This window comes from Catellatospora sp. NPDC049133 (assembly GCF_040648455.1).
GTDB lineage: Bacteria > Actinomycetota > Actinomycetes > Mycobacteriales > Micromonosporaceae > Catellatospora > Catellatospora aurea.
Genome location: NZ_JBEZDT010000024.1, coordinates 56,724 through 157,897 on the forward strand (window position 1 = coordinate 56,724; position 101,174 = coordinate 157,897).

The window sequence follows — 101,174 nt, forward strand, 5'->3', positions numbered from 1 at the left end:
GGTGCGGCTCGTCGCCCGTGTCGTCCTCGGTGTCCAGCGGCAGCAGCAGCGGGGGAGTGCGGGCCGACTCCAGCCGCTGCCGGGCTGCGCGCAGTCCGGCCCGCCACCGGGCTGCTTCGATCGGCGGTGGGGCCGCGGTGACGGCGGTTTCGGGCAGCGGCATGGCGGGCCTCCGGGGGCGGTGAGGAAGGCCGGCGGCCCGCCCTGCGCCGGGGCAGGGCGAGACCGGCTGAGCCTCCGGGTACCCGGAGCCGGGGGCGGCAAACGGCTGCCCACAGTCCGGTTGTTTCCGTTACTGGCTGTTATCTGTCGCACATCCCGGGTACCGTCGTGGCCAGGTGCCCCGGACCTCGGAGTATCGCCCCCGACTGTTGATCCACTTGGAGCCCGCGTTGTCCGCTGCATCCGCGAACCGTCCCGACCGGCCCAACCCGCCGGCCACGCTGGTCTTCAGCGCACCGGAGGAGCCCCGGACGGACATCCGTGACACGGCCGCTCCGCGCCCGGTCGTCGTCGACCCCTTCGCCCCGCCGGTGGCCGGCAGCGCGAACGCCGGAGCCTGATCCATCCCCGCCCGCCGTGGCGGCGGCGCGAGGTGTCGTCAGCGGTCGGCGGTGTGCACCGGTTTGCGCCAGACCGAGACGTGGCTCTCGCTGTCGGAGGTGAACGGGGCCCCGTGCCAGTCCGCCAGGCGCTGTTCGAACTCCAGCCCGGCCAGCCGTGCCATCAGGTCGCACTCGGCCGGCCAGATGTAGCGGAAGTTGCTCGCGCCGTAGCGGGTGCTGCCGTCGTCGAGCCGCCGGTAGTGGTGCGACGTGCCCTGCTGGGTGACCATGTCGTACGTGTCGAAGCCGACGTGCCGGTCGGTCACCGCGAACGGCACCGCCGACTGGCCCGGGGGCATCCGCCGGATGCCCGGGATCCACAGCTCGATCACGAACCGGCCGCCCGGCGCCAGGTGCCGGGCGGCGTTGCGGAAGCATTCCACCTGCTCGTCCTGGGTACGGACGTTGCCGATGCTGTTCCACACCACGTACACCAGCGAGAACTCGCCGGGCACCGTGGTGGTGGCCATGTCGCCGACGGCGACCGGCAACTCCTGCTCGGAAACCTTGCGCCGCAACTGGTCCACCATCGGCTGCGACAGCTCGATCCCGCTGACCCGCACACCACGGGCGGCGAGCGGCACCGCCACCCGACCGGTGCCGATCGCGAACTCCAGCGCTGGACCGGACCCGGCCAGCCGGGCGAGGAAGTCCACCGCCGGATCGAGCACGTCGGGTGCGAACATCTCGGCGGAGGTGTCGTCATACCGCGCCGCGGTGGCTTCGTCCCAAAGATCACTACTCGTCATGGGCACGAGCCTGCCCACCTCGACACGCTCGTGCCAGCCATTTTCGCCGCACCCGGGCGGGTGCCGGGCCGTCCGGACCTCGATCGGGGCGGCGCGCACGCCGTCGCCGGCGTACGCGCCGCCCCGGGGGCTCAGTGCAGGATGTTGACGTTCAGTTCGCGCTCGGCGGTACGGATGCCCTGGTAGACGGTGTCGCAGTCGTCCTCGACGCCACCGGCGAGGATGCCGTACGCGACGTGGCTGGCGAACATCGGCGCGCCGCTGTCGCCGGGCTTGCTGCAGTTGGAGGTGCGGCCCAGGTTGCGCATGGACAGCCCGCCGAGGTTGGCGGTGAGGCCGAGTTCGGTGACGTGACCGCAGTTGGTCATCCGGGTGGCCATGCCGGTGGTGCAGATGCGCATGCCGAGCAGGCTCATCTTGTCCTCGGCGATGTGGTACGTCGTGTTCTGGTTGGTCTGCGGGCTGTAGGTGATCAGCACCCAGGGCCGCGGGTCCCAGCCGGTCGCCACCGACGTGTCGCTGATCCGGATGATCGCCATGTCCCCGATGTACGTGTCGAAGATCCAGCGGTGCACCGGCCCGATGGCCTTGACGGTGAGCGCGGCGTTCTTGCTGCTCCAGGTGCCGAGGTTGTCCATGGCGCAGTGGCCGGCGGTGACGATGTACTTCTTGCTGTCGACCTTGCTCTGCGCGACGAACCCGGCGGTGCACGACGTGTCCGGGTGGTTGATCTTCACACCGCCGCGCAGTGGCGCGTCGCAGTACGGCGAGTCGCAGCCGAGGAAGGGGCGATAGCCGTCCGACGTCGAGGCCAGGACCACCCCGTCGCCCAACCGGGTCTGCGCCGCCTTCACCAAGGCCTCCTGCGCGGCCGTCAGCCCGCCCTTGCGGGGGACGCCGAGCTGCACCGCGTTCAGATCGGGGCGCAGGCCGGCGCTCAGGAACACGGTCGCGTCGCGGTTGACCCGGATGACCTCCTCGCCCAGCCAGTCGTTGTCGTCGGCCAGGCGTGTCGCCGAGCGCTTCACGGATACCAGGTCGTAGCCGCCGGTCAGGCCCACCGCCTGCGCCGCGGCCTTGACGGCGGCCCGCGCGGGCTCGTCGACCTGGCCGGTGACGCCGACCTTGACCCGGTCGCCGTCGCGCACGTCGATCCATACCGCGCCGTACCGTGCGCCGAGGTCGGTCTGCAGCCGTTCGTCGAGGTCCGGAGCCACCAGCTGCCAGGCCATGCGTTCGCGGGCCTCGGCCTCGGAGATGCCGCGCTCCTTGGCGAATCCGGCCGCCTCCTCGGCGAACCAGTCGACGCCGGCGGGACTCGCGTCGGCCGTGGGCCGCGCGGCGGCGGATCCGGGCGGCAGCAGCGCCACGGCCAGGCCGAGCGCGCATACGCTGAGGGCGGCCTGCTTCCATCGCACCATTCGTGTACTCCTCGGGCAGGGGAAATCGAGCCCTCACCATGTCCGGGCCGGAGACCACGTGCCATCGCACGTCGTGCTTGCGACTGTCGGGCACGCAACAGCGGTGTCAGGCGGTGACGACCAGGCCTTCTCGCTCGTCGTCCCAGGCTGCGGCGCTGATCCGCCAGCCGGCGGAGGTGCGTGCGAACTGCATCGTCTTCATGCCCCGGCCGGTGAAAGGTGTCCCGTCCTGCACCCCGGACTTGGCGTAGGAGCAGAAGTGCTGGGCGATGTCGCCGAAGACCTCGGTGCGTCCGGACAGCTCCCACTCCCGGAAGTCGGTCAGCGTCCCGCCTGCCAGCAGCGCCTGGCGGGGTGCGATGAAGCCGTCGACGTCGTACACGGTCGGCTCGCCGCCGCAGGTCTTCACGATGACCGCGCCGGGCAGGAACAGGCCGCGCAGCGCGTCGAGGCGCGTGGTGCCGTCCGGGCCGGAGATGAAGGCGGCGAAGAACACGCGCACGATCTCCGCGATCGCGGCACGGTCCGCCCGAATTGTTGCAGAGGTGTCGGCGGTCATGGCAGGGACGCTAACTTGTCGTTGCACCACTTGCCGATCCAGAGTCTTGAGGAGTGCCGCTCGTGAACGTGTCCACCGCGGTGTCGCAGGCGGTCGCGGCCGCACCGGATCTGGCGTCGCTCGGCGGCGAACCGCGCCGCGCCATGCTGCACGCGTGCGCGGACGCGCTCGCCGCGGCGGGCGACGAGATCGTCGCGACCGCGCTGGCCGAGACCGGCCTGACCGAGGCCCGGCTGCGCGGTGAGCTGGACCGCACCACCGGCCAGCTGCGGCTGCTCGGCGACCACGCGGCCAAGCCATGGCGGCGGGTGTCGGCCGGGGTCGCCGCCGGCGGTGGTGACGTGGTGACCGTGCCGGTGCCGGTCGGCCCGGTCGCGGTGTTCGCGGCGTCGAACTTCCCGCTCGCGTTCGGCGTGAGCGGCGGCGACACCGCGTCGGCGCTGGCCGCCGGGTGCCCGGTGGTGGTCAAGGCGCATCCGGCGCAGCCGCGCACCGGCGAGCTGCTCGGGCAGATCCTCGCCCGCACCCTGCCCGACGGCGCGTTCTCGCTGGTGGCGGGAGGGCCGGAGGTGTCGCTCGAACTGGTGCGGGCACCCGGGATCCGGGCGGTCGGCTTCACCGGGTCGCTGACCGGCGGCCGGGCGCTGATGGACGCGGCCGCGGCACGACCCGACCCGATTCCGGTGTATGCCGAGATGGGTTCGCTCAACCCGGTGCTGGTGCTGCCTGGCGCGGCCGTCCCGGCGACCGTGTCCGCGCTGGCCGCGGCCGTCACCGGCTCGGCGGGCCAGCTCTGCACCAAACCGGGCCTGGTCGTGACGGGGTCCGCGGCGTTCGCGGAGGAGCTGGCGCAGGCTGTGGCGGCGGTGCCGGTGCACCGGATGCTGACCGAAGGCATGGCGCAGGCGCACGAGAGCTGGCAGGCGTACGCGGCCACGGCGCACCGGGTCGTCGCGGGTACGGGATCGCCCGCGCCGTTCGCGGTGGTCGTGGGCGTGGACGAGCTGGCCGGGGAGTTGCTGGAGGAGCACTTCGGGCCGTCGGTGGTGATCGCCGTCGGCGCGGCCGACGAGGTGCCGTCGCGGCTGGCGGGTTCGCTGACCGCTTCGGTGTTCGGCGGAGACGACGACCGGGAGACGGCCCGTGCGCTGCTGCCGGGCCTGCTGGCGCGGGCCGGGCGCATCGTCTGGAACGGCGTGCCGACCGGTGTCGCGGTCTGCGACGCGATGCAGCACGGCGGCCCGTGGCCCGCGACGTCGGCGTCGTGGTCCACGTCGGTCGGCACCGAGGCGGTCGAACGCTTCCGCCGGCCGGTGGCACTGCAGGGGCTGCCGGCCGACCTGTTGCCGTAGCCGGGTCCACGTGTCGGAACGAAGGAAGGGCACCTTCTTATCGCTGCGCGTATAAGAAGGTGCCCTTCTCAACGGCCGACGGCCGCCGCCGGGGGTTATTGCAGGCCGAGCTGGGCGTAGAGGGCGTCCGGCGCGGGCTTCGCACCCGGCGGCGCGGACACCGTCACCGGCGCGCCGAAGTCGCTGTATCGCAGCGAGGCGCTCGGTGCCCCGCCCGCCGCGGGGATCACGAAACCGACCAGGCGGCCCTGGGCGTCCAGCGACGCGCTGAACGGATGGCGCTTCATGCTGTCGGGGAACTCCTGGCCCTGCGTGAGCCGGAAGCTGATGCCGTTGCCGGTGCCGACCTTGCTCAGGTCGATGGTGCCCTTGATCTCGGTGCCGCTGGTCACGGCACCGTCGACCTCGGCCGAGACGATGGCGTTGATCAGGCGGGCGGAGCCGCCCGGATCGTTCTTGCCCGCGGCGAAGGTCAGCTCGAAGCTCGCCGGGACCTTGGCCGGGTCGAGGCTCAGCCAGCCGTCGCCGACGCCCTGCATCTGCTGCGACTTCATGTACACGGCGTCGCCGATCATCCTGATCTCGGTGGCCTTACCCCCGAACGAGATCAGCGCGTCGCCGCGTTTGCGTGTGTTGTCCATGTGCGAGCGCGTGGTGACCTGCCCGCCGGAGACGTCGACGTCGGTGCGGAAGCTGGTCTCGTCGATGAACTTCGTGCCCGCGCGCAGCAGTTCGACGACGGAGGCGGTCGTCGCGGCGTCGGCGCTGACGACGGGGGCAGGCGAGGGCGCGACATCCTCGTCGCCGGTGTTCCATCTGACGGAGCAGGCCATGGTCATCAGCGCACCGGCCAGGGCCCCGGCGATCAGCAATCGTGATCTCATGGCCGGTGAAGGTATCGCGCGGACGCCAGTCGCGCTGACCCCCCGCCACGCCTGTGGTGGTGGTTACCACGGGCGCGGCGGGCAGGCAGGGTGCGCTCAGCGATCCAAGTCGATCCAGTAGCGGCGTACCCGGACGTGCCCGGCGTCGCGGACGCCTTCGAGCACGCCGCCCTGGCTCTCGATGGTCCGGGCGGAGGCGAGGTTGTCCACCAGGCAGGGGATGAGCACCCGGGGCAGGCCCAGCACGGTACGGGCCTCGCGGAGCATCTCGCCCAGCGCCCAGCTCGCCAGGCCCCGGCGGCGCGCCGACGGGCGTACGCCGTAGCCGATCTGGCCGAGGTCGTCGTCGTACCGGTGCCGCATGGCGATACCCCCGAGCACCTGGCCGTCCTCGACGATCCAGCGGCAGGAGGCGTGCCGCTCGGCGGGGCAGGGGGCTCCGGCGCCGTGGTCGAGGTGGAGACGCCGCCCGACCCAGTCGGCGAAGCCTTCCGGCGAGTCGAGGTCGTCGTCGGCGTGGATGCCGAAGCCGTCCTCGTGCAGGCCGGGTCCCCAGTCGTCGCGGCACTCCTGGAACGCGGTGTAGAGGCTGGTCGTGGGTGCGATCAGTAATGGCATGCGGGTCACCGTAGCCACGGCCGAGCCGGTCGACGAGCCGCTCCTCACGACTGTGGATCATGCCCAGAGGCCGCCTCTGCTCGCGGTTCGCCCGATCCGTTTGGGGGAGTACGGGCGCGCCGCACCGGACCATTCTCGGCGATGCCGGAGCCCTTGAAAGCCGGTTCGGTCGACGTGGGACCACCGCTCGTCGAGGCGGAAATCGAGTCGGCCTTGTGATCTGCGCCACAAAAGGAGTCGCGGCACCCGGACGGGTGCCGCGACTCGCGACTGCGCGCCGTGCACGCGCCGCTCACACCGGGGGACCACCGGAGGCGAGCAGCGGCGGGATCAGCGTTCGCGCAGTTCCGCGGCCCGGTCGGGGGAGCCGAGGATGCACAGCAGCGAGCAGGCCGTCGCCGACGACGTGCCGGACGTGCTCGGTGGTGTGCCCTGCGGCGCGCCTGCCGCGCTGTAGTTGACGCTGGCCGTGTTGGTCAGCGGCAGCAGCAGCAGGAACGTCGAGCAGTGGATCTGCTTGCTCGACCCGGCGGCCAGGGTGAAAGTGCCCCCCGCCGTGACGCAGCCCGGCGCGACCGAGTCGTTCACGGTCACCCCGACCGCGTCGACCGGGCCGGTGTTGGTCACCGTGATCCGCCAGTACGCCGTGCCGAGGACCCCGAGCAGCCCGGCCGGGCTGGTCTTGCCCCAGGGCCCGGCGCCGCCCGGCCCGCACCGCGAGGCCCGGGTGTCCTTGCAGATCTCCTTGTTGACGGTGATGTTCGGCTGGCAGGCCGCACCGGGGTTGATCGGCTGCTGGACGGTGTTGGAGGTCAGCGTGCCCCCGGCGTCGGTGCCGGTGGCGGTGTTGGACACCGAGTACACGCCGCAGTCGCTGCTCAGCCTGGTCTGGAAGCAGATCTGCGGCGGGTCGCCGTCGAAGCCGGCGACCAGGTGCGGCTCGTTGCCGCCGCCGAAGTCGTCGACGTTGAGCAGCCGCAGGCTGGCCTCGATGACCAGCGCCGGATGCGTGCTCGGCGAGATGCCGGACAGGTCGACGCTGCCGTCGGGCGCGAACGGCAGGGTCGCGATCACGGTGTTGTCCGGCTTGCTGATGGTCGCGGCGGAGTTGGCCAGGTCGATGTTGGCGATGTCGATGTCGACCAGGCGCGCGTCCTGGTATCCGGTGATGTGCCCGGATGCCCCGTCGCAGTAGAAGTCGGGCGCGGTCAGGTTCAGCGACGCCCCCGCGCGGAAGCACGGCGACGCGCCGGTGATCGGGTCCATGGAGAACAGCAGGCCCGCGTCACCGAGTCCGAGCAGGCACTCGCCGGCCTGGTCGTAGTCGTAGCCGTAGTCACGGGTGGCGCCGCTGCCGCCGACACCCGGGTGGGTCTTCGGGAAGGCCATGCCCGCGCACGCCGCGCCGGTGTTCCAGTCCCAGCAGCCGGTCGCGCCGAGGATCGGCCCGCCCCAGAACGGGAAGTAGCTGCGCAGGTGCCCGTCCGGCCCGGTGATCACCTTCGGGTTGAACGTCAGCACGCCGTTGGGCATGGCCGGGAACGCGGGCGGGGTCAGGGACGCGCCCGCGATCGTGTAGCAGTGCAGCTGGTAGACGCCGCCCGCGGGCGGCACGCAGACGCCCTCCTCGTCACCGGTGGTGGTGTACGTGGTGAACACCCCGTAGGTGATCAGGCCCGCGGGCCCGGCCGCCTTCGGCGTCGCCCAGCCGGTGCACGCGGCGTTGGTGGCCGGGTCGAAGCAGGCGAGCTTCGCGCCGCTGCTGGGCGACGACGAGATGAAGATCTTCCCGTCAGCCAGCGTGGTGGAGCCGAAGTACTGCGAGCTGGTGTTGGGCGAGGTGTCGCTGTGCGGTGCGACGATCCCGGTGTACGGCTGACCGGCGCACGGCGTCTGCGTGGCCATGGTCAGGCAGAGCACCGATCCGTTGGTCGACGCCGCGTACAGGTTGCCGTTGACGTGGGCGAGCCCGGCGATGTTGTTGCTTGCCGACGGGCTGCCGCCGGTGGGGGTGAGCGGGACGAAGCCGCAGTTGGCGCGGGCGTCCAGGTCTAGGCAGGCGACGCCGAGCGCGGCCGTGGTGTGGGCGGGGTAGTAGACCGTGCCGGGACGGTTCGGGTCGAAGACGAACTGCGGTGCCATCGGACTGCCCAGGTCGCCGGTGTTGCCCGTGCCGAGCGGCCCGGCAGCGCTGTTCAGCGGTCGCGGCCAGGGACCGCCCGCGCAGGGTTGCGCGGTCAGCAGGTTGATGCAGACGACCTTGGGGGCAGTCGGGACGAGGTGGTGGTAGATGTTCCACGACTCGACCGCGCCGTTGTCCGACCGGTACAGCACCGGGGTGAACCCGTCGCCGCCGGTGGCGGTGGTGGTCGGCTGCACCGGGGGCAGCAGCAGCCGGGTCAGGCTGGTGCCGCCGGGCTGCAGGTCGGGGTTGGTGGCGCGCACCGCGACCGTGCCCGAGGCCGGTTCGGTGGTCGAGAACGTGGTCCCGTCGGTGGACCAGGACTTCACCCAGTCCGGCGGCACCTTGAGTGATCCGGGAACGAGGGCCTGGCCCGCGCCGATCGGGTCGGTGACGGTCACCGAGCCGCCCGCGCCGGGGTCGTCGTAGGACATCACCCAGTTGACGACGTCGCCGTGGTCGGCGGGGTTCGACCCGGGATCGGTGATGTTCTGCACCGATTTGACCAATGTGCCCGGTGCGAGCGGCGGCGGGTCGGCCGCCGCCGTCACCGCCGGCGGCGCGAACGTCAGGGCCAGCGCCGTGGCCAGCAGCAGGATGGGCCGGGTAGCGATTCGTGGTCGTCGCACGGTGACGCCTCTCTGGACGGAGACCGTGGCACGGGTGCGGGCGGTGGCCCGTCACGCAGCGCCAGGTGGTGGACGCCGACCGTAACCCGCTTAAATGTGTGGATTGATGAATGAGATCATGAATGGCCACGCTCTTCACCGTTTCGGGTGTCCTGTCCGGCGTGGCGTCAGCCGCCCACCCGTGATCATTTGCGGGTACGCTGCGTCACGAGGAGGCGGCGATGGTGACTCGGGTGGCGATGTGGTCGGGGCCGCGCAACGTGTCGACGGCGCTCATGCGCAGTTTCGGCGCACGAGCGGACACGCTGGTCGTGGACGAGCCGCTGTACGCCCACTACCTCGACGTCACCGGCCTGGACCATCCGGGCCGGGCCGAGATCATGGCGAGCCAGCCCCGGCGCTGGCAGGACGTCGCCGCGGCGCTCACCGGCCCGCTGCCGTCCGGGATCGACGTGCACTACCAGAAGCACATGACCCACCACCTGCTGCCGGACATCGGCCGCGAGTGGCTGGGTGAGCTGGCCAACGCCTACCTGATCCGCGACCCGGCGCACGTGGTGGCGTCGTACGCGAAGGTGCGCGGCGAGCCGACCCTGGCCGACCTCGGCTTCACCCAGCAGGCCGAGATCTTCCGGGCGTACGGCGGCCCGGTGGTCGACGCCGCCGACCTGCTCCGGGACCCGGCCGGGGTGCTCGCGAAACTGTGCGCGGCACTGGGCATCGGCTGGGACCCGGCGATGCTGAGCTGGCCGTCCGGCCCGCGCGACACCGACGGCGTCTGGGCCCCGCACTGGTACGCCAACGTCGAGTCCTCGACCGGCTTCGCCGCCTACGACCCGTCGCCGGCCGTGGTGCCCGACCGGCTGCGCCACCTGGTCGACGCCGCCCGGCCGTACTACGACGAGCTGCACGCCCACCGCCTGACCACCGCGGCCTGACCCGCCCGGCCGGGCGGGCCGCGGTCAGACGACCTGGGTTCCGGCGGCGCGCGCGTGCGCGAGGTAGATGTCGGCGATGCGCTTGGTGACCGGCCCGATCCCGCCGTCGCCGATGGTCCGGCCGTCGATCAGCACCACACCGGCGATCTCGCCCATGGTGCCGGTGCAGAACACCTCGTCAGCGGAGTGCATCTCGGCCAGCGAGATGTCGCGCACCTCGACGTCGATGCCCGCCTCGGCGGCCAGCGCCAGCACCGTCTCCCGGGTGACACCCTCGGGACAGGCGACGGTCCGCGGGGTGGCCAACCGCCCGCGGATCACCGCGAACAGGTGCGTGGCGTTGGTCTCGGCGACGAAGCCGTGCCCGTCGAGCATGAGCGCGTCGTCGGCCCCGGCGAGGGTGGCCTCCATCTTCGCCAGGATCGAGTTGATCAGGTTGTTGTGGTGGATCTTCGGGTCGAGCACGTCCGCGCCGGGGCGGCGCACGCTGGAGGTGGCGAGCTTCAGGCCGCCGGTGTCGTACACCGGGGCCTTGTGTTCGGCGAGCACGATCAGGGTGCAGCCGGACTGGTTGAGCCGCGGGTCCATGCCGCTGGTGACCTTCACGCCGCGGGTCAGGGTGAGCCGGACGTGCACGCCGTCGGTCATCTGGTTGGCGCGCAGCGTCTCGGTCAGCGCGGCGGTGATCTCGGCGTCGGAGGGCACGGCCGCGAAGCCGAGCGCGGCGGCCGAGCGGCGCAGCCGGGCCAGGTGGGCATCGAGGGCGAAGATGCGGCCCTGGTAGAGCCGCAGCCCCTCCCATACCGCGTCGCCGCCCTGCACGACGGAGTCGAACGGGGAGATCCCCGGCTCGTCGCGGTGGCGCAGCACGCCGTTGACCCAGTACTTCAGGTCGGCGTTGCGCTGGTCGTAGCGCTGAAGCATGGCGGAACCCTCCCGGAGTCGACGCCCAAGGAGATCATGTCCGCCGGTCGCGGGTCGAGGCGGACCCACCGCATCGGCGATGCCGTCGATCTGTGACGCACGACAACACCGAATCGTCAAGATGTCGACAAAAGTCGATATTGGATTGCCGCCTGAGGCGAGCTGCTCGTAGCTTGCTGGCTACACACAGCAATGTCCAGGAGAGAGAGCTCGATGACCCAGCTCCAAGCCCCTCAGCTCGTCGTCAACAGCCGGATGCTCTACTTCGGCTGGGTCCCCGCCGACCCCGACGCGGTCGCGGCACTGGTCCCGGCGGGTTTGAAGCCCATGGCCAACCGCCAGGTCTTCATGAACCAGTACGTGGTGGACTCGCCGGAACAGACCTCCGGCTTCGGCGCGTACTCGCTCACCTACATCGGTCCCGACCTGGAGGACGCGTACGCGCCCGACGGCGTCACCCCCGGCCGCTGGTGGACCCACTACTTCAACTCCAGCGCGGTGGTGCGCGACTACGCCTCCGCCCGAGGCGTTCCCGCGAGCGTCGGCACCACCACCATCGAGATCCACGGCAAGAAGCTCACCGCGACGACGACCTCCGACGGCGTGCCCGTCATCCGCACCACCGTGCGGGTCGGCCACAAGCTCGGCGAGACCGCTCGCGGCCAGCTGCGCTACCTGACCGAGGTCGGCGGTGACTTCGTGGCGGGCAACTACCCGTTCATCTCCGAGCCCGTCGCCGACTTCGAGGTCGAGAAACTGGAGTTCCTCGACAAGACCCATTCGGTGTACGCGCTGCGCCCGGCGAACCCGCTGGAGATCACCTGGGGCTTCTACGCCCCGCGGGCCTCCTTCGCCTACCCGGGCGGCGAGACCGTCCTGAGCTGACCCGCGTCGGCCGCCCCGTTCGGCGTAGACGTTGGCCTATCTCATCGATTCCGAGGCGCGGATTTTCGATGGGGTAGGCCAACGTCGATGAAAATCGGCGCGGGTGGCGCGTTACGCGAGCGCCTCTGGGGTGCGTAGTTGCGCGGCCAGGACGGCGAGTCGCCTGCCGTACGCCTCGCCGTCGCGGCGGCCCAGGGGCGTGCGCTCCCAGATGTCGCGGTCGGCGTTCTCCCGGAAGTCCGTCTCCCAGTACAGCGTCCCGTCGGCCGCCCACTGCGAGTCCACGGCGAACCCGCCCGCCGCGGGCCCCAGCCCGTCGCTCACCCCGAACAGCGACTGCGCCAGCGCGGTGCGGTACTCGGTGCGGTGGTACAGCTGCAGGAACGAGTCCTCGTCGCCGACCAGCGGCAGCAGCACCGGCATGGTCTCCTCGCGCAGCAGGCGGCTCTGCGGGTACTGCCAGGTGGTGCCGTGCCAGCGGGGGAACGCGTTGACGGTGTCGAAGTCGAGCACCCGGCAGTCGTGCAGCGCGTCCATCGCGGCGACCGGCCGGTGCCCGTTGCCGGCCCGGATCCGCCAGGTCGGCCGGCGCAGCAGCCGCAGCAGCACGTCGTCGTGGTAGGACGCGACCGCGGCCAGGCTCGCCGTCTTCAGCGCCAGCAGCGCCGGGTAGTGCTGCAGGTTCGCCCAGCGCGGGTCCGGTTCGTCCTCGGGCCGCCGTCGGCAGCGCATGAGCTGCTCGATGACGCGCACCCAGAGCGCGGTGTGCTGGCGGTCGCGGTCGAGGTAGACCCCGTGCGCGAGCAGCCGCATCAGGGTGTCGCAGCGGGCACGCACGTCGTCGTGGGCGCGCTGCAGGGTGGCCGGGTCCTGGGCGGCGGGCGCGGCAGGCATGGCGCGCAGGTAGTCGCGCAGCCGCCGGATCTCGGTGTCGAACAGGTCGGCGACCTCGATGTGCTTGACCGGGTCGGGCAGCAGCCGCTTGAGCCGGGCTACCGCCATCGCCTTGGTCAGCGGCGGGTCGGCGAGGTCGTCGAGCGCTTCCAGCCGGTTGACCAGGTCGGGGAAGAACTGCTCGGCGGCGGCTCCGGTGATGACGTGCGCGCGGTGCTGCGCGACGAGGCGCTTGGCGATCTGGCCCAGCTCGCCGCGGGACGCCCAGAACAGCGGGTAGCGCCGCGACCGGGTGCCTTCGAGGGCGGCGACCAGGCCGTGGTCCCAGTCGCCGGACCAGCCGTTGACGATCAGGCCGTACTCGTCGAGGACGCGTTCCAGTAGCCGCTGCCACGGGGCGCGGTAGGCGCTCAGCTCCTCGACGGTGTTGAGCTGGTCGGTGCGGGCGTAGTCGCCGTGCAGCTTGATGACGGTGCACCGGGCGTGGGGCAGCGGCTCCATGCCCTCGATCGCGGCGGGGCTGGCGATGACCTGCGGGAAGATGCCCTCGGCTTCGAGCGCCTGCTCGATGAGCCGGTCGAAGTTGGTGGTGACGATGACGCGTACCGCGCCGCGGGCGACGAGTGCCGCGATGGCGCGGTGGGCCGCGCCGGGGACCTTGATGCCCTGCTGGCGTTCCTCGGCGGTGGGCTCGAAAAAGGACGCCAGCAGTGCGCGCCGCGCGGCGGGGGTGCTCGCCAGCGATTCCAGCAGCGCGGAGTAGCCCAGCGGCGCGCCGTCGCCGTGCTTGGTCCACCACTGCTCCAGTTCGGCGTCGGTGGGCGCGGCCTCGCCCGCGGCCGCGGCGACCTTCGCGACCAGCGCCGTCACGACACCCCAGCCGGTGGGCACGCCGACCGCCGTGGAGGTGCCGGAGCCGAGCAGCAGGGCGTACACGCCTGGCTGCGCGTGTACGGCGGTGGCGAGGCTGATCCGGGCGTCGAAGACGGGGCGGCGGGTGGCGAGGAGGTCGTCCATGGCGGCAACCATAGACAGCCGTGGTGACGGAGGGGAGGGTGCGTCCGCGGGCCGACAGCGCGCGATCGCATGGGTGCGTACGGTGGCGGTGCGGCTATGACATCCGTTCCCATGTTCATGTTGCAATGAATTCATGATTGGCTGTACCGTCGGCGTGCTGCGCGCGTCGTGGCTGCCGTTTCCCCTGCTGGGGCGCACGATGTCAGCATTCCGGGCACGAGGTGGACGACCATGCATGACGACCATGAGCACGGGCACGACCATGACGGGCACCCGCACGGCGTGAGCCGCGACGCCGATCGGCGCTGGCTGGCGATCGCGCTGGGGGTCATCGCCGCGTTCATGGCGGTCGAGGTCGTCGTCGGCGTGCTCGCGCAGTCGCTGGCCCTGATCTCCGATGCCGCGCACATGCTCACCGACGCCGCCGCGATCGTGCTCGCGCTGGTGGCGATGCGTTTCGCCGCCCGCCCCGCCGGCGGGCGATACACCTTCGGCCTGGCCCGCGCGGAGATCCTGTCCGCCGCGGCCAACGGGTTGAGCCTGCTGCTGCTCGCGGGCTGGCTGGGCTACGAGGCGATCGCCCGGCTGACCGACCCCACCGAGGTCACCGGGTGGATGGTCGTCGTGACCGGACTGCTCGGCCTGGCCGTCAACGTGCTGGCGGCCTGGGCCATCGGCAAGGCCAACCGGACCAGCCTCAACGTCCAGGGCGCCTACCAGCACGTGCTGATGGACATGTTCGCCTCGGTCGCCGCGACGGCCGCGGGCCTGGTGGTGCTGCTGACCGGCTGGGCGCGCGCCGACGCGGTCGCCACGCTGGTCGTGGTCGTACTGATGATCAGGGGCGGCTGGGTGCTGCTGCGCGAGTCCGCCCGGGTGCTGCTCAACGCCGCGCCCGCCGGGGTGCGCCCCGAGGCGATCGGCGTGGACATGCTCGCCGCCGAGGGCGTCGTCGAGGTCCACGACCTGCACGTGTGGACGATCGACTCCGGACAGGCGGCGCTGTCGGCGCACGTGCTCGTCGACGAACCCGCCGACTGCCACCTGGTGCGCCGGGAACTGGAGCGGGTGCTGGCGGCGTCGCACTCGATCACCCACACCACGCTGCAGGTCGACCACCAGGTCCGGGAGAGCGCCGACGAGCACTGCGAATCCGCGCACGGCCAGGTCCACCGCCGCTGAGACGTTAGTTCAGCGAATCGTGTACTATTCTCGCGTGGACACGATCGCCTCGCCGCCGACCTACGGGCAGGTGCTGGCCCGCTTCGGGCACGCGCTGTCCGACCCGACCCGCGCCCGCCTGCTGCTCGCGCTGTGCGAAGGCCCGGCCTACCCGGCGGAACTGGCCGACCTGCTCCAGGTCAGCCGGCAGAACATGTCCAACCACCTCGCCTGCCTGCGCGGCTGCGGCCTGGTCGTCGCCGTGCCCGAAGGCCGCCGCTCGCGGTACGAGCTGTCCGACCCGCGCCTCGCGCACGCCCTCGGCGACCTGCTCGGCGTGGTGCTGGCCGTCGACCCGACCGCCTGCGCCGCCGCCGAGACCGAAGACTGCTGCTGATGAGCGTCGGCCTGCCCGTAGCCCGCCGGTCCCGGCTCGTACGCAGGATCAGATTGCTGGTCGCGGCCACGATCACCTACAACGTGGTCGAGGCGGTCGTCGCGATCACCGCCGGGCGCGCCGCCGGTTCGACCGCGCTCATCGGGTTCGGGCTGGACTCGGTCATCGAGGTGTCCTCGGCTCTTGCGGTGGCCTGGCAGTTCTCCGCCAGCGACCACGAGCGACGGGAACGGGTCGCGCTGCGGGTCATCGCGCTGTCGTTCTTCGCGCTCGCCGCCTACGTCATCGTCGAGGCCGGGCAGGCGCTGCTGGGCGGGCACCGGCCGGACCACTCGACGGTCGGCATCGTGCTGGCCGCGGCCTCACTGGCGATCATGCCCGCGCTGTCGTACGCCCAGCGGCGGACGGGCGCCGAGCTGGGCTCCCGCAGCGCCGTCGCCGACTCGAAGCAGACCCTGCTGTGCACGTACCTGTCCGCGGTGGTGCTGCTCGGGCTGGCCGCCAACAGCCTGTTCGGCTGGTGGTGGGCCGACCCGGTCGCGGCCCTGGCCATTGCCGCGGTCGCGGTCAGGGAGGGCGTCGGCGCGTGGCGGGGCGACACCTGCTGCGCCACCGTGCCCTCGACCGGGGAACGCGATGACGCCTGCGCGGACGGCTGCTGCGGCGGCTGATTCCCGGCTGCCGTCGCGCCGGGCGAAGGCCGCCCCTTACACTGAGGTCGCCTCGCTGTACGCGTCTGAAGACCGTGCGGCGGGGCTCTTGTTTGCGCGGATAGTGCGAACCTCCTGCACACGGCGGTCCCGGTGGGTGATCGTAGGGGAGCAGGGCCGACGCGTCCGGGCGGGAGCGCGCGCTCACCCCGGCCGCGGGCTGACGAGGCACCTTCGGGAGGCGCGACCATGAACACCGCCGCAGAGCAGCACCGGCCTCCCGCGGCCGCGTACGCCCAGGCGGCCGAGACGGCGGGCCGCGCTCCCTCGATCCACAACACCCAGCCCTGGCACTGGCAGGTCCATCCCGACCGCCTCGACCTGTACGCCGACACCACCCGGGCGCTGCCGGGCACCGACCCCGACGAGCGCATGCTGCTGGTCAGCTGCGGTGCGGCGCTGCACCACGCACAGGTCGCGCTGGCGGCCCAGGGCCACACGGTCGATACCCGCACGCTGCCCGACCCCGCCGAGCCGCATCACCTGGCCGTGCTCACGATCAGCGGGGACATGCCGGTGACCGCGGACGCCGTACGCCTGGTGCAGGCTCTTCAGCTGCGGCACACCGACCGCCGCCCGACCGTGGACACACCGGTCGCCCCGGAGCAGGTCGACGAGCTGCGCCGGATCGCGGGCGAGTACGGCGTGCACCTGCACCGGCTCACGCCCCCGCAGGTCAGCGAACTGGCGGTGGCGGTGTCGCGGGCCGAGGACGCCGCGGCGGGGGAGCCGACCCTGCGGGCGGAGACCGCCGCCTGGACCGGCCCCGACCGCCCCGCCGGTGCGGGGGTGCCGCCGGAGTTCATCCCGGACAAGCGGCCCGAGACCGACGTGGGCGAGCGCGACTTCACCGCGCGGGGCGCGCTGCCCGTCGGCGGCGGCCACGACAAGTCCTCGACGTACGTGGTGCTGTTCGGCGGCGACGACGACCGCGCCGCCTGGCTGCGCGCGGGGCAGGCGCTGTCGGCGGTGTGGCTGCACGCCACCGGGCAGGGGCTGGCGGTGCTGCCGTACAGCCAGGTCATCGAGATCGACGGCAGCCGCGCGATGATGCGCCGCATCCTGTCGAACCTGGGGTACGCGTACATCGTGCTGCGGCTCGGGGTCGCCGACCCGGACCACCCGTTGCCCGGCCACACGCCCCGGCTGCCCTTCGACGCCACCGCCACCGTCGACCCGGCGTAGCGTCAGGTCACGAAGACGGTGAAGGCCGTCCGGTGCACCTGACCGGCGACCTTGAACTCCAGGTACAGGCGCTGCTCGCCGCGGTTGGCGAATTCGACGTGGAAGGCCAGCGTCGCGTCCGGGGCCTCGGCGGCCGCGTGCGCGTGGGTCAGCCCGAGGGTGCGCACCTCGAAGGCCGACAGGTGCGCCATCGCGCCCAGGTGGGGTTCGAGCACGGGCGGCCCGGCGACCGAGCTGACCTGGAAGCGCAGCAGCTCGCCCCGTCCGGCGCGCAGGTGGGTGACCCCGTCCAGCCTGGTCAGGGTGAAGCCGTCCGCCGTCGCGGTCGGGGCGGGCGCGGGCAGCGGGGCCAGCTTGGTGTCACCGGTGATGAGGAAGGGCAGGCCGAGCACCGTCGGATGGCCGAGGGCCTCCTTGCCGCGCGGGACGAACTCGGCGTAGAAGCGGTAGGAACCGCCGTCGGTGACGTCGACCTTCGTGGACCAGGTGTCGTCGGCGAACTCGGGGTGCAGGTGGCGGTAGCCGCTGGCGTCGTCGCGCACCAGGTACAGGTGCAGCTGCTTGGTCTGGATCGTCTCGTAGTCGCGCAGCGGCAGCCCGTCCGGGCCGAGGATGCGGAAAGCGACCGGGATCGCCGTGCCGCGCTTGGCCGGCATCGTCACGGGCTGGATGAGGTAGCCGTCGTGGCTGTCGGACAGCCCGTCGCTGTGCATGAACGGGGTGGGCGACGGCGACGGGGCGGGCGCGGCCCCGGACGGTGTCGTGGGCAGCTCGTTCAGCACGTACCCGATGGTGATCGCGCCGGCGGTGACCAGCACGAGGTAGGGCAGCAGCCGACGCCACTTGCCGACAGTCACAGCAGGTCCCTCCCAGGGCAGCGATGGGAAGGGCACCTTCTACAACGCATGGCGATGTGAAGGTGCCCTTCCTTTCCTAACTACGGGTGATGGTGACGTCGTCGACGCCTGCCTCGAGGAGGCTGGCGGTGGAGAGGTCGGCGGCGGATATGAGGATCTGGACGGACTGGCCGGCGTACGGGGTCAGGTCCCAGCTGCCGGCGGTCCACGCGCCGTTGCGGTTGGACGCGACGCCGGGCTGGTTGAACAGCTGGGTCGTGCCGCCGGAGTGCACAACGGAGATCCGGAAGTAGTCGGAGCTGCTGGAGTTGCTGCCGTGGGCGAGGTACCAGGACAGGTTCAGGCGCAGGGTGCCGGTGCCGGGCAGGGTGATCGCGGGGGAGCGCACGCTGGTGACGCCGCTGTCGACGTCGTAGTCCCCGGCTGCGGAACCCGCCAGGCGGCCGGTGACCAGGTCGTTCACGCCGCTCACGGTGGTGCCGAGCTGCTTGGTCCCGCTGGAGGTGGTGGCGGCGGGGTCGCCGCGTTCCCACGCGCCCGCGGTGGCGGTGTCGACGCCGGTCGGGTTGACCGTCCAGCCGGTGGCCGTCTCGAAGGTGTCGCTCCACACGGTGGTGGGCGGCACGCCCGGGTTGTGCTTGACCAGGACCAGGCCCTGCTCGATGCCGCTGATGGCGATGGTGCCGCTGGCGAAGAACGGGTACACGTTCCAGGCGCCGTTGAAGCCGGTGTTGTTCGACGCCGGGTAGATGTCGAAGTAGGCGATCTCGCTCAGCGCGTTCGAGGCGATCCCGGTGATGTCCAGGATGCGCAGGCCGGCGCGGTAGCTGGCCTGGTAGGCCTTGGTGCCGATGATGTACAGGTTGTGGTCGGTGGCCTGGATCGTCGGCGACACGTGCACGCCGGTGTTGACCGGGGCGTTGAGGTCGGACACGTTCCAGATGAAGGTCTTGGTGCCGGGCAGGTCGGAGTCGGTCTCGTCGTCCATCAGCAGCCGCGCGTGGTCCTCGGTCAGCCAGCCCTGATGGGTGTACCCGACGCCGACGTACCCGGTGCGCGACAGCTGCACCGGCGCGGCCTTGTTGGTCACGTCCACGATGGTCAGCGTGTCCACGTTGTAGTTGAAGCAGATCTCCCGGCCCTGGTAGGCGACGTCGGGGCCGTGGTAGACCACGCACTGGTTCTCGTGCACGTAACCGTCGTTGCTGACGCAGCCCGCGTTGACGGGGACCTTCGGGTTCTGCACGTTGACCATGTGCACGCCGCCGCTGCACGTGTTGGTGCCGACGGCGTAGATGAAGCCGGTCTGCTCGTTGACCGCCAGGGTGTGCGAGTTGCCGAAGCCGGTGTAGCGGGCGTCGGCGGCGAACGTCTGCGGGGTGGTGACGGTGCGCAGCCGGGTCAGGTCGAAGACCTGCATGCCGTGCGAGCTGATGGAGTCCGCGCCGATGTAGGCGTGGTTGGCGTACACCTTGATGTCGCGCCAGGAACTGGACGTGCCGTTGTAGGACGGCAGGTTGCCCAGGTAGACGGGCGCGGTCGGCACGGTGACGTCGATGAAGGACGCGCCGGTGGACCGGCCGAAGATGATGTACTCCTTGCCGGTGGTGGTGTCCGTCCAGCCCCACATGCTGTTGCCGTTGCCGCCGCCGATCGAGCCCAGCGGCAGCACGCTGAGCAGGTCGACGTTGCTGCACGGGTAGGTCCCGGCGAAGCCGCCGACGCACGGGGTCGCGGCGAGCGCGGCCGCCTCGGCGCGTACGGGGGCCTCGTAGTCCTGCATGATGCGCCGCACTTCCTCGCGGCCCTCGGCGCTGTTCGGGTCATGTGCCCAGGCCGATCCGGCGGCCAGTGTCAGTGCCAGTACTCCCGCTACGAGCCCAGCTGTTCGCAAGGTCTTTCGCATGGCGCGGTCTCTCCCCTCGACGGTGCAGTCATCGTCACATGCGAATGTTTCGAGGGCAATGAGACTGTGAACGGCCGGTGGCGAAGAGCCACCGGCCGTTCGGAGGAGCGGGGGTTCAGCTGGTGGTGCCGGTTACGGAACCGCTGGTCGCCTTGGTGACGTAGTAGGTGACGGTCGTGCCGCTCCAGAAGTGGAACGTCAGCGTCACCCGGGAGCCCGCGTTGACCTCGGCGAAGAACTCGGGCTTCAGCGTGATCGTGTTCGCCGTGTAGTTCGGCGCGAACGTCACGTCGAACTCCTTGAACGAGGTCCAGTTGTGCGGGCCGGCGAAGGTGCCGTCGGCGTACTTGGCCTCCATGGTGGCGAGCTGGTCGCCGCGGAACTGGGTCGGCACCGCGAACGACGACGTGGTCCCGGTCGCGTTGGACACGATCGGCGGGTCGTTCGTGACGATGTTGATCCGCCACGGCACGCCCTGGGAGAACCTGGCGTGCAGGGTCGCGTTGACGCCGTACGCCCGGCTGCCGGTCAGGCGGGTCAGCGCGGACGCGGTCAGCGTCAGCGTGCTCCCGGACACCGTGTAGTCGGTGCCGCTGACCAGGTCGGTGCTGCCCTGGCGCAAACCCTGGAACGTGGTGCCGTTCAGGTTCAGCGCGAGCGTCTTGGCGGTGATCGTGCTCGCCTTCGGCACGAAGACCTGGTCGGCGTACGCGGTGCCGGAGCGCGTCGTCCAGCTCGACTTGATCTGCGCGAACAGCTCCGGGTCGCTCCACACCAGCGAGGTGCGGCCCAGGTGCTGACCGTTGTCCCAGAGCATGGTGGTGAGCTGCCTGCTGCGGGCGTAGTGGCCGAGGTACTCGAAGAACTTGAGCTTCTCGCCCTGCTGGATGGTGCCGGTGTGCCGGTCGAAGCCGAGCAGGCCGTACTCACCGATGATCACCGGGATGTTGCGGGCGACGAACGCGTTGTAGACGCGGTCGAACTGCCCGACCAGGTCGGCCTGGGTGGTGGCGTCGAACCGGGTGCCGCCCGCGACGTTCACGCTGAACGGCCAGTAGCCGTAGAAGTGCACGGTGGCGATCAGGTTCGGGTCGTTGAGCTGGGTGAAGGTGCTGGTCAGCTCGTCGATGCGGGCCTGGTCGGCCGAGGTGTGCAGGGTCGGCAGGACCAGCAGGCGTGTGGCGTTGGCGCCGCCGGACTGGCGCACGATGCGATGGAACGACGTGTTCAGCTCGTTGAGCAGCTGCGCGTTCTGTGCGTCGCCGGAGCTGCCGGTGAACTGCGGCTCGTTGACACTCTCGAAGGTCAGCTTCGCCGACGAGTCACGGAACGCGGCGGCCAGCTGCGTCCAGAGCGCGTTGTACCGGTTGAGCACGGTGGTGCGGTCGCCCGGCATGTTGGCGATCCACTGCCACGAGTCGTGGTGAATGTTGATCATCACGTAGAAGCCGTCGGCGAGAGCCCAGTCCACCACCTGCTTGACGCGGGCGAGCCACGCGGCGTCGATGGTGTAGTTCGGCGCGGAACCGTGGTGCTGGCCCCAGGTCACGGGGATTCGGATGCTCTTGAAGCCCTCCGCCTTGACCTTGTCCAGCAGCGCTTCGGTGACCTGCGGGTTGCCCCAGGAGGTCTCGTCGGCGCCGGTGGCGTCGAACGAGTTGCCGAGGTTCCAGCCGGGCTGCATCGCGGCCACGGCGGCCATCGCGTTGACCGGCGGCTGCCCGGACGGCGAGGGCGAGGCCGACGGGGAGACCGACGGAGACGGGGAGGTGCTGCGCGACGGGCTCGGGCTCGACGGCGGCGGAGTGCTGCCGCCGACGCTGCCGGTGCAGGCGACGCCGTTGAGCGTGAACACGGTCGGGTTGGTGTTCGTGCCCGACCAGGAGCCGTTGAAGCCGAACGAGACGGTGCCGTTGGTCGCGATCGCGCCGTTGTAGCCGACGTTGGTCGCGGTGAACTGGCCGCCGGAGGAGGTGACGGTCGCGTTCCACGCCTGCGTGACCTGCTGGCCGGAGGGGAACGTCCAGACCAGGGACCAGCCGCTGATCGGGTCGCCGAGGTTGGTGACCTCGACGTTGGCGGTGAAGCCGCCGGGCCACTGGCTCGGGGCGGAGTAGGCGACGCGGCATCCCGACGCGGCGTACGCATTGGCCGTCGCGACCATGCCGAGACCCGTCACCACGGCGGCGCTCGCCACCGCGGCCAGACCTGCCCGCCATCGTCTCCTGCGTGCTGTGCTCGATTGTTCAGACATGATGCTCCTGAGTCGTGGGCGCGACCGGATGCGGTGCACGGCAAGGCCGCCAGGACACCGCTGATGATCAATGGACATTAGTTTCGACGCTAAACTTTGTCAATCGGTGCGGGCCGATGCGGTGCGCATCGGGCGGCACGCACCGCTTGTGCGACGTTCTGGCCGTCGTGTGCGCGACCCTCACTCACACATAGCTGGTTGCGGATGTGTGGCGCGCGTAATGTCCAGGGGCGGGTGGCGTGACGCCTCGGTAACGGTGGGTTCCTACCGTCGGGAGGCATCACGGGGCGTCGCCCGGGTGCCTTCGCCGACACGTGGAGGAACAGGCATGACGTCCACCGATCGTGCTGGGACGTCCCAGATCAGGACAGTGTGCTCGTACTGCGGCGTCGGCTGCGGGATGATCCTGCACATCGGGCAGGACCCCGGCGGCGAACGCCGTGTGCTCAAGGTCTCCGGCGACCGCGAACACCCCGCCAACCATGGCAGGCTGTGTACCAAGGGCGCCACCAGCGCCGAGATGCTGGCCGCGCCGGGCCGGCTCGCGGCGGCGCGGGTGCGCCCGGCGCGCGGGGCCGAGCCGGTGGACACGGGCGTGGACGAGGCGATCAGCCGCACCGCGCGGGGGCTGCGCCGGATAATCGACGAGCACGGCCCGGACGCCGTGGCGCTGTACGTGTCCGGCCAGCTCACGCTGGAGGCGCAGTACCTGGCGAACAAGCTGGCCAAGGGGTTCATCGGCACCAACCAGATCGAGTCGAACTCGCGGCTGTGCATGGCCAGCGCCGGCACCGGCTACAAGCTGTCGCTGGGCGCGGACGGCCCGCCCGGCTCCTATGACGACTTCGACCACGCCGACCTGTTCTTCGTCATCGGCTCGAACATGGCCGACTGCCACCCGATCCTGTTCCTGCGGATGATGGACCGGGTCAAGGCGGGCGCGAAGCTGATTGTGGTCGACCCGCGCCGCACCGCCACGGCCGACAAGGCCGACCTGTTCCTGCAGATCGCTCCAGGCACCGATCTGGCGCTGCTCAACGGCCTGCTGCACCTGCTGGTCGAGGCCGGTGACCTCGACGAGCGCTTCATCGCCGAGCAGACCGAGGGCTGGGCGGCGATGCCCGCGTTCCTGGCCGACTACCCGCCCGCCGAGGTCGCCCGGATCACCGGCATCCCGGAGGAGGACATCCGTGCCGCCGCGACCCTGATCGGCGCGGCCACGGACTGGATGAGCTGCTGGACGATGGGCCTCAACCAGAGCACGCACGGCACCTGGAACACCAACGCGCTGTGCAACCTGCACCTGGCGACCGGTGCGATCGGCCGCCGGGGCAGCGGGCCGTTCTCGCTCACCGGCCAGCCGAACGCGATGGGCGGCCGGGAGATGGGCTACATGGGGCCGGGGCTGCCGGGGCAGCGTTCGGTGCTGGTCGCCGCCGACCGGGAGTTCACCGAGCAGCAGTGGGGACTGCCGGCGGGCACCCTGCGCACCGAGGTCGGCAAGGGCACCGTGGAGATGTTCTCGAGGATGGCCGACGGGCAGATCAAGGCCTGCTGGATCATGTGCACGAACCCGGTCGCCTCGGTCGGCAACCGGCGCACCGTCATCGCGGGCCTCGAAGCGGCCGAGCTGGTCGTCACCCAGGACGCGTACGCCGAGACGGAGACCAACGCGTACGCCGACGTGGTGCTGCCCGCGGCGACCTGGTCCGAGACCGACGGCATCATGATCAATTCGGAGCGCAACCTGACCCTGGTCTCCGCGGCCGTGCCGCCGCCGGGCCAGGCGCTGCCGGACTGGCAGCTCATCGCCCGCGTCGCCGCCGAGATGGGATACGCCGACGCGTTCGACTACAGCAGCGCCGAGGAGGTCTTCGCCGAGCTGCGCGCGTTCGCCAACCCGCAGACCGGATACGACCTGAGCGGCGTCACCTACGAGCGGCTCCGGCAGACCCCGGTGCAGTGGCCCGCCGCCCCGGAAGGCCCGGCCCGCAACCCGGTGCGCTACCTCGACGGACCGTCCGCCGCGGACGGAGCCCGGCCTCGCCTGAGGTTCCCGACGGCGAGCGGCCGGGCGGTGTTCCACCCGCGCCCGCACCTGCCCGCAGCGGAGCTGCCCGACGACGACTACCCGTTCGTGCTGAACACCGGCCGGCTCCAGCACCAGTGGCACACCCTGACCAAGACCGGCAAGGTCGCCAAACTGGGCAGGCTCAATCCCGCGCCGTTCGTCGAGCTGCACCCGGCCGACGCCGCGGACCTCGACGTGCACGACGGGGACCTGGTCGAGGTCGCCTCCCGCCGGGGCCGGGCCGTGCTCCCGGCGGTGGTCACCGAGCGGGTCCTGCCCGGCAGCTGCTTCGCCCCGTTCCACTGGAACGACCTGTACGGCGAATACCTCAGCGTCAACGCCGTGACCAGCGACGCGGTGGACCCGCTCTCGTTCCAGCCGGAGCTGAAGGTCTGCGCCGTCGCGCTGACGAAGGTGGCCGCCCCGGCCGTGTCGGCATCGGGGGAGGGGCTGCCCGACGACGTGGTGACCGCGCCGCCGTCCGACGTCACCGCGAGTTCGCTGCTGGCCGCCGACGATCTCGCTCCGCCCGTGTTCAGCCCGGCGCAGCGGCGTTACCTGGCCGGGTTCCTGTCCGGCGTCGACACCGCGCCGCCGGGGGCGGGTTCGGTGCCGTGCCTGCCGGGCGACGCGCCGTTCGACCCCGATCAGGCATTGTGGGTCAACGGCTTTCTGGCGGGCAGGTTCTCCCGCAGCTCGTCGCCCGAGTCGCAGGCCGGTCCGGAGCGGGCGCTCCCTGCCGCGCGGGATGTGCAGGTGCTGTGGGCGTCGCAGACCGGCAACGCCGAGGGGTTCGCGGCGACCGTCGCGCGACGGCTGGCCGAGGCGGGCTGGCAGGCGCGGCTGCGCGGGATGGACGGCCCGGCCCCGGACCTGACGGCCGGCGACGCTCCGCTGCTGGTGATCACGAGTACGTTCGGCGACGGCGACGCCCCGGACAACGGAGCCGGTTTCTGGGACTTCCTGGACCGGCCCGACGCCCCTCGGCTCGACGGCCGCCGCTACGCGGTGCTCGGGTTCGGTGATTCGTCCTATGCCGAGTTCTGCGGCCACGGCCGCCGCCTCGACGGCAGGCTGAGCGAGCTGGGTGGGGTGCGCCTGGCCGAGCGCGTCGACTGCGAGCCCGACTACGACGCCGCCGCGCTGGCCTGGCTCGACCTGGTCGTCGCGGCGCTGGCGGCTGATCCGGGGCCGCCGGCCGACGGTCCGGCACCGGCCGTGGCAACGGCACCAGACGCCTTCACCGCACCGGGCAGGGGCCTGGCACCGGGCACTGGCCCAGCACCGGGCACTGGCCCAGCACCGGGCACGGGCCCGGCACTGGGCCACCACGCTGCCGGCACCCGGCCGGGCGGGCGTGGCACGAGTCGGCGCGGCCCGGTCCGGACCGCGCAGCCGGACAGCCGTGCCGGGGGGTCGGCGGTGGGGGTGCTGGACGCGCCGCCGCGACCGGACGCCGCGCCGAGCAAGGCCAGGCCGCTGACCGCGCTGCTGGCCGGCAACCGGCTGCTAAGCCTGGCCGGTTCGGACAAGGAGGTGCGCCGCTTCACCTTCGACACGGGCGCGGCGCTGGACTACGAGGCGGGCGACGCCCTCGGGGTGTGGCCGACCAACTGCGCCGACCTGGTCACCGAGTGGCTGGCGGTGACCGGGCTGCACCCGGACGAGGTCGTCGACGTGGGCGGGCCGGTGCCGCTGGCCGAGGCGCTGCTGCGGCGGCTCGACATCACCCGGGTCACGCCGGGCCTGCTGCGCTTCGTCGCCGAGCGCAGCCACGACGCCCACCTGAAGACCCTGCTGCGCCCCGACAACAAGGGCGAGCTGGCGAAGTGGACGTGGGCCCGGCAGGCCGTCGACGTCGTGGCCGGGCACGCCGTGCGGGCCGCGGCGGCGGACTGGGTCGCGGTCCTGCCGCGCCTGCAGCCCCGGCTCTATTCGATCTCCTCGTCGCCGCTGCTGGACCCGGCCCGGGTCAGCCTCACCGTGTCGGTGGTGCGCTTCGGCAACGACCGCGGGCAGCCGCGCAAGGGCGTCTGCTCGTCTTATCTGGCCGATGCCGCCCCGGACACGCCGGTGCCGGTGTTCCTGCAGCGTACGCCGCATTTCCGGCCCCCGGCCGACGGAGCCACTCCCATGATCATGGTTGGTCCGGGCACCGGGGTCGCCCCGTTCGTGGCGTTCCTGCAGCAGCGGCGTGCGACGGGTGCGCGCGGGCGCAACTGGCTGTTCTTCGGCGAGCAGCGCCGGGCCACCGACTTCTACTACGCCGACGAGCTGGCCGAACTCGTCGAAGACCGGGTGCTCACCCGGCTCGACCTGGCATTCTCGCGGGATCAGCGGAGCAAGGTGTACGTCCAGGACCGCATGCGCGAGCACGGCGCTCAGCTGTGGGCGTGGCTGCAGGAGGGCGCGCACTTCTACGTGTGCGGCGACGCCGCCCGGATGGCCAAGGACGTCGACGCGGCGCTGCGGGAGATCGCCGCACTGCACGGCCGCCTCGACCCGGCGGCGGCTGCCGCGTACGTCAAGCAGCTGGCGGCCGACCGGCGTTACCTGCGGGACGTGTACTGACCGGGTGCTCGCGTCGAACCCGAGCCCTGGTCGGCGGGGGTGATCCGGGACAATGACCTCGTGTCCATGCGTGATCTTCTGCGAGGACTGCCGGTCTTCGCCCGTCCGCTGCCCGTCTTCGACCCGGCCGCCGCCGCGCCGGACCCCGCCGACCTGCTAGCCGCCTGGCTGCGGGAGGCCATCACGGCGGGGGTGTCCGAGCCCCACGCGATGACCCTGGCCACCGCGGGGCCCGACGGCCTGCCGGACCTGCGGGTGCTGATCCTCAAGGACCTCGACGCCGAGGGCCTGTACTTCGCCACCGAGTCGATCAGCGCCAAGGGCGCCCAACTCGGCGTCAATCCGCAGGCCGCGCTCGGGTTCTACTGGCGCGAGCAGGGCCGGCAGATCCGGGTCCGGGGGCCGGTGCAGCCCGCGGTTCCGGAGGTCAGCGCGCAGGACTTCCTGGCCAGGCCGATCGGGTCGCGTACGGCGAGCCTGATCGGACGGCAGAGCACCGTGCTGCACGACCCCGCCGACCTCGTCGCGGAGCTGGCCGCCGCGCAGGCCCGGCTGGAGGCCGATCCGGAGCTGGTCGCCGAGCACCACACGGTGTATGTGCTCAAGCCGGTGAGCGTGGAGTTCTGGCAGGCCGACACGGAGCGGCGGCACATCCGCCTGCGGTACCGCCGCACCGCCGACGGCTGGCGCACCGAGCGCCTGTGGCCGTGACCTGGCCGGGGCGGACGCGATGTCGTTTTCCCGCCAGCCTGCCGCCGGGTCCCGGTGACATGATCGGCTGAGGCTAGCGAGGACGGAGGCAGGGCCATGACCGCACGGCACACCCGGATCGGCACGGGGCTCGGCGAGCTGACGGTGGTCGCCGAGGGCGACACCCTGATCGGGCTGTACTTCCCGGGGCACTGGTACCCGCCGAAGCCGGACGCGATCGGCCCGTACGTCGAGGCGGCCGACGACCGGCTGTTCACCAGGACGGCCGAGGAGCTGGCCGAGTACCTCGACGGGCGGCGTACCGCGTTCGACGTGCCTGTCGCCCTGCACGGCGACGACTTCCAGCAGCGGGTGTGGGCGCTGCTGCGCGAGATCCCGCACGGGCGGACCACGACGTACGGCGCGCTCGCCGGCCAGCTGGGCAATCCGGCGCTGGCGCAGCGGGTCGGGCAGGCCGTCGGCCGCAACCCGTTGTCGGTGATCGTGCCCTGTCACCGGGTCGTCGGCAGCGACGGCAGCCTCACCGGATTCGCGGGCGGCCTGCGGCGCAAGCAGTTCCTTCTCGAACTGGAGGAGCCGGCCGAGGTCAAGGCGGGCAGGCTGTTCTGAGCGCCCGCTCAGCCTGCCGCGCCCGCGGTCGGCGGGGTGAGCCGGGCGAGCACCTGGCGGGCCTGGTCGGCGTACTCCGCGGAGACGCTGACCGCGTATTCACCCGCCTGCAGTGAGCGGCTGGACGTGAAGTCGCGCTTGCCGCGGGTCATGGCGTGGGCGATGGCGCCGAAGATGGCGCCCCAGATCGCGGCGATCACCACCGCGGTCAGCACGACGGCCAGCCAGTTCGTCGGCACGAAGATGCCGAACAGCAGGCCGATGAACAGGCCGAACCAGGCGCCGCCGGCCGCGCCGTACAGGGTGGCCCGGCCGGTGGTCATGCGGCCGAGCACCTGCTCCACCATGCGCAGGTTGGTGCCCACGATGGCGGCGTGCTCGACGGGGAACTTGTTGTCGGACAGGAAGTCCACGGCGCGCTGGGCGTCGCCGTACTCCGGGTAGGTGGTGACGGCGACCATCGCCCGGCTGGGGTCGACGGGCTGTACGGGCACCGGCTGTCCGGCGAAGCCGCCTGCCGCCGCGGACGATGTGCTCATGATGCTCCCTCGCTCGGTCATGTCTCGTCAGTCCTGATCATCGCGCGCCGCACCGCCCGAACATGCCGTTTTGCGGCTTTTGTCGTCAGCAGGCGTCGACGAACGCCTGACCTGCGGGAATGCCGAGCGGATCGTGGCGGTTGTCGATGGGGCAAACAGAAAGGGCAGGTGCCAGATGAAGGTCAGAAGCTCACTGCGCAGTCTCAAGAACCGGCAGAACTCGATCGTGGTGCGTCGCCACGGCGCGGTCTTTGTGATCAACAAGTCCGACCCGCGCCAGAAGGCCCGCCAGGGCTGAGTCCCGCCCCTGCGCGTGCCACGCAAGATCAGTGGACTTGCCAGGCACCTGGGCGTATGACGTCTCAAGATACGCACAGGTGCCTGGCAATTCAGACGATCTAGGTAGAACGGGTCACTTCGCGGCGTCGCGCAGGGCGTCGCGCACCCGGTTGGCGATGGCGGCCGGTGAGCCGTTCTGGCGCGACGGGTGCGCGTCCGGGGCCGCCGGTCCGACCCGCTCGGCCGCGCGGGCCGTGGCGGCGATCCCGATCAGCTGCTCGACGGGCATGTTCTCGCGCAGATAGCCGAACTCCTCGTCCTCTTCGAGCTCGGCGTGCTCGATCACCGCGTCGCGCAGCTCGATCAGGCGGTCGTCGAACTGCGGGTGGTCGACGCCCATCTCGTACAGCTGGGACAGGTCCTCGGTGGCCTGCTGCTCCTCCTGCAGCCGCGACTCGATCAGGTCCTCGCCGTCGGGCAGCCGCCGAGCGGCCAGCGGGTGCACGAGCTGCTGCTCGATGTTCTCGTGGACCACCAGCAGGCGTACCAGCTGCTGCCAGGCCTGCTGCTTCTGCTCGCCGTGCGTCCGGCCGACCTGCCCGAACAGCTGCTTGATCTCCTCGTGGTGGCTCAGCAGCAGGTCGATCACGTCGTCGTGGCGGCTCTCCCAGGCCGTCTCGCCCGCCCGGCCGGAGCTCTCGGCGCGCGCCGTCGTGCCGGGCTGGGCCGTCTTCTTGCCGCCGGTCTTGTGGGCCGCGCCGCTCGCCGGGCTCGCGCCGGTGCTCTTCTTGCCGGTGGCGATGCTCGCCGACATCGTGCCCTGGTCGGAACGCATGGTCTTCACCGCCGCCTTGACCAGTTCCTCCTTGCGCATGCCCGAGGTTCCGGTCACGCCGTGGTCCTTGAGCCAGCCGCGGAGCTGGTTGACGGTCATCGTGTCGATATCGCCGGCCATGTCCGAGTGGTCGTGCCCTCGGCCGGCCTGGCTCCCGCTGCTCATGTGCTCCGCCATCGTGTCGTCCCTTCCTCCAGCTCGACCCCCACCCCCGTGGAGCCACCCCCCATCCTGATGGAAACGGCATGGCCGCGGGCCGGGTTGGCGAACCTCGGCAGCCCTCGGAGTGCGCCGGGCGGGGCGAGGTTTGGCGCGGCGGGGATCAGGGCAGCCAAGTGACGCGGAGCAACCCCCGACTCACGCATAGAGGAGCACACCATGACCGTCGCCGGTATCATCTCGGCCATCATCGTCGGACTCGTCATCGGCGCGCTCGGCCGCCTGGTCGTGCCCGGCCGGCAGAGCCTGCCGATCTGGCTGACCATTGTGGTCGGCATCGTCGCCGCCCTCATCGGCACCGCGATCGCGCAGGCCGTCGGCGTCGCCGTCACGGACGGCATCGACTGGATCGAACTCGTCTTCCAGGTCGGCCTGGCCGCCCTCGGCGTGGCGCTGCTCGCCGGTGTGCGGGGCCGCGGCACGGTGTGACCGCCACGGCGTAGTGCGGGCCCCGGACGGCGATCGTCCGGGGCCCGTTTCCTGTGCCCGGGTGAGAGGATCGGGGGCTGTGGAACCTGTTCGTTTCGACGCGCTGGTCGGCCCGGCCGCCCGGGGCGGGGTCGTGATCCCGGTGCCGTTCGATCCGGACACCGTGTGGGGAGCCAAACCGCGCCATCACGTGGCGGGCACTGTCGGCGGCGTACGCGTGCGCGGTGTCGTGGAGGCGGTGGGCGGCGGCTTCGGCTTCACGCTCGGCCCGGCGTGGCAGCGCGACTGCGGGGTCCAGGCCGGCACGACGGTGCCGGTCGAGCTGGTGGCCGAAGGTCCGCAGCGGGCGGACCTCGCCGAGGACGTGGCCGCGGCGCTCGACGCCCATCCGGCGGCCGGGGCGTTCTTCGACTCGCTGGCCCAGTTCTACCGCAAGGCCTACCTGCGCTGGATCGACGCCACCAAACGCCGGCCGGAGCAGCGCCCGCAGCGGATCGCCGAGATGATCGCGCTGCTCGAAGCCGGCCGCAAGGAACGACCGTCGGCATAGGGCCGACAGGCCGGTACGCGCCCGTCATTCGGCTTCATAAAGTAGTCAACCCCTTACGCAAAGTAACCCTGACGCGTTGATGAATTGGGTGACGCACCCAGATCAACCAGGACAGGGGGACACCGTTGTCTCGTAGACGTCTCATCACCGCGCACGTCGCGCTGGCCATGGCCGGCGGACTCGCGGTGCTCGCCGCACCAGCGGCCGCGTCGGGCGCCGGCCCGACCGGTCGTACGGTCGCGAACCAGCAGGCGGGAGTCGACCGGTTCATGCCGGTACGCGGTCTGCCGCACGCGACGAACATCATCGGCAAGGGCGCGGGCTCCATGCGCGCCGTCGCCCGGACGCTGTCGAGCCGGGCGCAGATGGCCGACCTGGCCATCACCAAGGTGGGTACGCCGGAGACGGTCCTCGCCGGTGAGGAGATCACTTACACGATCACCGTCACCAACAGCGGGGCCCCCGCGGACCGGGTAGGCGTCCGCGACGTGCTGCCCGCAGGCGTGGAGTTCCTGGCCAGCTCGATTCCGTGCCAGAACAACGGGGGCACGCTGACCTGCGGGCTGGGCCCGATGGCCACCGGCCAGACGATCCAGCTCGTCATCCAGGTCCGCGTCCCCGCGAGCTTCACCGGCCTCACGCTCACCAACACGGCCACCGTCACCAGCCCGCAGGACGAGACGGACAGCACCGCGACCGTCACGACCCGCGTCGCCACCGCCGCCGACCTGTCGGTCACCAAGGTGTGCAAGCCCGACGAGCCCGCGCCCGCCGACACCGAGGGCTATTGCGACATCTACGTCGACAACCTCGGCCCGTCGGACGCCCAGAACGTGACGCTGACCGACGTGCTCACCTCGGCGGCGCCGTTCGAGGTGTCCCGGGTGCGGGTGAGCCCGGGGACCTGCTCGGCGACCCCGACGGGGCCGATCCGCGACCTCACCCTCAACTGCACGCTGGGCACGGTCCCGGCCGGCACGCGGGGCGTCGTGCGGGTCGTCGTGACGGCGGCGGACGTCGCCCAGATCAACGACGTCGCCACGGTACGCAGCACGACCGCCGACCCGGAGAAGGGCAACAACCAGGCGACCGGCCGCGTCGACTTCGTCGGCTCGGCGGACCTGAGCCTGACCAAGACCGGCGACGCGACCGCCGACGCGGGCACCGACCTCGAATACCTGATCACGGTGACCAACAACGGTCCGTCGACGGCCCGTGACGTGGTCGTGCGGGACACCATGCCCGCCGGGGTCACCTTCGTCTCGGTGTCGCCCTCGGTCGGCTCCTGCACCAACGGGCAGCCCAACGGCGGCCGGCTGGAGTGCGGCCTCGGCAACCTCGCCAGCGGCGCGAGCGCGACCATCACGGTCGTCGGCCACGTCGCCGCTGACCTGGTGCCCGGCACGATCCTGTTCAACGAGGCCATCGTGTCCGGCGCGACCGCCGACCCGGACAACAGCGACGTCCGGGCGAGCGTGCCCACCGAGGTGACCGCCTCGGCCGACCTGTCGGTGACCAAGTCCGGCACGCCGGACCCGGTGACGGCGGGCAACGAGCTGAAGTACACCGTCACCGTCGCCAACGCGGGCCCGTCGGACGCGCAGGCGGTCGTCGTGACTGACACGCTGCCGGCCGGCACGACGTTCGTGAGCAGCAGCGGCGACGCCGTGTGCACCGCGGACGAGCCCGGTGAGGTGGTCTGCGCGCTCGGCACGTTCCCGCAGGGGGAGCGGCAGTTCACGCTGACGGTGGCGGTCGGTTCGGACGTGCCGGACGGCACGCTGACCAACACGGTGGTGGTGTCCTCGCCGACCCCCGACCCGAACACCGGCAACAACACGTTCACCACGACGACCGCGGTGGAGACCTCCGCGGACCTCGCCATCGAGGCCGCGGCCACGCAGACCTGGCAGCAGGAGGCGGCCGCGCTCAGCGACAAGAAGGACAAGGACAAGGGCACCGTCGTGCTGCTCACGCTGACGGTCCGCAACCTCGGCCCGTCGGACGCGCAGAACATCACGGTGCTCGACTCGCTGCCGCTGCGTCCCGACAAGGTCGGGGTGGAGTCGCTGCCGCCGGCCTGCACCTACGACTCGGGCCAGGACCACGTCATCACGTGTACGGCCGACAGCCTGGCGGCGGGCGGCACGCTCGTCTTCCCGATCAAGCTGAAGGTGCGCGCCGAGGGCGAGCTGGTCAACACGGCCACGGTGTCCAGCACCACGCCGGACCCGAACCCCGACAACAACACCAGCACCATCCGGTTCTTCGTGTGGAAGAAGAACTGACGATCGGCTGACGGCCGGTCGGTGACCCGGGGTGGCGCGGGTGTCCCGCCACCCCGGCAGGCGGCCACGGTCAGGAGTGCTCGGCAGTTCGCTGCCGAGCGATCCGGACCGTGGCCGCCGCGCGTCACCGGAGCCCGGCGAGGAACACCGCGATGACGGTGTCACCGACGAGCGTCAGCACGTCGCCCGCGGGCGAGAAGCCTGCGGCGACCTGGCCGGACTCGATCCACAGGAGACGGCCGCGCTCGTCGAACAGCACCGCGCAGTCGTCGTCGACGGCGAGGGCCAGCGGTCCCTGCCCGCCCCACACGCAGCGGGTGCACACCGCGGCGAGCGGCGACCGCGCGGACATGTCCGGCGGCAGGCCCTCCGGCCGGATGAGCCGGCTGTCGACGACCCGGTCCCCGTCGAGGGTGAGCAGCACCGCGGCCACGGCGTCCTCGGCCGCGTCGCTGCCGGCGGCGAGCAGCCCGCTGCCGTCCGCCGCGAACGTCACGGCGTTCACTGTCGACAGCCCCGTGTCGTAGCTGGTGAGTACGCCGGAGGCTGTCTCGCGTACCACGATCGCGCCCGCGTCGCCGGCATGGGCCAGCAGCCGGCCCGCGTGGTCGAGGGCCACCGGGCCGCAGTCGGCGACCTCCTGCGTGAACAGGACGTGCCCCGTCGCGGTGTCGATCACACGCAACCCGCGGGCCACGGATCCGGCCGCGACGCGGCGGCCGTCGCCACTGAAGCCGATCCGGGTCGTCATGCCGACCATGTCGAAGCTGTCGACCGACTCCTGCGCCGGACCGAGGTCGAGCTGCCACAGCTGTTCGCCGCCGGGGGTCCGCCAGGCGTGCAGGCGGCCCTCGACCGACGCGACCGCGACCCCGCCGTCCGGGCTGATCTGCACGTCCAGCGCCTCGTCATGGAAAGCGCCGCCGTCGAGGAGCATCCGGCTGGGAACCTGCGGGCCGGTGCCCCAGACCACGATGTCGCCGCCGTTGTGGTGCCACTCGGCTGCCGCGCCCAGCACCAGCCAGGCCGGGTCGGGTGGGCAGGCCACGGACACAGCCCCCTCGCCGAAGCTCGCGAAGTCGTCGTCTTCGGCCGGGAATCGCGGGGAACCGCCGGTCTGCACATGGTCGAGGTCGCCGAGCTCACGCCAGGCCGCCGTTCGGTGCCAGGGCCGGCGCCGCCCGGCGCGCTGCTCGTCCCACCAGTGGTCGGGCATCGGCCTGCACCGTGCGGGCCAGTCGAGCAACCGCGCGGCCGCGGCGGCCAGGACGTCGGCGGACGCGCGTTCGAGCAGTGGGACGGCCCGCGCCCACGCCTCGGCCGAGGGTTCACCGGACAGCAACGTGTCCAGTGTGGTCGCGTCGTCCATGCCGCCTCCGCCGTCCGGCGCGGTTCCGCCGCCGCGCTGCGGCGTGGACCGTATCACCGCGCCCGGACAGGCCGAGGTCAGCGCCGGGCGGCGTCGAGCGCCCGCAGGTACTCGTCGACGGTGAGCGTCGCGTGCGAGAACAGCGGATACCGCGCGACCATGGCGTCGTACGCGGCCGGGCCCGCGTCGGAGGCCGTGGCGTCGGGAATGGTCGTCACGTGGTAGCCGTGTTCCATCGCGCTGCGGGCGGTCGACTCGACGCACATCGAGCCGATCATCCCGGCGACGGCGAAGAACTCCACGCCGTGGTGGCGCAGCTGCGCGTCGAGGTCGGTGCTGGCGAACACGTCGATGTTCTTGTGCGGCGCGAGCGCGACCTCACCGGGCCCCGGCGAGAGGTCGGGATGGAACTCGGTGTTCCAGCTGCCGGCCTCGAACAGCCGGTTGTCGAACATCGCCCGGTGGATGCCGGTCAGGCGGCCCCAGCTCGCGTACTCCTGCTCGGTGTAGGACATCCCGGAGAAGAACACCGGCATGTCCCGTTCCCGGACCCCGGCCAGCAGCCGGCGCAGGTTGGCGAAGGTGCCGATCCGCTCGAACTCGGCCTGGTACAGCGGGTAGCCCTTGCCGCCGGGGTCGAACACCTCGTTGACGGTGTCGATGAGCAGCAGCCCGCAGCGTCCCGGTGTGTAGTCGTCGCCAGGCATGATCCCTCCAGGTGCGCTCAGACGAGTTCCAGGCCGCCGTCGACGGCGAGGATCTGCCCGGTGAGCCAGACCGCGTCCGGGTCGGCCAGCCGCAGGATCCACGTGGCGACCTCGTGGGGCTCGCCCCGGCGGCCGAGCGGGATGGTGTCGGCCTCCTGCTGCTTGATCCGGGCGAGCATCTCCGGCGAGAGTCCGGCCGCGCCGAGCGCCTCGCTCTCGGTGGGCCCGGGGGCGACGGCGTTGACGCGGATCCCGTCGGCCGCCAGCTCCAGCGCCCAGCTGCGGGTGAGCTGCTCCACGGCGGCCTTGGTGGCGGCGTAGTGGGACGCGCCCGACAGCGGCCGCCGCCCGTACGTGCTGGAGACGTTGACGATCGAACCGCGGTGTTCCCGCAGGTGCGGCAGGGCGGCGCGGGCGAGCAGGCTCGGCGCGGTGACGTTGACCTCGAACAGGTCGGTGATGCGCTCGGCGGTCGCCTGTGCCAGCGGCATCAGCGCGGTGATGCCCGCATTGTTGACCAGCACGTCGATCCGTCCCCACCGGTCGGCGGCGGCCGCGGCGACGGTGTCGGCGGCGTGCGGGGCGCGCACGTCGATGGCCAGCGGCACGACGCCGGGATGCTGCCGGGCGGTCTCTTCCAGCGCCTGCGCGCGGCGTCCGACGCCGAGAACGTGCGCGCCGTGCTCGGCGAACGCGAGCGCCGTGGCGCGTCCGATGCCCGATCCCGCCCCGGTGACGATGACGACCCGGTCGGTGAAGGAGAGGTCGGTGGATGGCATGACGATGTCAGCTCCTTGCGGTGTGCTCATGAGCCGCCGCGCGCACGCCCTGGGACCGGCATGCGCGCGGCGCGGCTTGCTCAGGCGGTGGGGCGGGCGGCCAGCCAGTCCGCGTAGTTGATCTTTCCGATGCGGGCGTCGCCGAGCGGCACCAGGGACGTGTCGGTCACGGCCGCGCCGAAGTAGGTGGCGGAAGGGTCGGTGATCACCTCGCGCGTGTCGCCGTCGGCGGCCAGCATCTGGCGCACCATGTCGTCCTGGCGGATCTTGTCCGGCCCGGCGATGTCGTACGTGCCGTTGGCCGGGGCGGCCATCGCGGCGTCGGCCACGGCGGCGGCGACGTCGTCGGCCGCGATCGACTGCATCATCGCCGAGGGCAGGTGGATCGCCTCGCCGCGGCTGCCGCCGTGCGCGATCGCGCTGGTGAACTCGAAGAACTGGGTCGCCCGCACGATGGTGTACGGCACGCCCGCGGCCTTGACCAGGTCCTCCTGGGCGACCTTCGCGCGCATGTAGCCGCTGTCCGGGATGCGGTCCGCGCCGACGATCGACAGCGCCACGTGCTGCCCGACTCCGGCTGCCTTCTCGGCGGCCATCACGTTGCCGGTGGAGGTCCGGAAGAACTCCATGATCGCGTTGTCCTCGAAGTTCGGGCCGTTGGCCACGTCGACGACCACGTCCGCGCCCTTGAGCGCATCGTCCAGGCCGGCACCGGTGATGGTGTCCACGCCGCTGCTGGGCGAGGCGGCCAGCACGTCGTGACCTTGTGCGCGCAGCCGCTCAGCCGCCTTGCTGCCGATGAGGCCGGTGCCGCCGATGATGACGATCTTCATGGTGATGCTCCGTTCGCAAACTCGGATGATTCTTGTCCGAGACTCTACTCGGATAAAACGTGTCCGGGTCAAGTACACTGGGAGTTGTGAAATTGTCCTCAGGCGTCGAATGGGCCCTGCACTGCTGCGTGGTGCTCACCGCCGCAGACCGCCCGGTGCCCGCCGCACGCCTGGCCGAGCTGCACGACGTATCCGGCACGTATCTAGCGAAGCAGCTCCAGGGACTTTCGCGGGCCGGTCTGGTGCGGTCGGTCCAGGGCAAATCGGGCGGATACGTCCTGACCAGGGCGCCCGAGGACATCACGCTGCTCGACATCGTCGAAGCGGTCGACGGCGCGCAGCCCACCTTCCTGTGCACCGAGATCCGCCAGCGTGGACCGCTCGCCACCCCCGCCGAGGCCTGCACCAAGCCCTGCCCGATCTCCCGCGCCATGGGCGTCGCCGACCGCGCCTGGCGCGCCGCGCTGCGCGAGACGACCGTCGCCGACCTCGCCCGCGACGTCGTCGACGACAACGGCCCGACCGCCTTCGACGGCATCCGTGCCTGGCTGACCACCCCCGACGGCCGAAACTGAGCTGCACGGCTGAAGATCAACCGGATAGGGTGCCCGGATGCCATTGCGCACCGAGACCGACGCCACCCTGCTGCACGCCGACGACGGCACCCCGCTCGCCCACCTGAGCCTGCGCGACGACGACGGCACGTTGCTCGCGGAGCGGGTGCGGCCCCTGCCCGGCGCGGACCTCGCCCAGGTCGCCGCACAGGCCCGCCGTGACCTGGCCGGACGCCGGCTGACCACACCCGACGACGCGCTCGCCCGCGCGCTGGTCGACGGCGGGCTGCGGCTGCGCCGGGCCGCCACCGACATGCGCCACGACCTCGCCGTGCTCCCGCCGGTGCCGGCTCTGCCCGCCGGCTGGTCGCTGCGAGACGGCGGCTGGGACGACGACCTTGCCGAGGGACTCGCGGCCGCGTACGGGCCGGAGCACCCCGACGGCCGGTGGCAGGCCAGCGACACCAGGGAGATCCAGGGCATGTTCGAGCGCGGTGAACCGGTGTCGCCGCTGGCCGAGGCCTGCGCGCGGGTCGTCGGGCCGGACGGGCGCAGTGCCGGTCACGTGCTGTGCGCGGGGCCGGTGCCGTGGACCGAGGACGAATGCGCCTGGATTCTCAACCTGGGTGTCGCGCCCCGGGCCCAGGGTCTGGGGCTCGGTCGGGCGCTGCTGGTGCACGCGATGCACGGCTCGCGCGCGGCGGGGCTGCCGCGGCTCGGGCTGGAGGTCGCCGACAGCAACCCCGCCCGCAGGATGTACGACAGTGTCGGTTTTCAGGTGCGGGCCCGGGTGCTCTCGGTGGACCTGCCGCCGCTCGACTGAAGCGGTCGGAGGCCCCTGAGCGCCTTCGCCGGGTGGCCGACGTTGGCTACGCTCGCGCGAATGCAGCCAACGCCGCAGGGGACGCGGTTTCGTTCGGTACTCGCTGGCTCCGGCAGGACACCCTCCGGGACGGTCGGATTTCACCCGCTGCTGGCGCAGACCGCTCTGCTGTACCTGGTCATGACCGCCTTGGTCAGCGGGATCCAGTCGTTGTTCGACGGTCGATGGCAGTGGTACACGGGACACGGGCAGATACTCGGCCTGGCCGGGTTGCTGCTGCCGTACCTCAACGCCCGTGTGCGGCATCATCGGCAGGCCGCCGGTGGCGCGCTGGTGGGACTTGTCGCAGCGCTCGTGGTGATCCACTTGTGGGGTGTGCCGTTGCTTCCCTGGGCGGGTGTGGCCATGGTTGCGGCCTCGGCCGCCTTCGCCGGGGTAACCCGCCTGCCGACCTGGTTCTTCACCCGGGCCGACGCCGAACGCGACGGCGGCGTTTGAAACTGTGCCTGGCGGGCCAGGGCAGGGCCTTGTCCCGCCAGGCGGTGCGTTTGTCAGTCGTCGAGGTTCCGCTCGGCGAAGACCTTCATCGCGTCGCGGACCAGGATCGCTGTGCCGGTGCCGTGCCGGTCGTACGCGTCGGTGAAGCGCGGGTCGGCGACGTACATCTCGCCCAGCGCGATGAAGTGGCCCTTGGTGGGGCTCGGGGAGATCGCCAGCCAGTCGTAATGGCGCTGGGTGATCGCCTGCACTACATCGCCGTCGGCAGCCAAACCGGCCAGGTGTGCTGCTGCGAAGGCCTTCGCGATGTAGACCTGCTGCTGCTTGAACGCGGCCTTCTCGGCGTCGCTGAGTGAGCGCCACCAGCGGTCGCCCTGCTCGTAGGCCTCGCGGCCCCAGCGCTGCGTCACCTCCTGCTCGTACTGGGTGTGGTCGAAGCCGTCGAATACTTCCTCTGCCATGAGCTGCTCGCCTTCCTCTGTTTTGCGCAGCGTCGTCTTCACCGACTCGATCTGGCGGCCGATCCGCTCGCGTTCCTGTTCGAGCAGGTCCAGGTGGGTGCGGAGGGCGGCCACGGTGTCCCGCTGTGCGCCGTTGAGCACTTCGGCGATCACCGGGAGGCCTAGGCCCAGTTCACGGAGCAGCAGGATGCGCTGCAGGCGTACCAGGCAGTCCTGGTCGAAGTAGCGGTAGCCGTTGCCGCCGACCCGGCTGGGCGTGAGTAGGCCCAGCTCGCCGTAGTGGCGCAGGGTCCGGCTCGTCGTTCCGGCCAGTCGTGCCACGTCCTGGATCGACCACTCCATCGCCCGCGCCTCCCGTGTCTCGTCGGTGAGCCCACGGTAGAAGTTGACGTAACGTCAAGGTCAACGGCTTTGTGACCGTGTACGAGCGTGGCTGTGGAACCTGGGTCATTCGGCGTGTGCGACGGTCCAGAGTTGCTCGAAGTGGTCGGCGTAGCGGTCGAATGCGCCGCCGGTCTGGCGTCGGCGCAGGTGCATGGTGACGGAGTCCTGTCCGAGGCCGTCGCCGATGTGCGTCGAGACGAGCATGTCGTCGTCGAATACCCATACCGACATCGCGATGTGGCGGTCGGACAGCCGGACGGCTGCTCCCACCTCGTGCTTGGTCAACTCGGCGCGGGTCATGGCGATGCGGGTGGAGATCGTCAGCGGCGTGGCTTCGATCTCTTCGCGGTGCCGTGTGACGACACTGTTTGGGTCGCCGAGGAGGAAGCGTACGTCAGCGCCGGTCGCGGTCTTGTCCGCGAGCACCTGGCCTGCGCCTTCGACGTCGAGCCACACGAAGTAGGAGGTGTAGCCGCCGAACCACAGTCGGCGGGTGGCGGAGCCGATGAGGTCGCCGAACAGCGATCGGGGCAGGTCCAAGCGGCGCGGGTACACCGCGATCATTTCTCGATCCGCGCCAAGCTTCACCGAGCGGCGGACCGCTTCGGGCCACAACACGCCTACATCTTCCCTCAAGAGCTCGGCGGTCTTAATCCGGTGCCGGGGATGGGGGAGCCTACCCTTGCTCACCCACCGTTCGACGGTCTTCGGATCGACGGCGAGCGTCGTCGCCAGGTCGACCGTTGTGAGGCCGGCCGAGCCCAGCGCGGTGCGGAGCGCTTCGTTGCGAGCCACGAGGGGACCTTTCGTAGACGTCCCTGAATCGTGGCACGTCGGAGGTGTGAACGTCTCCACTTGCGACACAGCATTTCTTCCATGAGTCGATGGAGTGAGGCGCCAGGTCGGCCGACATGGGCTGACGAGGACACCGCCGAATTCACCCTTGCTGAACGGCTGAGGTACGACGTCGCCGAGTTCAACGCTGCGCACGCGTGGACGGCCTCGACGGGGGTGCTGTGTACCGTTGCCGACTTCCTGCGCCAAGATCTCGGAGGGGACCGATGAGCAGCCCCACCTTCTGGGTCGCCGCGGACGGGAGTGCCGTTCGACTCGGCGACGTCGTGGCCCTGGACCCGATCGCGTTGGTGCTGGACCGTGACGCTGCTGGTCCGATCGTGGGTGTGACCGCGCTCGGCTGGCCGGTGGTCGAGGTGACAGCGGGCAGGCACGCGGGGACTCGAATCGGCGTTCGGCCAGTCCACGTGCTGCTGCTCGTTCGGTCGGCGCGCCATTGACTTCTCGCCGGGGCCGCATAAAGCACGTTGCTCACGATCGTGATGGCTGTGTCGAACAGCATGCGGCGTGGCAGTGTTGGGCTTGGTCGGGTGGGACTGGCGGCGGTGCGCAAACGCGGCTTGTGACGGTCTTGTGACGTGATGCGCGATGGGCGCAGACATCGGCTCGGCAGTTTCGGCATGTGCGAACAGAACTCACCCCGCCGGTCACCGAGACGGTCCCAGGGCCTCGTCCACGCGCGGTGTGGGCCGACGTCGCCAAGGGCACCTGCATCGTCCTCGTCGTGCTGTGGCACGTGGTCATGAAGGACTACCTGCAGGTCGACTGGCACATCGGCATCCCGCTGCCCGGTGCCTGGGGCACCCTGGGCGAGCAGCTCCTCCCGCTGCGGATGCCGCTGTTCTTTACCATCTCCGGCGTCTTCGCGACCACCGCCCTGGCCCGGACCTGGCGACAGACCGCCCGATCCCGCATCGCCAAGTTCCTCTACCTTTACACCGCCTGGCTGCTGATCCACACCGCGATCCTCAGCGCCACCCCCGACTTCGCCACGGCCCGCGCCGACTCCGCTTTCGCCCTGCTGGAACAGCTCACCATCACCCCGTCGAACCTCTGGTACCTGTACGCCCTCGCCGTCTACTTCGTCATCGCCAAAGCCCTGCACCGCCTGCCCCGCGCAGCGGTGCTCACCGCCGCGGCCGCCCTGTCGATGATCACCGCGACGGGCATACTCGCCACCCCCGGCGACCGCGGCGGCCTGTACCAGAACCTGGTCTTCTTCCTCGCAGGCGCTTACCTGCGGCCCCACATCGAACGATGGGCCGACACCGCGACCAGCCGCCGGCTCGCGTGGTCGTTCGTCGCCTACGCGAGCGCGCTGATCGTCATGGCTCTGGCGGGCGCACAACGCTGGCCCGGGGTGTGGCTGGCCGTCGGCGTCATCGCCGTAGCCTTCGGGATCACCGCCGCGGCCAGACTCGTCCGCGTGCCCTCGGTCGGCGGCCCGCTCGCCGCCCTGGGCCGGCGCACTCTGCCGATCTACGTGATCCACATGCCGATCGTGGCCCTGCTGCACCTGCTGCTGCACGACCCGATCTCGGGCCTCGGCTTCACCGGCCAGCTCGTGTCGGCGCTCATCTACCCGGCGGTGCTGTCGGCGGTCGTGATCGCACTGTGCCTGCTGATCCACCGAGGCCTGCTCACACTGGGCGCGTCGTGGCTGTTTGACCTGCCGCAGTGGACGAAGCGACGAACCAGGCTCGCGCCCACAGTGACCGAACCGGCCAGCTCCGCGCGGCCGGGCGTTCCTGTCTGAGGCCGCGCGGTCCACGAGCGGCGTTGATCGCTCGACTTGCCAGGCAGGTGTGGGAAAGCGACGTCAAGATACGCACACCTGCCAGGCAAGTCGAGCGATCTTGGAGGTCACACCGGGCCGAAGCGGTAGCCGAAGCCGCGGACCGTCTGGACGTAGACCGGGCTGGCGGGGGAGTCTTCGATTTTGGCGCGGAGGCGTTGGACGCAGGCGTCGACGAGGCGGGAGTCGCCGAGGAAGTCGTGCTGCCAGACGGCTTCGAGCAGCTGGTGGCGGCTGTGCACGCGGCCGGGCGTGGCCGACAGGGTGAGCAGCAGCCGCATCTCGGTCGGGGCGAGTCGGACCCGCCGCCCCGACTTGCCGACGCAGAGCGAGTCCCGATCGATGGTCAGCGCCCCGTGCCGCTCCGAGCCGACCGGCCGAGCGGGCTCGCGGCGGGTACGCCGAAGGACGGCGCGGATGCGGGCCTCGACGATCCGGGCGTGCACCGGCTGGATCACGTAGTCGTCCGCGCCCGCCTCCAGCGCCGCGACCACGTCGATGTCGTCGTCGCGGGCGGTCAGCACGATGATCGGCAGGTCGCCGTCGGCCCGCAGCCGGCGGCACACGTCGAAGCCGTCCATGCCGGGCAGCTTGAGGTCGAGCACGACCACCTCGGCGGCGAACGTACGCAGCCGGGCCAGGCCCTGCTCACCGCTGTCGGCGGTCTCGACGATGTGGCCGTGGCGGGTCAGCGCCAGGCGCAGGCCTTCGCGGGCGGGGCGGTGGTCGTCTATCAGCAGTACGCGTGCCATCAGGGGACAGCTCATCGCATGCCCCGTTAGCGGGGCATGAGCCGGTTCGCTCACGCCGTGCTCACAGCCTTGATCGGGATGCCGCTGCGGGCGGCGTCCGGAGTATCCCCACTCACCGGACGCCGCCCGCCGGGTCACTTGCCGGACTCGCTGGAGGAGGTACGGTCCGGTGAGTGGCCGTGGCCGCCGAGGACACCCGCCTCGGTCGCCTTGATGATCGCGTCGGCTTCGGCCTGGGTCAGCTTGCCGGCCTTGACCGCCGCGGCGAGCCGCTCCTTGAGCTGCGCGGTCCGGTCGGCGGACTTGCCGTCCCGGTTCTCGCCCTTGCCGTTCTTGCCGTCCGGGCGCAGTTGGGACTGCACCTTCTCCAGCGCGGCGGAGACCTTCGCCTGGTCGACGCCGAGTTCCTTCGCGAGCGCCTCGGCCAGCTTCTGCTGATGCTCGGCCCGCTGGTCGTTCTTGTCCTTGCCCTGCGCGGTGGTCCCGGCGGACGCCGACCCGCTGCCGTCGGCGGCCCACGCCGCAGCGGGCGCCGCGATGCCGAGCGCCAGTACTCCTACGGCGCCGACCGTGACCAGGGTCTTCTTCGACGACTTCATCATGAGAGCTCGCCTCCTTGCGATCGGTGAGTCTCCGACGCTGCCGCGGCTGGCTCGACGAATCGCAGACAGAACCTCCAGCACCCCTGGCAGAACAACCCAACCCTGCCCGTATTGACCCGCGTTGAGCGTTATCTCCCCAGCCATCGTCCAGCATTCCCAGCCGCCGCCCAGGCGAAGATCGCTGTCTCGGGACAGAAACTGCGGTCTGACCGCAGATCATGACCTCAAACAGCGATCTTCACCCGGAGCGATCAGTCAGAGCGGCGATCTTCACCCGAACCGATCAGCGAGACGACCCAGTGGTCCCGGCGAGCACGTCCTCGATGCGGATCGGCAGGCGGCGGTGGCGTAGGCCGGTGGCGTGGTAGACGGCGTTGGCGACCGCCGCGGCGACGCCGACCATGCTGACCTCGCCGAGGCCCTTGACCCCGACGGGGTGGAAGCGCAGGTCGGGTTCGCCGATGAAGTCGACGTCGAGGGTGCCGATGTCGGCGTTGACCGGCACCGGGTATTCCTCCAGGCTGGCGTTGAGCCAGCCGCCGTAGCGGGGGTCGACCTCCCCGGCTTCGCGCAGGCTCGCGCCGATGCCCCAGACGATGCCGCCGCGCACCTGGCTGGCGGCGGTGACGGGGCTGGCCACCCGGCCGCAGTCGGCGACACTGACGACGCGGGGCACCCGGATGCGGCAGGTCGTCGGTTCGACGCGCACCTCGACGAAGTGGGCGATCCAGCTGAACGTGCTGTATCCGGTGAACTCCGGCCCGGAGAGGGCGACCAGGCCCTGCCGGGCGTGCTCGGCGTCCTGCTCGGTCTGCCCGGGGCCGAGCGTCTCGGCGCGGACCTCGACGTGGTCGTGGCCGGTCGCGGCGACGGCGGCCGTCACGTCCACCGGGCCGTTGATCTCGGTGCCAAGCTGTTTGCGCAGTTCGCGCAGTGCGGCGTGGACCGCGCCGAGGGTGGAGGCGGTGCCCCACGATCCGGCGGTGAGGTGCTGGGTGGCGACACGGGTGTCGCCGACGACGATGTCGACGTGGCGTACGTCGATGCCCAGGTTCTCGGCGACGAGGAGGGCGATGGAGGACCGGATGCCCTGGCCCATCTCGTGGCCGTCGACCTCGACGCGGATCCGGCCGTCGGCGGTCGCGACCAGGTGCGCGGCAGAGGGCACGATCGAGGCCGGGTACGCCCCGACGGCGACGCCCCAGCCGACCAGGGAGCCGTCGTCGGCGCGCATGCTGGCCGGCCGCTGCTGCCGGGCGCTCCAGCCGAAGCGCTTCGCGCCGCGGCGCAGGCACTGGGCCAGGTGGCGGGACGAGAACGGCTCGCCGGTGACGGGGTCGACGGTGGTGTCGTTGGCGAGGCGGAATTCGAGCGGGTCGCGGTGCGCGGCGTAGGCGAGTTCGTCGACGGCGGACTCGAACGCGAACACGCCTGGGTGCTCGAACGGGGCGCGCATGAAGCCGGGCGTCTGGGTGTCCATCCGGGCGAAGGTCTGCCGGCCACGGAAGTCGCCGATGCCGTACAGGCGTGCGGTGGTCTCGGTGTACATCAGCGGGAACAGGTCGAACCGGGAGGTCTGGTGTTCGACGTCGTGGAGCGCGGCGAGCATCCGGCCGTGCTCGTCGGCGCCGAGCCGGATCCGGTGCCGGCTCGCGGGCCGGAAGCTGGTGTGGTGGAACAGCTGGGTGCGGGACACGACGAGTTTGACCGGGCGGCCGAGCCGGCGCGCGGCCACGGCCAGGGGTGCGATGTGGATCTGCAGCGAGTTCTTCTGCCCGAAGCCGCCCCCGGTGTACGGCGATACCACTTCGACGTGGTCGGGGTCGATGCCGAGCTGTCGGGCCAGGCCGTGGCGGATGGCGGCGGCGTTCTGGGTGCCCTCGTGCACGACCACGCTGTCGCCGTGCCACCAGACCGTCGCGCCGATCAGTTCCATCGGGTTCTGGTGCTGGGCCGGCTGGTCGTAGACGGCGTCGACCCGCACCGGGGCGGCGGCGTAGGCGCTCTCGGCGTCGCCGACGTCCAGGTCGGCGAGGAACGGCAGTGGGATGGTCGCGGGCTGGGACAGGCGCTCGACGCCGGGAGAGTCGAGAGTGACGGCGAACGGCTCCGGCTCGTAAACGGCCCGTACCAGGTTGGCGGCCTGGGTGGCGGCGATCAGCGTTTCGGCGACGACGAGCGCGATGGCCTGGCCGCGGTAGGCGATCTGGTCGTCGAGCAGCGGTTGCAGGCTCTGCACGCCGTAGCCGCCGCCCATGACGAAGCCGGGGGAGCGCAGGTCCAGGTGGTCGAGGTGGGTGAGCACGAGCAGGACGCCGGGGACCGCGGCGGCGGCCGAGGTGTCCAGCTCGGTGATGCGGCCGCGGCCGACGGTCGCGGTGGCCGGCACGGCGTACGCGAGGTCGTCGGGGAGCAGGTCGGTGGCGTACCGGGCGGCGCCGGTGACCTTCTCCCGGGCGTCGACGCGGCGGGTGTCCACGGGTGGGAGGTCGGCGGGCTGCGGGCTCATCCGGCGGCCCTGCCCGCCGCCAGGTGCACCGCGTCGGCGACGGTGCGGGTACCCAGCTCGATCTTGAAGGCGTTGTGGCGGCCCGGCCGGGCGCCGGCGAACGCGGCCTCGCCTGCCGCGCGGGCGCTCGCCTCGGTGACCGGCTGACCGCGCAGCGCCTGCTCGGCCGCGGGGACCCGCCACGGTCGGGTGGCCACGCCGCCGACGGCGATGCGGCAGTCGCCGACCCGGCCGTCGCCGTCCAGGGTCAGCGCGACGGCCGCCGAGACCAGCGCGAACGCGTACGACTCGCGGTCGCGGATCTTCAGGTAGGCCGAGCCGCGGCCCGCCGGGGTGACCGGCACCCGGATCCGGGTGATCAGCTCGCCCGGTTCGAGGGTGTGTTCGAGCTGCGGGGTCTCGCCCGGCTCGCGGTGCAGCCGCGCCAGCGGCAGGCTGCGTGCGCCGCCCGGCCCGAGCACGTCCACCTCGGCGTCGAACGCGACCAGCGCGGTGGCCCAGTCGCCCGGGTACACCGCGATGCACGACTCGCTGCCGCCGAACAGCGCGTGCGAGCGGTCGAGGCCCTCCTGGGCGGCGCAGCCGCTGCCGGGGCTGCGTTTGTTGCACGCGAACGGCTCCCCGCCCCGGAAGTACGGGCAGCGGGTGCGCTGCAGCAGGTTGCCGCCGAGGGTGGCCATGTTGCGCAGCTGCTGCGACGCGGCGCGCCACAGCGACTCGGTCAGCGCCGGGTAGTCGCGGCGCAGCCGGCCGTCCTCGGCGACGTCGGCCATCCGCGCGCCCGCGCCGAACACCAGCTCCCGCTCGCCGGAGGTGTCGAAGCCGGCCAGGTCGGCGACCCGGTGCACATCCACGACCGCCGGCGGGGTCTCGATCTCCAGTTTCATCAGGTCGTACAGCGTGGTGCCACCCGCGAGCAGCCGGGCCTGCGGGCCGGCCGCCGCGAGCGCGTCGACGGCTTCGGCCGCGGTCGCGGCCGTGGTGTACGCGAACGGGCGCACGCTCAGCGCCCCTGCTGCTCGGCGACGGCGCGCACGGCCGCGACGATGCCCGCGTACGCCCCGCACCGGCACAGGTTGCCGCTCATGTACTCGCGCACCTGGTCGTCGTCGCCCGCGTGGCCCTCGGCCAGGCAGGCCAGCCCGGACATGATCTGGCCGGGGGTGCAGTAGCCGCACTGCAGCGCGTCGTGGTCGATGAACGCCTGCTGCAGCGGGTGCAGCTCGCCGTCAGGCCCGGCCAGGCCCTCGACCGTGGTCACGTCCGCGCCCGCCACCTGCACGGCGGGGGTCAGGCAGGACACCACCCGGCGGCCGTCGAGGTGCACCGTGCACGCGCCGCACTGGCCGTGGTCGCAGCCCTTCTTCGGCCCGGTCACGCCGAGCCGCTCGCGCAGCAGGTCGAGCAGCGACTCCCGGGTGTCGACACGCACGTGCACCGGCTCCCCGTTGACCGCGCACGACAGCTCCACCTCGTACGCCGGTTCTGTGGCAGCCATCTAGCCCCCTCGCGCGGGTCGGCACATCACCCGATTTTATGACAAACCAGGTCGAGCGGAGCGCCAACGCAGGATCGGGCGGCGGTCAGGCGTGCAGGCTGCGGCCGCCGTCCACGACGATGCGCTGCCCGGTGACGAAGCCCGCGCCGTCGGAGGCCAGGAAGCTGACCACGTGCGCGATGTCCTCCGGGGTGCCCATCCGTCCGGCGGGCACCGTGGCCAGGTAGCCGTCCACGGTGGAGCCGGCGTGCCGCTCGACCGGGATCCAGGCGGGCGCGACGCTGTTCACGGTGATGCCGTGCGGGGCCAGCTCGCGCGCCCAGGCGCGGGCCAGGCCGATCTGCGCGTTCTTCGCGGTGGCGTACGCCGACCAGCCCGGCTGCGGCCGGTCGGCCACCTCCGAGTCGAGGTGCACGATCCGGCCGAAGCCGCGCGCGATCATGCCCGGTGACAGCGCCCGCCCGAGCAACACCGGGCTGTGCACGAAGAAGGCCAGCTGCGCCTCGAACGCGGCCCGGTCGGCGTCGGCGATCAGGCCTTCGGGCTGCGGGCCGGTCGCGTTGAGCACCAGCACGTCCACCGGGCCCAGCCGCGCGGCGATCGCGTCGGCCAGCCGGGCGACGTCCTGCTCGTCGGTGACGTCGGCGGGGAAGGCGGCGGCGGTGCCGCCCTCGGCGCGGATCTCGTCGACCAGCTCGGCCAGCGGTTTCTCCTGCCGACCGTTGACGGCCACCGCCATGCCGTCGCGGGCCAGCCGCCGGGCGATGACCCGGCCGAGTCCGCGAGAGCTGCCGGTGATGAGGGCTACGCGTGTCGTCACGGCGCGATCATGCCAGTGCCGTAGGCGGCGGCCCGGTCCGGCTCGCAGGCCGACCACGAGGCGGAATCCGGTCCGGTGACGTGGCACACGTTCCACGCTCGTCGCCTGCCTTGTTCAGGCCGGCGCGGCCGAATGATGTCACGCAGTTCAGTTCGCCGACATCCCCGGAGTGCCTACTGGGTGCGCTTGCAGATCCGACCCACCCGGGAGACCCGCAGATGTACCCCGCTCTCTCACGCCGGACCGGCCGCCTGGCCGCCGTGCTGGCGCTTTCCTTGACCACGGCCCTGGCCGCCGCCGCGTGCGGTGCGAAGGAGGAGGCCCCGGCCACCGCCTCCGGGGTCGCCGCCGACAAGGCCACCTCGCTCGCCGACTTCGGCGGCATGGACGGACTGATCGCCGCCGCCAAGAAGGAGGGCCAGCTCAACGTCATCGCGCTGCCGCCGGACTGGGCCAACTACGGCGAGGTCATCGAGGCCTTCAGCAAGAAGTACGGCATCAAGGTCAACAGCGACAACCCCGACGGCTCCAGCGCCGACGAGATCACCGCCGTGAAGACCCTCAAGGGCCAGGACCGGGCCCCCGACGTGCTCGACCTCGGGGTCGCGTTCGCCATCAGCGGCGCGCAGGAGGGCCTGTTCGCGCCGTACAAGGTCGCCGCGTGGGACAAGATCCCGGCCTCGCAGAAGGACGCCGAGGGCCGCTGGTTCAACGACTACGGCGGCTACGTGTCGATCGGCTGCGACGCCAAGCGCGTCGCGGTCTGCCCGCAGACCTTCGCCGACCTGAAGAAGCCCGAGTACAAGGGCAAGGTCGCCCTCAACGGCAACCCGACCAAGGCGGGGGCGGCGATCGCCGCGGTGTACGCCGCGTCGCTGGCCAACGGCGGCAGCTTCGACAACATCCAGCCCGGCATCGACTTCTTCGCCGCGCTGAACAAGTCCGGCAACTTCATCCCGGTGGAGTCCACCCCGGCCACGGTCGAGAAGGGCGAGACCCCGATCAGCCTGGACTGGGACTACCTCAACGCCGGCTACGCCAAGCAGTTCGCCGCCAAGGGCGTCGACTGGAAGGTCGCCATCCCCGCCGACGGCAAGTACGCCAACTTCTACGCGCAGGCCGTCAACCTCGACGCGCCGCACCCCGCCGCCGCGCGGCTGTGGCAGGAGTTCCTCTACAGCGCCGAGGGCCAGAACCTGTGGCTGAAGGGCTTCGCCCGCCCCGTCCTGCTGCCCGGCATGATCACCGACGGTACGGCGCAGGCCGACCTGGTGTCCGCGCTGCCGAAGGTCGAGGGCGAGCCGAGCTTCCCGACCCCCGAGCAGAACGACAAGGCCAAGGCCGACCTGGTCGCCAACTGGGCCAAGGCCCTGGCCGGCTGACCGATGCCGACCGCCGTCACCACCGTGTCCCCGCCCGTGCCGGACGCCGCCCCCACGGCGTCCGGCCGGGCGGGGGCCCGCCCACGCCGCGGCTCGGCCACCCTGGCCGCGCTGCCGCTGCTGACCTTCGTCACCGTCTTCTTCGGACTGCCGATGATCGCGGTCTTGGTCGGTGCGGTCACCGTCACCGACCGCGCCACCGGCACGACCACGCTGACCGCCGACAACCTGACCCGCTCCGTGCAGGGCGCCTACCTCGACGCGCTCACCAGCAGCATCAAGCTGTCGCTGGTCACCGCCGCGCTCGGCGTGGTGCTCGGCACGCTGCTCGCCCAGGCCGTCGTCGCCAGCCGGCTGCCCGGCCTGCGCAACCTCGTCGTCACCGCCTCCGGCGTGCTGGCCAACTTCGGCGGCGTGCCGCTCGCCTTCGCGTTCATCGCCACCCTGGGCATCTCCGGCGTGATGACCGAACTGCTGCACCTGACCGAGGCCGGGTGGAGCCTCTACACCCCCGCCGGGCTTGCCGTGGTCTACCTGTACTTCCTCATCCCGCTGATGGTGCTGGTCATCGCGCCCGCACTGGACGGGCTGCGCCCCCAGTGGCGCGAGGCCGCCGCCAACTGCGGCGCCACCGGCTGGCAGTTCTGGCGGCTGATCGGCCTGCCCGTGCTGGGCCCGTCGCTGCTCGGCGGCTTCGTGCTGCTGTTCGGCACCGCCTTCGCCGCGTACGCCACCGCCGCGGCCATGGTCGGCAGCGTGCTGCCCCTGGTCACCCTGCAGATCGCCGACGCGCTGTCGGGCAACGTGCTGATCGGGCAGGAGGGCGTCGCCTCCGCGCTGGCCCTGGACATGGTGGTCGTGGCCGGGCTGGTCATGGCGATCTACCTGCCCCTGCAACGACGGAGCGCCCGATGGCTGCGCTGACCCGCCGCGCCCGCGCCTGGCACGGCGCCGTCCTGGCCCTGGCCGGGCTCTACTTCGCCGCGCCGCTGATCGCGTCGTTCGTGTTCACCGTGGACGTGCCGGGGCAGGGCCTGACCGGGCAGGCGTACACCCAGATCCTCGGCGCGCCCGGCTTCCTGGACGGGCTCGGGCTGTCGCTGCTGCTCGCCGTCGCCACGATCGTGCTGGTGCTGGCACTGGTGGTGCCCGCGATGGTCGCGGTGCGGCTGCGACCCGGCCGGCTCGGCACGGTCATCGAGGTGCTGTGCACCCTGCCGCTGGTCGTGCCGCCCATCGCGTTCGTCGCCGGGATCGGCTCCATCCTGCAACTCGGCCCCGAACGGCTCTCCCGCACCCCGCTGTACCAGACGTTCCTCGCCGTGCAGGACGAACGTTTCCCGCTCGCGCTCGTGCTGTCGTACACGGTGCTGGCGCTGCCGTTCGTCTTCCGCTCCCTCGACTCGGGCCTGCGCGCCATCGACGTGCCGACGCTGACCGAGGCCGCCCGCAACTGCGGGGCGAGCTGGTGGCAGGTGCTCGTCCGCGTGCTGCTGCCCAACCTGCGCAGCTCGCTGGCCGGGGCCGCGTTCCTGACGCTGGCGCTGGTGCTGGGCGAATACACCATCGCCCGGATCCTGACCTTCGAGACGTTCCCGGTGTGGATCGTCAAGGTCAGCGGCAGCGAGGCGCGGCTGTCCGTCGCGGTGTCGCTGCTCAGCCTCCTGATCACCTGGTTGCTGCTGCTCGCCCTGTCGAGCGCGGGCACCCGGACCACCAAGAACGAGGATTGACGATGACCATCTCGGCGAAGAGTTCGGGCGCGGGCGTCGAGTTCCGCGCCCTGCGGCGGACGTTCGGCAGCACCGTCGCGCTGGACGGGCTCGACCTGACCATCGCGCCCGGCGAGCTGCTGGCGCTGCTCGGGCCGTCGGGCTGCGGCAAGACGACCGCGCTGCGCATGGTCGCCGGATTCGACCACCCCGACTCGGGGCAGGTGCTCGTCGACGGGGCCGACATCGTCGGGGTGCCCGCCAACAAGCGCGACGCGGGCATGGTGTTCCAGTCGTACAGCCTGTTCCCGAACCTGACCGCCCGTGACAACGTCGCGTTCGGGCCGCGCATCCGCAAGGTCGACGCGGCGACCCGCCGGGCCCGCGCCGACGAGCTGCTCGCGATGGTCGGTCTGCCTACCCAGGGCGACCGGTATCCGCACCAGCTCTCCGGCGGCCAGCAGCAGCGGGTCGCCCTCGCCCGGGCGCTGGCGCTGCAACCTCGGGTGCTGCTGCTCGACGAGCCGCTGTCGGCGTTGGACGCGCAGGTGCGGCTCACCCTGCGGGAGGAGATCTCCCGGCTGCAGAAGAACCTCGGCATCACCACGATCTTCGTGACGCACGACCAGGAGGAGGCGCTGTCCATGGCCGACCGGGTCGCGGTGCTGCGCGACGGACGGCTGGAGCAGTGCGCGACACCGGTCGAGCTGTACCACCACCCGGCGACGGCGTTCGTGGCCGAGTTCGTCGGCACCATGAACCGCGTGCCGGGGCGGCTCACCGGCGAGGGCCGCGTGGAGGTGGCAGGGCAGCGCCTGCCGGTGCTCGGTGACGTCCCCGCCGAGAACACGGTGGACGTGCTGATCCGGCCGGAGGACGTACACGTCAGCGCCGACGCCGATGGGGCGGCCCGGGTCGTGACGGTGTCGTTCCTGGGGCCGACCACGCGGCTGTTCGTGGAGCTGCCGGGCGGGGTCGGGGTCAAGGCCGACCTGGCCACCCGCCAGGCCGCGGGCCTCGGTCCCGGTGCCGCCGTCCGGGTGGAGCTGGCCGGGCACCCGGTACGGGTGGCCGCGTCACGCTGACGTTCCGAGCAGGCACGGCAACGATCTGGAGCGGCCGTTGCCGTGCCGCCCGGTGCCACCGCTTGCCGTCGGACCCGCGCCGTAGTGTGCGTGACCTCGGTCCGGTGGATTACTGGGAGTGGTGATGGGTGCGAAGACCGCGTTGCTGGCGTTCGCCGACGGGGACCTCCGTGCGGCATTGCGGGGCGCGGCGACCACCCGCCGCGCCGAGGCGCAGGAGGCGGTGCGCCGGGTCCACCCCGGGTATCGGGTCGAGTTCGACGCGGAGACCACCCTCGACGACACCAACCCGTCGGACGACGTCACCAATGTCGCCGTGCTGCCCGGTGCGGAGATCTTCTGCGACCGGCGGTTCGTCCTCGACCGCCCCTCGGAACTACCCGAACACCTGCTCGCCTTGGGCGCGGGCCGGCGGATCGTCATGCACGGCATGCACTCCGTCGTCGACTGGCTCTGCTTCGCGGTCTGGGAGGACGGCCGGCTGATCCGGTCGCTGAGCCTGTCGCCGGACAGCGGCATCATGGAGAACATCGGCGAGCCGTACGCGTTCGAGCTGTCGTACTGGGCTGGCGAGCACCCGGTCGAACCCTGGTTGGACGAGGACGACGAGCCCTACCCGCTGCCGTTCCACCCGCTCGAACTCGGCGAGGAGGCACTGCGGGCGCTGTTCGGCTTCGTCCTGGAGGGGTATCCGGAACCGGACGACCTCGAAGCGGAGTCCGTGCCCATGTGCGGCTTCCGGGTCACCGATCCCACCGGGGCCGAGCAGGCCGCCCGGGAGGCGATGTACGCACACATCAAGGCGTCGATGGGGCCGCCGCGACTGTTCCGGATGGGACCGGACGGCCGGATGCACGAGGTCGGCATCGAGGAGCTCTGAGCAGTCCGACGTGCCGGTGGCGGCCGTCGGGCTGCCACCGGCACGTGCGCGGATCAGGGCAGGGTGTACCTGACCTGGTAGGAGCCGCCGTCGCCGACGTAGGTGGCCCATCCGCCGATGCTGCTGCTCGCCGTGGCGACCATGTCGTCGTTGGACAGGTACATGTTGGTCGTGTTGCGCAGCGTGGCCCGCATCTCCGAGATCATCGTGCTGGCCGGCTTCCAGAACGAGATCTGGTACTGGTTGTGCATGTTGTTGCCGATCCAGGCGATCTCACCGGCGGTCAGGTCGTTGTCGTAGTCCTCCTCGACCATCAGCGAGATGAGCCGCCAGCCGCTGCCGACGCCGGTGGCGATCGAGGCGTTCGGGCTGTAGGAGTCGCCGCTGGCGATCTCGTCGTCCCAGCCGCCGGGGCCCCACTTGCCGAAGGCCGTGGCGCCCGGGTTGGTCGTGCTGGCCGCGAAGACCAGGAAGTACGGGCTGTCGTCGCCGATCTCGTCGGTCTCCTCGTTGCAGATGACGGTCGCGACCTTCAACGTGGTGGCGGCCTGCGCCGGGGTGCCGACGGCGAGGCCCGCCGCGAGCGCGACGCCGGTCAGCGCGCCGAACGCGCTGAGCCTGCGCAGGAGGGAGGTGGCTTGCATGGGGGACTCCGTTCCGCCGCGGGCCGGACGGGCCTCGCGGCTGCTGTGCCGGGGAACGGGCCGGTGGTCCCGGCCGCTGGGCACAGCGTCGGCGACCGGGGTTGTGACGGGGTTGTGTCCGGGTTGTCGGGCAGGTCAGCGGCCGGTCACTCGGCGTCGAGGTCGCGCAGGTTCGTCTTGGCCAGTTCGACGATCTCGGAGCCGCGCCCGGACAGGATGGTCCTGGTGGCGTACAGCGTGAAGCCCTTGATCTGGCCCAAGGTGAGCTTGGGCGGCAGGGACAGCTCGTGTCGCGCGGTGCGCACGTCGAGCAGCGCCGGGCCGGGATGGGCGAACGCGGCCCGCACGGCGTCCTCCAGGTCGCCCGCCTTGTCGACGCGGGCCCCGAACAGCCCGGCCGCCTCGGCCATCGCGGCGAAGTCGGGGTTGTCCAGGTCGGTGGCGAAGGTGACGAAGCCCGCGGCCTTCATCTCCAGCTCGACGAACGACAGCGCGCCGTTGTTGAACACGACGACCTTCACCGGCAGCCGCATCTGCCGCAGCGTGATCAGCTCGCCGAGCAGCATCGCCAACCCGCCGTCGCCGGACAGCGAGACGACCTGGCGGGCGGGGTGCTCGGCCTGCGCGCCGATGGCCTGCGGCAGGGCGTTGGCCATGGACCCGTGGTTGAACGAGCCGATGAGCCGGCGGCGGCCGTTCATGTGCAGGTAGCGGGCGGCCCAGATGCAGGGTGTGCCGACGTCGGCGGTGAAGATCGCGTCGTCGGCGGCGAGCCGGTCGATGACGGCGGTGACGTACTGCGGGTGCAGCGGCGAGTCGTCGGCGTTCGCCTCGGCGAGCCGGTCGAGCCTGGCGCGGGCCCGCCGGTAGTGGGCGGTCATCCGGTCCAGGTGCGCCGAGTCTGCCTTGGCGGTGAGCCTCGGCAGCAGGGCGTCGACGGTGTCGCGGACCGTGCCCACGAGCGGCACGTCGACGGGCACCCGGCGGCCGATCTGCTCCCCGCGCACGTCCACCTGCACCACTGGGACGCCCTCGGGATAGAACTGGCGGTAGGGGAAGTCGGTGCCGAGCATGAGCAGCGCGTCGCAGTGCTCCATCGCCCGGTAGCCGGAGCTGAAGCCGATCAGCCCCGTCATGCCCACGTCGTACGGGTTGTCGTACTCGACGAACTCCTTGCCGCGGAACGCGTGCACCACCGGCGCCTGCAACGCCCCGGCCACGGCGAGCAGTCGGTCGTGTGCTCCGGCGCAGCCCGCCCCGGCGAGGATGGTGACCCGTTCGGCGGCGTTCAGCACGTCCGCCGCGGCGTCGAGCGCGGTGTCGTCGGGCCGCACCAGCGGCGACATGGGGCGGATCGGCAGCGGCCGGGCGTCGCCCGGTGCGTCGGCGAGGAACACCTCCCCGGGCACCACGACGACCGAGACGCCGCCCAGGGCCAGCGCGGTGCGCAGCGCGGTCGCGAGCACCTGCGGCAACTGGCTGGGGACGCTGACCAGCTCGCGGTAGACGGAGCACTCGCGGAACAGCTCCTGCGGGTGGGTCTCCTGGAAGTAGCCGGAGCCGATCTCGTCGCGTGGGATCTGCGCGGCGACCGCCAGCACGGGGACGCGGCTGCGGTTCGCGTCGAACAGGCCGTTGATCAGGTGCAGGTTGCCCGGACCGCAACTTCCGGCGCACACCGCGAGCTCGCCGGTCACGGCCGCCTCGCCCGCGGCGGCGAACGCGGCGGCCTCCTCGTGGCGCACGTGCTGCCAGGTGATCCCGCCGTCGCGGCGCAGCGCATCGGTGAGCCCGTTGAGCGAGTCGCCGGGCACCCCGTACACGCGGCGCACCCCGGACGCCTTCAACGTCTCGACCATCAGGTCGGCCACCGTGCGTGCCATCGTCGCCCCCGTCGTCGGCATGGACGTGGTGTCGGTCCCGGCTGTGCAGGCCGACGGGGGCTCGCACCATTATCGCCCGTGGTGGCGGGATCACGCTGGGGAAAGAGCCAGGTCAGCCGAGGAGTCAGCGGGCTGCGGCAGGCTCGGCGGGCGGCTGCCACTCGCGCCTGAGCAGCCCGTAGACCCATGAGTCGGAGACGTCGCCGTTCACGACGCAGTCTTCGCGCAACGTCCCCTCGCGTACGAACCCGAGCTTCTCCAGGACTCGGGCAGACGCCACGTTGCGGGTGTCGGCCTCCGCCTGGACGCGGTTGAGGTCCAGCGTGCCGTATGCCCACCCGAGCAGAGCACGCGCGGCCTCCGTCGCGTAGCCGTGGCCCCACGCTGCCTCGCCGAAGCAGTAGCCGAGCGATGCACTGCGGTAGTCCGGATTCCACCGGTGCAGGGTGCACCAGCCGAGGAAGGCCCCGTCCGAGGCGCGCTCCACGACCAGCCGGGCCCCGGTGCCCTCCTCCGCCAGCTGCCGGCAGACCGCTAGGAACCGCTCGGCGCGCGCGGGTTCGGTCCACGGCGGCGAGTCCCAGTAGCGCAGCACCTCGGCGTTGCTGTGCAGCGCGAACAGGTCGTCCGCGTCCGTGTCGTCGAACGGACGCAGTCGCAGGCGGGCGGTGTGCAGCGTGGGAGTGGGCAGCGACATGAGGGTCATGGTCCCTTCCGTGTTCAGTGGTCCGTCAACCAGACAACTGATCTCGGCCGCTCGCAACGGGTTTACCGGCGCTGACAACCACGTGGGTGGGAATGTCTGTCTACTGTGGTCGGAAGTCCCGGTGGAGCCGCCGCCGGGACCGTCACGAAACGGGGTCAACGTGTCCACCCTGCGGACCAAAGCCTTCCGGGCGCTCGGCATCGCCGGTGTCGCGCTCGCCACGACGCTCCTCGTGCACGAGGTCGCGCTCGCGGACACCGCGCAGACGCCCGTCGGCTGGCTGACCAGCAGCCTTGAGGGTTGCAACGACCACGGTGGGGAGGTGCTGGTCGTGCTGACCGGTGGACAGCCCGACACCGTGTACACGGCGAGCACCGCCCGCGGCTTCCACCACGCCGACACCTTCACCACCGACGCGAGCGGCAACGGGCAGGGCTATTTCCACAACGCGTGGGCCGACGCCGACCCGCACTGGTCCGGCCAGGCCGTCATCACCGTCACCGGCAACGGCCAGACCGGCACCGTGACCGTGCAGATCGACTGCCTGGACCCGAAGGGCGAATAGGCTCCGCCGCGCGGGTCCTGCCGGCCGCGCAGACGGAAGGAACGTCCGCCGACGGGGCGAAGCCCTGCCGGCGGACGTTCTCCTTGACCTCGCCCCAGGGGCACGCCGCAGACTGGCCGGGTGGCACGGGAACATCTGCTGGCGGGGGAGTTCGGGGCGGCGGCAAGGCTGTCGCCGAAGGCGCTGCGCCTGTACGCCGAGCAGGGCCTGCTCCCGCCCGCGTGGGTCGACCCGGCGACAGGCTACCGCTACTACCGCCCTGACCAGCTGCCCCGGGCCCGCCTGATCGCCCGGCTGCGACGGCTCGGCCTGCCGTTGGCCCGGATCGCCGCGCTGGCCGACCTGAGCCCGCAGGACCGGGCCCTCGAACTGCGAGGATGGCTGCACGCCCAGCGTTGCCTGCTCGACGACCGGGCCGCCGTGGTGGAGGCCGTGCAGGGCTCGTCCGACGGCTCGGGGCTGGCCGACGCCGTGGCACAGCGGGACGTGCCGGTGACGAAGGTCCTCGGCCGGCGGCGGCGGATCGACTCCACCGCGCTGCCCGGCTTCGCCGCCGCGGCCGAGCAGGACATCCGCGCTCAACTGCGGGCCTGCGGACAGGCCGCGGACGGCCCCCGGTTCGTGTTCTTCGAGGACCTGATCACCCCGGACAGCGACGGGTACGCGGAGGTGGCGGTCGCCTGCGACGGGAGCGTCGAACCCGTCGACGACCTGCACGTCCGCCTCGTGCCGGCGCACACGGCGGTGTACCTGCCGGTGCCGCCCGGCTACGAGGATCTGCCGCTGATCCTGCGCGTCTACGACGCGGTCGAGGCGTGGACCGACGCCCACCCCGGTGTCGTCTGCACCGGGCACCCCTACGAGATCTATCCGGGCACCGGCACGCGTTTCGACGTCGCGTACCCGGTCGCCGTCTGAAGGAGAGGTTTACCGTGCGTCATCTTCCCTATGTGGGCAGCGGTCCCTACTGCTACTCGAACTCGTTCGCGATGCTGCTCGGCGCGCAGGCGCCGTCGACCGCGGTCATCGAGGTCGCCACCGGTGGGCCGTTCGGCATGCAGCTCATCGGCGGCACGCTGGTGTTCTTCGACGCCTACGGGTGGGATCCGGAGCAGGGGTTCGACCGGGCGCTGGCGGCGATCGGCTGGACCTCGACGGTCAGCAAGGGCGGCGACGCCGAGACGGCGCTGGCCCGCCTCGCGGCGGCGGTGCGGCAGGGGCCGGTGTGGGTCGGGCCGGTCGAGATGGGGCACCTGCGCCACCAGCCCGAGATGACCGGACCGATCGGGGCCGATCATTTCGTGGTCGCGCTCGACGTGGACGACGAGCGGGTGCTCGTGCACGACCCGCACGGTTATCCGTACGCCGAGGTGCCGGTCGGCGACTTCATGATGGCATGGCGGGCCGAGACGGTCAGTTACGGCGATCCGTACACGATGCGCACCGGCTTCGCGAAGGTCGCCGACGTCAAGGACGCCGACGCGATCCGCTCGATCATCCCTGCCGCGATCGACTGGCTGTCGATGCGCGCCGAGGTGGAGATGCCGCCCGGCAGCCTGGGCAACGGCGCGGCCGCCGAGCGGGTCGCCGAGCTGGTCGAGGCCGGGGCGGGGGACGGGCTGCGCGAGCACCTGATGTACTTCGCGATCCGGGTCGGCGCGCGCAGGTTGAGCGACACCGCCGACTGCCTGCTGCTGGCCGGCTACGACGACGCGGCCCGGATCGCCGCCGAGCAGGCCCGGCTGGTCGGCTCGCTGCAGTACCCGATGGTCACCAAGGACTTCCCGGCTGCGGCGGACGCGCTTCGGCGGCTCGCTCCCACCTACGACCGACTGCACGCGGCGCTCGTCTAGCGCCCCGGCGAACGGGGGCGTCGGGGAACTGCACCATCAAGATGTGGGCACATCATTTTTGATGTGGCCCACATCAAAAATGATGTGGGCCACATCGAGCGTTGTACTCGTCAGGCCGTGGTGGTGTCGGCAAGTGCCTGGTCGAGGATCTCCAGGCCGAGGGCCAGTTCCTCCTGGGACGCGGTCAGCGGCGGCGCGATGCGGAACGTGCCGCCCATGCCCCGCAACTGCACCACGTTCAGATGCAGGCCGAGTTCCAGGCAGCGGCGGGTGACCCGGGAGCCGAGCGCGTCCGCGCCCTGCTTGGTGGCCCGATCGACGACGAGTTCGAGGCCTTGCATCAGCCCGCGGCCGCGTACGTCGCCCACGGCCTGGTGCCGCTGCCGCAGGTCCAGCAGCCCGGTGCGCAGGAACGCGCCCAGCTCCCGCGCGCGCAGGTCCAGCTGCTCGGACTGCGCGACGTCGAGCACGGTGTTGCCGACGGCCGCGACGAGCGGGTCCGACACGTGCGTGGTGTAGAACAGGTAGCCGCGCTCGTGGGCGCGCTGCTCGATCTCCTCGCTGGTGATCACCGCGGCCAGCGGCAGCCCCGCGCCCAGCGTCTTGGACAGGGTGAGGATGTCGGGCACGATGCCGTCGCGCTGGAAGGCGTACCAGTCGCCGGTGCGGCACAGGCCGGTCTGCGCCTCGTCGACGATCAGCAGCATGCCGCGTTCCCGGCACTTGGCGGCCAGCGCGGCGAAGTAGCCCGGCGGCGGCTCGATGACGCCGCCGGAGCTGAGGATCGGCTCGACGATGCAGGCCGCGAGGCTGCCCGACGACTGGGCGTCGATCATGGCGAAGCCGTGGTCGAGCTGCCGCCGCCAGTCGAGCTCGCCGTCGGCGGTGGTGAAGTCGGGACGGTACGGGTTGGGCGTGGGCAGCGCGAAGTTGCCGGGCGCGGTCGGCCCGTAGCCCTGGTGGCCGGCGCTGTACGTCGCGGCGGCCGCGGCGCCGGTCATGCCGTGCCAGGAGCGCGCGAACGCCACGATCTCGTGCCTGCCGGTGACGAGTTTGGCCATGCGGATGGCGGCCTCGTTCGACTCGGCGCCGGTCGTCAGCAGCAGCACCTTGTCCAGCGGTGCGGGCAGGGTCTCGGCGAGCCGCCGGGCGAGGTCGACGACCGGACGCGACAGCATGCCGCTGAACAGGTGGTCGAGGCTCGCGATCTGCTGCTGCACGGTCGCCACGATCGCCGGATGGCTGTGGCCGAGGATGGCGCTCATCTGCCCCGAGGTGAAGTCGAGGATGCGGCGGCCGTCGGCGGTGTACACGAAGCTGCCCGCCGCTCGCTCGATGATCTCCGGCGTGAACGGGCCGCCGTAGCGCACCAGATGGCGTTCCGCGTCGGACCAGAACTGTGCGGCGGTGGACTGCTCGCTCGTCAGCGTCATGTCCTCACGATATGGACGGCTGCTGTACGCGAAAAGCTCCGATTCCCGGCTAGCCTGTGCGCAATCTCTGCACAAGGAGCATCGTTGCGATTGAACACCGCCCGCCTGGAGATGCTCGCCCTGCTCGACAGCCTCGGCACGGTGCGGGCCGTCGCCGCCGCGCTGCACCTGAGCCCGTCGGCGGTGTCGGCGCAGCTGGCGGTGCTGGAGGCGGAGACCCGTGCCGACCTGCTGCAGCGGGTCGGCCGCCGGGTGCGGCTCACGTCGGCCGGGCGCACCCTCGCCCGGCATGCCCGAGCCATCCTCGACCAGGTCAAAGCAGCCGAGGCCGAGCTGCGCGACCTGTCCGGACAGCCGGCCGGACCGGTGCGCCTCGCCGCGTTCTCCAGCGCGGTCCGCACGCTGGCCATCCCGCTCGCCGCCCGGCTGCGGCAGGCGCACCCGCGGATCGAGCTGGAGATCAGCGAGCTCGATCCGCAGGCCAGCCGGCCCGCCCTGCGTCGCGGCGACTGCGACATCATCGTCACCGCCGACTTCATCGACGGCTCGACGCCCCTGGACCCGGACGTGCACACGGTCGCGCTGCTCGCCGACGCCGTCGTGCTGGTGACCGCACTGGACCAGGCGGGGCCGGACGCGCCGGTGGACCTGGCCGACTTCGCCGAGGCGGCCTGGTCGGTCGATCTGCCCGGGACGTACCTGTCCCATCTGGTCACCAGCAGCTGTCGCCATGCGGGCTTCGAACCTCGGGTGGCCGGTCGTTTCGGCAGCTACGAGCTGCTGCTGGCACACGTCGAAGCGGGCCTGTCCGTGTCGTTGCTGCCCGAGCTGGCCGTGGACGCCAGATACCGGGTGGCGACCCGCGTGCTGCGCGAACCGCTGACCCGCCAGGTGTACGCGGCCGTGCGCAGCCGGTCGGCGCTGACCGCGGCGACCCGCATCGTGCTGGACGAACTGCGCGGGCTGGCGGCGGCGCGCCCGCACGCCTGAGGCTGCGCCGTGATCGTTCGACTTGCCGGGCAATCGTGCGTATCTTGAAGGCCCGTTCCCCCAGGTGCCAGGCAAGTCGAGTGACCTTGGTGCGGTCGGCGACCGCGCTCAAGCCTGCGGCGGGGGAGCCGTGCCCGGCGGGGGAGCCGTGCCCGGCTGGTGGGTCGGAATGCCGCGGGTGAGAAAGAGCGCGGCGAGCGCGATGATCGCGAGCAGGCCCAGCGCGGCGCGCAGGCCGTCGAGCCGGGACTGCTCGTTCTGCGCGAGGGCGGCGGCCGCGGTGGACGGGTCCACGCCGGCGTCCGACAGCGCCGCGGCCAGCTGGTCGTTGGACAGGAACGGGATGCCGGCCGCCAGCTGCACCTGGGCCTGCGCGGACACGTCGGCGGGGATGGCCGGGTTGGCCTGCACGCCGGTGAGGAACGACGTCGTCAGTCCGGAGATGAGCACGGCGCCGGCCAGCGCGGTGCCGATGGACGCGCCGAGGTTGGTCACGGTGTTCTGCAGCCCGCCGACTTCGGCGCTGCGCTCGTCGGGGACCGCCGACACGGTGACGCTGCCGAGCTGGGACGCCAGCGCGCCGATGCCGAGCCCGGCCAGCAGCAGCGGCCACGTGACGATCTCGGGCCCGGCTCCGACCTCCAGCGCGGCGGCGAGGGCGACGATGCCGGCGAACAGGGCAGCGAAGCCGACCTGCACGACGCGCCGGGGCGAGGCGCGGGGCAGGAACCTGGGCACGCCCACGGCGGCGAGCAGCAGGGTCACGGACAGGGGGAGGATGCGCAGGCCGGTGTCGATCGCGGACAGGCCGAGCGCGACGGACAGGTAGAGCGGCACGGTGAAGAACAGGCCCGCCTGCAGCAGGTACTGGAACAGGAACGAGTTGAGGCCGCCGCGCAGCAGCCGGTTGTCGAGCAGGCCGGGGTCCAGCAGCACCGGGCGGCCCCGGCGCTGGCGGGCCCGTTCGCGGGACAGGAACCAGCGCAGCACGACGCCGCCCGCGATGACCAGCCAGAACACGGGCGACAGACCGAGCCAGGCCGGTCCGCCGGGTTTGGGGTTGACGAAGCCCCAGGTGCCGCCGCGCAGCACGCCGAAGACGACCAGCACCAGGCCCAGGCCCGACAGGGCGGTGCCGCCCATGTCGAGGCGTGTCGTGCGGTCCGGTGGCAGGCCGCGCATCCGCCGGGTCAGCAGCAGGATGCCCAGGACCACGACGACCTCGCCGGCGAAGACCCACCGCCAAGAGGCGTACGTGGTCAGCAGTCCGCCGATCAGCGGCCCTACCGCGACCGCGATCGCGCCGAACGCGGCGACCAGGCCGTATGCCCGAGGTCGCTGGGAGCGGTCGAAGTTCGTCGCGATCAGTGCCACGATGGCGGGCAGGATGAGCGCGGCCCCGACGCCTTCGAGCAGCGACCAGCCGATGAGCAGCACGGTGAGGTCGGGTGCCAGGGCAGTGGTCAGGGAGCCGGCGCCGTAGATCACGCAGCCGATCGCGAACGAGCGCTTGAAGCTGATGATCTGGCCGATCTTGCCGCCGGTGATCATCAGGGCCGCCATGACGAGGGTGTACATCGTGATGGCGGTCTGGATGCCGGTGACGGTGGTGCCCACGTCCTCGGCGACCGTCGCGATCGACACGTTCATGACCGAGCTGTCCAGCGTCATCAGGAACTGGCCGCATGCCAGGGTGAACAGCACGGTCCCGGTCGCGGTCTGGCGGTCGGGTGATGTCAGGGCCATGACCCGTTCCTTTGCGCTCGGTCCCGCATCGGCCTGCCGGCGAAGATCCACAATGATGAACATTCATCCTATATGTCCCTTGTCGGCGGTGAGGTGTTCGCCGTGCCGCGCGGGCGGTCCGTGGCCTCGCCTGGGCGGTCCGAGTGCTCGCCTTCCGAGGCCTTCTCCGTAATCCAACCGTGATCTGGAGTCCATTGACCTTGCCCCCTCGGCCGACGAATTATGTGAGCGTTCACAAGCCCGTAATCTGCGAAAGTCGCGGGTTACCGAAAAAGTTTGTGAGCGCTCACAGCCTGCCGCCTGACTTGGCGGCCGGTGGGCCGTTCCCGTCGGGAGAAGGAGCGATATGAAGATCGCAAGACTGGCCGCCGCCGCGCTGGGACTGGTCGTGGCCACGAGCCTCGCCGCCTGCGGTTCGAGCACCAAGACCGCCGACCAGGAGCAAGGCGGCGGCACGGCGGGCGCGCTGGTGGGCGTGACGATGCCGACCAAGTCCTCCGAGCGGTGGATCCACGACGGGGAGAACCTCAAGACCCAGCTGGAGGCGCTCGGCTACAAGGTCGACCTGCAGTACGCCGAGAACGACATCCCGACCCAGGTCAACCAGATCGAGAACCAGATCACCCGGGGCGCGAAGCTGCTGATCGTCGCCTCGATCGACGGCACGGCGATCACCACGCAGCTGCAGCAGGCGGCTGACAAGAAGATCCCGGTCATCGCCTACGACCGCCTGATCCGCAACTCGCCCAACGTCGACTACTACGCCACGTTCGACAACTACAAGGTCGGCGTGCAGCAGGCGACGTCCCTGCTGGTGGGCCTGGGCCTGAAGAAGGCCGACGGTTCCGACGGCACGGCCAAGGGCCCGTTCAACATCGAGTTGTTCGCCGGTTCGCCCGACGACAACAACGCGACGTTCTTCTTCAACGGCGCGATGGACACCCTCAAGCCCTTCATCGACAAGGGCACGCTGGTCGTCAAGAGCAAGGAGGTCGACTTCAAGACGGTCGCGATCCTGCGCTGGGACCCGGCGACCGCGCAGAAGCGCATGGAGGACCTGCTCACCAAGACCTACGCCAAGGGCGACAAGGTGCAGGGCGTGCTGTCGCCGTACGACGGCCTGTCCATCGGCATCCTGTCCGCGCTCAAGAGCAGCGGCTACGGCACCGCCAACCAGCCCTACCCGGTCGTGACCGGCCAGGACGCCGAGGTCGCCTCGGTCAAGTCGATCATCGCGGGCGAGCAGTACGCGACGATCTACAAGGACACCCGGGAACTGGCGAAGGTCACCGTGAAGATGGCCGACGCGGTGCTCAAGGGCGGCAAGCCGGAGGTCAACAACACCAAGGACTACGACAACGGCATCAAGGTCGTCCCGTCGTACCTGCTGGAGCCGATCGTCGTCTACAAGGACAACTACAAGGCGACCCTCGTCGACACCGGCTACTACACCGCCGACCAGCTCAAGTAGCACCGCCGCGCCCGTCCGGCCGGTCACCCCGGCCGGGCGGCGTCCCGCCGAACCGGAGGAGGACGACCTTGACCGACGTGATCCTGCAGATGCGTCACATCACCAAGACGTTCCCGGGGGTCACCGCCCTCGACGACGTCAACCTCACGGTCCGCCGCGGGGAGATCCACGCGATCTGCGGCGAGAACGGCGCGGGCAAGTCCACCCTGATGAAGGTCCTGTCGGGGGTCCACCCGCACGGCGACTACAGCGGTGAGATCACCCTCGACGGCGAGGCCTGCCGGTTCGCCAACATCCGCGACAGCGAACGCCTCGGCATCGTGATCATCCACCAGGAACTGGCCCTGTGCCCGAACCTGTCGATCGCGGAGAACATCTTCCTCGGCAACGAGCGCGCCCCCGGCGGCGTCGTGAACTGGAACCGTACCCATGCCGAGGCCGCCGAACTGCTGCACCGCGTGGGCCTGCACGAGAACCCGGCCACGCTCGCGATGGACCTGGGCGTCGGCAAGCAGCAGCTGACCGAGATCGCCAAGGCGCTGTCCAAGCGGGTGCGCCTGCTCATCCTCGACGAGCCGACCGCCGCGCTCAACGACGAGGACTCCGCGCACCTGCTCGACCTGCTGCGCGGCCTGCGGGACCAGGGCATCACCTGCGTGATCATCTCGCACAAGCTGAACGAGATCCGGGAGATCGCCGACACCACCACGATCCTGCGTGACGGCCGGACCATCGAGACCCTCGACATGTCCGCCGGCGTCACCGAGGACCGCATCATCGCCGGCATGGTCGGCCGCGACCTGGAGCACCGCTTCCCCGAGCACGAGCCGAACATCGGCGACGAGGTGCTGCGCATCGAGGACTGGACCGTGCACAGCCCCACCCAGCACGGGCGGGTCGTCGTGCAGGGCGCGAACCTCAGCCTGCGCCGCGGCGAGATCGTCGGCCTGGCGGGGCTGATGGGCGCGGGCCGCACCGAGCTGGCGATGAGCGTCTTCGGGCGCAGTTACGGCATCGGCATCTCCGGCCGGATATTCAAGGACGGCCGCGAGATCCGCCTGAAGACCGTCGGCGACGCGATCCGCCACGGCATCGCGTACGCCACGGAGGACCGCAAACGCTACGGACTCAACCTGATCGAGGACATCAAGCGCAACGTGTCCGCGGCCGCCCTGAACAAGCTGGCCACCCACGGCTGGATCCACGACAACGAGGAGTACCGGGTCGCCGACGGCTTCCGGGCCGGCATGAACATCAAGGCCCCGAACGTCGCGGCCGTCACCGGCAAGCTCAGCGGCGGCAACCAGCAGAAGGTCGTGCTGTCGAAGTGGCTGTTCACCGACGCCGACGTGCTCATCCTCGACGAGCCCACCCGCGGCATCGACGTCGGTGCCAAGTACGAGATCTACTCGATCATCAACCACATGGCCGACCAGGGCAAAGCCGTGCTGGTCATCTCCTCCGAACTGCCCGAGCTGATCGGCGTCTGCGACCGCGTCTACGCGATGTCCGCAGGCCGCATCACCGGCCAGGTCACCCGCGAGCAGGCGACCCCCGAGCGGCTCATGCAGTTCATGACCAAGGTGAAGGAGCAGTAACCCCATGACCAGTGTCGGCCCCACGACCGGCCCGGCCACCGCAGTGCCCGTCACCGCGAGCGAGCTCGCGGTGACCAAGGCACCGGACCGATTCGGCGGTCGGCTCTTCTCGGCCAACCTGCGCCAGAACGGCATCTACATCGCGTTCGCGCTGATCATCGCCCTGTTCGCGTTCCTCACCGACGGAGACCTGCTCGCCCCGCAGAACATCTCCAACCTGGTGGTGCAGAACTCCTACATCCTGATCCTCGCCATCGGCATGATCCTGATCATCATCGCCGGGCACATCGACCTGTCCGCCGGCTCGGTCGTCGCCGTCACCGGCGCGATCTCCGCCGTACTCATGGTCAACAACGATGTGCCGTGGCCGCTGGCCATCCTGATCACCCTGATCTGCGGCGGCCTCATCGGCGCCTGGCAGGGCTACTGGGTGGCGTACTTCGGCATCCCCGCGTTCATCGTGACGCTGGCAGGCATGCTGCTGTTCCGGGCGCTCACCCTGACCGTGCTCGGCAACCAGGGCATCGGCCCGTTCCCCGACGAGGTCCGCACCATCGCCAACGGGTTCATGCCGACCACCCTGGGCAACATCGGCCTCGGCCCGCTGGGCGGCGCGGACCTGCTCACGCTGCTGCTCGGCGTCGCCTTCATCGCCGGGATCGTGGTCACCCAGTGGCGCAGCCGCGCCGGCCGCGTCCGCTACGGCCAGGTCGTCGAGCCGACCGCGTTGTTCGTCACCAAACTCGCCATCGCCGCCGTCGTCGTGATGACCGTCATCGTGCAGCTGGCCCGGTTCAAGAACCTGCCCTGGGTGCTCGTGCTGCTGGCCGCGCTGGTCCTGGCGTATTCGCTGCTCACCGACCGGGTCGTGTTCGGCCGCCACATCTACGCCATCGGCGGCAACCTCAACGCCGCCACCCTGTCCGGCATCAAGGTCAAGTCGGTCACGTTCTGGCTGTTCGTCAACATGGGCGTGCTCGCCTCGATCGCGGGCATCGTCTTCGCCGGACGGCTCAACCAGGCCGGTCCGACGGCCGGCAACGGGTTCGAACTCGACGCCATCGCGGCGGCGTTCATCGGCGGCGCGGCCGTGCAGGGCGGCGTCGGCCGGGTCGTCGGCGCGATCACCGGCGGTCTCATCATGGGCGTCATCAACAACGGCATGTCCCTGATCGGCGCGCCGAGCGAGCGGGTCATGCTGTTCAAGGGCCTGGTGCTGCTGGCCGCCGTCGCGTTCGACGTCTTCGCCAAGCGCCGCGCCGGAACCGCGCGCTGACATCGGGAGTCCGGGCTGCCGCCGTGCGGCGGCAGCCCGACTCGTCAGCTGCTGAGGCGCTGGATGAAGGCGACGCTCCCGTCGAAGATGCGCGGCGCGTCGTGGTCCAGCGTCGCCACGTGGTAGCTGTCCTGCAGGACGACCTCCTGCACATCCGCCGAGGTGATGCCCTTCAGCACGATCTCGCTGTTGACCGGCTCCACGACGTGGTCGTTGGCGGAGTGGTAGAGCAGCACCGGCTGGGCGACCTTGGGCAGGTCCGCGCGGACGACCGCCTGGAAGCGGCGCAGTGATGCCGCGGCCCGCACCGGTGTGCGCGGGTAGGCGCCCTCGTCGACGCCGGGCTTGGCGATGTCGTTGCCGATCGCGGGCACCGACGGCACGAGCATGCCCAGCACGGGCAGCAGCTTCGCGTCCCAGCGCAGCATGGTCACGGCCGGGTTCACCAGCACGATGCCGGCCAGGTCGGGGTGCTGCTGGGCCAGGCGCAGGGCGAGCGTGCCGCCCATCGACAGGCCGACGGCGTACACGGACGTGCAGTGCTTGCGCAGGTCGGTGACCGCGTGCTCGACCTCGGTGTACCAGTCCTGCCAGGTGGTGCGGTTGGCGTCGCGCCAGCTCGTGCCGTGGCCCGGCAGCAGCGGCAGGCGCACCGACCAGCCCTGCTCGGCCAGGTGGCGGGCCCAGGGGCGCATGCTGTGCGGCGACCCGGTGAAGCCGTGGCAGACCACGACCCCGATGCCGCTGCCGCCGTCATGGTGCAGGGGAGCGTGGTCGATGGTGTTGTCCATGGTCGGCTCCCAGCGGCGGGTGTGTGACGGGTCCCGCCATACTGCCACGTCGCGGCGCGCACAGGCAGGGTGCGAGCGGATGAGTGCGCGCCTCGCGATCGGGGTCAGTCCTCGTGGTCCTCCTCGTCCGGGACCATCTGCCAATCGCCCGGCAGCCTGTCCCGCACAGCCTGCACCGCTGCCGGGGTGCGGCCGTGGATCCACAGCCACGTGCCGCTGTCCTCTCGCAGCAGCACGTCGGGACCGGCGAACCAGCGCACGGGCGGGCCGTCCGGCGCGGCCCAGAGCGGGAGGTCCGGCAGCGGTAGGCGTACGAACGTCGCCCGCAGCGCCGCGCTTGCGGCGTCGTCCATGTCGTACCGGTTGTCGACGTTTGCCTCGTCGGCGGAGAACATCGCCTCCGACAGCACCATCTCGACCAGGGCGATCGACAGCCGATCGGCGTACGGCAGCCAGCGGCCGCCGGTGCTCATCAGGACCGGCGGATCGTCGTGGTCGACGGCCTCGGCCGGTACGCCCCACGACGCGCAGTACTGGTTCTCGATGCGGAACACCAGGACGCCGTCGGCATCGCGCCGCAGCTGGCCGGGTGCCAGCAGGCGGTCCTGCACGGCGGTCAGGTCCATGCGCCGCCCGAACAGCAGATGTGCCTCACGCAGGGCGGCCGGCAGCGCGATGCCGAGCCGCTCCTCGGCCGCCCGCAACCGGTCGGTGCCGACGCCGTCGCCCTCGACGACGGGGCGGCCGCAGGCCGCAGCCAGCGCGCGGACGAACTCCCACCCGCGGGGGCGGTCGCGGTCTTCGCCGCACAGGGCGCGAAGCGCGTCGAGACCGTCCAACATGTCGCCGACCCTAACCGGCAGCCGGCGCGGACGGCAGGCCCAGCGCTTCACCTGGTGACGCAGTGACCCACCATTGTGCAAATTGATTTGTGATGCAAAGCTATTGCTGACGCAGTAGCCACACTCGCTCACCTCGTGGAGGCATCCATGTCACCGGACTCTGTTCTGCCCGGTTCACCAGCTGAAATGCTCGCCGAACTGGACACATTGCGCCGTCGCACCCGCGCCGCACGCCACGCCCATTGGTTGCCGTTGCTGCTGTTCGGAATGCTCGGAGCGGTGGCGCTACCGTTCTACGTGATGGCCGAGACGCCCGCCGAAATGATGGCGCCCAAACAGGTGCCCGCCCTCGCCCGTCTCGGAGGCGACATCCTGGACCAGGCTGCCGCGCTCGGCTGGTACTGGCTCGCCGCGCTGATCGCGGGCTACCTGGTCAGCCTCGCCTGGTACCGGTGGCGGGGGCGGCGGGTCGGCCTGCAGTCCCCGGTTCGCGGCTACGTGCTCGCCGGGCTGGCCGGCACGGTCGCGGCGCTGCTCCTCATGCTCATGCTGGACCTGCTCTACAACAACGTCTCCGGTCCGGTGCACGATCTGACTGTCTGGATCACCCCCGAGCTGATGGCGGTCAGCGGCCGAGGGATGTTCCCGCACCTGGTCATCGGTGTGGGATTGGCGGTGCTGGCGGGGCTGGAGCGCAGCCGGGCGCTGACGGTGACGGTCCTGCTCTACGCGGCCGTGCTGGTGCTGGTCAGCGTCGCATTCCACGTCGACGCGTACGCCGTCGTGGACCTGCTGGGCCGGTTCACCTTCTTCGTCGCGGCGCTGCTGCCGGTCGTGGTGCTGCTGGCCGGGGGGTGTGCGGCCGCGCTGCTCCGGCGGCGGCCCGCATGAGCGACGCCGAGGACGCCGAGCGGTCCGCGTTCCCGACCAACGCCCTGGACGACGTCGTGCACCAGCGTCACCGTCTCGGCATCCTCACCATTGCCGCTGAGGCGGAGCGGGTCGAGGTCGGCTACCTGCGCGACGCCCTGGAACTCACCGCGGGCAACCTCTCCCGGCATCTCGCCGTGCTGGAGGAGGCCGGGCTGGTGCACACCGAGAAGGGCTACCACGGACGGCGGCCACGCACCTGGGTCGTCATCACCCCACCGGGAGTCGCCGCCCTCGACGCGGAACTCGCGGCGCTGCAGGAACTGGTGCGCCGCAGACTGGGTTGACCCCGTGGCCGTCAGCCACAGGACGCTCCGCGTTGCTCGGATGCTCGCAGGCCACCCACCGACAACCACCTTCATGATTCGCGAAGAACTAGTCGCGAGGGTGGCCTGCGCCGTTGCCTCGGTCGAGGTACCTCAACGCGGCTTCCCAGGGGAAGCGCGTCTGTTGCGAGCGCCCCGTACCGGGCTTGTGGGGCAGCCATGAACTCGTCTGGCCCAGGACAACGGCGATACCCTCCTGCCTGAGGCTCTCGACGGAGGAAACGAAGGGCCTTCGCGTGGCGAGAGCGGCGTTGACGAACGGAACGATCACGGTGGGCACTCGTCGGCCGACGATTTCAGCGACCGATGTGAGGACGTATGTGTCGGCGATGCCCAGAGCGAGTTTGTTGATCGTGTTGTAAGTGGCTGGGGCGATGAGCAGGGCGTTGACCGGCCTCACCTCTCGCTCATGGCTCGATGCGACTCCATAGTCGGTGCGTACCGCACTGCCGGACAGTCGTTCCAGTTCCGCGGTGTCGATGAAGCTCAGCGCCGCCTGCGTGGCTGTGACCGTGACGGTCCACGATTGCTCCTGCGCGAGCCTGATCAAGGCGGCTGCGTCGGCAGCCGGACCCGCGCCGCAGAGGACCAGGTTGAGATGCTTGCCTGTCACAGGCGGATACCCGCCGGCGGGCTGCCGAGACGGTTCCGATCGCGACGGCGTTCGTGTTGTGGCCGCTCGCCATCAGAGCATGGGTTAGAACTCGTGCGCTGGTCGCTTCGGCAATCGGGTCGCCACTCCTGGCGGCGTGGCGCACACTGCGTTCGGCGGCGAGCAGGGCGATCGCGGGGTCCCCGTGCTTGAGGAAGGCGCTTCCAGCCACGTGGTAGAGGTCCGCCGCGAGGACGTGTCCGGCATCGAGCCCGCTGCCGTCCAAGCCATCAAGGGATGGCAGTACGGCCGGTAACAGCCGCGCCAATACAGCGGTCACGTCGTCATAGCGGCATGCCTGGTACGCCGTTTTCACCTCGTGTACGCCGACCCTGAGCTGATTCAGCGTCAGAGCCTCGGCTTGCGGTGGTTGTAGGAGTGCATCGATGAGTCCAGCCCAACTCTGAAGGTCGACTGCGCTCGCCATTGTCGCGGTCAGAAAGACTCTGCGATCCATCTCGTCACCGTCGCCCAGGCCGGAGGGTCCTGCCTGCACAGTAATGGCAGCCGTGGCCGGTGGTGCGAGTGCGAGCAGTGCGTCGCACTCCGCCAGGGTCACACCAAGAGCCTGAGCGAGATTCGGGCGTTGCCACGGTTGAGGTGTGCTCGTGCCCGACTCCCAGCGGGCGATCGTCGTTCGGTCCACGCCGAGTTGCTCGGCGAGGCGCTCCTGAGAAAATCTTGATCGCTGCCGAGTGGGACGACACGGCGATCATGGCGCTCGATGCCCGAACCGGTCCGTGGTTCTGAACCGGGGAACCTTGACGACACCAGTCGCCCCGGGCGGCTTGACTTCGAGTGCGCTCCAACTGCGAGGCTGGGCGGCATGGAGGAAGGGTTCTCGGTCGGGGAGGTCGCGGCCAAGACCGGGCTGACGGCGTACACCCTGCGCTGGTACGAGCAGGTCGGGCTGTTGGACCCGATCCCGCGCGACCACGCGGGCCGCCGCCGCTACCGGCTGCGCGACGTCGAGCGGCTCGACCTGCTGACCAAGATGCGGGCCACCGGCATGCCGGTGCGGGAGATGGTCCGCTACATCGAGCTGGTCCGCGCCGGCACGCACAACCGCCGCGAGCGCCTGGAGCTGCTGGAACAGCATCGCACGACGGTGCTGCGCCAGATCAGCGAGCTGGAGCGCGACCTGGCCGTCATCGACCGGAAGATCACCAGATATCGGGGGTACCTGGATGCAGAGCAGACTGATTGACCCGGCCGGGCCGGCCATCCCAGCACTCGGCCTGGGCTGCATGGGTATGAGCACCAACTACGGCCCGGCCGACCAGGACGAGTCGCTGGCCACCCTGCACCGCGCGCTGGAGCTGGGCGTGACGCATTTCGACACGTCGGCGTCCTACGGCGACGGCCGCAACGAGGAACTGCTGGCGCGGTTCCTGCCCGGCAACCGCGACCGGGTCTTCCTGGCCACCAAGTTCGCGATCCGCCGCGACGGCGGTGTGCACCGGGTCGACTCCAGCCCTGGCTGGGCCCGGCAGTCCTGCGAGAACTCGCTGCGCCGCCTCGGCGTCGACGTGATCGACCTGTTCTACCTGCACCGCCGCAACCCCGAGGTCCCGATCGAGGACACCGTCGCGGCGATGGCCGACCTGGTCGCGCAGGGCAAGGTGCGCCACCTGGGGCTGTCGGAGGTCGGCGCGGAGACGATCCGGCGAGCGCACGCGGTGCACCCGATCAGCGCGTTGCAGATCGAGTATTCGCTGTTCAGCCGCGACATCGAGGACGAGGTGCTGCCGGTGTGCCGGGAGCTGGGCATCCGGATCGTGGCGTACTCGCCGGTCGGGCGCGGCCTGCTCACGGGCACGATCCGGTCGACGGCGGGCCTGGCCGACAGTGACAACCGGCTGAACCACCCACGTTTCGCGGACGGCAACCTCGATCACAACCTGGCGCTGGTCGATCGGATCCGCGACATCGCGCTCGCGGCCGGGTGCACTCCGGCGCAGGTGGCCATCGCGTGGGTGCTCGCCCAGGGCGACGACGTGCACGCCATCCCGGGCACGACCCGCCGCACGCACCTGGCCGAGAACGTCGCCGCCGCCGACGTCGTGCTGACCGCGGAACAGCTCGCGGCACTGAGCGGGCTCGGCCCGGCGGCGGGGGCACGGCTGTCGGCGTTCGCGCAGACGATGGTGGGCCACTAGCAGAGTCGGGGGCCGTCGCGCGACGCGACGGCCCCCGAGGTGCACGTGGGTGCGGTCCGGACCGGTCAGTCCTCCGTGGCGGACGGTTCCGGGCCGGGCGGCGTGTGTCCTGGTCCGTGTCCGCCGGCCGAGGGCGACGGCACCAGGTCGGCGTTGCCGGGCACGCTCGGGCTGGCCGCGAGGCACAGCGGCATCGGGTCGCAGCCGGTCGGCTTCGGCTTCTTCGACGGCTCGACGCCGTCGCCCACCCCCTCGGACTCGCCGAGCTTGCCGTTGGTGCCGTTGGCCAGGGGTTCCAGCGGGAGCTTCATGTCGGCATGGGCCTGGTTCATGAAGCCCTGCCAGATCTCGGCGGGCAGGCCGACACTGGTGATGTTGCCGCCACCCAGGGCCGCGGGCCGGTAGATCGGGTCCGAGGCGTTCTTGACGTTGCCGACCCAGATGGCCGAGGCGATCTGCGGGGTGTAGCCGACGGTCCACACGTTGGAGTGGGCCTTGTCCTGGACCTTGCTCTCCCAGGTGCCGGTCTTCGCGGCGGCTTGACGGCCACCCGCGAGCCCTCGGTAGTAGCTCTTGGGCAGTTGCTTGAGCATGCCGGTGACCTCGTCGGCGACCTCCTGGCGGATGCGCCGCTCGGCCTTGCTGACCTCGCCGGTGTTCGGGACCAGCCGGTATTTGCCGTTCTCGTCCTTCTTCTCGACGCGGAGCACGACGTGCGGCTTGTTGTAGACGCCGTGGTTGGCGAAGGTCGCCATGCCGGAGGCGTGGTCGAGCACGGTGATCGGGTACTGGCCGAAGCCGACCTGGTAGTCGAAGGAGGCGCGGCTGGTGTCCGTCTCGGGCTTGGTGAGGTCGCGGGCCTTGCCGTCGCTGACGGCCCACATGGTGTTGATGCCGGCGGCGTGCGCCATGGCGACGACGTTCTTCGGCTCGATCTTCTTGGCGATCTTGAAGAACGGCACGTTGAGCGAGAGCCGGGTGACGTCCTGCAGCGTGCACTTGCGCTTGCACTTGAGGCTGCCGGCGTCGCGGCCGGCGTTCTCCACCTCGTACGGGCAGAGCTTGTACTTGTCGCAGTTCCTCTTCTTGCCGGTGGCGACGATGGGCGTCGGGTCCCAGGTGGACTTGAGCGAGATGCCCGCGTCGATCGCGGCGGCCAGCGTGTACACCTTGAACGACGATGCCGGCGGGTGGCCGCCGTCCTCCCAGATGGTGCCCTCGTTGATCTTTCCGGCGTAGTCGATGCCGGTGCCGTCCGCGCCGCCGTAGTAGGCCAGGATGCGGCCGTTCTTCGGGTCGATGGCGACCCCGGCCGCGATCACGTTCTTGGGATAACCCTTGATCTTGGTGTACGCGCCGTCGACCTTGTGATCGACGGCCTTGACGACGTCGTTGGTGCACTCCTTCTCGTCGCCCTTGCCCTTGCAGGTCTCCTTCCACTCGAAGGTGCGGTAGAGCTGCGCCTCCAGCGCCCGCTGCGCCTTCGAGTTGATCGTCGTGGTGATCCGGTAGCCCTTGTTGCGCCAGTCCGTGATGCCCCAGGCGGCCATCTCCCGCTCGACGTATTTGTTGATCACGAAGCCGGTGCCGGTGCCCTGGATGCCGGTCTCGCCGGACCGGGCGGAGTACTTGCGCAGCGTCTTGTCCGGATACACCATGGCCGCGCGCTTCTGCGGGTCGAGCCGGCCCATCTCGACCATGTTGTCGAGCACGTAGTTCCAGCGGATGCGGGCGGCGTCGGGGCTGAGGTGCGGGTCGTAGCCCTTGGTCCCGTCGTAGTCGTTGGGCTCGGGCTGCTTGAGCACCGCGCCGAGGACCGCGGCCTGTTCGACCGTCAGCTGACTGGCCGACCTGTTGAAGTAGGCCTTCGCCGCCGCGCCGACGCCGCTGGAGCCGCGGCCGAACCAGACGGTGTTCACGTAGAACCCGAGGATCTCGTCCTTGGAGTGCTCTTCCTCCAGCCGCCGCGCCATCACCGCCTCGCGTAGCTTGCGGGCGTAGGTGACTTCGAGGTCCTTGGCCGCATTGCGGGCGTACTGCTGGGTGATCGTGGACGCGCCCTGGGTCTCGCCGCCGGTGAGGTTGTTCCAGGCGGCGCGCGCGATGCCCCACAGGTCGATGCCGCTGTGATTGAAGAAGTTCTTGTCCTCGCCCGCGATGAGCGCGACCTTCACCTCGTCGGACAGCCGGGACATGGGGACGATCTCGCGGTTCTCGCCGCCGAGCTTGGCGATCTGCTCGCCGTCGGCGGAGTAGACGAAGGTGTTCTCGTTGGCGCTGAAATCGGCGGGTTCGGGGACCGAGTCGTAGAGGTAGGCGACGCCGATCAGGCCTCCTCCGGCCAGCATGACGACGACCGCGGCCGAGGCCAGCACGATGCTGCGCCACTTCCGGCGGCGTCCTTTGGCCTTGCGGCCGGTGCTCTTGCCGGAGTCCGGGCCGTCGCCGTCCTTACCCGTGGGCAGCACGGTGGTGCGGCTCGCGCCGCCGACCGCTGCCCGGCCGGTGACGCCGCCGACGCTCGCTCGTCCGGCGGCCGACGGGACCGCGGCGCGACCGGCGCCGGGGCGCAGTGGTGCCGGCCCGGCCGGCGTGGGTCCGTGGCCGCCGTCGGTCCGGCCGGCCCGGTCGCCGCCGGGGCCGGGCCGGTCGGGGCGGACGCTGGGGCCGGGTTGCTTGCCGGGGCCGTCGGATGGCGCCGAGGCGCGGGCCGAGCCGGGTGCCGGGGGCGTGGTCATCGAGTCAACCCTTCCGGTCGGGGAGGTGCTGAGCGCAGGGACAGGGGGAAACGGCGGTGCGATACCGCCCGGTGGGGCCTTTCCCCGCGGCAGCCGCCCCGCTCAGCCCCCGGGTGACACCGTTCTCATGGGCGGCGAGGGCGACCTGTGCGAAGGCCACTCCACGTCCGACATCCTGCCTCACAAATCGGGTGAAGTCCGGCAAGACACCACGGTGCGGGTGGCGCGCCGCAAGGGCAAGAGGCCCCGTGGTGTATCCGCAACCGGCGAGCCGACCCTGACCTGCACCAATGCAAGATCTGGACTTGACGGTCCAATTATCCGGAGCTACGTTGGACCAAGCGGTCCAATACTGGAGCGCGAGACTTCGATCAGCGAACAGGGACGGCAGCTGTGAACGACTACTACCTGCTCGGCAGGTCCGGGCTGCGGGTGAGCAGGCTGGCGCTGGGCACGATGAACTTCGGCACCGGGGGCTTCCACGCCGCGTACGGCAAGACCGAGAGCGAGGCCGAGCCGACCTTCCGGCGTTATCTGGACGGCGGCGGCAACTTCATCGACACGGCGGACTTCTACACCGCGGGCGAGAGCGAGGCCATCCTCGGGCGACTGATCGCCTCGGCCGGGGTCCGCGACCGGGTCGTGCTGACCAGCAAGTTCACCAACACCGTCGACCCGTCCGACCCGAACGCGGCGGGTAACGGCCGCAAGCACGTCATGCGCGCCGTGGAGGCGTCGCTGAAACGGCTCGGCACCGACTACCTCGACCTCTACCTGCTGCACACCTGGGACCGGATCACCCCGGTCGAGGAGGTGGTGCGCACCTTCGACGACCTGGTACGCGCTGGCAAGATCCGTTATGCGGGCCTGTCCGACGTGCCCGCCTGGTATGCCGCCCGCGCCCAGAGCCTCGCCGAGGCCCACGCGCTGACCCCGATGATCAGCCTGCAGTTGCCGTACTCCCTGGTCAATCGTGGGATCGAGGCCGAGTATCCGGCCATGGCCCAGTCGCTGGGCATGGGGCTGACCGCCTGGAGCCCGATCGGCGGCGGCCTGCTGTCGGGCAAGTACCGGCGCACCGCCGACGGCCTGGCCGGCGACGGGCGGCTCGGCGGGGGAGCGCAGCCGGTCGCCGAGCGCGACTGGGCGGTCATCGAGGCCCTGGAGCAGGTCGCCGGTGAGCTCGGCCGGAGCATGGCCCAGGTCGCGGTCAACTGGGTGGCGACCCAGCCCGCCGTCGGCTCGGTGATCATCGGGGCGAGCAGTGCCGGGCAGCTCGACGCCAACATGGCCGCGCTCGACTTCACCATCCCGGCCGAGCTGCGCGACCGGCTGGAGCAGGCCGGGGCCCCGGAGCCGGGTGGGCCCTACGCGATGTTCACCTCGCGGTACCAGTCCTGGATCGTGAGCCCGGGTCTCGGCATCGGCGACAAGCCGGCCGGGTACGCGCCACCGGTCTGGAACGGCGCGACCGCCTGACCTCTGTCGGCGTCGCCCCCGGCCGGGCGGCGCCGACTCGCTCTATTTCGGACGGTCTCCGCTGATCTGACCTGCTGATATGCAGAAGTAACGCATGTGTTCGGACGGAAATCACGACCTTGTATGGTTGACACTGTCGATGCGTGTCGTAAGAATTACCTCCGGTTACCACCGGGTGCGGCATCGCGACTGACGCTGTGCTCCCTCACCCCTGCCGGATCGTGTCGCCACGATCGCCGAAAGGGGTGCCTTCTTGCTGCCCTCAGCGGGCCAGCGACTGCGCGCAACGAGGCTCGCGGGCGATCCGTCACGCCATGATGCAGCCAGGGTCCGAAAGAGATGCGCCGTGTCCGAACGAACCATGTCCTCGTTCCGGGAAGTTCGCGCTGAAGCCGCACCCGCCGGGGATCCGGCGAGCGCGGGGCCGGCCCGGTGAGCCACGCCCGCGGCACCTGCTTCGTCCCCCTGATGGTGGGCAACACACCCCTGGTGGCGGTGCGCCTGCGCGTCGGCGGCCGGACCGCCACGCTGCGCCTGAAGCTGGAGTCCTTCAACCCGTGCGGGTCCATGAAGGACCGCACGGCCGTCGCCCTGTACGACTCCGTGGCGGACAAGCTCGACCCGGCCGTCGGCATCGTCGAGTCGACCTCCGGCAACCTCGGGGTTGCCCTGGCGAGCCTGGCCCGCGCCAACCGCGTGCGCTTCACCGCGGTCGTCGACCCGCGGGTGCCCTCGGCGGCCCTGCACGAACTGCGCCGCCTCGACGCGACCCTGGTGCTGGTCGACGAGGAGGACGGCCGCGGCGGCTACCTGATGAACCGGCTGCGCCGGGTGCGGGAGCTGCTCGCCGAGCAGCCGGCCCTGTGCTGGACGAATCAGTACGACAATCCCGCCAATCCCCGCGCGCACCAGTTCGGCACCGCGCCCGAGCTGGCCGCGCAGGTGCCCGCCGACAGCGTGGTGCTGGTCGCGGTGTCCACCGGCGGCACGCTGGCCGGCATCCGCCGCTACGCCGCCGCGGCCACCCGCTGGGACGTGCGCGGCGTCGACGTCTACGGCTCGTACGCCGTCGGGCATGTGCCGGGGCGGCGGTTGCTGCCTGGCATCGGCTCCAGCCGGCGGTCGCAGTTCGCCTCGGCCTTCGACGGACCCACCGAGCGGGTCGGCACCGACGAGGCGGTGGCCGCCTGCCTGTGGCTGCTGGAGTCCTGCGGCATCGGGGTCGGGGCCAGCGCCGGTGCGCTGGTGTCCGCGGCGCTGCGCCTGATCGAACGCGACGGGCTCGACGACGTGGTGTGCGTGTGCCCGGACGGGGCCCGCAACTACCTGAGCACCGTTTACTCGGCCGCGTGGCGGCGCGCGCACGGGGTCGACCCGGCGCCGCCGGCCGCGGTCTGCGAGTCGGTGGACTGGGGGGCGCTGTGAGCGAGTCCCCGCTGGCCGACTGGCACGAGCGGGCCGGGGTGCGGGTCGATCCGCGCCGCGTGCTCGGCGACGACCTCGACGACGGCAAGGTGCTCTTTCCGGAGCGGCTGATCCCGTACCTGGCGCATCCGCTGGTCGCGCGGCTCGACTCCGGAACTCGCGAGCGGCTGGTGGCGCGGCACGCCTACCAGTACTTCGCGTTCACCGCGCACTTCGAGACCCGGGTGGTCAACCGGGCCACGGAGCTGATCGCCAACGGCCGCACCGACGTCGTGCTCGGCGGCGACGTGCGCGAGGACGCGTACAAGATCTACTGTGACGAGGCGTACCACGCTTTGTACTCGTTCGACGTGGTGCGGCAGCTGGAGGCGGCCACCGGCGTCGCCGCGCTGCCGTACACGTTCGAGCCGGTGATCACCGAACTCGACGCGGTCGCCGCACAGTGCCTGCCGCGGGCCGGGTCGCTGCCGTACCTGCTGCAGGTCGTGGTGTTCGAGACGCTGATCACGAGCCTGCTCGCCGAGCTGCCCAACGATCCCGACCTGGTCGGCCTGGTGCGCACCACGGTCCGCGACCACGCCCGCGACGAGGGCCGCCACCACGCCTACTTCGCCCGCTTCTTCCGGGAGCTGTGGACCGGCTGCGACCCGCGCACCCGGCGCGAGATGGCGACCGCGCTGCCCCGCCTGATCACCCAGAGCCTGCGCCCGAACCAGGGCGCGGTCGCCGCGACCCTGCGCGCGGCGGGCCTGACCGAGCCGCAGGTGCGCGACGTGCTCGCCGACGTCTACGCCCCCGACGTCGTCCGCCGGACCGCCCGCGAGCAGTCGGCGCAGTCGGTGCGGCTGTTCCGGTCCGTCGGGGTGCTCGACCTGCCCGGCGCAGACGAGGCGTTCGCCCAGGAAGGACTGATCTGAACGTGTCCACAGAGGAACTGACCCGGCTGCCGTGGTTCGCCGCTGGGCTGCGCGGCCTCGGCGGCGCGGGCTCGGTGCTGCTGATCTCGCGGGACGAGGTGGCTCGCTGCCTGGAGCTGCTGGATCCGGTGGCGATCGTGCGGGAGGCGCTGGTCGAGCACCACGCGGGCCGCACCCTGCTGCCCGCCGAGGCGTACCTGCGCTGGGACAACGACCAGGGGGCGTACACACGCTCGATCGCGATGCCCGGCGGCATCGTGCGTGACGGCGGCCCGGCCGCGTACGGCATGAAGATCATCAACGCGAGCGTGTCGAACCCCGCCGCAGGCCTGGAACGGGCCGGCGGCGTCGGGCTGTGCTTCGACCCGCAGACCGCCCGGATCAGCGCGATCATCGAGATCGGCCTGATCAGCTCCGTGCGTACCGCCGCGGTGTCGCTGGTCGGCGTGCAGGCTGCCGGTCATGCCGACGCGACCTGCCTGGCCGTGCTCGGCTGCGGCACGCAGGGCGGCACGCACCTGTTCCTGTTCGCCGACCGGCTGCCCGGCCTGCGCCTGGTCGCGCTGCACGACGCCGACCCGGCGGCCGCCGCGGCGCTGGCCGAGCGGGCGCGGCTGCACCGCCCGGGGATCGAAGTGGCGGTGCTGCCGGACGCCCGTGCCGCGCTGCGCGACGCCGACCTCGTGCTCACCGCGACCACCGCCGACGACGGCTACCTCCCGCCGGACTGGATCAGGCCCGGCGCGGCGGTGGTCAACGTGTCCCTGGCCGATCTCACGGCCGAGGCCCTGCTCCAGGCCGGGCGGCTCTACGTCGACGACGTCGAATTGGTGGAGCAGAACCCGCGCCGTCCGCTCGGCCGGCTCATGCAGCAGGGCCTGGTCACCGCCCCCGGCTCGACCGGTGGCGGCCGCCCGATCGACGCGACCATCGGCGCGCTCGCCGCCGGGGCGGTGCACGCCGCGCCGCCGCCGTCCGGGTCGTACACGGTGATCAACCCGTTCGGCATGGGCGTGCTGGACGTGGCGCTGCTCGACGCCATCCGGCGCGCCGCGACCGGCCTCGGCCTGGGCACGGAGGTGACGCTGTGACCACGACGCAGCCACCGCTCGCGCTGGTCGACGTCGCGCGCAACCGCCGCCGCAGCCTGCTCAGCGTGCGGCAGCTGACCGCCGCGCAGCTCGACGCGCTCGTCGAACGGTCGGTGGGCATCGCCGCCGCGCCCGCCGACGTCGCCCCGGTCCTGGACGGGCTGGTCGTGGCCACGCTGTTCGAACGCACCTCCACCCGCACCCGCACCGCGTTCAGCGTCGGCGCGCTGCGCCTGGGCGCGAAGCTGCTCACCTACGACGCGTCGGGGCTGCAACTGCAGACCGGCGAGACCATCGAGGACACGCTGCGGGTGCTCGGGCTCATGCTCGACGGCGTCGTCATCCGCAGCACCCGCACGCTGGCCGAACTCGACGGCCTGCTCGACCGGGGCGCGCCGCCGATCGTCAACGCGATGGCCCGCGAGGAGCACCCCACCCAGGCCGTCTGCGACCTGGCCACGATGCGCGCCCACCTCGGCGCGCTCGGCGGGATCTCCGTGCTGTACGTGGGCGAGGGCAACAACTCCGCCTCCGCGCTGGCGTACGCCCTGGCCCGGGTGCCCGGCGCGAAACTCTCGCTGTACGTGCCGCCCGGCTACGGCCTGCCCGAGGACCAGCTCGCACTCGCCGCCGCCGACGCCGCCGCCCACGGCGCGCAGGTCCGGCAGGTCGAGCGGGCCGACGAGCTGCCCGAACATGTCGACGTCGTCTACACCACGCGCTGGCAGACGACCGGCACCAGCAAACCGGACCCGGCCTGGCGCGAGACGTTCCGCCCCTACCACGTGGACGAGGCGTTCCTGGGCCGCTGGCCGGCCGCCCGTTTCCTGCACGACCTGCCCGCCCACCGGGGCGAGGAGGTCACCGGCGCGGTGCTCGACGGCCCGGCCAGCCTGGCCTGGCAGCAGGCGCGGATGAAGCTGTGCAGCGCCATGGCGGTGCTGGAGACCTGCTGGACGGCGCGATGACCGCGCCGTGGCGAAAGGACGGATGAGCGATGCAACCCGCGGTCCTGCTCGTGTACGCCAAAGGCGGCCCGGCGCTGGAGTTCCTGCTGCCCCGGCTGGTGAGCCGGGCGCTGGTGGACGTGCTGCTGATCGGCGAACCCCAGCCCTGGCAGCGCGAGCTGCTCGAACGGCTCTGTCGCCGGGTGGTGCCCGCCGACCCGTCGGCCGCACTGCCCGACGAGATCGTCCGGGTGGCCACGGAGCTGCGCAGCGACGGGGTGCTGACGTTCTCCGAGTTCTGCGTGGTCGCCACCGCGCAGGCGTGCCTGCGGCTGGGCATTCCCGGCCCGGGGGAGGGCGCCGCCCGCTCTCGCGACAAGGTGCTGATGCGCCGGGCGTGGCAGGCGGCCGGCGTGCCCAACCCGGCGTTCCGGCCGGTGGACTCGCTGGCGGAGCTGGAGGCGGCCCGCGCCGAGATCGGCGGTGACGTGATCGTCAAGTCGGCGCTGGGCGCGGGCTCCATCGGGCAGGCGATGCTCAGCCCCGGCGAGGACGGCGCGGCGGTGTGGCGCGAGGTCGAGGCCGCCACCGCCGCGGCCCGCCGCTCCGGCATGAGCGAGCACGGCGACCGGACCGGCCCGCGCTACCTCGTCGAGGAGATCATCCAGTCCAGCGTGGACGGCTGGTACGACCAGCCCGGCTACGGCGACTACCTCAGCGTCGAAGGCCTGGTGGCCGGCGGGGTCTACCACCCGGTGTGCCTGACCGCCCGGCTGCCGACCGTGCCGGTGTTCGTCGAACTGAGCAACCACGCCCCCTGCACGCTGGCCCCCGAGCTGCAGCAGCGCATCGCCGACGTGTGCCGCCGGGCGGTCGACGCGCTGGGCCTGGACACCTGCGCCACGCACACCGAGGTCAAGCTGATGCCGGACGGCACCGTGCGGCTGCTGGAGTCCGCGGCGCGGGCCGGTGGCGCGGCGGTCACCCGCGAGCTGGTCGAGGCGTACGGCGTGGACCTGATCGGGCTGCAGCTGGCGGCCGCGCTCGGGGGGTCTCCCGCGGTGCCCGACCGGTTGCTGCTGCCCGCCGACGCCCGCGGGGCGGCCGCGTCGCTGTCGGTCATCGCCGTCGACTCGACCGGCAAGCCCTGGTCGTCGCTGCCGCCGTTCCGGCCCGACCTGGTCGCCTGGGAGGAGCTGGTGTCGAGCGGGACCACCGTCGAGCTGGTGCGCGGCCAGTCCCAGCCGCTCGGCACGCCCATGCCCGCGTTCCACCCGCACACCGGGGTGCTGGCGTACGCGGGCCTGCTGCTGGTCCGCGCCGCCGACCCGCTGACCCTGCGCGACGACTGCTACCGCATCCTCGACGGCCTCGAAGAGGCCATGACCAGGGCCGCCGCCGACGCCTGACCGACCCGCACCCCGACCACGCACCACGGCCGCCGCGGCGGCACCCGACCGAAAGCGAGTAACGCATGTCCCTCGTGCTGGGGCTGAACCTGAGCCACGACCGTTCCGCATGCCTGGTCCGCGACGGCGAGATCGTCGTCGCGATCGAGGAGGAGCGCCTGGACCGGATCAAGCACTCGGAGGGCTTTCTCATCCAGGGCCACTTCGAACGCCTGACCAAGACGATCCCGATCAAGTCGGTGGCGTACTGCCTCGACGCCGCCGACGTGGGCATCGACGACCTGGACCTGGTGGTCGGCAACCGGCCGCTGGGCGACGGCGCGGTGTGGCGCATCCGCCGGGACCTGCCGATCCGCGACAAGTCGAAGATCCGGGAGCTGCCGCTGCCCGGCCACCACCTCGGCCACGCCTCGGTGGCGTTCTACCCGTCCGGGTTCGAGCAGGCCGCGGTGCTCGTCGTCGACCAGGCCGGGGCGCGCTGGCCGGGCACCGGCAGGATCGAGAAGCACACCCTGTTCCGGGGTGAGGGCAGCACGCTGACCCGGGTCGCGGCGGTGGACTACCCGTCGGACTACTCGGACATGAGCCTGGGGCTGTTCTACGACTTCTTCACCGTCAAGCTCGGTTTCGTCACCCGCTACGGCACCCCCGACTGGGGCGTGTTCGGCTGCGGCGGCTACCCGGAGGCGGGCAAGACGATGGGCCTGGCCCCGTACGGGCGGCCGCGGCCTGACTGGGGCAACTGGCTGACGTTCGACGGGTTCGACATCAAGGTGTCACAGCAGTCGCTGGAGGACGTCTGGCAGCGGCTGCTGGCCGAAGAGGGCGGCGAGTTCTCCGCCGCCGACCCGCTGCGCTGGCAGACCCAGTTCGCCAAGGACGTGGCCCGCAAGATCCAGGACGAGCTGGAGACGGCGATGCTGCACCTGGCCGACCACGCCCGGGAGGTCACCGGGCTCGACCGGCTGTGCCTGGCGGGCGGGGTGCTGCTGAACTCGGTGGCCAACGAGCGGGTGCGGGCCGAGTCCGGGTTCACCGACGTGTTCATCCCCGCCCCGGCGGGCGACTCCGGCGTGGCCATCGGCGCGGCCCTGTACGGCAGCATCGAGCTGCTGGGTCAGGCCCGGCCCGCGCCGATGCGGCACGCGTCGTTCGGCCGTGCGTACACCCGCGCCGAGGTGCTGGAGGCGCTGGCCACCGTCACCGGCTACACCGGCGTCGAGCTGGCCTGCCGCGACGCGGGCCCGCGCGACGTCGCCGAGCTGCTGGCCGGGCACCAGGTCGTCGGCTGGTTCAACGGCGGCTCGGAGATGGGGCCGCGGGCGCTGGGCCACCGCAGCATGCTCGCCGACCCGCGCCACCCCGAGATGCGCGACTACCTCAACAACGTGGTCAAGCACCGGGAGCCGTTCCGCCCGTACGCCCCGTCGGCGGTGGCCGAGGAGGCGGGCAAGTGGTTCGACTTCTCCGGGGAGAGCCCGTTCATGCTGCTCGTGCCGAAGGTCGCCGGGCATGCGCAACAGTCCCTGCCCGCCGTCACGCACGTCGACGGCACCGCGCGGCTGCAGACCGTGTCGGCGGAGGCCAATCCCGCCTACCACGAGGTCATCGCCGAGTTCGGGGCGCTGACCGGGGTGCCGATCGTGCTCAACACGTCGTTCAACGACGCCGGTGAGCCGATCGTGGAGACGCCGCTGCACGCGCTGTGCACCTTCGTGCGCACCGAGATGGACCACCTCTACCTGGACGGGCTGCTCGTCTCCAAGGCCGGCCGGGAACTGCCCGCCGCGCACCCCGCCCGCTCCCCGCTGGCCGCGGCCCGCTGATGGCGGCGCCGTACGCCCGGATCAGCAGCGGCTTCCTCGTCAGCCAGGTGTTCTTCGGCCTGGCGACGAGCCTGTTCGACATGTATTACGCGCTGCACCTGCAGCAGGTGGGGATCGGCCCGGCCGGGGTCGGGCAGATCTTCTCCGTCGGCTTCATCGTGATGGCCGTGGTCGTGCTGCCGCTGAGCGCCGTCACCGACCGGTTCGGGCTGGAGCCGTCGATGGTGGTCAGCAGCGTCGGCTTCGGCCTGACCATGCTGGTCATGCCGCTGTTCGACCGGTTCGCCGCCCAGTTGCTGCTGTTCGCCGTCAACAGCGTGGCGGCGGCGATGATGCTGGTCAGCGTCAACGCGGTGGTGGGCGCGTCGGTGCCCGACGAGCAGCGGCGGCTGAGCCTGTTCCGGTCCGGGTTCGTGGCGTTCCTGGCCGCGTCGGCGGCGGGCAACCTGCTCGGCGTCGGGCTGGCCGCGCTCGGCGGGTCCGGTGACTACTGGTCCGAGCTGCTGCTGTCCGGGGCGCTGGCGCTGCTCATCGGGGTGGCGCGGGCGATGATGTGGCAGCGCGGCGCGGTGCGGTCCGCCCCGGCGGGCGGCACCCTGTCGGCGCTGCGGGACGCGGTGCGCGAGCACGGCGCCCGGCTCGGCGAGTTGCTGCTGCTCGCCGGGCTGGTCGGCGGGGCCGGGGTGCTGGCGATCCGGTTCGTGCCGCTGCTGGTGGTCAACCACCTGGGCCTGGACGAGCAGTGGCTGGGCTGGGTGCTGGTCGCCGACCGCGTCGCCAGCGTCGTCGGCATCTTCGTGCTGTTCCCGCTGATGCGCCGGGGCGGGGTGTTCCGCGTCGCGGGCTGGGGGATGTGCGCGGCACTGCTGTTCCAGGGCCTGGGCGCGGCGGCGACCGGCGCGGCGCTGTTCCTGCTCTGGTACCTGCTGCGCCAGGGCAGCCACTACGCGCAGATGCCGGTGCTCGACCACACCGCGAACCTGCTCGCCCCGACCGGGGCCCGCGCGTTCGTCAACGGCGTGCAGCGCATGGGCATCTTCGTCGGCAGCGCCGTCGCTTCCCTGGCCTACGGCGCGCTGATGGACCAGGGGGCGTACCGCACGGCGATCGTGCTGTCCGGGGTGCTGTCGTTCCTGGCCGGTCTGCTGTATCTGCGCCGCGCACGGGCGCAGCGCCGGGTCCCGGTCGCCGTGGGGGAGCCGGTGCCCCGATGACGGGGGTACGCCGACCGGTGGTCAGCGGTCGGCGTACAGGGCCTCCAGCTCGCGGCGCAGCAGCGGCGGGCTCTGCTCGACGAGCTTGAGCAGCCGGTCGGCTTCGGCCAGCGTCATCGCGTGCTCCCAGCGCCTGCGGAACAGGAACGCGTCGAGGGCCTGGTGCCTGCGGCAGAAGTGGTCCAGGTTGCGCATCAGCTGGGCGCGCATGACGCGCAACGCGACCGCCGGGTTCGGGTCGGCCAGCGGGTGCACCTGGTGGTAGTTGATCGCCGTGGTGCTCACCGAGAACGCGACCCCCGCCCGGTGCAGGCGGTAGCTCAGGTCGGTGTCCTCCAGCCCCCACCCGGTGAAGGACTCGTCGAAGCCGCCCACCTCCTTGACCGCGGCCCGGCGTACCGACAGGTTGGCGGTCGTGGCCAGGGCCCAGCCGAACCGGAAGTCGGCCAGCTCGGGGCCGTAGGCCTCGACGATCGCGTGGTAGTTGTCGGGCTCGTCGCCCAGGCCGGTGCGGTCGAACGCGCCGGCCGGGTCGGCGGCCAGCTCGCCCGGCGCGAGGAAGTGGATCGGCTCGGCCAGCCGCTCGACGCCGCCGACCCGGGTGACCAGCGTCAGCAGGTCCTGCTCACCGAGCGGCAGGAGGCCGGGCCGCCACCAGGTCAGCGCCCGGCGCTTCCAGCCGATGGTGCCCTCGCGGCCCTGCCGTGCCGCCGCGACGTGCTCGGCGACGAACTCCGGCGCGGCCATCCGGTCGTCGTCCAGGAAGACGATCAGCTCGCCGTCGGCGTGGGCCAGGGCGGTGTTGCGGGCGGCGGCCCGGCCCCGGTTCTCCTGGCTGACCAGCCGGATGTCGAGCCGGTCGAGGAACGGCGCGACGACGTCCTCGACGCCGCCGGCGGTGCCGTCGTCGCAGAGCACGACCTCGAATCCGGGGTGGGTCTGCGCGAGCAGCGACTCCAGGGTGAGCGCCAGGTACTCGCGCTTGTCGCAGGTCGCCATCACCAGGCTGACCGGGAGCCGTTCTACCATCCGAGCCGCCACCCCTCGTCGCCGTACATGTCCACCATCTCGTTCAGGTCGCCCTCGACCTGCGGCAGGCGCGACGGCACCGCAGAGGGGGGGTGGGCGACCACGGGCACTGGCCCCTTCGGCGACATCAGCAGCCCGACCTCGCGGGAGACCGGGTTGCCGGGCACGGGGACCAGCACGTAGCGGCTGAGGATCGCGCCGAGCACGAGCTTCATCTCCAGGTCGGCGAAGGCCGCGCCGATGCACACGTGCGGCCCGGCGCCGTAGGGCAGGTACTCGTACCGCGTCGGGCTCGCCGCCTCCCAGCGCTCGGGCTGGAACCGCAGCGGCTCCGGGAACCGGGCGGGGTCGCGGTGGGTGACGTACTTGCTGGTCACGACCTGGCACCAGGCGGGGATCTCGTGCTCGCCGAGCATCGTCGGCGCGACCGTGATCCGGGCCGTGTTCGGGCCGGGCGGCAGCAGGCGCAGCGTCTCCTTGAGGATGCGGTCGAGCACCGTGGACGCGGCATGCTCCTCCGGTGTGCGTCCGTCGGCGTCGTCGAGCGCCTCGTCCAGGTCGGGACGGTGCTGCGAGAGCAGGATCAGCGCCCAGGACAGCGTGCTGGACGACGTCTCGTGCCCGGCCACCAGCAGCGTGGTGAGCTGCCCGACGAGCTGGTCGTCGGACAGGCCCCGGCCGTGCTCGTCGCGGTTGGCCAGCAGCGACTGCAGCAGGTCGGGCTGCTCGCCGCCGGACCGCCGGGCGTCCACGATGGACGCGAGGGCGTCGTCCAGCCGCCGGATGACCGTCAGCAGCCGCCGGTACGGCGTGCCCGGCAGGTCGAACGGGAAGTAGCGGATCGACGTGGCGAAGTAGCGCAGGGCCAGCATCTGCTGCACCAGGCTGCCGATCGAGTCGGCGTCGCGGGCGATGTCGACGCCGAAGAAGCACTGGCAGGCGATCCGCAGGGTGAGCCGGCGCATGCTCGCGGTCAGGTCGAACGCCTGCCCCGGGACCCAGGAGTCGATCTCCTCCGCGGCGAGCCGGGCGATGACCTCGGCGTGGCGGCCCATCGCCTGGGGGCGGAACGACGGGGTCACGGTGTGCCGGGCCGCGCGGTGGTCGGGGCCGTTCATGTTGAGCAGTCCGATACCCCGGCGGGCCCGCCGGATCCGGGCCGGGATCGCGTACTCCAGCACGGTGTGGAACACGTCGCCGCCGGTCAGCACCGTGCGGTTGTGCTCGGCTCCGAAGGCGAACACCTGCCGGCGGTCACCGTGCACCAGACCGCTGACCGGGCCGAACTCGTGGTGCAGGCGCGCGGTGTAGGCGACCGGGTCGGCGGCGTAGGCGTGGGCGTTGCCGCGCCGGCCCGTCCAGCGCCGGGGCGGCGGGCCCGGCACCGGGCTCATGCGGCGTACCAGCCGGTATACGGCCGGTCGAGGCCCGCCTGCCCGCCGTGCCGGAACGCCGTCGCGGCGAAGCGCCCGGCCGGACCTCGCAGGGCCGACACGGTCGTCATCGGCAGGTAGCGGCGGAACAGCCCGGGGAACGCGGTCGCGAACGCCCGCTCGGCCAGTGGTCCGGGCTCGGTGCGCACCGGGTCCGGCATGACCAGCCCGAGCATGAAGCAGGTCGTCCAGTACTCGAACAGGGTCAGCTCGCTGACCGCGCCGGTCAGCGCCGGCTCGGCGGCGAGGTCGGCGTAGAAGCGCCCGGACAGGTCGGCCTTGCGTAACCCGTCGGGCAGCCTGGTGTCGGCGAACTCGCCGAGCCAGGCCAGCTCGCCCTCGTCGCCGCAGTAGAACCACTCGGCGTGCACCCGCATCCAGGACGCCCACGGCACCCAGGTCAGGCCGTCGCCCGCCACCGGGGTGTCGAAGTCGACGGGCGCGTCGCCGTCGGCGGGGCAGGTGGCGTGCCGCAGTCCCTGGAAGCCGTTGCCGGTCAGGCTGAGGTGGTCGTCGTGCTCCACCAGGTGCGGCACGGTGACCAGGGTGCGCCGCCCGGTGGCGCGCAGGTGCGCCGACAGGGCGAGGTCGTCCGCGCCGGCCGGGTCGGTGACGCTCGTGGCGAAGTCGAGCGCCGCCTGCCGGGGCAGCACGAGGCCCTGGGCCGGGGTGTACACGTCGACGGCCCGCGCCCACGACCAGCCCTGCCAGGCGGCGGCGCGGACCAGGCCGGCGGTGCGCGAACCCCACTCGCAGAACAGGCTGACCGCGTCGTCGGGCCGGGCCCGCACGGCCCGGTGCAGCTGCTCGGCGAACCCGTCGCAGGGGATGACGTCGTCCTGCAGCACCAGGTGGTGGGTCGCGTCGTCGCCGGCCGCGGCCCAGGCCCGCACGGCGTTGCCGAGGTTGCCGCTGCCCGGCCCGCCCGTGTCGACGACCAGCGCGGGCGACAGCTCGGCGAGTTCGTCCGCGAGCGCGCGGGCGCGGTCGGCCCGGGCCGGATGGGTCATGATCACTGTCGACAGCCGGACGTCACTGTGCGGCATGGACGCTCCTCGTGATCCGGTGCAGGGCGACGGCGCGCTCCACGTGCTCGATCATCGCCTGCGCGCCGTCGGCGGCCCGCAGCGTGTCCGCGAACACGGTGTGCGCCGCGCGGTCCGCCGGAGCCAGCATCGACCTGATCTTCTCGGCGACGGCCTCCACAGGATCGTCCGGCGCGACGACCACACCGAGGCCCAGGTCGGTGACGCGGCCGGCGTTGCCGCGCTGCTCGGCCGAGTGCGGCACGAACACCAGCGGCGTGGCGGACAGCAGGCCTTCGATCATGGAAGTGTGGCCGCCGTGCACGACGGCCGCGGTGGCGCGGGCCATCAGGTCGACGGCGTCGTGCCGTAGCCCCGCGATGTCGACCACGGCGTCTCCCGCCGCGGCCCGCACCCGCGCGGCGAGGACTTCGCTGCCGGGGCCTTCGACACCCAGCGTGACCGCCATGGGCACGCCGAGCCCGCTGGCGGCGGCGACCACCCGGAGCAGGTCCGCGTCTCCGGCTCCGCTGCCGCCGAGGGTGATGTTGAGCAGCGGCGCGCGCTCGCCTTGCAGCGGCACGTCGCACAGCTCGGGCGGCACCAGGGCTCCGATGTGGCGGATCTCGGCGACCAGGCTGGTGACCAGGCCCATCGTCTCGGCGGGCACGTCGGACAGCGGGTCGAGCAGCGCCAGGTCCGGCACCAGCATCGCGTCCCCGAGCACCTTGCCGGCGTGCGCGCCGGCGATGCCGAGCTGGTCGAGGGTGATCAGCACCTCCGGTAGCACGGCGTGCATCGGATGGCGGAACAGCCGCAGGTTGTGGCAGGTGACGCTGGGCAGCCCGCGCATCGCGGCGGCCACCGACGCGGTGTTGCGCATGTCGCTGACCACGATGTCGGGCTCGAAGCCGTCGATCACGCGCAGCTCGTCGGCCAGGCAGGTCTCGACGTAGGCGGGGCTGGCCAGCCGGGTGCGGGCGAACGCGCGCAGCTCGGCGACGTCGTTCATGCCGCGCCAGGCGGGCGCGGGCCCGATCTCGTCGATGCCGATCCAGGGCAGCCCGGCCCGTTCGACGAGCGGGCGGACCTCCTCGTGGGCGGCGATGGCGACCTGGTGGCCGGCGAGCTGGAAGCGCTGCGCGGCGGTGCGCATCCGCGCGATGTGGCCGAGGCTGGAGCGGCTGAACGCCACGAACAGCACCCGCAGCGGGGTCCGGGTGGTCATCGGGCTGCTTCCTCCAGGGTGAGCGTGCGCGGGGTGCGCAGGGCGACGACCAGGCCGGCCAGGGCGCAGACGGCCAGCAGCGCCAGCGCCCGGCGCGGCCCGAGGGCTTCGGTGAGCCAGCCGCAGAGCAGCGTGCCCAGCGGCACCGACCCCCAGGCGATCATCCGGCCGACCGCGTTGACCCGGCCCTGCAGGTTCAGCGGGGTGATCACCTGCCGGACCGAGATGCCCACGACCATGAAGCAGGTGTGCACGGTGTTCCAGCACAGCAGGGCGGCGAGCGCGACGGCCCAGTTCGGCGCGGCGGCGTACGCCAGCAGCAGCACGAGGTCCGCGCCGATCAGCCAGCGGGCGGCGGGAACCGGCGGCGCGGTCTTGAGCCGCCGTGCCGCGAGCGCGCCGAGCAGCGCGCCGACCCCGCACGCGGTCATGATCCAGGCCATCCGGTAGTCGTCGGTGGGCAGGCCCAGCGCGCGTGAGGCGAAGACCACGAGCATCCCGTACACCGCGCCGGCGCTGATCCCGACGCCGACGTTGACGATCGTGTACGCGCGCAGCAGCGGCTGCCCGCCGATGAACCGCAGGCCCGCCCAGATCGCGCCGCGCTCCCGCGCCCGGCCGGGCTCGGGCGCGGCGGCGTCCGCCAGCCGCAGCAGCGCGATCAGCACCGCCGACACCAGGTAGAACCCGGCCAGCACGGCGAACGTCGGGCCGAGCCGCAACGCGTCGAGCAGGAAGAAGCCGACCGGCGCGGCGACCGACGTGACGACCGTGCCGGCCATCCACAGGTAGCTGTTGGCGCGGAACACCCCGTCCTTGCCGACGACCGCCGGGATGGCCGCCGAACTGGCCACCTCGAACCAGACGTACACGGTCGCGGAGGCGAAGCCGACCAGGATCAGCGCCGCGGGGTGCGTGCCGACGGTGCCGGCCAGCAGCGGCACGCACAGCAGGACGGCGGCGTTGGCGGTCTCCATCCACACCATGACCCTGGTCGGCGAGGACCTGTCGACGACCGCTCCGGCGAGCAGCCCGAAAAGCAGGAACGGCAGCACGTTGACGGCCGAGGCCAGCGCCGCGGCGAGCGCGGACCCGCTGGAGCGGTAGACGTACAGCGGCAGCAGCACCCACAGGATCGAGTACGCCACCGTGGAGGCGAACTTGCCGGCGACGAGCAGGCCGAGCCCGCTGCGGGCGGGGGAGTCCGCCTTGGCGATCGCGGTCACGGGTCAGGAGGTCCTTCCGACGCGCCGCTCGACCTCTTCGGGCCGCGGCAGCCTGGTCCCGGACTCGATCAGCGCGGTACCGACGTCGATGATCCGGTCCACGGTGCTGCGCAGGGCGTCCATGCCCTCGGTGTCGGACAGGATGCCCTGCTCGCCGCCGGAGTGGATGGTCACCGGAAAGCCGCTGCCGACCAGGATGAAGCGGTTGAGCAACAGGTTGTGCAGGAGCTGGGCGTGCACGTCGAGGTGGCCGTAGCGGCGGCCGACGACGATCGCCGCGCCGATGGTGTTGGTCAGCGGCCGGGTGAACCGCAGGTGGCCGACCCCGGCGCGCTCGATGAAGGTCTGCATGAGCGAGGACAGCCCGAACCCGTGCACCGGGGCGGCGAAGACGACCGCGTCGGCTTCGATCATCGCGGCGACCACCTCGCCGACGCTGTCGTCGACCGGGCAGGGGTCGGGCCGGGAGTTGCAGGTTCCGCAGTCGCAGGCGAGCACCCGCTGCTCGGCCAGGTTGATGATCTCGGTCCGGCAGCCGCGCTGCTCGGCGTGTGAGGCGACCTCCCGCGCGGCCTGCCAGGTCGATCCCCTGCTGCGCTCGGACCCGTTGATCGCCAGAATCTTCATGCTCACCCGATCATCTGTGCGGGATGCCCAACGGCGTACGCATCGTCGCGTGATCGGGCGTCGTCCCCCCGGCCGCCGACCTGATTCGGTCCGATCAGGAGTCTAGTGGCCCCGTGGGAGCGTGATCGACGGTACGCATGTACATGTCTCAAGGCGTGGACCCGGCCCCATAGCGGGCGTGGTCAGGCGGGCGCAACCGGGTCACCCGGCCGAGGACAGATCATTGACGTAACGGTCGGTGACCATTGCTTCACTGCCACGCTGACTGAGGCGGCGTCCCGCATCGGGCGGCGCATCGGGATGGCGGGGGTCGGACATGGGCGGTGTGTGGGTGGGAGTCGGCTGGTTCGGCCTGGCGCGGCGGCGTGTCCCGAATTCGGCGGTGATCTTCGCGGTGCGCCGGGACTGGCCGGACTGGCATACCCACGATTACGTGGCGCCGCGCTCGACCGAGGCCGAGGCGGTGCGGGCCGCGCACAACGAGCTGGCGTACTGGCGGCGCGGCCCAGCCCGGCCCGCCGTGAGCATCGTCCGGATGAGCGTCAACGACTACCGCATCCACCGGGACCGCCGCGACTGCCGCGCCCCGGACTGTGCGGCGGCGACCTCACGCCGGGCCGGACAGGCCCGGTCGTGACGTCGCGCCGGTGTTCAGTAGACCTGGGCGAAGCAGCCGACGGCGACGACCAGTGACAGCATCGCCATCGACAGCACCATGAGGGGTTTGGGAATACGCATCGTGCTTCTCCGTTTCGTGTGATCAGCCGGCATCGCTCGGCGTGCTTGCTGCTCCGCCGAGGTAGAAGTCCTTGCGGGCGGCCACGAACGACTCGATCGACTGCGCGGGCGAGCCGGTGACCCGTTCGACGTCGGCGGACGTGCGGTCGTAGCGGTTCTCGTGGTGCAGCCGGGCCATGGTGGCGATGTGCTGCTCGGTGTGCGGCGGCAGGCCCGCCTTGGCCAGCACCTCGGTGCGCCACCGGTCCAGGGGCAGGTCCACGTACGCGATCTCGCGGCCGAGCGCGCGGGAGAACTCCCGCGCCAGCTCCGTCATGTCGACGGTGCGCGGCCCGGTGAGTTCGTACACGTGCCCGACGTGCGGGGCCGGGTCGCGCAGCACGGTCGCGGCGACCCGGGCGACGTCGTCGACGGCGATCGGCGAGGTGCGGCCGGTGCCGAACGGCAGCGCGATGGTGCCGTCCTTGCGGATCGTGGCCGCCGCCAGCGTCGTGAACAGCGGGTTGTCCAGGAACGAGGTCGGCCGCAGGTGCACCATCGGCAGACCCGACCAGTCGAAGACCTGCTCGGCGAGCCAGTGCAGCCGCTGCTGGTGGGACTCGGCGGTGCTGGTCGCGGTCATCTGCGACACCGTCATCTGGGACATGTCGACCAGGGCCGACAGCTGCCCGTACTCCCGGGCCACGCTGGCCGTCACGGTCGCCGCCAGCAGGTGGTCGGTCGACACGGGCATCGCGAAGTACATCCGCCCGACGTCGCGCAGCGCGGCCGCCACGGTCTCCGGGCGGGTCAGGTCGCCGAGGACCACCTCCGCGCCGCGGGCGCGCAGCTTGTCGGCGTGCTCGCCGTCGCGGCGCACCATCGCCCGCACCGGCACGTCCTGCGCCCGGAGTTTGTCGAGGACGGTGCTGCCCACGCCTCCCGCGCCGGCGATGAGCACCAGGTCACTGGCTGCCATGGGTCTACTCCTTCGGTGAACTGTGCGTGGCCGGCTTGCGCCGGGGCTGGTGACGGTCGCGGTAGGTCTCCAGCAGGCGCAGCCAGACCTCGCTGATCGTCGGGAAGGCGGGGACCGCGTGCCAGAGCCGCTCCAGCGGGACCTCGCCGGTCACGGCGACGGTCGCCGAGTACAGCAGCTCCCCGACCCCCGGCCCGACGAAGGTGGCCCCGGCGACGGTGCCGCGGTCCAGGTCGATCAGCAGGCGGGCCTGCCCCCGGTAGCCCTCGGCGAACTGGTGCGCGCCCGCGACGCGGGCGATGTCGTAGTCCACGACCTCGATCCGGCGGCCGCTGTCGGCCACGTCGCGGGTGGTCAGGCCGACCGAGGCGACCTCGGGGTCGGTGAACACGACCTGCGGCACCGCCGTGTGGTCCGCCGTCGACACGTGCGCACCCCAACGGGTGTCGTCGACCGGCTCGCCGTTGGCGCGGGCGCCGATCGCGGCCCCGATCATCCGGGCCTGGTACTTGCCCTGGTGGGTCAGCAGCGCCCGGTGGTTGACGTCACCGGCGGCATAGAGCCAGCCGTCGGCGACGGCGGTGACCTGGCCGGTGTCGTCGACGGTCAGCCAGTCGCCGGGAGTCAGGCCGACGGTGTCCAGGCCGACGTCGCCCGTCCGCGGATCGCGCCCGGTGGCGTACAGGATCTCGTCGGCCGCCAGCCGCGTGCCGTCGGCCAGCGTCATCCGGGCTTCGCGGCCCTCCCGGTGCACCGTCGCCACGGTCGCGCCGAACCGGATGTCGACCCCTGCCTCGCGCAGCCCGTCGGCGACCAGTTCCCCGGCGAACGGCTCCATCTTCGACAGCAGCTCGCCGCGTACCAGCATGGTCACCTGGGAGCCGAGCGCCTGCCAGGCGGCGGCCATCTCGACGGCGACCACGCCGCCGCCGACGATGACGAGCCGGCCGGGCACCTCGCCGGCGCTGGTCGCCTCACGGCTGGTCCAGGGGCGGGCCAGGTCGAGCCCCGGGGTGTCGGGCAGGGCCGCGCTCGTGCCGGTGCAGACCGCCACGGCGTGCCGCGCGGTCAGCCGGACAGTCCCGCCGTCCGGAGTATGCACGGTGACCTGCCGCGGGCCGTCGAGCCGGCCATGGCCGCGGATGAGGTCCACGTCGACCGAGTCCAGCCACCCGACCTGGTCCTCGTCGTGCCAGTGGTTGGCGAGGTCGTCGCGGTGGGCGAGCACCGCGGGCACGTCCAGCGGCCCGACGGCCTGGCGCAGCCCCGGCACCCGGCGGGCGTCGGCGCGCGCGATCACCGGCCGCAGCAGCGCCTTGCTGGGCTCGCAGGCCCAGAACGAGCATTCACCGCCGAGCAGCTCGCGCTCGATGATCACGGTGCTCAGCCCGGCCGCGCTGGTCCGGTCGGCCACGTTCTCGCCCACGGGGCCCGCCCCGATGACGATCACGTCGTAGGTCCGGGTCGCCTCGTGGGTCGCTGCTTCGCTCACTGCTGCTCCTGTCGTCGGATCGAATGCCGTCGTCTTCCGCTCTGCCGATCATCGCGGAGCGCGGCGGGCCGCTACGGGGCCGACGCGCCCGGCCGGGCCGCCGGGCGAGGCTCCACCCATCGTCCCGGCGCCGGCGTCGTACGGTGTCAGCGGCCGGGGGCGCGCATCCTGACCTCCTGCAGCACCCAGCCGTTGCCGTCGGGGTCGCTGAAGGTGGCGAAGGAGCCGTAGTCGGCGCGCTCGGGGTGCCTGCCGATGACGCGTCCCTGACCGGGGCCGTCGTGGGTGATGTCCCCGCCGCCGTGGCCGTGGTACACCAGCGCGTTGGCGTCGTGGAACACCTCGCTCACGGCGACCCCGCGGCTGACCAGCTCGGCGCGGGCCTGCTCGATGTCGGGCACGATGAGGTAGAGGCCCTGGACGGAGCCCGGGGCGGCGGCCGTGAGTCCCGTGCCGAACATGATCGAGGCTTCGGACCCGGGCGGGGTCAGGTGGACCGCGCGCCACTGCTCGTTGGCGGCCTTGTCCAGGTCCAGGCGGAAGCCGGCCGACTCGTAGAAGGCCTTGGCCCGATCCACGTCCGATACGGGCAGCACGATGAGTTCGAGCTTGAGGTCCATGAGTTTGTCCTTTTCTCCATCGGTCAGAAGTCGACCGGTCTACTATTTCTGGCCGCAGCGACTTCAACCGCCGGTGGCCACCTGGTGTTCCCCGGAGGGCCACGCCCGTCGCCTGTCTCATCGTCCGCTGCCCGTCCGGGCTGTGACCAGCAGATGCGCCTGCTGGTCATGACTCTGTAAGGGCTGGGGCGTGCGGTGGAACGATACGAGCATATGCTCCTATCGGTGGGTGGCAACCCGGCCGAAGTGCTCGACGGCCCGGCCGGCAGGCGCGGCTACGGGCCGGTGCTCGCAGATGCGAGCATCTACTCGTATTATTGGTGGGGTAGACGGGGAGGGGGAGACGGTGACCACAGCGGGCGGCGACCCGACGGACGGGTGCAACAACCTGGCGCTGCGCAAGGCGGCCAGGTACCTCGGGGCGACCTACGACAAGGCGCTGGCGCCGTCCGGCCTGCGTGCGACGCAGTTCAGCATCCTGCAGAAGCTCCACGCGCAGGGTGAGATGACCATCGGTGGCCTCGCCGACGCCATCGCCATGGACCGCACGACGATGGCGTCCAACCTCAAACCCCTCGCCCGGCAGGGCCTCGTCGCCGTCGAGCAGTCGGCGAGCGACCGCCGCGCCCGGACCGTCACGCTCACGCCGGCCGGCCTGTCCCGGATGAAGGCGGCACTCCCGCTGTGGCAGGACGTGCAGGCCCGGTTCGAGGGGAAGTTCGGGCACGAGGAGGCGGCCCGGCTGCGAACCTGCCTGGTGGGCGTGCTGGACACCGGTTTCGACCCCTGGGCCGAGTGACGGCCTGGTCGGCAACCGGACCGGCGGACGGCTGGCGATTCTGCCGACTCGGCCGGTGTCGCCGCCGCCATAGCATCGGACCTCCCTATATCCATTGATGAGAATGGAGTACGGATCCGATGCGTACCATTCTGCTGGCCGTCACCGCCGCGCTCGCGCTGACCGCCGTACCGGCCGCCACGGGTTTCGCGGCCGCGCCGTCAGCCCACGCCGCCGCTGCCCCGCGTCCCATCGTCTTCCTGCACGGGGCGGCCGGGTCCGCGGCACAGTTCGAGACCCAGGCCAAACGATTCGCGAGCAACGGCTACCCGGTCGAGGTCATCGACGGCATCGACTACGACTACTCGTTCGGCGCGGAGAGCAGCAGCGCCGTGCTGAACCGCCTGGAACAGCGGATCGACCAGCTGCGCCGGCAGACCGGAGCGGACAAGGTCGACCTGGTCGCGCACTCGCTCGGCACGTTCCTGAGCCACAGCTTCCTGCGCACCCGGTCCCGGGCGGCGAAGGTCGCCCACTACGTCAACCTCGACGGCGCGACCGCGCTGAGCCGCCCCGGTGGCGTGCCGACCCTCGCCATCTGGGGCGAGGGATCCACCAGCAGGCGCATCTGGGGCGCCACCAACGTGTACCAGAGCGACCAGTCCCACACCCAGACGGTCACCTCGACTCAGAGCTTCGTGCAGATGCACCGCTTCCTCACCGGCGCCGATCCGGCCACCACCGCGGTCGCCGCCGAGACCGGCCCGATCACCCTCACCGGCAAGACCGTGCTGTTCCCCTCGAACGCCGCCGCGACCGGGGCACGCGTCGACGTGTACGAGATCGACGCCGCCACCGGCCGCCGCCTGACCTCCCAGCCCTTCGCCCAGGTCACCATCGCCGCCGACGGCGGGTTCGGCCCCATCACCGCCGCGCCGCAGGCCCGCTACGAATTCGCGATCGTGCACGGCGCCGGCCACGTGCAGCACCACTACTTCCAGCCGTTCCAGCGCACCGACCGGCTGCTGCGCCTGCTCACCAACCGGCCCGGCGAGGGCATCAGCAGCCGGGTGCCCGTCGACCCCCGGCACAGCGCGCTGTCGCTCACCCGGTACAAGGAATGGTGGGGCGACCAGGGCGCCGGCAGCGACCACCTCACCGTCAACGGCGTCGACATCCTCAACGCCGTCACCGCGCCGCGCGACAAGCGGGCCATCGGCCTGTTCGCCCACGACCAGCGCGTCGACCAGCGCACCGACCTGAGCGTCGCCATCCCCGACTTCGACGAGGTGTTCATCACCGCCGCCGACGTCTACATCCCCGCCGCCGCCGACGCCTCCGGCACGGTCACGGTGACCATCCAGTCCCGGGCGGGCGGCGGCACCCAGCGGTTCACCGTGCCGAACTGGCCGTCGCACACCGACCGCATCACCCTCAACGCCCTCGACCTCTGACGACCCCCGTCCCGGGGAGCGCCACGGCGCTCCCCGGACGCACGCCACGAAGCAAGACCTCGGTGGTACGCGCCGCAGGGCGTAGGCTGATCGGCGTGGATCAAGAGGATCGCATTGCCCTGTTCCTGGACTACGAGAATCTGGCGATCGGTGCCCGTGATCACCTCGGCGGGATGACCTTCGACCTGCGGCCCATCGCCGACGCGCTCGCCGAACGCGGGCGGGTCGTGGTGCGCCGGGCGTACGCCGACTGGTCGTACTTCGACGCGGACCGCAGGCTGCTGACCAGGTCGCATGTGGAGCTGATCGACATCCCGCAGCGCATGGGCGCCTCCCGCAAGAACGCCGCCGACATCAAGATGGCCGTCGACGCCCTGCAGCTGGCCTTCGAACGCGACTACATCTCCACGTTCGTGTTCGGCACCGGCGACAGCGACTTCACGCCACTGGTACACAAGCTGCGCGAACTCAACAAGCGTGTCATCGGCGTCGGCGTCGAGCAGTCGACCTCGGCACTGCTGCCACCCGCCTGCGACGAGTTCCTCTACTACGACCGGCTCGAAGGCGTCGAGATCAGGCCCGTGCGTACCCGGTCCGGCCGGACGCCCGCGCCGGCCAAGCCTCAGGAGACCGCACCGCAGCCGGTCGAGCAGGAGATCGAACTCCCGGTGGCCGCGGAGGAGTCGCCCCGTGACGTCGACACCCTCGCGGTGCTCGTCGCGCAGACCGTCGCCGGGCTTCAGGGCAGCTCCGGTGGTGCGGTGACCGCGTCCACGCTCAAACGCACCCTGCTGCGCAAGGACCCGACGTTCAACGAAGGCGACTACGGGTTCCGCACCTTCGGGGAGCTGCTGCGCTATCTCGCCGAACGCAACGTCGTCGAGCTGGGCGAGGGTCCCGCCAAGGGGGACCCGGAGGTCTCGCTGCCCGAGTCCGGCGGTCCCGAGGCGGAGTTCGGGCTGCTCGGCTCGGTCGTCGCCGACCTGAGCCGCAACGCGGGGCCGGTCGCGCTGTCCGGTCTGAAGAACCACCTGCGCCGGGCGAAGCCGGACTTCAGCGAGAAGAAGCTCGGCTACCGGAGCTTCCTGCAGTTCTGCAAGGCGGCGGCGACCGCCGGGGTCGTCGACCTCCGCTGGGACCCCGAGGCCGACGACTACCTGCTCACCACCGTGCCGTCGAGATCTGTCGGTGCTCCTGCATGACGTGGGTGACATGACGACCTTCGTGCTCATTCCCGGCGGGGGCGGCGACGCCTGGTACTGGCACCTCGTCGAGGCCGAACTGACCGGGCGCGGCCACGACGTCGTCAACGTGGACCTGCCCGCCGACGACGAGAAGGCCGGGCTGCGCGAGTACGCCGAGGTGGTGGACGCGGCGGTGGGGGAGCGGGCCGCGCCGGTCCTGGTCGCGCTGTCGATGGGCGGGTTCACCGCCGCTGCGGTGGCCGCCCGGCGGCCGGTGTCGGCGATCGTCTTCGTCAACGCCATGATCCCGCTGCCCGGCGAGGTGCTCGGTGCCTGGGGAGAGGCCACCGGCCAGCCCGCAGCCCAGCGGGAGCAGGCTGTCCGGGAGGGCAGGGATCCCGATGCCGAGTTCGATCAGCGCGCCGACTTCTTCCACGACGTGCCCGACGACCTCACTGAGTACGCCCTCGGCCACGATCGGGACCAGTCGGAGCGGGTCTTCGGCGACCGGTGTGAGTTCGAGGCGTGGCCGCCGGTGCCGATCCGCGTGTTCGCGGGCCGTGACGACCGCTTGTTCCCGGCAGAGTTCCAGCAGCGGGTCGCCCGTGATCGGCTCGGCGTGGAGGCGGAGCTGGTGCCGGGTGGCCACCTGGCGACGCTCAGTCACCCGGTCGAGCTCGCCGATCGCATCATGCGGTCCTGACGCGCCTCTTCGCCAGCGCTATTGGGGCGTATATCTGCTGGTCAGAGCCATGGCTTAAGCGCGGTCCGAAGTGAATGGGATTCGGGGATCGGTAGGCGGTGATGATGTGACGGGGGACAACCGACCCCGATTTGCATCCCGGCTGACGGGCCGCGTAATGTTCTCTCTGCCAGCGAGGAACGGACAAAAACACCGGGGCTGAAGAGCCCGGGTGGAGGCCGGATCGCTTGGCCGCCCGGAGT

At 71.5% G+C, this 101,174-nt stretch carries 92 protein-coding genes and 2 pseudogenes (1 of these 94 only partly in view); 49 read left to right on the forward strand and 45 right to left on the reverse strand.

Annotated features, from left to right (window positions below):
* Positions 1–163, reverse strand: the start of a protein-coding gene (locus AB0B35_RS25835) for an AI-2E family transporter (protein ID WP_361049660.1). 1,097 nt of this gene lie to the left of the window's left edge; the window shows 163 of its 1,260 coding nt (coding positions 1–163); its start codon is at positions 161–163; its stop codon lies beyond the left edge, outside the window.
* A gap of 229 nt (positions 164–392) precedes the next feature.
* Between AB0B35_RS25835 and AB0B35_RS25840 the strand changes: the two genes are divergently transcribed.
* Complete coding sequence (locus AB0B35_RS25840) at positions 393–563, forward strand: hypothetical protein (protein WP_360534010.1); 171 nt, start codon at positions 393–395, stop codon at positions 561–563.
* A 38-nt stretch (positions 564–601) separates the two neighbouring features.
* On the opposite strand, the gene AB0B35_RS25845 is transcribed toward AB0B35_RS25840, so the two are convergent.
* The 3 genes from AB0B35_RS25845 to AB0B35_RS25855 form a co-directional block, all read right to left on the reverse strand.
* Positions 602–1,354 (reverse strand): class I SAM-dependent methyltransferase, encoded by a 753-nt coding sequence (locus AB0B35_RS25845; protein WP_361049662.1) that lies wholly within the window; start codon positions 1,352–1,354, stop codon positions 602–604.
* Between the two features lie 131 nt (positions 1,355–1,485).
* The gene (locus tag AB0B35_RS25850) at positions 1,486–2,775 is read right to left on the reverse strand and encodes a S1 family peptidase (protein WP_361049664.1); all 1,290 of its coding nucleotides are present in this window, start codon (positions 2,773–2,775) and stop codon (positions 1,486–1,488) included.
* 106 nt (positions 2,776–2,881) lie between these two features.
* Entirely contained in the window at positions 2,882–3,334 is a 453-nt protein-coding gene (locus AB0B35_RS25855; RefSeq protein WP_361049666.1) for a DUF4440 domain-containing protein, read from the reverse strand.
* A 62-nt stretch (positions 3,335–3,396) separates the two neighbouring features.
* On the opposite strand from AB0B35_RS25855, the gene AB0B35_RS25860 reads away from it, so the two are divergent.
* Positions 3,397–4,686, forward strand: coding sequence for an aldehyde dehydrogenase family protein (locus AB0B35_RS25860; protein WP_361049668.1), 1,290 nt, complete (start codon positions 3,397–3,399; stop codon positions 4,684–4,686).
* A gap of 95 nt (positions 4,687–4,781) precedes the next feature.
* On the opposite strand, the gene AB0B35_RS25865 is transcribed toward AB0B35_RS25860, so the two are convergent.
* The 3 genes from AB0B35_RS25865 to AB0B35_RS25875 form a co-directional block, all read right to left on the reverse strand.
* Complete coding sequence (locus tag AB0B35_RS25865; RefSeq protein WP_361049670.1) at positions 4,782–5,570, reverse strand: hypothetical protein; 789 nt, start codon at positions 5,568–5,570, stop codon at positions 4,782–4,784.
* 96 nt (positions 5,571–5,666) lie between these two features.
* The gene (locus tag AB0B35_RS25870) at positions 5,667–6,188 is read right to left on the reverse strand and encodes a GNAT family N-acetyltransferase (protein WP_361049672.1); all 522 of its coding nucleotides are present in this window, start codon (positions 6,186–6,188) and stop codon (positions 5,667–5,669) included.
* Positions 6,189–6,518: 330 nt separating this feature from the next.
* Complete coding sequence (locus AB0B35_RS25875) at positions 6,519–8,999, reverse strand: hypothetical protein (protein ID WP_361049674.1); 2,481 nt, start codon at positions 8,997–8,999, stop codon at positions 6,519–6,521.
* A gap of 221 nt (positions 9,000–9,220) precedes the next feature.
* Here AB0B35_RS25875 and AB0B35_RS25880 point away from each other — a divergent pair, with 221 nt between their 5' ends.
* Complete coding sequence (locus tag AB0B35_RS25880; RefSeq protein WP_361049675.1) at positions 9,221–9,937, forward strand: HAD family hydrolase; 717 nt, start codon at positions 9,221–9,223, stop codon at positions 9,935–9,937.
* Between the two features lie 24 nt (positions 9,938–9,961).
* Here AB0B35_RS25880 and AB0B35_RS25885 read toward each other — a convergent pair whose 3' ends face one another.
* Positions 9,962–10,861, reverse strand: a complete 900-nt coding sequence (locus tag AB0B35_RS25885; protein WP_361049677.1) for an aminotransferase class IV — start codon at positions 10,859–10,861, stop codon at positions 9,962–9,964.
* Positions 10,862–11,074: 213 nt separating this feature from the next.
* Here AB0B35_RS25885 and AB0B35_RS25890 point away from each other — a divergent pair, with 213 nt between their 5' ends.
* Positions 11,075–11,746: a hypothetical protein gene (locus tag AB0B35_RS25890; RefSeq protein ID WP_361049679.1), complete on the forward strand. Its 672-nt coding sequence runs from the start codon at positions 11,075–11,077 to the stop codon at positions 11,744–11,746.
* 111 nt (positions 11,747–11,857) lie between these two features.
* Here AB0B35_RS25890 and AB0B35_RS25895 read toward each other — a convergent pair whose 3' ends face one another.
* Positions 11,858–13,657: an SIR2 family protein gene (locus tag AB0B35_RS25895; protein WP_361049681.1), complete on the reverse strand. Its 1,800-nt coding sequence runs from the start codon at positions 13,655–13,657 to the stop codon at positions 11,858–11,860.
* Between the two features lie 231 nt (positions 13,658–13,888).
* On the opposite strand from AB0B35_RS25895, the gene AB0B35_RS25900 reads away from it, so the two are divergent.
* From AB0B35_RS25900 to AB0B35_RS25915, 4 genes are all read left to right on the forward strand, one after another.
* The gene (locus tag AB0B35_RS25900; protein WP_361049683.1) at positions 13,889–14,839 is read left to right on the forward strand and encodes a cation diffusion facilitator family transporter; all 951 of its coding nucleotides are present in this window, start codon (positions 13,889–13,891) and stop codon (positions 14,837–14,839) included.
* A 34-nt stretch (positions 14,840–14,873) separates the two neighbouring features.
* Positions 14,874–15,215: a metalloregulator ArsR/SmtB family transcription factor gene (locus AB0B35_RS25905; RefSeq protein ID WP_361049685.1), complete on the forward strand. Its 342-nt coding sequence runs from the start codon at positions 14,874–14,876 to the stop codon at positions 15,213–15,215.
* Entirely contained in the window at positions 15,215–15,886 is a 672-nt protein-coding gene (locus AB0B35_RS25910; protein WP_361049687.1) for a cation transporter, read from the forward strand. Before AB0B35_RS25905 ends, AB0B35_RS25910 begins: the two co-directional genes overlap by 1 nt.
* 228 nt (positions 15,887–16,114) lie before the next feature.
* On the forward strand, positions 16,115–17,110 hold the full coding sequence (locus AB0B35_RS25915; protein WP_361049689.1) for a nitroreductase: 996 nt from the start codon (positions 16,115–16,117) through the stop codon (positions 17,108–17,110).
* 2 nt (positions 17,111–17,112) lie between these two features.
* On the opposite strand, the gene AB0B35_RS25920 is transcribed toward AB0B35_RS25915, so the two are convergent.
* From AB0B35_RS25920 to AB0B35_RS25930, 3 genes are all read right to left on the reverse strand, one after another.
* Positions 17,113–17,967 (reverse strand): hypothetical protein, encoded by an 855-nt coding sequence (locus tag AB0B35_RS25920; RefSeq protein ID WP_361049691.1) that lies wholly within the window; start codon positions 17,965–17,967, stop codon positions 17,113–17,115.
* Positions 17,968–18,043: 76 nt separating this feature from the next.
* The gene (locus tag AB0B35_RS25925; protein ID WP_361049693.1) at positions 18,044–19,873 is read right to left on the reverse strand and encodes a choice-of-anchor B family protein; all 1,830 of its coding nucleotides are present in this window, start codon (positions 19,871–19,873) and stop codon (positions 18,044–18,046) included.
* 115 nt (positions 19,874–19,988) lie between these two features.
* Entirely contained in the window at positions 19,989–22,127 is a 2,139-nt protein-coding gene (locus AB0B35_RS25930; RefSeq protein WP_361049695.1) for a cellulase family glycosylhydrolase, read from the reverse strand.
* Between the two features lie 328 nt (positions 22,128–22,455).
* Between AB0B35_RS25930 and AB0B35_RS25935 the strand changes: the two genes are divergently transcribed.
* From AB0B35_RS25935 to AB0B35_RS25945, 3 genes are all read left to right on the forward strand, one after another.
* On the forward strand, positions 22,456–26,769 hold the full coding sequence (locus tag AB0B35_RS25935; RefSeq protein ID WP_361049697.1) for a bifunctional nitrate reductase/sulfite reductase flavoprotein subunit alpha: 4,314 nt from the start codon (positions 22,456–22,458) through the stop codon (positions 26,767–26,769).
* A gap of 66 nt (positions 26,770–26,835) precedes the next feature.
* The gene (locus AB0B35_RS25940) at positions 26,836–27,480 is read left to right on the forward strand and encodes a pyridoxal 5'-phosphate synthase (protein WP_361049698.1); all 645 of its coding nucleotides are present in this window, start codon (positions 26,836–26,838) and stop codon (positions 27,478–27,480) included.
* Between the two features lie 96 nt (positions 27,481–27,576).
* Positions 27,577–28,089 (forward strand): methylated-DNA--[protein]-cysteine S-methyltransferase, encoded by a 513-nt coding sequence (locus AB0B35_RS25945; RefSeq protein WP_361049699.1) that lies wholly within the window; start codon positions 27,577–27,579, stop codon positions 28,087–28,089.
* 8 nt (positions 28,090–28,097) lie between these two features.
* Here AB0B35_RS25945 and AB0B35_RS25950 read toward each other — a convergent pair whose 3' ends face one another.
* The gene (locus tag AB0B35_RS25950; protein ID WP_361049824.1) at positions 28,098–28,550 is read right to left on the reverse strand and encodes a general stress protein; all 453 of its coding nucleotides are present in this window, start codon (positions 28,548–28,550) and stop codon (positions 28,098–28,100) included.
* 253 nt (positions 28,551–28,803) lie between these two features.
* Here AB0B35_RS25950 and ykgO point away from each other — a divergent pair, with 253 nt between their 5' ends.
* A complete protein-coding gene (ykgO, locus tag AB0B35_RS25955) occupies positions 28,804–28,926 on the forward strand; it encodes a type B 50S ribosomal protein L36 (RefSeq protein ID WP_203692278.1) in 123 nt (40 codons plus the stop codon).
* A gap of 114 nt (positions 28,927–29,040) precedes the next feature.
* Here the strand turns inward: ykgO and AB0B35_RS25960 are convergent, their stop codons facing one another.
* Entirely contained in the window at positions 29,041–29,907 is an 867-nt protein-coding gene (locus AB0B35_RS25960) for a hemerythrin domain-containing protein (RefSeq protein WP_361049700.1), read from the reverse strand.
* A gap of 213 nt (positions 29,908–30,120) precedes the next feature.
* On the opposite strand from AB0B35_RS25960, the gene AB0B35_RS25965 reads away from it, so the two are divergent.
* The 3 genes from AB0B35_RS25965 to AB0B35_RS25975 all read left to right on the forward strand — a co-directional run bounded on the left by AB0B35_RS25965 (position 30,121) and on the right by AB0B35_RS25975 (position 33,228).
* A complete protein-coding gene (locus AB0B35_RS25965; protein ID WP_361049702.1) occupies positions 30,121–30,390 on the forward strand; it encodes a GlsB/YeaQ/YmgE family stress response membrane protein in 270 nt (89 codons plus the stop codon).
* 79 nt (positions 30,391–30,469) lie between these two features.
* A complete protein-coding gene (locus AB0B35_RS25970; protein WP_361049704.1) occupies positions 30,470–30,940 on the forward strand; it encodes a YdeI/OmpD-associated family protein in 471 nt (156 codons plus the stop codon).
* Positions 30,941–31,065: 125 nt separating this feature from the next.
* Positions 31,066–33,228, forward strand: coding sequence for a hypothetical protein (locus AB0B35_RS25975; RefSeq protein ID WP_361049706.1), 2,163 nt, complete (start codon positions 31,066–31,068; stop codon positions 33,226–33,228).
* Between the two features lie 124 nt (positions 33,229–33,352).
* On the opposite strand, the gene AB0B35_RS25980 is transcribed toward AB0B35_RS25975, so the two are convergent.
* The 4 genes from AB0B35_RS25980 to AB0B35_RS25995 all read right to left on the reverse strand — a co-directional run bounded on the left by AB0B35_RS25980 (position 33,353) and on the right by AB0B35_RS25995 (position 36,916).
* Entirely contained in the window at positions 33,353–34,597 is a 1,245-nt protein-coding gene (locus tag AB0B35_RS25980) for a hypothetical protein (protein ID WP_361049708.1), read from the reverse strand.
* A gap of 77 nt (positions 34,598–34,674) precedes the next feature.
* Complete coding sequence (locus AB0B35_RS25985; protein ID WP_361049710.1) at positions 34,675–35,304, reverse strand: cysteine hydrolase; 630 nt, start codon at positions 35,302–35,304, stop codon at positions 34,675–34,677.
* Positions 35,305–35,321: 17 nt separating this feature from the next.
* Entirely contained in the window at positions 35,322–36,083 is a 762-nt protein-coding gene (locus tag AB0B35_RS25990; RefSeq protein WP_361049712.1) for an SDR family oxidoreductase, read from the reverse strand.
* Positions 36,084–36,163: 80 nt separating this feature from the next.
* Positions 36,164–36,916 carry an SDR family oxidoreductase gene (locus AB0B35_RS25995; protein WP_361049714.1) on the reverse strand — a complete coding sequence of 251 codons (753 nt, stop codon included), beginning with the start codon at positions 36,914–36,916 and terminating at the stop codon, positions 36,164–36,166.
* Between the two features lie 86 nt (positions 36,917–37,002).
* Here AB0B35_RS25995 and AB0B35_RS26000 point away from each other — a divergent pair, with 86 nt between their 5' ends.
* Genes AB0B35_RS26000 through AB0B35_RS26010 form a run of 3 tightly spaced genes read left to right on the forward strand, consistent with a single transcriptional unit; the run spans position 37,003 to position 38,791 of the window.
* A complete protein-coding gene (locus tag AB0B35_RS26000; protein ID WP_361049716.1) occupies positions 37,003–37,491 on the forward strand; it encodes an Rrf2 family transcriptional regulator in 489 nt (162 codons plus the stop codon).
* A gap of 37 nt (positions 37,492–37,528) precedes the next feature.
* Entirely contained in the window at positions 37,529–38,293 is a 765-nt protein-coding gene (locus AB0B35_RS26005) for a GNAT family N-acetyltransferase (RefSeq protein WP_361049718.1), read from the forward strand.
* Between the two features lie 60 nt (positions 38,294–38,353).
* Complete coding sequence (locus tag AB0B35_RS26010) at positions 38,354–38,791, forward strand: hypothetical protein (protein WP_361049720.1); 438 nt, start codon at positions 38,354–38,356, stop codon at positions 38,789–38,791.
* Between the two features lie 53 nt (positions 38,792–38,844).
* Here the strand turns inward: AB0B35_RS26010 and AB0B35_RS26015 are convergent, their stop codons facing one another.
* The gene (locus AB0B35_RS26015) at positions 38,845–39,594 is read right to left on the reverse strand and encodes a MerR family transcriptional regulator (RefSeq protein ID WP_361049722.1); all 750 of its coding nucleotides are present in this window, start codon (positions 39,592–39,594) and stop codon (positions 38,845–38,847) included.
* A gap of 105 nt (positions 39,595–39,699) precedes the next feature.
* Positions 39,700–40,431, reverse strand: coding sequence for a helix-turn-helix domain-containing protein (locus AB0B35_RS26020; RefSeq protein ID WP_361049724.1), 732 nt, complete (start codon positions 40,429–40,431; stop codon positions 39,700–39,702).
* 266 nt (positions 40,432–40,697) lie between these two features.
* On the opposite strand from AB0B35_RS26020, the gene AB0B35_RS26025 reads away from it, so the two are divergent.
* Both AB0B35_RS26025 and AB0B35_RS26030 read left to right on the forward strand, forming a co-directional pair.
* Complete coding sequence (locus AB0B35_RS26025) at positions 40,698–40,931, forward strand: hypothetical protein (RefSeq protein WP_361049726.1); 234 nt, start codon at positions 40,698–40,700, stop codon at positions 40,929–40,931.
* 182 nt (positions 40,932–41,113) lie between these two features.
* The gene (locus tag AB0B35_RS26030; RefSeq protein ID WP_361049728.1) at positions 41,114–42,247 is read left to right on the forward strand and encodes an acyltransferase; all 1,134 of its coding nucleotides are present in this window, start codon (positions 41,114–41,116) and stop codon (positions 42,245–42,247) included.
* 107 nt (positions 42,248–42,354) lie between these two features.
* On the opposite strand, the gene AB0B35_RS26035 is transcribed toward AB0B35_RS26030, so the two are convergent.
* The 6 genes from AB0B35_RS26035 to AB0B35_RS26060 form a co-directional block, all read right to left on the reverse strand.
* Positions 42,355–43,038: a response regulator transcription factor gene (locus AB0B35_RS26035; protein WP_361049730.1), complete on the reverse strand. Its 684-nt coding sequence runs from the start codon at positions 43,036–43,038 to the stop codon at positions 42,355–42,357.
* Between the two features lie 134 nt (positions 43,039–43,172).
* Positions 43,173–43,640, reverse strand: coding sequence for a hypothetical protein (locus tag AB0B35_RS26040; protein WP_361049732.1), 468 nt, complete (start codon positions 43,638–43,640; stop codon positions 43,173–43,175).
* 283 nt (positions 43,641–43,923) lie between these two features.
* The gene (locus AB0B35_RS26045; RefSeq protein WP_361049734.1) at positions 43,924–46,149 is read right to left on the reverse strand and encodes a xanthine dehydrogenase family protein molybdopterin-binding subunit; all 2,226 of its coding nucleotides are present in this window, start codon (positions 46,147–46,149) and stop codon (positions 43,924–43,926) included.
* On the reverse strand, positions 46,146–47,150 hold the full coding sequence (locus AB0B35_RS26050; protein WP_361049736.1) for a xanthine dehydrogenase family protein subunit M: 1,005 nt from the start codon (positions 47,148–47,150) through the stop codon (positions 46,146–46,148). The genes AB0B35_RS26045 and AB0B35_RS26050 overlap by 4 nt, the downstream gene beginning before the upstream one ends.
* A gap of 2 nt (positions 47,151–47,152) precedes the next feature.
* Positions 47,153–47,647 carry a (2Fe-2S)-binding protein gene (locus tag AB0B35_RS26055; protein WP_360539443.1) on the reverse strand — a complete coding sequence of 165 codons (495 nt, stop codon included), beginning with the start codon at positions 47,645–47,647 and terminating at the stop codon, positions 47,153–47,155.
* An 85-nt stretch (positions 47,648–47,732) separates the two neighbouring features.
* Entirely contained in the window at positions 47,733–48,467 is a 735-nt protein-coding gene (locus AB0B35_RS26060) for an SDR family NAD(P)-dependent oxidoreductase (protein ID WP_361049737.1), read from the reverse strand.
* 218 nt (positions 48,468–48,685) lie between these two features.
* Between AB0B35_RS26060 and AB0B35_RS26065 the strand changes: the two genes are divergently transcribed.
* From AB0B35_RS26065 to AB0B35_RS26085, 5 genes are all read left to right on the forward strand, one after another.
* Positions 48,686–49,849, forward strand: coding sequence for an ABC transporter substrate-binding protein (locus AB0B35_RS26065; protein WP_361049739.1), 1,164 nt, complete (start codon positions 48,686–48,688; stop codon positions 49,847–49,849).
* Between the two features lie 3 nt (positions 49,850–49,852).
* Positions 49,853–50,773: an ABC transporter permease gene (locus AB0B35_RS26070; RefSeq protein ID WP_361049743.1), complete on the forward strand. Its 921-nt coding sequence runs from the start codon at positions 49,853–49,855 to the stop codon at positions 50,771–50,773.
* The gene (locus AB0B35_RS26075; RefSeq protein WP_361049745.1) at positions 50,761–51,582 is read left to right on the forward strand and encodes an ABC transporter permease subunit; all 822 of its coding nucleotides are present in this window, start codon (positions 50,761–50,763) and stop codon (positions 51,580–51,582) included. The genes AB0B35_RS26070 and AB0B35_RS26075 overlap by 13 nt, the downstream gene beginning before the upstream one ends.
* Positions 51,583–51,584: 2 nt before the next feature.
* On the forward strand, positions 51,585–52,646 hold the full coding sequence (locus AB0B35_RS26080) for an ABC transporter ATP-binding protein (protein WP_361049747.1): 1,062 nt from the start codon (positions 51,585–51,587) through the stop codon (positions 52,644–52,646).
* A 124-nt stretch (positions 52,647–52,770) separates the two neighbouring features.
* Entirely contained in the window at positions 52,771–53,526 is a 756-nt protein-coding gene (locus tag AB0B35_RS26085) for a hypothetical protein (protein ID WP_361049749.1), read from the forward strand.
* Positions 53,527–53,579: 53 nt separating this feature from the next.
* Here the strand turns inward: AB0B35_RS26085 and AB0B35_RS26090 are convergent, their stop codons facing one another.
* From AB0B35_RS26090 to AB0B35_RS26100, 3 genes are all read right to left on the reverse strand, one after another.
* Complete coding sequence (locus tag AB0B35_RS26090) at positions 53,580–54,170, reverse strand: hypothetical protein (RefSeq protein ID WP_361049751.1); 591 nt, start codon at positions 54,168–54,170, stop codon at positions 53,580–53,582.
* 146 nt (positions 54,171–54,316) lie between these two features.
* On the reverse strand, positions 54,317–56,053 hold the full coding sequence (gene poxB / locus AB0B35_RS26095) for a ubiquinone-dependent pyruvate dehydrogenase (protein ID WP_361049753.1): 1,737 nt from the start codon (positions 56,051–56,053) through the stop codon (positions 54,317–54,319).
* Between the two features lie 124 nt (positions 56,054–56,177).
* On the reverse strand, positions 56,178–56,759 hold the full coding sequence (locus tag AB0B35_RS26100) for a GNAT family N-acetyltransferase (RefSeq protein ID WP_361049755.1): 582 nt from the start codon (positions 56,757–56,759) through the stop codon (positions 56,178–56,180).
* A 160-nt stretch (positions 56,760–56,919) separates the two neighbouring features.
* Here AB0B35_RS26100 and AB0B35_RS26105 point away from each other — a divergent pair, with 160 nt between their 5' ends.
* From AB0B35_RS26105 to AB0B35_RS26115, 3 genes and pseudogenes are all read left to right on the forward strand, one after another.
* Positions 56,920–57,324: a hypothetical protein gene (locus AB0B35_RS26105; RefSeq protein ID WP_361049757.1), complete on the forward strand. Its 405-nt coding sequence runs from the start codon at positions 56,920–56,922 to the stop codon at positions 57,322–57,324.
* Between the two features lie 135 nt (positions 57,325–57,459).
* A pseudogene (locus tag AB0B35_RS26110) lies at positions 57,460–57,675 on the forward strand (MerR family transcriptional regulator); the annotation flags it as partial.
* A 581-nt stretch (positions 57,676–58,256) separates the two neighbouring features.
* Positions 58,257–59,177: a hypothetical protein gene (locus tag AB0B35_RS26115; protein ID WP_361049759.1), complete on the forward strand. Its 921-nt coding sequence runs from the start codon at positions 58,257–58,259 to the stop codon at positions 59,175–59,177.
* A 110-nt stretch (positions 59,178–59,287) separates the two neighbouring features.
* On the opposite strand, the gene AB0B35_RS26120 is transcribed toward AB0B35_RS26115, so the two are convergent.
* Positions 59,288–60,610 (reverse strand): aspartate aminotransferase family protein, encoded by a 1,323-nt coding sequence (locus AB0B35_RS26120; RefSeq protein WP_361049761.1) that lies wholly within the window; start codon positions 60,608–60,610, stop codon positions 59,288–59,290.
* A gap of 84 nt (positions 60,611–60,694) precedes the next feature.
* On the opposite strand from AB0B35_RS26120, the gene AB0B35_RS26125 reads away from it, so the two are divergent.
* Entirely contained in the window at positions 60,695–61,600 is a 906-nt protein-coding gene (locus tag AB0B35_RS26125) for a LysR substrate-binding domain-containing protein (RefSeq protein WP_361049763.1), read from the forward strand.
* Between the two features lie 108 nt (positions 61,601–61,708).
* Here AB0B35_RS26125 and AB0B35_RS26130 read toward each other — a convergent pair whose 3' ends face one another.
* Complete coding sequence (locus tag AB0B35_RS26130; RefSeq protein ID WP_361049765.1) at positions 61,709–63,346, reverse strand: MFS transporter; 1,638 nt, start codon at positions 63,344–63,346, stop codon at positions 61,709–61,711.
* A 346-nt stretch (positions 63,347–63,692) separates the two neighbouring features.
* Here AB0B35_RS26130 and chvE point away from each other — a divergent pair, with 346 nt between their 5' ends.
* The 3 genes from chvE to mmsB all read left to right on the forward strand — a co-directional run bounded on the left by chvE (position 63,693) and on the right by mmsB (position 67,691).
* On the forward strand, positions 63,693–64,817 hold the full coding sequence (gene chvE / locus AB0B35_RS26135; protein ID WP_361049767.1) for a multiple monosaccharide ABC transporter substrate-binding protein: 1,125 nt from the start codon (positions 63,693–63,695) through the stop codon (positions 64,815–64,817).
* A 68-nt stretch (positions 64,818–64,885) separates the two neighbouring features.
* Positions 64,886–66,415 carry a multiple monosaccharide ABC transporter ATP-binding protein gene (gene mmsA / locus AB0B35_RS26140; RefSeq protein ID WP_361049769.1) on the forward strand — a complete coding sequence of 510 codons (1,530 nt, stop codon included), beginning with the start codon at positions 64,886–64,888 and terminating at the stop codon, positions 66,413–66,415.
* Between the two features lie 4 nt (positions 66,416–66,419).
* The gene (gene mmsB / locus AB0B35_RS26145) at positions 66,420–67,691 is read left to right on the forward strand and encodes a multiple monosaccharide ABC transporter permease (protein ID WP_361049770.1); all 1,272 of its coding nucleotides are present in this window, start codon (positions 66,420–66,422) and stop codon (positions 67,689–67,691) included.
* Between the two features lie 44 nt (positions 67,692–67,735).
* Here mmsB and AB0B35_RS26150 read toward each other — a convergent pair whose 3' ends face one another.
* Together AB0B35_RS26150 and AB0B35_RS26155 are read right to left on the reverse strand one after the other, a co-directional pair.
* A complete protein-coding gene (locus tag AB0B35_RS26150) occupies positions 67,736–68,482 on the reverse strand; it encodes an alpha/beta fold hydrolase (RefSeq protein WP_361049772.1) in 747 nt (248 codons plus the stop codon).
* A 104-nt stretch (positions 68,483–68,586) separates the two neighbouring features.
* On the reverse strand, positions 68,587–69,324 hold the full coding sequence (locus AB0B35_RS26155; RefSeq protein ID WP_361049774.1) for a hypothetical protein: 738 nt from the start codon (positions 69,322–69,324) through the stop codon (positions 68,587–68,589).
* A gap of 279 nt (positions 69,325–69,603) precedes the next feature.
* Here AB0B35_RS26155 and AB0B35_RS26160 point away from each other — a divergent pair, with 279 nt between their 5' ends.
* On the forward strand, positions 69,604–70,215 hold the full coding sequence (locus tag AB0B35_RS26160) for a hypothetical protein (RefSeq protein WP_361049776.1): 612 nt from the start codon (positions 69,604–69,606) through the stop codon (positions 70,213–70,215).
* Positions 70,212–70,541, forward strand: coding sequence for a transcriptional regulator (locus AB0B35_RS26165; RefSeq protein ID WP_361049778.1), 330 nt, complete (start codon positions 70,212–70,214; stop codon positions 70,539–70,541). The genes AB0B35_RS26160 and AB0B35_RS26165 overlap by 4 nt, the downstream gene beginning before the upstream one ends.
* Before the next feature lie 88 nt (positions 70,542–70,629).
* Here the strand turns inward: AB0B35_RS26165 and AB0B35_RS26170 are convergent, their stop codons facing one another.
* Together AB0B35_RS26170 and AB0B35_RS26175 are read right to left on the reverse strand one after the other, a co-directional pair.
* Entirely contained in the window at positions 70,630–71,193 is a 564-nt protein-coding gene (locus AB0B35_RS26170) for a flavoprotein (protein WP_361049779.1), read from the reverse strand.
* 583 nt (positions 71,194–71,776) lie between these two features.
* Positions 71,777–71,920 (reverse strand): annotated as a pseudogene (locus AB0B35_RS26175) (helix-turn-helix transcriptional regulator); the annotation flags it as partial.
* A gap of 138 nt (positions 71,921–72,058) precedes the next feature.
* Here AB0B35_RS26175 and AB0B35_RS26180 point away from each other — a divergent pair.
* Together AB0B35_RS26180 and AB0B35_RS26185 are read left to right on the forward strand one after the other, a co-directional pair.
* On the forward strand, positions 72,059–72,439 hold the full coding sequence (locus tag AB0B35_RS26180; RefSeq protein ID WP_360539393.1) for a MerR family transcriptional regulator: 381 nt from the start codon (positions 72,059–72,061) through the stop codon (positions 72,437–72,439).
* Positions 72,420–73,391 (forward strand): aldo/keto reductase, encoded by a 972-nt coding sequence (locus AB0B35_RS26185; RefSeq protein WP_361049781.1) that lies wholly within the window; start codon positions 72,420–72,422, stop codon positions 73,389–73,391. The genes AB0B35_RS26180 and AB0B35_RS26185 overlap by 20 nt, the downstream gene beginning before the upstream one ends.
* Positions 73,392–73,456: 65 nt before the next feature.
* Here the strand turns inward: AB0B35_RS26185 and AB0B35_RS26190 are convergent, their stop codons facing one another.
* A complete protein-coding gene (locus AB0B35_RS26190; RefSeq protein ID WP_361049783.1) occupies positions 73,457–76,129 on the reverse strand; it encodes a transglycosylase domain-containing protein in 2,673 nt (890 codons plus the stop codon).
* Positions 76,130–76,522: 393 nt separating this feature from the next.
* On the opposite strand from AB0B35_RS26190, the gene AB0B35_RS26195 reads away from it, so the two are divergent.
* From AB0B35_RS26195 to AB0B35_RS26230, 8 genes are all read left to right on the forward strand, one after another.
* Positions 76,523–77,608: an aldo/keto reductase gene (locus tag AB0B35_RS26195; RefSeq protein WP_361049785.1), complete on the forward strand. Its 1,086-nt coding sequence runs from the start codon at positions 76,523–76,525 to the stop codon at positions 77,606–77,608.
* Positions 77,609–78,040: 432 nt separating this feature from the next.
* On the forward strand, positions 78,041–79,033 hold the full coding sequence (locus tag AB0B35_RS26200) for a pyridoxal-phosphate dependent enzyme (protein ID WP_361049787.1): 993 nt from the start codon (positions 78,041–78,043) through the stop codon (positions 79,031–79,033).
* Positions 79,030–79,950, forward strand: a complete 921-nt coding sequence (locus AB0B35_RS26205; protein WP_361049789.1) for a diiron oxygenase — start codon at positions 79,030–79,032, stop codon at positions 79,948–79,950. Before AB0B35_RS26200 ends, AB0B35_RS26205 begins: the two co-directional genes overlap by 4 nt.
* Positions 79,951–79,952: 2 nt before the next feature.
* A complete protein-coding gene (locus tag AB0B35_RS26210) occupies positions 79,953–81,041 on the forward strand; it encodes an ornithine cyclodeaminase (protein WP_361049790.1) in 1,089 nt (362 codons plus the stop codon).
* Entirely contained in the window at positions 81,038–82,009 is a 972-nt protein-coding gene (locus AB0B35_RS26215; protein ID WP_361049792.1) for an ornithine carbamoyltransferase, read from the forward strand. The genes AB0B35_RS26210 and AB0B35_RS26215 overlap by 4 nt, the downstream gene beginning before the upstream one ends.
* A 29-nt stretch (positions 82,010–82,038) precedes the next feature.
* Entirely contained in the window at positions 82,039–83,397 is a 1,359-nt protein-coding gene (locus tag AB0B35_RS26220; protein ID WP_361049794.1) for a hypothetical protein, read from the forward strand.
* Positions 83,398–83,462: 65 nt separating this feature from the next.
* Positions 83,463–85,223, forward strand: a complete 1,761-nt coding sequence (locus AB0B35_RS26225; RefSeq protein ID WP_361049796.1) for a carbamoyltransferase C-terminal domain-containing protein — start codon at positions 83,463–83,465, stop codon at positions 85,221–85,223.
* Positions 85,223–86,437 (forward strand): MFS transporter, encoded by a 1,215-nt coding sequence (locus AB0B35_RS26230; protein ID WP_361049798.1) that lies wholly within the window; start codon positions 85,223–85,225, stop codon positions 86,435–86,437. Before AB0B35_RS26225 ends, AB0B35_RS26230 begins: the two co-directional genes overlap by 1 nt.
* Positions 86,438–86,458: 21 nt before the next feature.
* Here the strand turns inward: AB0B35_RS26230 and AB0B35_RS26235 are convergent, their stop codons facing one another.
* Genes AB0B35_RS26235 through AB0B35_RS26260 form a run of 6 tightly spaced genes read right to left on the reverse strand, consistent with a single transcriptional unit; the run spans position 86,459 to position 93,005 of the window.
* On the reverse strand, positions 86,459–87,466 hold the full coding sequence (locus AB0B35_RS26235; RefSeq protein WP_361049799.1) for a glycosyltransferase: 1,008 nt from the start codon (positions 87,464–87,466) through the stop codon (positions 86,459–86,461).
* Positions 87,460–88,860, reverse strand: coding sequence for a cytochrome P450 (locus tag AB0B35_RS26240; RefSeq protein WP_361049801.1), 1,401 nt, complete (start codon positions 88,858–88,860; stop codon positions 87,460–87,462). The genes AB0B35_RS26235 and AB0B35_RS26240 overlap by 7 nt, the downstream gene beginning before the upstream one ends.
* Positions 88,857–89,945, reverse strand: a complete 1,089-nt coding sequence (locus AB0B35_RS26245) for a hypothetical protein (protein ID WP_361049803.1) — start codon at positions 89,943–89,945, stop codon at positions 88,857–88,859. The genes AB0B35_RS26240 and AB0B35_RS26245 overlap by 4 nt, the downstream gene beginning before the upstream one ends.
* Positions 89,932–91,152, reverse strand: coding sequence for a glycosyltransferase (locus tag AB0B35_RS26250; RefSeq protein ID WP_361049805.1), 1,221 nt, complete (start codon positions 91,150–91,152; stop codon positions 89,932–89,934). The genes AB0B35_RS26245 and AB0B35_RS26250 overlap by 14 nt, the downstream gene beginning before the upstream one ends.
* Positions 91,149–92,378 (reverse strand): MFS transporter, encoded by a 1,230-nt coding sequence (locus AB0B35_RS26255; protein WP_361049807.1) that lies wholly within the window; start codon positions 92,376–92,378, stop codon positions 91,149–91,151. The genes AB0B35_RS26250 and AB0B35_RS26255 overlap by 4 nt, the downstream gene beginning before the upstream one ends.
* 3 nt (positions 92,379–92,381) lie before the next feature.
* Positions 92,382–93,005 carry a flavodoxin family protein gene (locus AB0B35_RS26260; RefSeq protein ID WP_361049826.1) on the reverse strand — a complete coding sequence of 208 codons (624 nt, stop codon included), beginning with the start codon at positions 93,003–93,005 and terminating at the stop codon, positions 92,382–92,384.
* Positions 93,006–93,321: 316 nt separating this feature from the next.
* Between AB0B35_RS26260 and AB0B35_RS26265 the strand changes: the two genes are divergently transcribed.
* Complete coding sequence (locus AB0B35_RS26265; RefSeq protein WP_361049809.1) at positions 93,322–93,642, forward strand: hypothetical protein; 321 nt, start codon at positions 93,322–93,324, stop codon at positions 93,640–93,642.
* A gap of 123 nt (positions 93,643–93,765) precedes the next feature.
* Here the strand turns inward: AB0B35_RS26265 and AB0B35_RS26270 are convergent, their stop codons facing one another.
* The 3 genes from AB0B35_RS26270 to AB0B35_RS26280 form a co-directional block, all read right to left on the reverse strand.
* On the reverse strand, positions 93,766–94,701 hold the full coding sequence (locus AB0B35_RS26270; protein ID WP_361049811.1) for an NmrA family NAD(P)-binding protein: 936 nt from the start codon (positions 94,699–94,701) through the stop codon (positions 93,766–93,768).
* Between the two features lie 4 nt (positions 94,702–94,705).
* Positions 94,706–96,193 (reverse strand): NAD(P)/FAD-dependent oxidoreductase, encoded by a 1,488-nt coding sequence (locus AB0B35_RS26275; RefSeq protein ID WP_361049812.1) that lies wholly within the window; start codon positions 96,191–96,193, stop codon positions 94,706–94,708.
* A gap of 146 nt (positions 96,194–96,339) precedes the next feature.
* Positions 96,340–96,813 (reverse strand): VOC family protein, encoded by a 474-nt coding sequence (locus tag AB0B35_RS26280; RefSeq protein ID WP_361049814.1) that lies wholly within the window; start codon positions 96,811–96,813, stop codon positions 96,340–96,342.
* 346 nt (positions 96,814–97,159) lie between these two features.
* Here AB0B35_RS26280 and AB0B35_RS26285 point away from each other — a divergent pair, with 346 nt between their 5' ends.
* The 4 genes from AB0B35_RS26285 to AB0B35_RS26300 all read left to right on the forward strand — a co-directional run bounded on the left by AB0B35_RS26285 (position 97,160) and on the right by AB0B35_RS26300 (position 100,932).
* A complete protein-coding gene (locus tag AB0B35_RS26285) occupies positions 97,160–97,612 on the forward strand; it encodes a MarR family winged helix-turn-helix transcriptional regulator (protein ID WP_361049816.1) in 453 nt (150 codons plus the stop codon).
* 119 nt (positions 97,613–97,731) lie between these two features.
* The gene (locus AB0B35_RS26290; RefSeq protein ID WP_361049818.1) at positions 97,732–99,045 is read left to right on the forward strand and encodes an alpha/beta fold hydrolase; all 1,314 of its coding nucleotides are present in this window, start codon (positions 97,732–97,734) and stop codon (positions 99,043–99,045) included.
* Between the two features lie 95 nt (positions 99,046–99,140).
* The gene (locus AB0B35_RS26295) at positions 99,141–100,247 is read left to right on the forward strand and encodes a PIN domain-containing protein (protein WP_361049820.1); all 1,107 of its coding nucleotides are present in this window, start codon (positions 99,141–99,143) and stop codon (positions 100,245–100,247) included.
* Positions 100,248–100,257: 10 nt separating this feature from the next.
* The gene (locus AB0B35_RS26300) at positions 100,258–100,932 is read left to right on the forward strand and encodes an alpha/beta hydrolase (RefSeq protein ID WP_361049822.1); all 675 of its coding nucleotides are present in this window, start codon (positions 100,258–100,260) and stop codon (positions 100,930–100,932) included.
* Positions 100,933–101,174: the final 242 nt, after the last annotated feature.

What these genes read in the sequence shown, in the direction of transcription:
- AB0B35_RS25845 (WP_361049662.1), bottom strand. Translation starts at nt 1,354, where the DNA reads ATGACGAGTAGTGATCTTTGGGACGAAGCCACCGCGGCGCGGTATGAC.
- AB0B35_RS25850 (WP_361049664.1), bottom strand. Translation starts at nt 2,775, where the DNA reads ATGGTGCGATGGAAGCAGGCCGCCCTCAGCGTATGCGCGCTCGGCCTG.
- AB0B35_RS25855 (WP_361049666.1), bottom strand. Translation starts at nt 3,334, where the DNA reads ATGACCGCCGACACCTCTGCAACAATTCGGGCGGACCGTGCCGCGATC.
- AB0B35_RS25865 (WP_361049670.1), bottom strand. Translation starts at nt 5,570, where the DNA reads ATGAGATCACGATTGCTGATCGCCGGGGCCCTGGCCGGTGCGCTGATG.
- AB0B35_RS25870 (WP_361049672.1), bottom strand. Translation starts at nt 6,188, where the DNA reads ATGCCATTACTGATCGCACCCACGACCAGCCTCTACACCGCGTTCCAG.
- AB0B35_RS25880 (WP_361049675.1), top strand. Translation starts at nt 9,221, where the DNA reads ATGGTGACTCGGGTGGCGATGTGGTCGGGGCCGCGCAACGTGTCGACG.
- AB0B35_RS25885 (WP_361049677.1), bottom strand. Translation starts at nt 10,861, where the DNA reads ATGCTTCAGCGCTACGACCAGCGCAACGCCGACCTGAAGTACTGGGTC.
- AB0B35_RS25890 (WP_361049679.1), top strand. Translation starts at nt 11,075, where the DNA reads ATGACCCAGCTCCAAGCCCCTCAGCTCGTCGTCAACAGCCGGATGCTC.
- AB0B35_RS25895 (WP_361049681.1), bottom strand. Translation starts at nt 13,657, where the DNA reads ATGGACGACCTCCTCGCCACCCGCCGCCCCGTCTTCGACGCCCGGATC.
- AB0B35_RS25900 (WP_361049683.1), top strand. Translation starts at nt 13,889, where the DNA reads ATGCATGACGACCATGAGCACGGGCACGACCATGACGGGCACCCGCAC.
- AB0B35_RS25910 (WP_361049687.1), top strand. Translation starts at nt 15,215, where the DNA reads ATGAGCGTCGGCCTGCCCGTAGCCCGCCGGTCCCGGCTCGTACGCAGG.
- AB0B35_RS25915 (WP_361049689.1), top strand. Translation starts at nt 16,115, where the DNA reads ATGAACACCGCCGCAGAGCAGCACCGGCCTCCCGCGGCCGCGTACGCC.
- AB0B35_RS25925 (WP_361049693.1), bottom strand. Translation starts at nt 19,873, where the DNA reads ATGCGAAAGACCTTGCGAACAGCTGGGCTCGTAGCGGGAGTACTGGCA.
- AB0B35_RS25930 (WP_361049695.1), bottom strand. Translation starts at nt 22,127, where the DNA reads ATGTCTGAACAATCGAGCACAGCACGCAGGAGACGATGGCGGGCAGGT.
- AB0B35_RS25935 (WP_361049697.1), top strand. Translation starts at nt 22,456, where the DNA reads ATGACGTCCACCGATCGTGCTGGGACGTCCCAGATCAGGACAGTGTGC.
- AB0B35_RS25940 (WP_361049698.1), top strand. Translation starts at nt 26,836, where the DNA reads ATGCGTGATCTTCTGCGAGGACTGCCGGTCTTCGCCCGTCCGCTGCCC.
- AB0B35_RS25945 (WP_361049699.1), top strand. Translation starts at nt 27,577, where the DNA reads ATGACCGCACGGCACACCCGGATCGGCACGGGGCTCGGCGAGCTGACG.
- AB0B35_RS25950 (WP_361049824.1), bottom strand. Translation starts at nt 28,550, where the DNA reads ATGGTCGCCGTCACCACCTACCCGGAGTACGGCGACGCCCAGCGCGCC.
- ykgO (WP_203692278.1), top strand. Translation starts at nt 28,804, where the DNA reads ATGAAGGTCAGAAGCTCACTGCGCAGTCTCAAGAACCGGCAGAACTCG.
- AB0B35_RS25960 (WP_361049700.1), bottom strand. Translation starts at nt 29,907, where the DNA reads ATGAGCAGCGGGAGCCAGGCCGGCCGAGGGCACGACCACTCGGACATG.
- AB0B35_RS25965 (WP_361049702.1), top strand. Translation starts at nt 30,121, where the DNA reads ATGACCGTCGCCGGTATCATCTCGGCCATCATCGTCGGACTCGTCATC.
- AB0B35_RS25980 (WP_361049708.1), bottom strand. Translation starts at nt 34,597, where the DNA reads ATGGACGACGCGACCACACTGGACACGTTGCTGTCCGGTGAACCCTCG.
- AB0B35_RS25985 (WP_361049710.1), bottom strand. Translation starts at nt 35,304, where the DNA reads ATGCCTGGCGACGACTACACACCGGGACGCTGCGGGCTGCTGCTCATC.
- AB0B35_RS25990 (WP_361049712.1), bottom strand. Translation starts at nt 36,083, where the DNA reads ATGCCATCCACCGACCTCTCCTTCACCGACCGGGTCGTCATCGTCACC.
- AB0B35_RS25995 (WP_361049714.1), bottom strand. Translation starts at nt 36,916, where the DNA reads ATGAAGATCGTCATCATCGGCGGCACCGGCCTCATCGGCAGCAAGGCG.
- AB0B35_RS26005 (WP_361049718.1), top strand. Translation starts at nt 37,529, where the DNA reads ATGCCATTGCGCACCGAGACCGACGCCACCCTGCTGCACGCCGACGAC.
- AB0B35_RS26010 (WP_361049720.1), top strand. Translation starts at nt 38,354, where the DNA reads ATGCAGCCAACGCCGCAGGGGACGCGGTTTCGTTCGGTACTCGCTGGC.
- AB0B35_RS26015 (WP_361049722.1), bottom strand. Translation starts at nt 39,594, where the DNA reads ATGGAGTGGTCGATCCAGGACGTGGCACGACTGGCCGGAACGACGAGC.
- AB0B35_RS26025 (WP_361049726.1), top strand. Translation starts at nt 40,698, where the DNA reads ATGAGCAGCCCCACCTTCTGGGTCGCCGCGGACGGGAGTGCCGTTCGA.
- AB0B35_RS26035 (WP_361049730.1), bottom strand. Translation starts at nt 43,038, where the DNA reads ATGGCACGCGTACTGCTGATAGACGACCACCGCCCCGCCCGCGAAGGC.
- AB0B35_RS26040 (WP_361049732.1), bottom strand. Translation starts at nt 43,640, where the DNA reads ATGATGAAGTCGTCGAAGAAGACCCTGGTCACGGTCGGCGCCGTAGGA.
- AB0B35_RS26045 (WP_361049734.1), bottom strand. Translation starts at nt 46,149, where the DNA reads ATGAGCCCGCAGCCCGCCGACCTCCCACCCGTGGACACCCGCCGCGTC.
- AB0B35_RS26055 (WP_360539443.1), bottom strand. Translation starts at nt 47,647, where the DNA reads ATGGCTGCCACAGAACCGGCGTACGAGGTGGAGCTGTCGTGCGCGGTC.
- AB0B35_RS26065 (WP_361049739.1), top strand. Translation starts at nt 48,686, where the DNA reads ATGTACCCCGCTCTCTCACGCCGGACCGGCCGCCTGGCCGCCGTGCTG.
- AB0B35_RS26070 (WP_361049743.1), top strand. Translation starts at nt 49,853, where the DNA reads ATGCCGACCGCCGTCACCACCGTGTCCCCGCCCGTGCCGGACGCCGCC.
- AB0B35_RS26075 (WP_361049745.1), top strand. Translation starts at nt 50,761, where the DNA reads ATGGCTGCGCTGACCCGCCGCGCCCGCGCCTGGCACGGCGCCGTCCTG.
- AB0B35_RS26080 (WP_361049747.1), top strand. Translation starts at nt 51,585, where the DNA reads ATGACCATCTCGGCGAAGAGTTCGGGCGCGGGCGTCGAGTTCCGCGCC.
- AB0B35_RS26085 (WP_361049749.1), top strand. Translation starts at nt 52,771, where the DNA reads ATGGGTGCGAAGACCGCGTTGCTGGCGTTCGCCGACGGGGACCTCCGT.
- AB0B35_RS26090 (WP_361049751.1), bottom strand. Translation starts at nt 54,170, where the DNA reads ATGCAAGCCACCTCCCTCCTGCGCAGGCTCAGCGCGTTCGGCGCGCTG.
- poxB (WP_361049753.1), bottom strand. Translation starts at nt 56,053, where the DNA reads ATGGCACGCACGGTGGCCGACCTGATGGTCGAGACGTTGAAGGCGTCC.
- AB0B35_RS26100 (WP_361049755.1), bottom strand. Translation starts at nt 56,759, where the DNA reads ATGACCCTCATGTCGCTGCCCACTCCCACGCTGCACACCGCCCGCCTG.
- AB0B35_RS26120 (WP_361049761.1), bottom strand. Translation starts at nt 60,610, where the DNA reads ATGACGCTGACGAGCGAGCAGTCCACCGCCGCACAGTTCTGGTCCGAC.
- AB0B35_RS26130 (WP_361049765.1), bottom strand. Translation starts at nt 63,346, where the DNA reads ATGGCCCTGACATCACCCGACCGCCAGACCGCGACCGGGACCGTGCTG.
- chvE (WP_361049767.1), top strand. Translation starts at nt 63,693, where the DNA reads ATGAAGATCGCAAGACTGGCCGCCGCCGCGCTGGGACTGGTCGTGGCC.
- mmsB (WP_361049770.1), top strand. Translation starts at nt 66,420, where the DNA reads ATGACCAGTGTCGGCCCCACGACCGGCCCGGCCACCGCAGTGCCCGTC.
- AB0B35_RS26150 (WP_361049772.1), bottom strand. Translation starts at nt 68,482, where the DNA reads ATGGACAACACCATCGACCACGCTCCCCTGCACCATGACGGCGGCAGC.
- AB0B35_RS26155 (WP_361049774.1), bottom strand. Translation starts at nt 69,324, where the DNA reads ATGTTGGACGGTCTCGACGCGCTTCGCGCCCTGTGCGGCGAAGACCGC.
- AB0B35_RS26165 (WP_361049778.1), top strand. Translation starts at nt 70,212, where the DNA reads ATGAGCGACGCCGAGGACGCCGAGCGGTCCGCGTTCCCGACCAACGCC.
- AB0B35_RS26180 (WP_360539393.1), top strand. Translation starts at nt 72,059, where the DNA reads ATGGAGGAAGGGTTCTCGGTCGGGGAGGTCGCGGCCAAGACCGGGCTG.
- AB0B35_RS26185 (WP_361049781.1), top strand. Translation starts at nt 72,420, where the DNA reads ATGCAGAGCAGACTGATTGACCCGGCCGGGCCGGCCATCCCAGCACTC.
- AB0B35_RS26190 (WP_361049783.1), bottom strand. Translation starts at nt 76,129, where the DNA reads ATGACCACGCCCCCGGCACCCGGCTCGGCCCGCGCCTCGGCGCCATCC.
- AB0B35_RS26220 (WP_361049794.1), top strand. Translation starts at nt 82,039, where the DNA reads ATGCAACCCGCGGTCCTGCTCGTGTACGCCAAAGGCGGCCCGGCGCTG.
- AB0B35_RS26225 (WP_361049796.1), top strand. Translation starts at nt 83,463, where the DNA reads ATGTCCCTCGTGCTGGGGCTGAACCTGAGCCACGACCGTTCCGCATGC.
- AB0B35_RS26230 (WP_361049798.1), top strand. Translation starts at nt 85,223, where the DNA reads ATGGCGGCGCCGTACGCCCGGATCAGCAGCGGCTTCCTCGTCAGCCAG.
- AB0B35_RS26235 (WP_361049799.1), bottom strand. Translation starts at nt 87,466, where the DNA reads ATGGTAGAACGGCTCCCGGTCAGCCTGGTGATGGCGACCTGCGACAAG.
- AB0B35_RS26240 (WP_361049801.1), bottom strand. Translation starts at nt 88,860, where the DNA reads ATGAGCCCGGTGCCGGGCCCGCCGCCCCGGCGCTGGACGGGCCGGCGC.
- AB0B35_RS26245 (WP_361049803.1), bottom strand. Translation starts at nt 89,945, where the DNA reads ATGCCGCACAGTGACGTCCGGCTGTCGACAGTGATCATGACCCATCCG.
- AB0B35_RS26250 (WP_361049805.1), bottom strand. Translation starts at nt 91,152, where the DNA reads ATGACCACCCGGACCCCGCTGCGGGTGCTGTTCGTGGCGTTCAGCCGC.
- AB0B35_RS26260 (WP_361049826.1), bottom strand. Translation starts at nt 93,005, where the DNA reads ATGAAGATTCTGGCGATCAACGGGTCCGAGCGCAGCAGGGGATCGACC.
- AB0B35_RS26265 (WP_361049809.1), top strand. Translation starts at nt 93,322, where the DNA reads ATGGGCGGTGTGTGGGTGGGAGTCGGCTGGTTCGGCCTGGCGCGGCGG.
- AB0B35_RS26270 (WP_361049811.1), bottom strand. Translation starts at nt 94,701, where the DNA reads ATGGCAGCCAGTGACCTGGTGCTCATCGCCGGCGCGGGAGGCGTGGGC.
- AB0B35_RS26280 (WP_361049814.1), bottom strand. Translation starts at nt 96,813, where the DNA reads ATGGACCTCAAGCTCGAACTCATCGTGCTGCCCGTATCGGACGTGGAT.
- AB0B35_RS26290 (WP_361049818.1), top strand. Translation starts at nt 97,732, where the DNA reads ATGCGTACCATTCTGCTGGCCGTCACCGCCGCGCTCGCGCTGACCGCC.
- AB0B35_RS26300 (WP_361049822.1), top strand. Translation starts at nt 100,258, where the DNA reads ATGACGACCTTCGTGCTCATTCCCGGCGGGGGCGGCGACGCCTGGTAC.